General features: G+C 46.9%; 69 protein-coding genes, 1 riboswitch and 1 other annotated feature (1 of these 71 running past the window's edge). Of the genes, 24 read left to right on the top strand and 45 right to left on the bottom strand.

All coding sequences use genetic code 11. The features are described 5' to 3' along the window. The first annotated feature begins 188 nt into the window (after positions 1–188). Entirely contained in the window at positions 189–1,937 is a 1,749-nt protein-coding gene (locus tag C8268_RS22570) for an IS1182 family transposase (protein WP_234032932.1), read from the top strand. Positions 1,938–1,942: 5 nt separating this feature from the next. Here the strand turns inward: C8268_RS22570 and C8268_RS22565 are convergent, their stop codons facing one another. Together C8268_RS22565 and C8268_RS22560 are read right to left on the bottom strand one after the other, a co-directional pair. Further along, the gene (locus C8268_RS22565) at positions 1,943–3,709 is read right to left on the bottom strand and encodes a sensor histidine kinase (RefSeq protein ID WP_106769769.1); all 1,767 of its coding nucleotides are present in this window, start codon (positions 3,707–3,709) and stop codon (positions 1,943–1,945) included. Then, on the bottom strand, positions 3,706–4,428 hold the full coding sequence (locus tag C8268_RS22560) for a response regulator transcription factor (RefSeq protein WP_106769768.1): 723 nt from the start codon (positions 4,426–4,428) through the stop codon (positions 3,706–3,708). Before C8268_RS22560 ends, C8268_RS22565 begins: the two co-directional genes overlap by 4 nt. A 143-nt stretch (positions 4,429–4,571) precedes the next feature. Here C8268_RS22560 and C8268_RS22555 point away from each other — a divergent pair, with 143 nt between their 5' ends. The 4 genes from C8268_RS22555 (at position 4,572) to gdhA (ending at position 8,195) form a co-directional block, all read left to right on the top strand. Next, positions 4,572–5,783: a DUF418 domain-containing protein gene (locus tag C8268_RS22555; protein ID WP_106769767.1), complete on the top strand. Its 1,212-nt coding sequence runs from the start codon at positions 4,572–4,574 to the stop codon at positions 5,781–5,783. A 122-nt stretch (positions 5,784–5,905) separates the two neighbouring features. After that, on the top strand, positions 5,906–6,217 hold the full coding sequence (locus C8268_RS22550; protein ID WP_106769766.1) for an antibiotic biosynthesis monooxygenase: 312 nt from the start codon (positions 5,906–5,908) through the stop codon (positions 6,215–6,217). 287 nt (positions 6,218–6,504) lie between these two features. After that, entirely contained in the window at positions 6,505–6,636 is a 132-nt protein-coding gene (locus C8268_RS22545; RefSeq protein WP_106769765.1) for a DUF4023 domain-containing protein, read from the top strand. A gap of 188 nt (positions 6,637–6,824) precedes the next feature. Continuing rightward, complete coding sequence (gene gdhA, locus C8268_RS22540; protein WP_106769764.1) at positions 6,825–8,195, top strand: NADP-specific glutamate dehydrogenase; 1,371 nt, start codon at positions 6,825–6,827, stop codon at positions 8,193–8,195. 302 nt (positions 8,196–8,497) lie between these two features. Here the strand turns inward: gdhA and menA are convergent, their stop codons facing one another. The 6 genes from menA to C8268_RS22510 form a co-directional block, all read right to left on the bottom strand. Continuing rightward, the gene (gene menA, locus C8268_RS22535) at positions 8,498–9,451 is read right to left on the bottom strand and encodes a 1,4-dihydroxy-2-naphthoate polyprenyltransferase (protein ID WP_106769763.1); all 954 of its coding nucleotides are present in this window, start codon (positions 9,449–9,451) and stop codon (positions 8,498–8,500) included. Positions 9,452–9,693: 242 nt separating this feature from the next. Further along, the gene (locus C8268_RS22530) at positions 9,694–10,203 is read right to left on the bottom strand and encodes a DoxX family membrane protein (protein WP_420094294.1); all 510 of its coding nucleotides are present in this window, start codon (positions 10,201–10,203) and stop codon (positions 9,694–9,696) included. A 228-nt stretch (positions 10,204–10,431) separates the two neighbouring features. Further along, on the bottom strand, positions 10,432–11,346 hold the full coding sequence (gene cysK, locus C8268_RS22525; protein ID WP_106769762.1) for a cysteine synthase A: 915 nt from the start codon (positions 11,344–11,346) through the stop codon (positions 10,432–10,434). A 65-nt stretch (positions 11,347–11,411) separates the two neighbouring features. Then, complete coding sequence (locus tag C8268_RS22520; protein ID WP_106769761.1) at positions 11,412–12,152, bottom strand: ABC transporter ATP-binding protein; 741 nt, start codon at positions 12,150–12,152, stop codon at positions 11,412–11,414. Between the two features lie 2 nt (positions 12,153–12,154). After that, positions 12,155–12,973, bottom strand: a complete 819-nt coding sequence (locus tag C8268_RS22515) for an ABC transporter permease (protein WP_106769760.1) — start codon at positions 12,971–12,973, stop codon at positions 12,155–12,157. A gap of 101 nt (positions 12,974–13,074) precedes the next feature. After that, on the bottom strand, positions 13,075–14,133 hold the full coding sequence (locus C8268_RS22510; protein WP_234032931.1) for an ABC transporter substrate-binding protein: 1,059 nt from the start codon (positions 14,131–14,133) through the stop codon (positions 13,075–13,077). Between the two features lie 187 nt (positions 14,134–14,320). Here C8268_RS22510 and C8268_RS22505 point away from each other — a divergent pair, with 187 nt between their 5' ends. Beyond that, positions 14,321–15,160 carry a lipoate--protein ligase family protein gene (locus C8268_RS22505; protein ID WP_106769759.1) on the top strand — a complete coding sequence of 280 codons (840 nt, stop codon included), beginning with the start codon at positions 14,321–14,323 and terminating at the stop codon, positions 15,158–15,160. Between the two features lie 298 nt (positions 15,161–15,458). Here C8268_RS22505 and C8268_RS22500 read toward each other — a convergent pair whose 3' ends face one another. Further along, complete coding sequence (locus tag C8268_RS22500; protein WP_106769758.1) at positions 15,459–16,706, bottom strand: MFS transporter; 1,248 nt, start codon at positions 16,704–16,706, stop codon at positions 15,459–15,461. Between the two features lie 199 nt (positions 16,707–16,905). Here C8268_RS22500 and C8268_RS22495 point away from each other — a divergent pair, with 199 nt between their 5' ends. Next, positions 16,906–19,203: a helix-turn-helix domain-containing protein gene (locus C8268_RS22495; protein ID WP_106769757.1), complete on the top strand. Its 2,298-nt coding sequence runs from the start codon at positions 16,906–16,908 to the stop codon at positions 19,201–19,203. A 102-nt stretch (positions 19,204–19,305) separates the two neighbouring features. On the opposite strand, the gene C8268_RS22490 is transcribed toward C8268_RS22495, so the two are convergent. From C8268_RS22490 to C8268_RS22440, 11 genes are all read right to left on the bottom strand, one after another. Continuing rightward, a complete protein-coding gene (locus C8268_RS22490) occupies positions 19,306–20,340 on the bottom strand; it encodes a glycoside hydrolase family 18 protein (protein ID WP_106769756.1) in 1,035 nt (344 codons plus the stop codon). A gap of 19 nt (positions 20,341–20,359) precedes the next feature. After that, positions 20,360–22,975 (bottom strand): transglutaminase-like domain-containing protein, encoded by a 2,616-nt coding sequence (locus C8268_RS22485; protein ID WP_106769755.1) that lies wholly within the window; start codon positions 22,973–22,975, stop codon positions 20,360–20,362. Positions 22,976–22,981: 6 nt separating this feature from the next. Beyond that, the gene (locus C8268_RS22480) at positions 22,982–24,004 is read right to left on the bottom strand and encodes a carbohydrate-binding family 9-like protein (protein ID WP_106769754.1); all 1,023 of its coding nucleotides are present in this window, start codon (positions 24,002–24,004) and stop codon (positions 22,982–22,984) included. A gap of 74 nt (positions 24,005–24,078) precedes the next feature. Further along, a complete protein-coding gene (locus tag C8268_RS22475) occupies positions 24,079–25,365 on the bottom strand; it encodes an alpha-L-fucosidase (RefSeq protein WP_106769753.1) in 1,287 nt (428 codons plus the stop codon). A 78-nt stretch (positions 25,366–25,443) separates the two neighbouring features. Continuing rightward, positions 25,444–26,832, bottom strand: coding sequence for an alpha-L-fucosidase (locus C8268_RS22470; protein ID WP_106769752.1), 1,389 nt, complete (start codon positions 26,830–26,832; stop codon positions 25,444–25,446). Positions 26,833–26,947: 115 nt separating this feature from the next. Beyond that, entirely contained in the window at positions 26,948–28,564 is a 1,617-nt protein-coding gene (locus tag C8268_RS22465) for an extracellular solute-binding protein (protein WP_106769751.1), read from the bottom strand. 43 nt (positions 28,565–28,607) lie between these two features. Further along, positions 28,608–29,516: a carbohydrate ABC transporter permease gene (locus C8268_RS22460; protein ID WP_106769750.1), complete on the bottom strand. Its 909-nt coding sequence runs from the start codon at positions 29,514–29,516 to the stop codon at positions 28,608–28,610. Between the two features lie 17 nt (positions 29,517–29,533). Next, positions 29,534–30,481 (bottom strand): ABC transporter permease, encoded by a 948-nt coding sequence (locus C8268_RS22455; RefSeq protein WP_234033005.1) that lies wholly within the window; start codon positions 30,479–30,481, stop codon positions 29,534–29,536. A 405-nt stretch (positions 30,482–30,886) separates the two neighbouring features. Beyond that, a complete protein-coding gene (locus tag C8268_RS22450) occupies positions 30,887–31,105 on the bottom strand; it encodes a DUF378 domain-containing protein (protein WP_106769748.1) in 219 nt (72 codons plus the stop codon). A 119-nt stretch (positions 31,106–31,224) separates the two neighbouring features. Continuing rightward, positions 31,225–31,668: a hypothetical protein gene (locus C8268_RS22445; RefSeq protein ID WP_106769747.1), complete on the bottom strand. Its 444-nt coding sequence runs from the start codon at positions 31,666–31,668 to the stop codon at positions 31,225–31,227. Positions 31,669–31,714: 46 nt separating this feature from the next. Beyond that, the gene (locus C8268_RS22440) at positions 31,715–32,614 is read right to left on the bottom strand and encodes a LysR family transcriptional regulator (protein ID WP_106769746.1); all 900 of its coding nucleotides are present in this window, start codon (positions 32,612–32,614) and stop codon (positions 31,715–31,717) included. A gap of 152 nt (positions 32,615–32,766) precedes the next feature. On the opposite strand from C8268_RS22440, the gene C8268_RS22435 reads away from it, so the two are divergent. Further along, positions 32,767–33,816: a YeiH family protein gene (locus tag C8268_RS22435; protein ID WP_106769745.1), complete on the top strand. Its 1,050-nt coding sequence runs from the start codon at positions 32,767–32,769 to the stop codon at positions 33,814–33,816. 213 nt (positions 33,817–34,029) lie between these two features. Then, complete coding sequence (locus C8268_RS22430; protein ID WP_106769744.1) at positions 34,030–35,508, top strand: alpha-amylase; 1,479 nt, start codon at positions 34,030–34,032, stop codon at positions 35,506–35,508. Between the two features lie 23 nt (positions 35,509–35,531). Here C8268_RS22430 and C8268_RS22425 read toward each other — a convergent pair whose 3' ends face one another. Both C8268_RS22425 and C8268_RS22420 read right to left on the bottom strand, forming a co-directional pair. Next, a complete protein-coding gene (locus tag C8268_RS22425) occupies positions 35,532–36,428 on the bottom strand; it encodes an ABC transporter permease subunit (RefSeq protein WP_106769743.1) in 897 nt (298 codons plus the stop codon). 14 nt (positions 36,429–36,442) lie between these two features. After that, positions 36,443–37,351: an ABC transporter permease subunit gene (locus C8268_RS22420; RefSeq protein ID WP_106769742.1), complete on the bottom strand. Its 909-nt coding sequence runs from the start codon at positions 37,349–37,351 to the stop codon at positions 36,443–36,445. Between the two features lie 130 nt (positions 37,352–37,481). Between C8268_RS22420 and C8268_RS22415 the strand changes: the two genes are divergently transcribed. Beyond that, positions 37,482–37,964, top strand: a complete 483-nt coding sequence (locus C8268_RS22415; protein WP_106769741.1) for a glutathione peroxidase — start codon at positions 37,482–37,484, stop codon at positions 37,962–37,964. Between the two features lie 57 nt (positions 37,965–38,021). On the opposite strand, the gene C8268_RS22410 is transcribed toward C8268_RS22415, so the two are convergent. The 6 genes from C8268_RS22410 to C8268_RS22390 form a co-directional block, all read right to left on the bottom strand. After that, positions 38,022–39,257 carry an ABC transporter permease gene (locus tag C8268_RS22410; protein ID WP_106769740.1) on the bottom strand — a complete coding sequence of 412 codons (1,236 nt, stop codon included), beginning with the start codon at positions 39,255–39,257 and terminating at the stop codon, positions 38,022–38,024. Next, positions 39,254–40,153 carry an ABC transporter ATP-binding protein gene (locus C8268_RS22405; protein ID WP_106769739.1) on the bottom strand — a complete coding sequence of 300 codons (900 nt, stop codon included), beginning with the start codon at positions 40,151–40,153 and terminating at the stop codon, positions 39,254–39,256. Before C8268_RS22405 ends, C8268_RS22410 begins: the two co-directional genes overlap by 4 nt. Before the next feature lie 354 nt (positions 40,154–40,507). Next, entirely contained in the window at positions 40,508–41,239 is a 732-nt protein-coding gene (locus C8268_RS22400; RefSeq protein WP_106769738.1) for an HAD family hydrolase, read from the bottom strand. Between the two features lie 405 nt (positions 41,240–41,644). Beyond that, complete coding sequence (locus C8268_RS23375) at positions 41,645–41,767, bottom strand: hypothetical protein (RefSeq protein ID WP_272939343.1); 123 nt, start codon at positions 41,765–41,767, stop codon at positions 41,645–41,647. A 127-nt stretch (positions 41,768–41,894) separates the two neighbouring features. After that, positions 41,895–42,344 (bottom strand): threonine/serine exporter family protein, encoded by a 450-nt coding sequence (locus C8268_RS22395; protein ID WP_106769737.1) that lies wholly within the window; start codon positions 42,342–42,344, stop codon positions 41,895–41,897. Between the two features lie 14 nt (positions 42,345–42,358). Further along, positions 42,359–43,084, bottom strand: coding sequence for a threonine/serine exporter family protein (locus tag C8268_RS22390; protein WP_106770071.1), 726 nt, complete (start codon positions 43,082–43,084; stop codon positions 42,359–42,361). Positions 43,085–43,510: 426 nt separating this feature from the next. Here C8268_RS22390 and serS point away from each other — a divergent pair, with 426 nt between their 5' ends. Beyond that, positions 43,511–44,797, top strand: coding sequence for a serine--tRNA ligase (gene serS / locus C8268_RS22385; protein WP_106769736.1), 1,287 nt, complete (start codon positions 43,511–43,513; stop codon positions 44,795–44,797). Between the two features lie 44 nt (positions 44,798–44,841). Next, positions 44,842–45,870 carry an LLM class flavin-dependent oxidoreductase gene (locus C8268_RS22380; RefSeq protein WP_106769735.1) on the top strand — a complete coding sequence of 343 codons (1,029 nt, stop codon included), beginning with the start codon at positions 44,842–44,844 and terminating at the stop codon, positions 45,868–45,870. A 54-nt stretch (positions 45,871–45,924) separates the two neighbouring features. Here C8268_RS22380 and C8268_RS22375 read toward each other — a convergent pair whose 3' ends face one another. The 5 genes from C8268_RS22375 to C8268_RS22355 form a co-directional block, all read right to left on the bottom strand. Further along, a complete protein-coding gene (locus C8268_RS22375) occupies positions 45,925–46,563 on the bottom strand; it encodes an NAD(P)/FAD-dependent oxidoreductase (RefSeq protein WP_106769734.1) in 639 nt (212 codons plus the stop codon). Positions 46,564–46,588: 25 nt separating this feature from the next. Next, on the bottom strand, positions 46,589–49,030 hold the full coding sequence (locus tag C8268_RS22370; protein ID WP_106769733.1) for a heavy metal translocating P-type ATPase: 2,442 nt from the start codon (positions 49,028–49,030) through the stop codon (positions 46,589–46,591). Between the two features lie 38 nt (positions 49,031–49,068). Then, the gene (locus C8268_RS22365; RefSeq protein ID WP_106769732.1) at positions 49,069–49,269 is read right to left on the bottom strand and encodes a copper ion binding protein; all 201 of its coding nucleotides are present in this window, start codon (positions 49,267–49,269) and stop codon (positions 49,069–49,071) included. Between the two features lie 328 nt (positions 49,270–49,597). Beyond that, positions 49,598–49,921 (bottom strand): metal-sensitive transcriptional regulator, encoded by a 324-nt coding sequence (locus tag C8268_RS22360; protein WP_106769731.1) that lies wholly within the window; start codon positions 49,919–49,921, stop codon positions 49,598–49,600. 41 nt (positions 49,922–49,962) lie between these two features. After that, positions 49,963–50,208 carry a glutaredoxin family protein gene (locus tag C8268_RS22355; RefSeq protein ID WP_158702804.1) on the bottom strand — a complete coding sequence of 82 codons (246 nt, stop codon included), beginning with the start codon at positions 50,206–50,208 and terminating at the stop codon, positions 49,963–49,965. Positions 50,209–50,440: 232 nt separating this feature from the next. Continuing rightward, positions 50,441–50,726, top strand: a binding site (T-box leader). Between the two features lie 97 nt (positions 50,727–50,823). Here C8268_RS22355 and trpS point away from each other — a divergent pair. Next, positions 50,824–51,810 (top strand): tryptophan--tRNA ligase, encoded by a 987-nt coding sequence (trpS, locus tag C8268_RS22350; protein WP_106769729.1) that lies wholly within the window; start codon positions 50,824–50,826, stop codon positions 51,808–51,810. 90 nt (positions 51,811–51,900) lie between these two features. Here trpS and C8268_RS22345 read toward each other — a convergent pair whose 3' ends face one another. From C8268_RS22345 to C8268_RS22335, 3 genes are all read right to left on the bottom strand, one after another. Further along, the gene (locus C8268_RS22345; RefSeq protein WP_234032930.1) at positions 51,901–53,211 is read right to left on the bottom strand and encodes a 6-phospho-beta-glucosidase; all 1,311 of its coding nucleotides are present in this window, start codon (positions 53,209–53,211) and stop codon (positions 51,901–51,903) included. A 56-nt stretch (positions 53,212–53,267) separates the two neighbouring features. Beyond that, positions 53,268–54,233 carry an N-acetylglucosamine kinase gene (locus C8268_RS22340; protein ID WP_106769728.1) on the bottom strand — a complete coding sequence of 322 codons (966 nt, stop codon included), beginning with the start codon at positions 54,231–54,233 and terminating at the stop codon, positions 53,268–53,270. A 135-nt stretch (positions 54,234–54,368) separates the two neighbouring features. Continuing rightward, the gene (locus C8268_RS22335; RefSeq protein ID WP_106769727.1) at positions 54,369–55,238 is read right to left on the bottom strand and encodes a helix-turn-helix domain-containing protein; all 870 of its coding nucleotides are present in this window, start codon (positions 55,236–55,238) and stop codon (positions 54,369–54,371) included. Positions 55,239–55,376: 138 nt separating this feature from the next. On the opposite strand from C8268_RS22335, the gene C8268_RS22330 reads away from it, so the two are divergent. Then, positions 55,377–56,573 (top strand): MFS transporter, encoded by a 1,197-nt coding sequence (locus tag C8268_RS22330; RefSeq protein ID WP_106769726.1) that lies wholly within the window; start codon positions 55,377–55,379, stop codon positions 56,571–56,573. Positions 56,574–56,733: 160 nt separating this feature from the next. On the opposite strand, the gene C8268_RS22325 is transcribed toward C8268_RS22330, so the two are convergent. Next, positions 56,734–57,498 (bottom strand): TrmB family transcriptional regulator, encoded by a 765-nt coding sequence (locus C8268_RS22325; RefSeq protein ID WP_106769725.1) that lies wholly within the window; start codon positions 57,496–57,498, stop codon positions 56,734–56,736. A 400-nt stretch (positions 57,499–57,898) separates the two neighbouring features. Continuing rightward, positions 57,899–58,094: riboswitch (cyclic di-AMP (ydaO/yuaA leader) on the top strand. 122 nt (positions 58,095–58,216) lie between these two features. On the opposite strand from C8268_RS22325, the gene C8268_RS22320 reads away from it, so the two are divergent. From C8268_RS22320 to C8268_RS22285, 7 genes are all read left to right on the top strand, one after another. Further along, positions 58,217–58,627: a DUF4218 domain-containing protein gene (locus tag C8268_RS22320; RefSeq protein WP_106769724.1), complete on the top strand. Its 411-nt coding sequence runs from the start codon at positions 58,217–58,219 to the stop codon at positions 58,625–58,627. A 128-nt stretch (positions 58,628–58,755) separates the two neighbouring features. Further along, positions 58,756–60,438, top strand: coding sequence for a potassium-transporting ATPase subunit KdpA (gene kdpA / locus C8268_RS22310; RefSeq protein WP_106769722.1), 1,683 nt, complete (start codon positions 58,756–58,758; stop codon positions 60,436–60,438). A gap of 18 nt (positions 60,439–60,456) precedes the next feature. Beyond that, a complete protein-coding gene (gene kdpB, locus C8268_RS22305) occupies positions 60,457–62,487 on the top strand; it encodes a potassium-transporting ATPase subunit KdpB (protein WP_106769721.1) in 2,031 nt (676 codons plus the stop codon). Positions 62,488–62,534: 47 nt separating this feature from the next. After that, positions 62,535–63,143 (top strand): potassium-transporting ATPase subunit KdpC, encoded by a 609-nt coding sequence (kdpC, locus tag C8268_RS22300; protein ID WP_106769720.1) that lies wholly within the window; start codon positions 62,535–62,537, stop codon positions 63,141–63,143. Positions 63,144–63,189: 46 nt separating this feature from the next. Beyond that, a complete protein-coding gene (locus C8268_RS22295; RefSeq protein WP_106769719.1) occupies positions 63,190–65,514 on the top strand; it encodes a histidine kinase in 2,325 nt (774 codons plus the stop codon). A gap of 86 nt (positions 65,515–65,600) precedes the next feature. Further along, positions 65,601–66,137 carry an RNA polymerase sigma factor gene (locus C8268_RS22290; protein WP_106769718.1) on the top strand — a complete coding sequence of 179 codons (537 nt, stop codon included), beginning with the start codon at positions 65,601–65,603 and terminating at the stop codon, positions 66,135–66,137. Next, positions 66,124–67,776: a DUF4179 domain-containing protein gene (locus C8268_RS22285; protein WP_106769717.1), complete on the top strand. Its 1,653-nt coding sequence runs from the start codon at positions 66,124–66,126 to the stop codon at positions 67,774–67,776. The genes C8268_RS22290 and C8268_RS22285 overlap by 14 nt, the downstream gene beginning before the upstream one ends. 180 nt (positions 67,777–67,956) lie before the next feature. On the opposite strand, the gene C8268_RS22280 is transcribed toward C8268_RS22285, so the two are convergent. From C8268_RS22280 to rlmN, 7 genes are all read right to left on the bottom strand, one after another. Beyond that, positions 67,957–68,727, bottom strand: a complete 771-nt coding sequence (locus C8268_RS22280; protein ID WP_106769716.1) for an SDR family oxidoreductase — start codon at positions 68,725–68,727, stop codon at positions 67,957–67,959. A gap of 337 nt (positions 68,728–69,064) precedes the next feature. Beyond that, positions 69,065–70,465, bottom strand: a complete 1,401-nt coding sequence (locus C8268_RS22275; protein ID WP_106769715.1) for an erythromycin esterase family protein — start codon at positions 70,463–70,465, stop codon at positions 69,065–69,067. 154 nt (positions 70,466–70,619) lie between these two features. After that, entirely contained in the window at positions 70,620–72,068 is a 1,449-nt protein-coding gene (locus tag C8268_RS22270; RefSeq protein WP_106769714.1) for an FAD-dependent oxidoreductase, read from the bottom strand. A gap of 271 nt (positions 72,069–72,339) precedes the next feature. After that, positions 72,340–77,142, bottom strand: a complete 4,803-nt coding sequence (locus tag C8268_RS22265) for a S8 family serine peptidase (protein WP_106769713.1) — start codon at positions 77,140–77,142, stop codon at positions 72,340–72,342. Between the two features lie 561 nt (positions 77,143–77,703). Then, positions 77,704–78,186: a transcription elongation factor GreA gene (greA, locus tag C8268_RS22260; protein WP_106769712.1), complete on the bottom strand. Its 483-nt coding sequence runs from the start codon at positions 78,184–78,186 to the stop codon at positions 77,704–77,706. A 64-nt stretch (positions 78,187–78,250) separates the two neighbouring features. Further along, positions 78,251–79,018 (bottom strand): AAC(3) family N-acetyltransferase, encoded by a 768-nt coding sequence (locus tag C8268_RS22255; protein WP_106769711.1) that lies wholly within the window; start codon positions 79,016–79,018, stop codon positions 78,251–78,253. Positions 79,019–79,200: 182 nt separating this feature from the next. Beyond that, complete coding sequence (gene rlmN / locus C8268_RS22250; RefSeq protein WP_106769710.1) at positions 79,201–80,253, bottom strand: dual-specificity RNA methyltransferase RlmN; 1,053 nt, start codon at positions 80,251–80,253, stop codon at positions 79,201–79,203. 249 nt (positions 80,254–80,502) lie between these two features. Between rlmN and C8268_RS22245 the strand changes: the two genes are divergently transcribed. The 3 genes from C8268_RS22245 to C8268_RS22235 all read left to right on the top strand — a co-directional run bounded on the left by C8268_RS22245 (position 80,503) and on the right by C8268_RS22235 (position 83,352). After that, positions 80,503–81,606: a PRK06851 family protein gene (locus C8268_RS22245; protein ID WP_106769709.1), complete on the top strand. Its 1,104-nt coding sequence runs from the start codon at positions 80,503–80,505 to the stop codon at positions 81,604–81,606. Positions 81,607–81,774: 168 nt separating this feature from the next. Further along, a complete protein-coding gene (locus C8268_RS22240; RefSeq protein ID WP_106769708.1) occupies positions 81,775–82,443 on the top strand; it encodes a lysoplasmalogenase in 669 nt (222 codons plus the stop codon). A 90-nt stretch (positions 82,444–82,533) separates the two neighbouring features. Further along, positions 82,534–83,352, top strand: coding sequence for an alpha/beta fold hydrolase (locus C8268_RS22235; RefSeq protein ID WP_106769707.1), 819 nt, complete (start codon positions 82,534–82,536; stop codon positions 83,350–83,352). Positions 83,353–83,364: 12 nt separating this feature from the next. On the opposite strand, the gene C8268_RS22230 is transcribed toward C8268_RS22235, so the two are convergent. Further along, on the bottom strand, positions 83,365–83,422 hold the end of the coding sequence (locus tag C8268_RS22230) for an anti-sigma factor (RefSeq protein WP_106769706.1). Its footprint extends 1,070 nt past the window's final position; only the last 58 of its 1,128 coding nucleotides appear in the window; the start codon falls outside the window, past its right edge; its stop codon occupies positions 83,365–83,367.

Raw genomic sequence — 83,422 nt, 5'->3', positions numbered from 1 at the left:
ACTTCTGGACGCCCCGTTTTTGTTGAATGTTAAAAATGTGCACAAAAAAACCGTCTTTTCCTGTAAAATGAAAGTCACCACAACCACACCTACAGAAAGGACGGTTTTTATGCGTAATCTGACGACTACTACGGAACAGTATACCATGCAAATGACACTTCCTCTAGGGGATTTGGAAGAAAAANACCATGCAAATGACACTTCCTCTAGGGGATTTGGAAGAAAAGACGGCTTCCAAACGAAATCTTGCCCCTACCTTCAAACCTTACGACAACAAACAGGCTCAGATGATTCTGGATTTGGAGATGTATGTTCCCACTCATCATGTGGCTCGTGTCATTGATGAGATGATTGAAGCTATTCCAGACGAGCAGTTGTTTGCTCACTACACAGGCGGAGGCCGCAGTTCCTACCATCCCAAAATGATGCTCAAAGCAATCCTTTACGGCTACTCGCAAAAGGTTTACTCCTGCCGCGGCATCGAAAAGCTGCTGCAGGAAAACATCCCGGCTATGTGGCTGGCGGCGATGCAACAGCCTGACTTCCGGACCTTGAACGACTTTCGCGGGGTACGCATGAAGGCGTTCATGGACGAGCTGTTTGAAACCATGATTCAAAAGCTCATCGCGGACAACTACATCACGATGGAACAGTACTTTTTAGACGGCACGAAGATCGAAGCTGACGCTAACAAGTACTCGTTTGTGTGGAAAAAAGCGACGCTGCGCTTTGAGGAGAAGCTCAAGGAAAAGGTACAGGCGACCCTTGCACATATTCATACGCTGACGCAGCAAGAAGCTGGCGAATACGCGGGGGCAGATCCCGACGAATTCCCTGCCAAGCTCGAAGAAGCAGCAGCTGAGCTAGGGGAGAAGATCGAAGACTTAAGCGAACAGATCGCTCAGGCAAGCGACAGCCAACAGCAGCAAGCCTTACGCAAAGAGCGCAGCGCCTTGAAGAAGCCGCTGAAACAAATTCGGGAAGACTTTCTTCCTCGCTTAGCCAAGTATGAGCAGCAGAGAGCGTGCTTTGGCGATCGCCACAGCTATTCTAAAACCGATACGGACGCCACGTTTATGCGCATGAAGGAAGACCACATGAAAAACGGGCAGTTGAAGCCGGGTTACAATGTGCAAATGGCCACGGAAAACCAATTCATTTTGTTTTACAGCATCCATCAACGTCCTACGGATACGCGCTGCTTCATTCCGCATATGGAGCGACTTGCAGCGTCTTCTTTGCCGATGCCCAAAACGGTGATCGCCGATGCGGGCTATGGCAGCGAGGAAAATTACTTGTATGCAGTGGGTGAAGAAAAGGAGTCGCGCTTTGATTTTCTCATTCCTTACGGCAACTACATGAAGGAGCAAACTCGGCGCTACAAGAAGGACATCCGGCATGCTTCCAACTGGGCGTATGAAGAGCAAGACGATCGCTTTGTGTGCCCGAATGGCCGGTACGTCCGCTTTAAGAAATACCAAACGAAAAAAACAGCTTCTAGCTTGGAGCAAAGCTTCAAGATTTATGAATGTGAAGATTGCAGCGATTGCCCGCTCAAGTCCTTGTGTACGAAAGCAAAAGGAAACCGCCAAGTGCACTGGAATACCATATGGGAAGAACTAAAGGCAAAGGCCAAAAAAGCCCTTGAGGATGACGAGAAATCCGCGATTTATGCTCGGCGTAAAGTGGAGGTAGAAAGCGTGTTTGGTCACATCAAGGGCAATCGGTCGTTCCGCCGCTTTTCCTTGCGTGGCTTGGAAAAGGTGCATGTGGAATTTGGGATTGTGGCCTTAGTCCACAATCTGCTGAAAGTAGCAGGCATTCGCCTCGCTACCTTCCTGCAAAAACAGACACACCAAAAAGTTGGACGGAAAACATTGCGTTTCTCCGTCCAACTTTTTATTTTGAGGACTTATTGGACAGCCTCCTTTTCATGAGATACTTATCTTATTTTCACCGAAATGGATCCCTGATTCTTAATCTCTCGGGGCAGAACAACTCTGATGCACGTTCCTTCTCCCACCTCTGATTCAATCTCCACTGTACCGCGGTGGGCCTCAATAATCGCCTTTGCTATACTCATCCCAAGTCCTGAGCCATCGATGGTTCCCTCTGTGTTCGTGCCGCGGTAATAGCGCTCAAACAGATTCCGCTGCGTTTTTTCATCCATACCGACACCGTTGTCCTTCACCACAATGACAGCAGATTCCGCTCGCTCCTCTACGCCAACTGTAACAGTCACCCCCGGCGGGTTATGCTTCACCGCATTGGAGATCAGGTTATCCATCAGACGATGCAGCCATTTGCTGCTCCCTGCGGCAAGTACCGGGTCATCTGCTCCCTCAAACAGAAAGGTTACACCCTCAAGCGTTGCATCGTTAACGTATTTCAACACACACCGGCGGACAAGCTCATTCAGATCCAGCGGACACATATCCTGCGGATGGATTTCGGTCTTCAACCTGAATACAAGCGAAAAATCGTCGATCAGCTCCAGCATGTAGTCCCCTTTTTCCCGTATAACGGTTCCCATTTCTCGCAGTTCGTCAGGGCTCCAGTTTTCCGGCATACTTTCCAGCATATAGCCGTAGCCTTGGATCGAAGACAGGGGAGTTCGCAAGTCATGGGATATACCGGACATCCATTCCTCCCGGTTCTGTTCCAGTCGCTTCCGTTCCCGCTCGGTTGCTGCAAGCTTCTCTGCCATATGATAAAAGGAGTGAATCACTTCCTTATACAACTTATAACGTAGGCGCAGCTTTCCATTCTTCCGAAACACTTTCTTACGGTCTTTAGGCGTGAGCACTTCCTCGTAAGAGCCGCTTCCCATTCGCTCGAACCAACCCGTAAACAACAACAGCGGACGGCTGTAACGATATCCGTGCCAAATCGACAGGGTTACCGCGGTAACCAGCGCTATAACGCTCAGCCACACCACAGCGATCAAAATCTGGTTCATGATCGGCTGTTTGCCGACGGAATCATACGGCGTATGATACACCCAGGTCATTCCGCTTTTTTTGTCCCAATATACACTCACATTCGTAACGTAGGCGCCTGGCTCTTCCTGCATCGACATTAATTCGAGAGGATGATAACTTTTTTTGTCGCCCATCTCTTTACCGACTGCCAGCTGGATATTACCTTTTCCATCGATGATGTGCAAGAAGCCGCCTTCTCTTTGGATCTCCTGCTCCAATTGATTGTACTTTGAAGCATCCGGCATACCTCCAGACTGATAATCTGCAAACCAAGCTCTTAGACGATCATTGCTTTCATCCACCCATCCGAGCATAAACAACAATGGGTCTTCATACATCAAGTCCATTTCAAGCCCCATCGTATATTTGCCAAGCCGCCGCTCTTCCTTGATTTCCAGCAACTGGCTGACTGAATAGGATGAAGGAACATCGCCCGGTGTGTTTGTAGCATGGATCACGTTTCCTTTCATATCTACAACTTGAAGCCACATGTTCCGTTCATGCAAAAGGTCTTTCCAGTGGCCTGCAAGATTCACCACACCGTTCTCCGTCAGTGTTTCAGCCGTAAGATTGCTAACCACACCTGCCGGAAAATTGCGCCGGATTTCCTCATTCGCAATATGCTTCGCGATGACAAAAAATAATGTAAGGAGAAGCATAAACAGAAACAACGAGAAGGCGATGAGCTGATATGTAAAGTGAAACGCAAGTCGTCGGCTTACTTTCATTTTCCAGACTCCTTTATGAGCTTGTAGCCTAGCCCTCGAACCGTCAGCAAATACTTAGGATCACTTGGATTCTCTTCGATCCGTTCCCGAATCCTGCGGATATGCACCATAACGGTGTTGTCCTCACCCATTCCGTCAATTCCCCATACCGCCTCATACAGCTGCGACTTGGAGAAAACAACGCCGGGATGTTTGCAAAAAAACAACAACAGCTGAAACACCTGGGCCGGACAAGCTACCGGCTTGCCAAGCACCTTCAGCTCCCCTGCTGTCTCATCCAGCACAAAGCGCCCGTAATCCCATACTCGCTGCTTCGGCTGTTCTTGAACCCAAGCTTCAGAATTCCTCCATTCGCCTCGTCGAAGCCTGGCCTTGATACGCGCGGCAATCTCCAGAGGATTGAACGGTTTGGTTATATAGTCGTCACCGCCCATAGCGAACCCGGTCAGCACATCCAAGTCGGAAGCTCTGGCCGTCAAGAATAAAATATGCGGACTGCCAAATGCCCGAAGCCTTGAGCAGATTTCAAACCCGCTTCCATCGGGCAACATTACGTCCAGCAGCACGACATCAGCCCGATGCTTTTCCATCTCGTTCAGGGCCTCGCCGCAGCTCCCGGCTGTATAGATACGGTTAAAGCCTTCCTTCCGAAGGACCATCTGAAGCATTTTGACAATAGCCGGTTCATCATCAACTATTAAAATTTTCGTATTTTTCATCATCATCTTCACCTGATTTCATGCTAGCACAACAACCTTAACAGCAGTTAAACAATAAAACAGATCGTTAAGGAAAAGTTACGATACCGTTTCCGAGCAATTTATATTGAAGCGATATACTCAGTTCCAAGAGGTGATATACTATGACAAATTTACGAAAAAGGGCTGGCGCTATCGATGCGATTCGAGGCTTCAGCTTGCTCGGTATTTTGATGGCCAATATGCTTATTTTTCAATACGGGATATACGGGAAAGATGAGTTATGGTTGTTTCAGCCTTCATCCTGGGACCTCATTTCGCATGATATGTTAAAAATATTTATTGAAGGCAGCTTCATGCCGATCTTTACGTTCCTGTTCGGGTACAGCATGATCAAGATGAAAGAAAGTATACAAGCCAAGGGACTGAAATTCGGACGCAACATCATCAGACGCTCGATACTTCTCATCGTTTTCGGTATCGCACATTCCATGCTCTGGGATGGCGATATTCTGGTCATCTACGGTATCATTATTTTCTTCCTGCTCATCTTTGTGAACCGAAAGCCGAAAACTTTAATGATCTGGGGAATTATTTTTCTCGTTATTAGTGTCGGAATCAGCTATGGCAGTATGTCCCCAACCTCTCCCGAGGATGCATTGCGCATGGAAAACCACGTAAGGGAAACTATCAATATATATGGCACAGGTACCTACTCGGAAATTATGAACCACCGGATGACTTCAGACCCGCTTGGCATGCCCGGCTGGTTCATGTTCTTCGCTATGCTTCTGACGCCTGTTTTGGTGGGGGCTATGTTTCTATTTGGAATGGCTGCCGCCAAATACGGTAAATTTATGTCACCGAAGCAAGAGCAAGGATCTTATCTGCAACTGGCAATCTTGTTTGTACCGCTTGGTATCGCTGCAAAAACGGCAGCAATTATGTTTGGGGAAACCAATGCATGGAGTGGAGTATTGCAAATGGGCGGTGCCCAGATTTTAGCGCTTGGATACATTTATCTGTTTGCTTATATTTATGCATTTTCTTCAGGCAAGTCTGCTATTTTTCGATCATTTGAAGCGGTCGGCCGCATGTCGTTAACGAACTATCTCATGCAGACCGTCATTTGTACAACGATCTTCTACGGATACGGGCTCGGTATGTTCGGCAGGCTTGGCATCCTGCCAAGCCTTCTGTTAGCACTTGGAATCTATGCAGTGCAAGCTGTATGCAGCTTTCTGATTCTAAATCGTTTCCGCAGCGGACCAGTCGAAAAATTGCTAAGAATCGGCACCTATTGGTCATGGAACGGTCAGGCGAAACCAAAGAAAACAATCGCTTCTCATATCCCGCCGGAAGCTCCTTCTTCCTGAAAAATTTGGTTGCTAAAAGGTGAAATCAGCTGTATTCATAAGATATAATGAACATGCAGAAGGAATCGACTGAATAAACCGGTGAAAAAAGAGCCGGGACCACAGCCTAAGGAGGAACAAATATGCTCGTAGTAACGAATTCGATCAAGGTCAGACCAGGACACGGCAAGGAGCTGTCAGAACGATTCGCACAGGCGAAGGGCGTGCAGGACATGCCAGGTTTCATCCGAATGGAAGTATGGCTTGAAGCCAAAGCAGGCGCTGATGCCGAAGAGCTCAAGATTTGTACCGTTTGGGAGAACGAGGAGGCTTTTGAAGGCTGGACGTCCAGCGAATCCTTCCGTCAGTCGCATCGCGGCGGTGGCAGTGAATACATTATGGGCGCTACCCTTAATAAGTATGAGCTTCTGATCAGCAACCCGCCTATAAAATAACGTCTAGAACCCGTGATTAGCTTCGGCTGATCACGGGTTTGCTATATGTATAGATACAAATCTGTTTTTTAGTATCGCTTGGTACTTTTTAACTATGATTTCATCAATGGAGAGCGCTGTCATCACTCTTTTTTCACGACTTGATAGGAAAGTTTTATGACTGTTCTAAACTTCATATAATAGCCACATATTTATTCACACTATCAATACAATTTTATAAATTGGGATATAGTAATCAGGAAGGACGCTAAAACCGAACAGACCCTATTTCAAGGAGGATTTTACGGATGGAAAGCACACATGATTTCGTTAAAAAAATGAATGATAATGCCGAAAAAGCCCGTCATAACAAGGAAAATCACGGGAAGGGAACGCCTAGCGCCAACTTGCCGACAAAACAGCACGGTACGAAAAAATAAGCCTGAAGAAACACAGCAGCGATTCGTGGAGTCGCTGCTTATTTGCACTAATCGTATAATTTCTGAAAGCATTTTTTAGGTAAAAATGTATAAAACATTATTTCATATGTATAAATTTTAACTTGCAAGGACGCTCGATTTTTGATAAATACAACATAATACATATTTATAAGAGAGGGGACTGTTACATGAATTTAACTGCACAACAATCACAAGAAGCGGCAGCTTATGTCCAATCCGTATTTGAGACTGTACAAAAGCGCAACCCGAATGAGCCTGAATTTCATCAAGCCGTCAAAGAGATTCTCGATTCGCTCGTTCCGGTGCTCAGTAAATGTCCGCAATACCAGGCGGCCGGAATATTAGAACGTCTCGTTGAGCCTGAGCGCGTGATTACGTTCCGGGTTCCATGGGTAGACGATCAGGGCAAAGTACAGGTGAACCGCGGCTATCGCGTTCAGTTCAATAGTGCTATCGGACCTTACAAAGGCGGTCTCCGCTTTCATCCTTCCGTTAATGTCAGCATCATTAAATTCCTCGGCTTTGAGCAAATTTTGAAAAATTCCCTGACAGGTCTCCCGATTGGCGGCGGCAAAGGCGGCTCTGACTTTGATCCAAAAGGAAAATCAAACAATGAAATTATGCGTTTCACGCAAAGTTTTATGACAGAGCTGTATAAATATATCGGACCCGACGTTGACGTTCCTGCTGGTGATATCGGAGTCGGCGCACGTGAAGTCGGTTATATGTTCGGTCAGTACAAAAGAATCCGCGGCGGCAATGAAGCTGGGGTGCTGACAGGAAAATCGATTTCATACGGTGGTAGCTTGGGACGACCTGAAGCAACGGGATATGGATGTGTTTATTTTGTAGAAGAAATGTTGAACTCCAAGGGAATGGGCTTTGAAGGCCAGACTGTTGTTGTATCCGGCTCCGGCAACGTGTCTATTCATGCGATTGAGAAAGCTCAACAATTCGGCGCCAAGGTCGTAGCCTGCAGTGACTCTAACGGCTATATATATGATCCTGAAGGCATCTGCCTTGAAACAGTTCGCCGCCTGAAAGAGGTGGAAAGAAAGCGGATCAAAGAATATGTCAATGAGCACCCTCATGCGGCATACACGGAAGGCTGGCAAGGAATTTGGACGATACCTTGTGACATCGCTCTGCCATGTGCAACGCAAAACGAAATTGATGAAGCATCCGCAGCGATCCTGATCTCTAACGGTGTAAAAGCCATTGGCGAAGGAGCCAACATGCCTTCTACTTTGGAAGCGATGGATCTGTTCCTAAACAATGACGTTCTGTTCGGTCCTGGTAAAGCAGCAAATGCGGGTGGTGTAGCTGTATCTGCTCTTGAGATGTCACAAAACTCTATGCGGCTTTCTTGGACGTTCGAGGAAGTGGACAACAAGCTTCATGAGATCATGAAAAACATTTACAACAACAGTGTGCAAGCAGCTGAAGAATTCGATTGTCCTGGCAATATAGTCGTTGGCGCCAACATCGCCGGCTTCCGCAAAGTGGCCGATGCCATGCTTGCTCAAGGCATTGTGTAAATAAACGTTAAACCTGCTCTATAAACCAGCAGCTCTCCCATTTAAAAGTTTCGTCCCATGCCTGTACTCGGGTTTCAGATTGTAGGCAAAGTCTAACGGAAGCTGATAAGCGCATCAGGTAATCGGTAACCATCATCTTCTTTTTGACTTTGTCATCAGCCTGAGACCTGCCAGTGCAAGGGGTGGAGGATCAACGAAACAAACGAATGTGGGCATCCTTCCGCTTTATCGCATTGCCGATTTCATGTGAAAAAGCCTTCGTTTCATCTTTACGAAACGAAGGCTTTTCTTCCCCTATATAACTACAGCCCAGCCAGTAAAACCGCCGCACCTAACGCAACGATCCGAGCCATGTTCATCATTACAAAATTCTGAACGGCATTTACAAACGTCTTTTCTTTAGACGGATTCGCAACGAACGTCTTGATGTTTTTTTGAACCGGAACAATCGTCAGCAGAACGAGCAGCAGAATAACTGGATTGACCTTCAAAAACAGAAGAACAAGCAAATCTGCATAAGCAAAATAATACATCAATCGAAACAAAACTATGGAATGGGAGCGGCCGATATACACAGGAAGGGTATACCGCTTGTTCTCGATATCATCCTCAACATCACAGATATTATTCGCCAGCATAATGTTGGCAATGCCGAGAATAGCCGGAACAGAAATCAAGAACACCAAAATGACTTCAGGCAGATTAACCTGCAGAAGTACCGTTCCCCCGTCCAGCACCAAGCTGGCAAGCTGACTTTCGTCCACATGAATCCATGTCGAGATAAAAATAATAACAAACCCCATAAATAAACCCGAGAACAGCTCACCAAGCGGCATCCGGGAAATTGGAATCGGACCAAAAGAGTACAGTATGCCGACTGCAAATGATATTCCGCCAAGAAGCAAAATCAAAAGACCGGTATCCATGAACAGAGCAATCCCCGTACTGAATGCAGTAAGCAGCAGAATTACAATGACAGCTACTACGGCCGGTTCCTTCAGCTTATAATGCACAATGGCATTATGGGACTCATAGCCAAAGCCATGCGTTTTGATCGCTTTTTTATAATCATAATAGTTATTAATTGCCGTCGTCGCCATATCGAACGTAAGCAGCGATACCAACATGAGCACAAAGTGATACGCATCGAACTTCTGAAAACGAAACAGTGCGTATACCGTCCCGATAAAAAACGGGATCATGCTCGCCACCTTTGTCTGAATCTCCACCAGTTTAAAAAACGGTTTGATTCCCATCTCCATCCATCCTTCGTGATAAATTACTTTTCTTATATTTTAAAATTAGGATAGATTATTTTTTATATTCTTGCTGTGGTAATTGTTCTTGACAATATCATTTATTTGTGAAAAAAGACACAAAGTATGGTTTCCGGTTTTCTTCTTGTGAATATGAAAGACACCCTTGGACAGGCCGTATAAACAGCCTTAAGTGTGTCCGAAAAGGGTGCCAGAGTCTAGCTTATGCTCCTAATGAAACTTCACTCTTCATCTGTACTTCGCTGACGGCTCCACGGTGTGCCTAGGAGCGGGAGCGCCCAGCGATCCAAACCGTACCAACCTGCTACTTTCCAGGCAAGCACGATCCATGTTGCCAAAATAAAAAACAACGGGTTCATGCTCACTGTACCGGCAAACAAGAAGCTGGCATTCATCAAACCGCCGAAGAAAGCGGCGATGCCGGTCAATAAGCCCAAAATCAAACCTAGGCCAACGAGCAGTTCCCCATACGCCACCATATATGAAAACAGCTTGGCGTTAGGCAGCACAACGCTTTCCAGAAAGGATGCGTACCAGCCCGGCACATCTTTTCCGATTGCTGATTTTTCAAGCGCACCTGTAACGAAACCTTGGACTGCGGCTCCAGCATTGCTTCCTGTCCAGGCGTCAGAGGTTATTTTGTGAACCCCTGATTTCAACCACTCATATCCCAAATATAGACGTAAAATCAGCCAGATCCACGCTGAGCGGGTGCTGCTGAACAGAAACATCGACACCGGATTTTCAGGTACTACCACATACTGATCTTGCTTAAAATCCTGCTTCGCCAAACCTATCATCTCCATTTCAGATCATGGACTTTCGTGAATGTAATCATTTTTAAATATAACCATATCCACAAAATATACACCGATTTACATCATTAAAATCGGTGTCGTCATGATCGATGGAGTTTTTCTGTATGCGATATATAAAGACGAAGCACGGTTTTCACAATATTAAAAAATATCCATACTCAAATATCGCTCACCCGTATCCGGCGCAATGCAGACTACTCGTTTTCCTGCACCCAGTTTCCGGGCTACGCTGATTGCGGCAAAGACCGATGCCCCGGATGATGGACCGACGAGAATCCCCTCCAACCGGGCCAAGTTGCGAACCGTTTCAAGCGCCTCTTCATCCGCGATCTGAATGATCTCATCGTATATATCTCTGTTCAGTATGTCTGGAACAAAACCGGGGCTTGTCCCGACCAGCTTGTGAGGTCCTGGTTGTCCACCTGACAGCACCGGTGATCCCTTCGGCTCGACTACGGCGATATGCAAGTCCGGCAAGTGCTTTCGCAGTTCCTCCCCGGTGCCTGTAATCGTACCGCCCGTTCCGGCCGTAGCGACAAAGGCATCCAGCCTGCCTTCCATCTGCTGCAATATTTCCGGCGCTGTTGTCACACGGTGTATGTCCGGGTTCGCCTGATTCTCGAACTGCTGCGGAATAAAGCTGCCCGGAATTTGTTCTTTAAGCTCCAATGCTTTCGCGATGGAGCCAGGCATCCGCTCGCTGCTTGGTGTTAATACCACTTCTGCGCCGTAAGCCTTTAAAATGTTGATCCGTTCCTTCGACATATTATCCGGCATAATTAAGATAGCCCGATAACCTTTGGCCGCTGCAATCATAGCCAAACCGATGCCGGTGTTGCCGCTTGTCGGTTCAATAATCGTGCCTCCGGGTTTAAGCACGCCCTGTTTCTCAGCCGTATCGATCAAGTTAAAGGCCGCCCTGTCCTTCACACTCCCGGAAGGATTAAACATTTCCAACTTCACATACACATCAGCTGCCCCATCCGGCACCATTCGCTGCAGCCGGACCATCGGCGTTTCACCGACCAGTTCTACAATATTATCGTATATTCCCATCATGGCCCCCTCCTTTGTCATAACACAATCGTAACACGTCTATATACTCTTATAATCAAGAAAAATCAATGATCCCCCAAATTCAAATGCTTCATAATTCGTTCCCGCAGCGCTACAAATTCTGCACCGTTGCGGTTTCGAGGCCGCGGCATATCTGTTGTGATCGACTCAACAATCCGACCTGGACGAGGGCTCATTACATAAATAGTATCGGCCAAATAGATCGCCTCATCGATGTCATGTGTGATGAGAAGCACGGTTTTGCCTGTACCCTCCCACAGATCAAGCAGCTCATTTTGCATCGAAATTTTCGTAATCGCGTCCAGCGCGCCAAATGGCTCATCGAGCAACAGAACCTCCGGGTCCATCACTAAAGCACGGGCGATGGATGCCCGTTGGCGCATTCCCCCGGATAACTGATGCGGATAATATTGTTGAAATCCGCTTAGTCCCACCTTCTCCAGCATCATGTCAACACGGGCACTGCGTTCTTGTCTGGAAACGCCGGCTAGCTCTAAACCGAAACCTACGTTATATTCTACCGTACGCCACGGATACAGAGCATGCTCCTGAAAGATCAGCATCCGACTTGGGTCGGGCCTGACAATGCCCTCTTCATTCGCTGTAACCATTCCGTCAGAAGGGTGCTCCAGTCCAGCGATCATACGCAGCACCGTACTTTTTCCGCAACCTGAAGGACCAACGATAACGGCAAATTCGCCTTGCTGAATGCGGATATCTACCTGCTCCAATACGCTCAATGACCCAAAAGACTTGGACACATGATCCACGTGAATCGTCTGCATAATTATTCATCTCCTCCCGGCTGGATGTAGCGATATCGCAGCAGTTTTCTTTTTAGTCCTTCAAGCAGTACCAGATCGAGCAGCGCCGCTATAGTGCCGATTACAATAATGCTCATCAGCACGCCCTCCATATCCGCAACTTCACCGCGCCAGCGGGAATAAAAGCCCAAACCTGCCATCGCACCGCCGACCATCTCAGCTGCAATCAACGATCTCCAGGCATTCCCAAACGCAACCTGCGCCCCGGTAACAAAGGCTGGAAGCGATTCAGGCGCAAACACTTTGGCCAGCAGTTGACGGCGATTTGCCCCCATAACCCGAGCCAGCTCCAGATGCGTGCGATTCACGCCTTCCGTTGCATTTAAAACCGAAAGCGCCATGGGAAAAAAGCTGGCGATAATAATAACGGTAATAATCGTTTTATTGCCAAAGCCAAGCAATATAACGAAAAACGGTACCCATGTAATCGGCGGAATCGCCTGAAGAATAGATATTAAACTGCGCAAATACACAGCGAAGCCTTTGGATATACCTCCAATCAGACCAAGCAGCGCTCCAAACAGACAAGCAAGCGGATAGCCCCACAACAAACGGATCAGACTATCTCCAATATGGCTCCGAAATTCGGGGTCTTGAACGCTGCCAAACAATCGAACAAATACATCCGGCACATCCGGCAGCAAATAAGACGGCAGAAACAGCGCCGTAATCTGCCAAATAGCAAGAAGGCTCCCTACTGCAAGCAGATAGGGAAGCACTTTTCGCCAGAAGGAGCCGGATTTCGGTTTTGTTCTCGGTAATTTGGTATAAGACGGATTCACCGGAAACCCTCCTTTTTTAAGATATAAGAAATCAAAATCTGAAAATCGCCCCGTCCTTCAAAAAGGGTACGGTTAGCATCTCTTCCTATGTAAGATCTTTGTTACTCTTTATTCTTCTTTTCATCCTGCCAACTTAAGTCGATAATTTCTTCAACCCTTACTTCTTTTTCCAAAACACCTTGCTCTTTCATCATGTCCGCGATCTCCTGCATCCGGGTGACCTGCTCCGGCGTAATATCCCAGTTAAACACCTGGGACTCAATCGCCTGCTCGATCACGTCCACAGATTGCACCGTACCCCCATGATGTGAATCCATCGTTTCCGAATCTACAAAATATTTCATAATCAATTCTGCCGATTCTTTCGGTTTTTGTTTAAGCATCTCAATTGCTTCTTTCTGGGCATCCAGGAGCTGATTCACCGCTTCACGGTTATTCTTCAAATTCTCATCAGTCGTAATGACGACCATACAAGGGAAAGGCCATACTTGACCGATCTCATAAATTTGCTTCACGCCTAATGTATGGGAAGCGATGCTGTCATAAGGCTCAAACACGAAGGCTGCATCCACCGCACCAGAAGCGAGCGATTGAATCGCCTGACCCGGGTCTACATAAACCATCAGCACATCCTTGCTGGTCAATCCTGCTTCTTTCAGCACGACACCGTTCAGAACGATATCTGCCGTACTTCCCTGACCTTGGGAGGCAAGCTTCTTGCCCTTCAAATCGGCCACACTAGTGATACCGCTATCCTCTTTGACGAGCACGCTGTGAAATCCGAGCTGGGCTCCGCCCACAACCTTCACGCCAGCTCCCTTGGACGCCCATGAAACAGCGTTCGTAAAACCGAGCACCCCGGCATCGACCTGCTTCCCAACCATCGCTTTAATCAGATCCGTGCCACTTTTGAACTGCTGCATCTTGACGTTTAATCCATGCTTCTCATACAGCTTCGCTTCATAAGCAAGCATCGCTTGCGCATCGTCCATGACGTTCAAGTAGCCGACCACAAATTCCTTCTTGGCCTCACCGTTCCCGTCAGCTGATTGATTGCCGTTTACCTGCCCGGTGTCATTTCCACAGGCCGTAACCACCAACATCACAGTTAACAACAGCCCCGCTATCAGCGTTTTAACTTGTCGGGCCTTTCTTGTCATGGCAAATCCCCCTTTATATATAAAACCTATAAATTTACTAGGATTATAAGAATTTTATTCCATAATGTCAATCGATTTTTCTGAAAAATGAAGGAAATGAAGCGGTTTTAACGATGCTTTATGGTATTCTGTACATATCTGAAACCGTATTGCAAAGGAGGCCCTTGTCATAGCTATAACACCAAATATGCCTATGGGGACAGTCCCCATATTGCTGCTCGACCGCAGCCAAAATTTATCCGAATCCAACGATGTGCTCTACTCCTTCGCACTAGACGAACTGCTATGCCGCCAGACTGGCCAAGGCGGTCCTGCCATCTGCCACCTTTGGCGCCATCCTCGCGCATTTGTGATGGGTGTACGAGACAGCCGGTTGCCCAAAGCTCTGGAGGCCGAGCGTGATCTTCACGATCTCGGTTACGATACAGCCGTTCGTCATTCAGGGGGCGCTGCCGTACCTCTGGATCTGGGAGTTGTGAACCTGTCACTCATCCTGCCGATTGTAGTGAAAAAGGACAATCAGGATTTTCATCAAGATTTTGAAGTCATGGTTCATCTGATCCGTGAAGCTTTGCAGCATACTGGATGTACGGTCGATACCGGCGAGATTGCCGGAGCGTACTGCCCTGGTGCATTCGACTTAAGCATTGACGGACGAAAGTTTTGCGGTATTGCCCAGCGTAGACAGAACAAATCCTTTATCATTCAGGCGTTCATTAATGCGAATGGCTCCGGATCAGAACGTGCAAGTCTTGTCCGCTCCTTCTATGACAAAGCAGCTGCGGATGCTGATCCTGCCCGCTACCCGTTAGTTCAACCGGAATCAACTGCAAGTCTCCAGGAATTAACGAATTTAGGTTCTCATTCAGCCGCGTTGTTTATCGAATCGATCAAAAAGGTCATCCGTCAATGGCAAAAAGCTGCCGACCCGCTAGTGATGGAAGCTGCTGCCTCCAGATTGGAGATGCCTGCTACAGAGGATGTACGCGAGATGGCCCACTCCCTGAGACAGCGTTATGTGAAATAATGGAATACCAATGAAAAGTTGCCATCTGAAGCTGACTTGGCTAAAATGCTGAGGATTAGCAGAGGAACGGTGTAGCAATCGATCAAACAATAGCTGACGAAGGAATCCTATATATGCGAACAGGCAATCGTTCCTTTTGGGGCGAAAGAGGCTGAAGAAAAAGCTGCCCAAGCTGTTGGAAAAATGAAATAGGGGGGTCCCATCAGATATTAAATCTGGTGGGACGTCCCCTTTTTTCTGTGTGGAGCGCTAACGCCCATAAATGTACTATAATAATATAAGAATAAAGGCTCTATGGTTATAGTGTCATCGCATGATCACCGGACGGATTGGATTTCTGGCGCTCCCAAATATGCAGTCCCAAATAGCAAAGCGCCCCCAACGCCAACAGCACACAGTTCGCTATAAATACCGCCTTTATGTTAACCGTTGAAAACAGAAAAGAACCTAACACTGCGCCCAGCGACGCGGCAATCACACTCATAAACATCGACATGACAGCCTGCCCTGTCGAGCGGTAGCGATCCGGTATCGATTGAATCATATATTGCGCCGTGTATGACAAATTGATCGCAATAGCGATTCCCAGAACGACTTGAGAAAACATCACAACAGCCAGATTCATCGATAAAACAATAAGCATGGAGCGTACAGTGAACAAAAATGCAGCCACCGAGAGCATAAACAACGGCTGCAGCCGGCTTCCTACTCGTCCAATGAGGATAAATACAATAACCTCGACTCCGGCTGGAATCATCCATGCGAGGCCATTGTGCAGGGAAGTCCCTCCCAGCTCTACTAACAGAAAACTGAGGTACTGGTCACTCATCACAATCGCCATGCCGCACAAGCAGCTAACCAGCAGGAACAGCATTACCTGAGGTCTTCGAAATAGCGGCCATGCCTCCTTCATCGACACCCGCTCCACCGGTTCACCGGTTTGAGATGGCTTGCGGGGATCGCTGACCGGAAGGAGACTGACCAGTGCGAAAGCCATGAACAGCATAAACATCCAGCCAATCGGCTGTAAACCGGTAAAAAAAGCGAGTGCAACACCGGCGATCAGAGCAGCAAAGGAAAATCCAGCAGCACCTGCACTGCGAAGGGAAGCATATGAAAGCTTCAAGCCCCTTGACTTCAACATAATAAAGCTTTCTACCAAGACAATCACCGGAGCCGCGAAAAATTGATAGATAAGCATCGCCACCATAACGCCTAAAGGATTTTTTATCATAAACATGACAGCGACCGTCAGAAGGGACATCAGATTTAATCCAATAATCAATGGCTTAATGCGGCTAAGCTTGTCACTGAGGATACTCCAGATATAATTTGAAAAGAGCGCCACAAACGGCAGCATCGCATTTTGAAGCCCATACAATTGACCGGAATATCCGATATCCTTGAAATAGAGCGGGAAAAACGAAGCCACAATTCCCCCCGGAACAAAAAGGAGAAATACAGCGATAAAAGATAGCGGCGCCTGTTGTTTTATGTAAGTTTTCAGATTATTCACTCCAATTCTATGCAAAACCGTTGAACCCATAATTAGGATGTATAGTGCTTAGACATTGTAGCCAATGAATTAGAGGTTGGCAATGAAAAAAAATACCTGTCATGTCAGTTCAGAAGGTTGAATCCGGGGACACCCGCATATACATTTTTAACACCTCTATATGAAAGCGTTTACCATAGAATTTAATTTTTAGCTATTCCTGCAAGGAGGCAGCTTGGGAGGTTACTTCATGAAGTGGAATCATATCAAATCCAAACTATTATTTAAATATACATTATCCTATATTGCTATCTTCCTTATTCCACTTGTCATTCTGACGATATTCATCTATCAAAGCGCCGTTCAAAATCTCCGCTCAGAAATCGAGCAGACGAATGTCAATCAGATGGTACAAGCAAAAACGGTCATCGATGAACGGATGAAGGAGCTACAGGAAATAGCCACACGTATCGCTTATGATGAGCAGCTTACATCGTACTGGGCGCACCATCCGTACTATAGTCGGGAGACGATCGGGGCGCTGACTAAATATAAAGCAACAAGCTCGATTATCAACGAACTTTACTTATATTTTCGAGGCGATGAGCTTATTTTCTCTCCCCAAGGAATGGAGCGAATTGATGTTTTTACGAATAAATACAAGTTTCAAAGCTGGAGCAAAACAGATCTGGTTCAGGACCTGAATACAGTACGCTATCCAACGATGCGGCCCGCGGAAATTGTCGATCAAGGGGATTCTGTGCAAAAATCAATGCTTGCCTATCTTGTACCCATCACGCCAAACAACCCGACTCCGCATGGAACGGTCATGTATCTGATTAACGAATCGAATCTGACCGACTTAATCGAATCGATCTTAACCAACTATAACGGAATGACCTATATTTTTGATAATAATGGGCAGGTGCTTGCCGCCAACCATCAGGGAGAGACGATCACCGAGGAGGACGTGGCTACCCTGTACCAGCTCGAACCGGGAACACATAGCCTTACCCTGGACGGGGAATCGCATTCTGTCGTCTCCGTTAAATCAGACTCCGGCTGGTCTTATGTAACCGCCATGCCAAGCAGCCAATTTTTCAGCCGAATTGTACATATACAGACCTTTATCGTTCTTGTTTTTTCACTTGTTGTCGTGATGGGAACGATCCTGGCCATCATTTTGGCTCGAAGACAGTACCACCCGATTTCCGACTTGATGGAGTTCATACGTATTAAAACCGTATCCGATGCAGCCACATCCAGCAACGAACTGGAATGGATCAAAAACACACTGAATGATTACAGCCAGCGCATTGATCTTCAGGAACCGTACGCCCGCAACCATATTTTGCTGCTTCTGCTGAAACACGGACATACAGCTGAATTGACGACTGAATTCAAAGAAACTCTCGGTCTGCGCTTCAACCGATCTTATTATTTTGTCGTCTGTATGGGGTGGGAAGCTCATGCTTTTCCCATAGACGCCAATCCAGACCGGAGATCTGTTCTGCAACTGATCAACGAATTGGAGCTACCGGAGCATTCCGTTCACGTCTACGGTGTAGAGCTGCCTCAGCCTAATCGCCTGGCTCTCATCGTCGGCTTTAATACAGACACCGGAGACGAGGCTCGTCTGCAATCATTGATGGAATCGATCGTCGAGAAATTGCGCAAGCTGGTCACCGAACAAGCTGGCCTGCCTCCGGCCATCGGATCGGGGACCCGGTATAGTCAAGCTGAGCAGCTGAATCAATCTTATATTGAAGCATCGACAGCCTTTGAATCCTCCATGCTCAATGGGCAGGGCAGCACCACTTTCTTCAATAAACTTTCAGGGCCCCAACATAATTGCTCTTTCTGGGTACCAATGGACGTGCTGCTAAAGCTCGTTCAAAGTCTCAAGCAAGGAAGCTATGATGTAGCTGTCCAGATGGTGTCCACCGCACTCAACAACCTGAAAGCGGAACAACCTTCCGTTGCACTGCTTCGCTGCATCTGCTTTGACATTTTAAATACGATGCTAAAGACCGCTTTAGAATTAGGTATTCATCATGTTGTAAGTGAGATTCCACGATTGACCTCCTTCGACTCGTTGGAACAATTGGAGAAAAAACTAATAGGCCTTGCCGCTGACATCTGCGCCCATGTTGAGGCCAAGAGCGAAACGGAAGAAAGCAGTCTGATTGAACAGATTACCGCTTATATTGATGATCATTTCACGGATTACAACCTAAGTTTGGGCGTGATATCGTCCAGATTTTCCATCTCCTCTTCTCATTTCAGCCGCTCTTTCAAAGAGAAAATGGGGATTAATTTTTCCCAATACATATGGCAAAAACGAATGGACGAGGTTATCCGGCAGCTGCTTTATACCAACGATTCTTTAAAAGATATCATTACACGCGTCGGTTATCTGGACACACCGAATTTCATCCGCAAATTCAAAAAAGAAATGGGATGCACCCCTGGTCAATACCGTAAAATGCATAATCGGAATGAAGCCTCCAATTCCCCGGATGATGAGGATGAGGAATACAGCGGGTAATCAAGAAAAAACGCTCTTTAACATCCTGAATAAGGAAGAAGAGCGTTTTTTCATAAATTAATCAAGTTCCGAAACGAAAAGCGTTTCTCAGCTTGATGTTTTTTAATATTGCAGTCCCTGATACAGTGCATCAAGCAGTCGATGCGTTTTGTCGCAGCTGTACTCCCAGAACATGATTCCCGCCAGGCCGTTAGCCTTTATATAATCACATTTAGAGCGAATCGATTCCTCATCGTCATAAGATATGAAGCTGGAACCATTAAACAGATAAGGTGCGCAAGATTCTGCGTCCCAGTAACGGACATAACCGTTCCTATTCACGTAATTGGCTGAGAGCTCGGTAAAGTCAGGTCCATATCCGCCGTTGCTGCCGGCCATTTGATGCAGGCCGTTATGAAGGTCCGGAACCTCGTGCCAGACACGGGAGTAGAAGGCAGCACCGATGACGATCTTCTCCTTCGGTACACCTGCGCGGACAAACATATTCACGGATGCGTCTACGCTGATTCGAAACAGATCTCCGGTCGGCGTATATAGATTGGTGTGATGTCCTGTTAAAGTCTGAAATCCGCCCCGCATATCATAAGTCATCAGCTGGATAAAATCGAGGTGCTGCTGTACCTGGTCCATCTCCGTTCCGTCTACATAATACTGATCCGCGCCAGCTGCAATCGTAAGCAAATAATGACGTCCATCCTTCGATCCTTTTGCATCCAGCGCTTCCCGGATCGTCTTGAGCAGCAAGGTAAAGTTTTGCTTATCATCAGGACTCGATGCAATGCCAGCCTCACTATAGCATGGATACTCCCAATCCAGATCAATTCCGTCAAAAGGAAGCTCATCGAGCACCCGTAACGCTGAAGCAGCCATGCTGCTTCTTCCTTCCTCGGTGGAAGCCGCCTCGGAAAATCCGCCCGCTCCCCATCCTCCTACCGACAACAGTATTGTCAGTTCAGGATGCTCTTTCTTAATGCTGCGGATAGCGTCCTTATTCTTCAAATGCGCTATGCTGATTTCATCGTTTCGCACCCATCCGAAGGCAATATTCAAATGGGTTAACTTCAATAAATCCTCTCTGGCCATCTCCGGGAGAACGGCATCCACTGCATAACCGGCCGCAATATATTTCTTTGTCATTCCTTCTCACTCCGTTTCTTCAGCTTGCTCCCAATAAACCTGTTAAAACCTGAACAGCTTCCTTCCCGATACCGATCTTATACCCGGACGATGTATATCGAATCTGATCTTCGCGATCGAGCGCGAACAGATGCGGGAAACCGGCTTCAAGCGCAGAGGCTTCCGATATAAAATGAGGTAAAGAGACAGCGGCTGGATCGTTTACAACGATGGTGCGAGATGGCAAACCCGCTACATGCTCAGCGCTAAAAGAAGCTGTCCACTCCGGATCACCGAACACGAGAACGACCGGGATACCTAGCGCATCCACCTCGCCTGACAGCTCCCTCAACTCACGAAGCAGATGCTTGGTCGGCTCCCTTTCAGGCTCCATCCATGCAACAATCGCACCTTTCGAACCGATTAGCTCCCCTAACTTGCATGAGCTCCCATCCGCCCGCATCAAGTTGGTACTGCGATCAATGGTCCCGAGTACCGGAATATCTTCCGCTGTCTCACGGTAAGTCAGAATGACATTGGTTTGCTGATCAGCAAGTACCGTGAAATAAATAAAGCGCAGCCTTACCGTCCCATCCTTAAGTCGTACCCCGGAAACTAAACGATACGACCCGGGTTCCACCTCGAAGGGCACGTTGTAAACGTCCGATTTTCCATAAGGGTAAACCAGTGTCTTGTACACCCCATCCTCAAGGCGGGCAAATGTAAAGTTTTCATAGTAGGAAGCGGTCGGACCGTCCTGTGCCGCCTCCGGATCACGAAGCAGCTGCACCGTTCCCCATGCTGTCCTCTCTTTCTTCTCCGAAGGAAGCATGGTAAATACCGCATCCACCCAGTTGCTGTCCTTCAAGTACTGAGGCTTCTGTTCACTCGGATGTAAGCGAGCCGGAATACCCAGACTGCGGCATACAGCCACAAACAGAATGTGCAGTGATTCGGGATCGCCCATGTTCAGATTGAACGTGCCAAGCGGATTTCCCTTCCCCTTCAGGTTGGGCAGATCCTCCCAAATGCCAAAACCTTGTTCTAACCGTCTGACAAGCTCCGCTGGATTCGATCTGAACACTCTGGTCTCGTCCATGCTGAACGATTCCTGAAACTTGCGTCTGTAAGGCACAAGCATTTCATAGGAAACCCGGGGACAAAGAACATACTTGATAAATGTGTCTTCAGAAAAATCACCGCGCTGCCGCAGGGCGTACATCAGATGGTCATCCAGCGTCTCCCGGAACGTATCGATCAAGTCTTTATCATGCAAGCTTTCCAACAACCTTAGCGGCCACTCACCATATTCTTCGGAACGCTCCTCAAGAAAAGCTGCAATCTCACGGCTGTTTCCACGTGCCTTCTGCAGAACCTCCCATACTCGCTCCGGTGAAAGTCCAGCTGTCTGAGCAAGCTTGAACGCATCCTCCTCTTTCAGAAATGTGTTCTCATAATCGGTCCGAATTTTCGTCCCTTCTTCAAGTCGGCTATGATGGTGCTGTATTTGTTCCTCGGACAGCGCCTCGGCTGCCTCTCCCGAACGCTCTGGCGGAGGTATCAGGTCAAAATCCCAAGTTCCATCCGGCTGCTCTGAGGCATCGAGCACAAGCTCAAGATCATTTTCATGCGCAGCTACTTTCATTTCCTTCCACTTGCCGTCTTTTACAGCACGGATGACCAGCTCACCGAATCCTGTTTTAAAGCTAGCTTTCCCTTGGTCATCCGTTGGCAGTGCAGCGATCGGGTACAGCTCCCCCATATTGTACAATTCAAAATAAACATCCGCCCCGCTGACCGGAGTACCCTGTTCATCCTTTACAAAGACATGGATGATACGTGCAGGTGCATAGTTAGGCAGCAGATTGATTTCAGTAAACCACCCGCTGGCAAGAGTAATGTCCTCCGGTCCCGGATAATCTGCAAAAATACGTGTATTGATCAGCATTGCCCGCCTCGCAGGAGGGCTGAACCACCCCTGGTTCAGACGAGCTTCCGGTTCACAAGCGCCGAAGTAATACCACTGCCCATCTGCCCAGGCTTCCACCCACGCGTGGTTGCTGTCTGTGTGAGCCCAACGCGGCGTGTACACCTGGCGTGCAGGAATGCCAATGCTGCGCAGCGCAGCTACAGCCAGCGTCGATTCCTCGCCGCAGCGCCCCCTGGCATTTCGAATCATCGTCAGCGGTGAGATGGTTCGCTGATCGCTTGCTATATACGTTGCCTTCTCATGGCACCAGTAGTTCGTTTCCAAAATGGCATCAGCCATGGACAGATTTTGGGTCCGCTCGAATAATTCGTTATACAATATACCGCGGAAATCTTCGATATTTTCGGTATTTACTCGATACGGTAGCACGAAATGCAGAAAGAGATGATCCGGCACTCGCGATCCCCAAGGCATCTGCTTTCGAATCTCCAATGACTGGCGAACGTGGCTCAAGAACAGTGCCCCGTCATAGTCAGCCATATCATTGATCGGCATATAGGCGTACAGGTACTTTAAGGCCCATATCTCTTCTAAAGACAGTTCCTCTTGAAAAATATCAAACAACTCATGCCGTCGTGCCGACGCCAAATCCTGCTTTTTGCGAAATTTTCGGTCGATTTGCTCCATCGTTTGAGGACTCAACGAAAATACGGATACCTGTGTCATTCACCTTCACTCCTTCCATAGCTTTCCGTCTTCCCGAATGCTGAAATAGCCACTTCCATCCGAAGATGGAACTGTTATCTGAAACAGACTCCGTGTCGTCTCAATAACAGGATCGATACTCCACACTTCATCACCCATAAGCAGCTTCTTGTCTGTCGCAAACGCTCCATGAACTTCATAATAATTACGCTGACGGTAATAAAGTTTTCGAAGTTCCCATTTCAGAAGTTCATCCTGCGGAAGCTCAAAGTTTTTCGGAACGTCGCCGTCGACGAACACAACATAACCCCACAGCTCAGGATAGTGCATATTGATAATGCCCATGGGCGACCAGACCCAGTTGTCCTCCGGGTATGGCTTGCCTGTCCCAGGGTTTAGCACTTTACGATATTTCCCGTCCTGAACCTCTGTCTGCCACTGCACACGGGAAAAATTAACGCGCCAAAATTGTCCGGGCGCAGGCTTCCGCCCTTCAGCAGCACATTCCTTCAAGCTCGCCCAGGGTATAGCCACTTCAACACTCCACTTCCGGTTATCTGCCTCCGGATTGTTCAGCTCGCCCTCAATATGTACAGCGGTCTTCAATCCAGCAATATCCCAGCTGTTTACCGGAGGACCTCCGTCTCGGTAAGGTTTTACCAAAAACAGATCCCATACCGTATTTAGCGCATTAATCTCAAACTCATAATATTGATGACTATCTCCATCTGGATCGATGAAGATCTCAAAATCATTATCATGAAAAATAACAGAATCCCGCTCCGTCAGCGTTGCCCATATTTGATCCTCCACCAACTCCGCCGCAAAATAAAAATATTCATCATCCCACAACATTTTCACCCGAGTCTGTTTCGCCGGGACCGGGCGAAGATCGCCTTCGATATCGACAAAATCATCTGTCCAATCCGCCCTAGACCAGAACGATTTATCGAGACGTCCGTCTAATTCCAGCGCCCCCTTAGCCCGCCGGCATATATAATGCTTGGGAGCGTATTCAACTTTCGGTTCCGGCACTCCACTCCTGTACATATCCTTCCCTCCGCTTCATGCTGATGAAATCAGGGAGGCCAATAGGAATACATATTCGCCTCCCCTTACAACGATCAGTTATGAGTCACAACCGCTCCCGAGCCGCCATACATCTCCAGCTCCTCGTCAAATTCCAGCTTAAGCACGGTTACATGCTCATGCGTATCCTCAGGCGTCATATAAATCCAGGTCGTTCCTGGAATATTGAACCACGGCACACCGCCATGAATTTCGTGAGACAGCTCTTTGCCCGAATGAAGAACAGTAATCTTTTTAATTGGGTTGCACAGTCCCTTCAGGCAAATATTCTTTTTCGGTTCATCATAGACGAACAAGTACAAGGTCTTTCTATCCTTGGATACCGTACTGCCTCCGAGATAATAACGTGTCATAATTCCTTCCTCTGTACCGTACACCGCCTCTTCATGGGTCCGAATCCATTCTCCAAGCCCAAGCAAAATATCCACCTGTCTCTGATCGATCGTCCCGTCCTCCCGAGGCCCGATATCCAGCAGCATATTTCCGCCCATAGAAATGCAGTCACAGAACATCCGAATGATCTGGTTCAAAGTTTTATACTTGTTATCCGTTGGCACATAGCCCCAAGACCTATTGATCGTTGTACAAAATTCCCACGGTCCATCCGGCCTTGTGATCGGAATCCCTTGCTCCGGTGTCTTGTAGTCTCCATAGCCCTGCAAACGAGAATTTATAATAATATTCGGATTGAAGGACTGAAGATAATGCTTGAATGCTGGCAAATTCCACTGCTCGGCACTGCGTTCCCAATCGCCGTCGAACCACAGCAGATCCACCTTGCCGTAATTCGTTAATAGCTCTCGCAGCTGATTGTTGTTGAATTCGAGGAACTTCTTCCACTTTTCTTCATCCTGAATGCCGTCTACCGGATTCGAATGCGGATTGACTTGGCTGAGATCCTCAGGAACTTTTCCTCCTTCAAACACGCTAGGATAATCGGGGTGAGACCAGTCAATCAGGGAAAAATACATACCAAGGTGAATGCCGCGTTTCGTCATCGCTTCCGCATATTCTTTAACGATATCGCGTTTTGCCGGAGTCTTCTTAACCACGTTCAAATCGCTGTACTGCGTATCCCATAAAGCAACACCATCATGATGTTTGGTCGTAAGAACCGCATATTTAGCACCAGACTTCTCAATCAGATCTGCCCACTGCTCCGCATCAAATTTGGACGCCGTAAAGCCGTCCAACTGCTTCATATACTGCTCATACGGAATTCTTCCGTTATAAAAGGACCAGGATTCCGAAACGCCATCTACCGCATAAATACCATAGTGGATAAATATCCCGAGCTTTGCGTCTTCAAACCATTGTTGCATATGAGGTCACACCTTTCGTCATAAATACTCGTATGAACATGAACCTGTTGATCTCCATCTAAAAAAAAGTCGCTACCGTTACCGAATGCGGAATACATGTGCAATCGGAGCTGATCCCTGGCGCTCCTGCTCCGGTAATGTGACGGTAATTCCGTTCTCCATTTGGCGGTAATCCAGCGCTTCTGGCCCTCCAACCAAATCCACACGGTTGATATGGGCTGTCACCGGCAAGTGCAATTCCTCCGGCATGGCGTCGTTCTCATCTCTGTACAGGCGGAAGGCATATGTGGTCTCGCCTTTCTTCGTAAATTGAACGTCTTGGGCAGAATACGGCTCACAAATCCGTGTTCCATAAATCGCTTCGCCATAAACCTTCAGCCACTCGCCCATGCCCTTCATTCTTGAAATGGCCGTTCTGGATAATCTTCCGTCCGGCTGCGGCGCCACATTAAGAGCCAGATTGCCCCCTTTGGAAACGATTTCAATAAGAAGGTGAATAAGCTGACGAACCGACTTATAATCGTCCTCATAACGGAAAGAGAACGCAGAGCCCATTGTGATACAGCTCTCCCACGGTACATGGAGCGCACGATCAGGTACGGTCTGCTCCGGTGTAATCAAATTTTCGTAAGGCCCTCCGACCATGCGGTCCGCTGAAAGCAGCCATGGCTGAATTTTTCGGGCCTTCTCCACGACTTCGCCCAGTCTGATATTTTGATCACGGTAGTCATTGACCCAACCGGCATCGAGCCACAGCACATCGATCCGGCCGTAGTTCGTCATCAGCTCCATAATTTGCTTATGGGTAAACCGTACAAACTCCTCCCACAGCCAAGGATATTCTTTCGGGTCGTATGTAGGTCCTCGCGATGTAGAGGTTCCCGGCTTTATGCCCGGCGCCCAGTAATAAGGAGAGTGCCAGTCCGCTTTAGAGAAGTATGCAGAAATACCGAGCCCCCTCTCACGGAAGGCATGGAACAGCTGCTTTGTAATGTCGGCGTATTTATGCGTGTGAAACGGACAGTCTTTCCCTGTGATCCGATACTCTGTTGTATGCGTATCCCACATACAGAACCCATCGTGATGCTTTGTTGTAAAATTCAAATATTTGAAGCCGTTATCGGCTGCCAGGTCGGCCCATAGTTCTGGCTGAAAACGGAGCGGATTAAAGGTTTTGTTTAACGCAAAATATTGCCGTTTCAGTTCCTCGGCATCAATGTCCCAATCGATCTCATTGCGGGACCATTCCTCATCCTCATCGCTCAGCGCCCATGATTCCACAAGGCCAAGCTGTGAATACGGCCCCCAGTGCATCATCAGACCCAGCTTCTGATCCTTGAACCATTCCAAACGCTTCAGCAGTAGCGGGTCCTCCGGTTTCACCCACTTTTCCTCACTGCTGTAATTGTGAACCCCTTGCTCGACAACGGTTTCTTGTTCCTCTTGAGCCATCTTGCTTTCACTCATCGCGTGCACCTCCGATTTGGTTCAATCCATTTCTGCTTGCTTTATGTCCTCCTTTATATAATAGACCAACCCCCGGTCATTTCCAGACCGGGAGTTCGCTGCTGTGAAACCATGGTTATTGACCGGAATTCCAGCGATCGTATGCGCCTTGATAAAGCTCGACGATTCGGTCACTGCCCATTTTTTTGACTTGTGCAACATAGCTGTCCCAATTGGAAAGCGGCTCTTGCCCTGTAACAAATTTCGCTTCCATCTGTTCAACATATGTGTTCAAATCGGACATCAGAGCACTTGCCTCACTTTGCTCTTCATTTGTCAAATATACGTTAGGGAATGGAGCTTTGCCGATCGGCTTAAGCTTCTCTGCATTCTCCTTTTCTAACCATTCGTCAAAGTCTGATCTAAGTCCTTTTCCTAATTCCGGATCACTGATACCTGGTGTAAGAATTCCGAAGTTCGGTGTCAGTGTACCCCGATATTCCTCACGGTCACCGCCGCCTGGTACTGGTAGCCATTCCTTTACACGGTTCTCTTTATCTGTATATTTCCAGAGTACGTTTTCAGGTCCCTGGCCGAACAGCGTTGCACCTTCATACCCGTAAAGATAGTCCACCCAGCGCATCGTTGCTTCCGGATTCGGGTTTTTGTTTGTAATCGCAAAGGTCCCATTGGTCGACATCCCTGGATGCATACCATATACCGGACTTCCGGCAATTTCGCTTGCTACCGGGGTCATCAGCGGATGCTCGTCGCTTGGTTCGCCTCCCATGGTGAAATGCGGATAATAGTCATTAAACAGTCCAATCTGATTGCTTTCCCCTTTAGCCTTTTTCTGTTCAGGCGTTTGTGAGAAGGTCTCATGGTCCAGTAACTCCTCTTCCCATAGACGATTCATGAAGGTCAAATAACCTTTATACCCTTCTTCCTGAGGAGCATAATGTACCTTACCGTCTTTATCAGAATAAATTTGCTCACTGTACATACCCCAGAATCCGAAGAAATACATACGCAAGTCATCCAGCTGCACGGAAGTTAACGGAATTTCATCCTGTTTTCCATTGCCGTTCGGATCTTCCTCTTTAAAGCGCTTCAAGAGTGTATATAACTCTTCTGTAGTCTTAGGCAATTCGGTTACACCGAGCGCCTCCAAAAACTTGCCGTTATACCACATCGGACTGCGGTACCATACAGCCCCGTTATCAATGAAAGGCAGTGCATAAATATGACCGTCAGGTGTAGTAAACGATTTACGGACATCCGGATTCTCATCAAACACTTTCTTAATGTTCGGTGCATATCCTTCATCGATGTACTTCTCCAAAGGGATCAGAACGCCTTGTGATCCATAGGTCACCTGCTCAGCAGGTCGAAGGTCCGCTGCGTAGAACACATCCGGTACATCACCGCTTGCAAACACCAGGTTTTTTTTCGTCTCAAAGCTGTCGATCGGTACAAGCTGATACTCCATCTTGATGCCTGTCAGCTTCTCCATTTCCTGCAGTGCAGGCATCTTGTTCCAATCCGCCACCCCTGCATCCTGAGACATCATCTTAAGCGTAAGCGGCTCCTCAACAATCGGGAATCCCTCTTTCTTTACCCCTTCTGCCGTGCTCGAGCCAGAGGCAGCTTTAGAATCACCTTCCGTGCCGCCAGGTGAGCCACATGCTGCTAACAAGCTTGCAGACAAGATCAGGCTGAGTAAAACCGTTGACGTCTTACGAAGCTTTCTCATGACAACAACTCCCCTTTATAATGATTTTTTTACTATGGCAAGATCAGCCCTTTACAGAACCGATCATGACACCTTGAACAAAATAACGCTGAAGGAACGGATACAACGTAATAACCGGAACGGTAGCCACGATAATGACTGCATATTTGACAAGCGCCGCGATCTCCGCCTTGCTGTTTAACGCAGAAGCCGTTGAAGCATCCATAAGCCCCCCGCCTTGGGCAGACATTTCCTGCAATACGAGGATTTGTCTCAAAACGAGCTGAAGCGGATACTTGGCTGAATCATTCAGATAGATGAGGGCTGAGAAGTAACTGTTCCAGTGGCCAACCCCGTAGAACAAGGCCATGACCGCGATGATCGGCATCGACAGCGGAAGGACAATCTTGATAAACATCCGCAAGTTCGTACAGCCGTCAATTTGGGCAGCATCCTGTAGCTCATTCGGAATGGTGCTCTGGAAGAAAGTTCGAGATACGATAATGTTCCAGATCGATGCAGCTGACGGAAGAACCAGTGCCCACATCGAGTCGATCATGCCGAGCTCTTTAACAAGAAGATATGAAGGTACAAGCCCGCCACCAAAGAACATCGTCACCATGAACATGCCCATAAAGAAGTTTCGCCCGACAAAATCTTTCCGGCTCAGCGCATACGCAGCCGGCAGCGTAACAAACAGGTTGATAGAAGTTCCCACCACAGTGTACAGAATCGTGTTTGCGTATCCTGACCATATGGCGGCATTCTCGAACACTCTCTTGTAGCCTTCAAACGTAATGCCCTTAGGAAACAGCCACATTTCTCCCGAATTGACAAGCTTCGGATCACTGATTGAAGCGCTGACCACATATATAAGGGGATAGAGCACAATGATAAAAGCAAAAAGTACGAAAAAATAGTTGCAAACCATAAAAATTTTATCCCGTTTCGTTTCTCTAACACCCGTTAGCATTGATGTCCTCCCCCTTTCTACCACAAGCTGTTTTCGCTTGTACGACGTACGATCTGGTTTACGGTAATCAATAAAATGGCATTGATCACGGAATTAAACAAACCGACAGCTGTCGAGAAGCTGTACTGGGCATCAACAAGACCAGAACGATATACGAACGTGGATATAACGTCTGATGAGCTCATGTTGAGCGGGTTCTGAAGCAGTAGGATCTTCTCATATCCGACCCCGAGCAAGCTTCCAATATTCAAAATTAATAAAATCGTCATGGTCGGAATGAGTGTAGGTATGTTGATGTAACGAAGACGCTGAAAACGTGAGGCCCCGTCGATAATGGCAGCTTCATGCAGTCCAGGATCAACACCCGCGAGTGCTGCCAAGTAGATGATCGTACCCCAGCCTGCGCTCTGCCACACACCGGAAAATACATACATCGTTTTAAACCACCTAGGATCGGTCAAGAAATCCGGGGCGCTGAAGCCAAGCCATTCAATCATATGGATTACGATCCCTGTTGATGGAGAAAGGAAAGTAATGATCATCCCCGCCATAACGACAACAGAAATAAAGTGAGGCGCGTAGGTCACCGTCTGAGCCATCTTTTTAAAAAAACCGTTTCTTAATTCATTAAAGGCCAGTGCCAAAATAATCGGGATCGGAAATCCAACGGCCAGTTCATATATGCTGATGCTTAGCGTATTCCATAAAAGATCCCAGAAATAGTAAGAGTCAAAGAATCGTTGAAAATGGTCAAATCCGATCCAGGGACTGCCTGTAATCCCCATCGTTGGAATAAAGTTTTTAAATGCGATTTGAATGCCGTACATCGGTCCATACGCGAAAATAAGAAAGTAAAAAAACGCAGGTGCAATGAAAATATAAAGTTCCCAGTTCTTCAAAATTCTCTTCCACAGGTTATTGCTTTTCTTTTTTGGTATTAACTGTGCTCCGTCTTTGACCGCTATCTTTGCATCCTGCACAGAACCACCCCTCCCTGATCATTAAGCTTGCTGCGCATTTTTGCCTTCTCCATTTTCATTTTGATAACGCTTACAAACTCTACGATAGCCAATGATCGTCGTGAACGTAAATATGTCATTTATGCCGGTCATGAAACCCCTTGCCACCAATGCTTACAGCGTGATGACCATCCGTTTTTGACAACGGATAATATGTTATTTTTGCCGTAAATGTAAGCGTTTTTTGTATGTAATCAAATTTGACCAATTATTTACCCGGCGATTTACACGCATGATATGGAAAAAAAGCAAAAACAAACAAGCCGCCAAGAAATAAATCTTGAACGGCTTGCCTGTTCATGCCTTTTCCATTATGTTTAAAAGCCATGCCCATGGTCTCTACTGCAAAACTTAGCGAGCTGGTGTATGCTCATCCTCTGTGACATCACTAAAAAATCGGATAGAGTATAGAGCACATATTCCAACAATCGTGTAAATGACCCGAGCTCCAACAGAGTCCTGTCCTCCGAAAATCGCGGCGACCAGATCGTATTGGAACAATCCGACCAACAGCCAGTTAATTCCTCCGATAATAAGCAAAAGGAGCGCAATCACATTAAAAGTTTTCATGGGTTATTCCTCCTTTACTGGAGATATATGAATGCTTGCCTATAGGTGTTGTAACCTCTTCGGGCATTCTATAAACTATCATCCCCCGTATAAAGGAATTTTAGTCATCTACAGGAAAATCATGTTGCTCGGCTATAACCCTTGAACCTCTTTTTACATTTTTTCTGAATGAAACGGATTGACTCCTGAATCGCCCAAAAGAGCAGAGCCCCCAACATGAACGGATACCGATATGTATACCATTCTCCCATACCCATAAAAAGGGAAAACAGCCACCCTCCCAAAACACCTGCCAGCATGTAAGAGATCGGTTTCATGAAAAATATAGCTGCCTTGGGAGCCTCGCCAAAAAATTGAGCCACGGCTCCATCCATCAGAAGAGATAATGGTATGCCGAGCACCAAATACATAGGAAACAAGATGATCCAACCTATTATAAAAAGCCTGAAATATGAGTAGTAGGACACACCTTCCACCCTCATATCCACAGGTGTATAGTCCAGGTACGACGCAACCAGGCAAATCAGTAATGAAGAAAAAAATGCGGCCAAAAATTTTATCATCACATACACCTCCACTACTTATAACACAATGAAAGGGCAAGATGTTTCATATATAACTTTCCGGAAATGCTTCATTCAACCGCAGCAGGTCCAAAAATATTTCTGCAGCTTTCGTATGGTAGGGTGTCTTTTGGGTAACAAGTGAGAACTGTCTGCGTACCGGGTCACCATCTGGCTTCATCATCAGGAGCGTACCGAGCGATATTTCCTTGCGAACCGCCCAGTGGGACAACAGCGTTACACCAAGGCCCGACTCTACCGATTCTTTAATCAACTGGGTACTGCCGAATTCCAGCTTGGACTCCGGATGAAAGTTTCGAGCAGCAAACATTTGATCAGCAGCCCGGCGTGTACCTGATCCATTTTCACGAACAATCCATGTTTCTTTGTCAAGCTCGGCAAGGCTGACTGCTTCTCTTCCCCTAAACCGCTTCTCATTCGGTACAATGATGAACATTTCATCCTCTGCGAAAGCTTCAATATACAGATGGTCATGATCATATTCTCCTTCAACGATACCGATATCCGCCTCGTGATTTAAAATCGCTTCAGCGACTTCCGTCGTATTTCCAATGTTAATACTCGGCCGAATTAAAGGATATTTCTTATGCATATACGCAACGATATGGGGCAGCACGTATTCCCCAAAAGTATAGCTGGCACGGATGGAAAGTTCACCGCTTGCCCGGTGCAGCAAGTCGTCTACCAGCGTCTGCATCCGTGTGTGCATTCCCAAAATATCCTTAGCATGGTGAAATACAATTTCTCCAGCCTGATTCATTCTCACATATTTGTTCGTTCTCTCCAACAGCTTGGTACCCATTGCTCGCTCCAATGCCTGTATGTACTGGCTTACCGCAGGCTGAGTCATCATTAATTCCTCGGCTGCCCGGGTAAAGTTTCCTTTTTCCACTACGGTAACAAACACTTTTAACGAAATATCCATCGATATCAATACCCCTTTAATTACTCCTAGCAATAATCAAAGTTTATCATAAGTATATACTTATGATTATCATTATAATGATTTATTTTCCTTATTTTAATGACTAAGCTACGATAAGTTCAGACCATTGAAAACACCGGAGGTTTACAACGATGAACAAACCTGCTTTTCAAACATCGATACAACATGAGCCGCAAAGAACACCTCAAACAGAACCGCGTCATAAAGCTATTGCCTGGATCGGCGGCATTGGCTTTACATTTATGATCGCCCTTGTAAGCTATGGCCTCTCTTACCTGCCTGGGCTTAACGTTCTTGGGCAGCTGGCGTGGTCCATCCTCATTGCCGCCCTATTCCGTCAGATATGGGGATATCCCGAGAAACTACGTGCAGGTATTCAATTTACGGCCAAAAAGCTGCTTCGTCTGGCTATTATTCTATATGGACTCAAACTGAATATCGCCATCATTTTCAGCCAAGGGTTGGGGCTTCTGCTGCGTGATGTATTCACCGTCATCTTCGCCATTCTCATCACGATGCTTCTGGCTAAATGGCTTAAAGCCGACGGCAGCCTTTCTCTCCTGCTGGGAATCGGTACCGGTGTATGCGGTGCGGCGGCTATAGCTGCCGTCTCGCCGATCGTGAAAGCTGAAGATGAAGACACCGCACTGGGGGCAGGAATGATCGCCTTTATCGGTACCGTGTTTGCCGTAGGATATACCTTGCTTCTGCCCTTCCTCCCGTTGACAGACATCCAGTACGGCATATGGTCAGGCATCAGCCTGCATGAGCTTGCGCATGTAGCCTTGGCGGCGGCTCCAGCTGGGGAGGAAGCGTTAGCTATCAGTTTGCTGGCTAAGCTGGGCCGTGTCTTTCTGCTCATCCCTTTATGCCTTGTATTGATGTACTGGATGCGGCGTACAGGCCGGGTTAAGCAAAACTCCAAGCTTGAATTCCCATGGTTTCTGCTTGGTTTCATTGCCCTTAGTTTGATTGGCAGTATAGAATGGGGCGGTCAAAGTCTGATCCCCGACGGTTTAAAAAGCGGCATTTCAAGCTCTGCATCTTTTATTTTGGCTATGGCCATGGTCGGCCTGGGGCTAAACATTCATCTTCAGTCACTGCGCAAAGCGTGGAGACCGTTGCTGGCGGTAAGCATCACTTCCGTGCTGCTTGCATTTATTACTTTTTGGATGGCCTAGAACGTGAATGACCTGCTAACGACCTTGCAGTAAATGGCTGAATAGCTCTTATGTATACTCCGTCTTTTTTGTGCCTGATTTGGGTAAAATTGAATAAGCGCGGCCTGAGAATACAAGGGAGAGTTTAACTCCCTCTTCTATCTGGGTAACTACAACTAAGGATGATCATGAGTTCGATCGTGACGTGCACAAACAATAGAGGAGATGAGTTCATTGCCAAGAAATCATACCATTATGCAATTCTTCGAGTGGCATGTACCCGCTGACAGGTCGCATTGGAACCGTCTCAGGGACGCTGCACCGCAATTAAAAGAAAAAGGAATCGACTCCGTCTGGATTCCTCCGGTTACGAAATGCCAATCCCCTGAAGATAATGGATATGGAGCTTATGATCTGTATGATCTCGGGGAATTCGACCAAAAAGGCTCCGTCCCAACGAAATACGGTACGAAACAAGAACTTGTTGATGCCATAAACGCATGCAATGAGCATGGGATTGCCGTTTATGTTGATCTGGTTATGAATCATAAAGCAGGAGCCGACGGGACCGAGCGGTTCAAAGTCATTCAGGTGGATGAGCATGATCGAATGAAGGAAATTTCAAAGCCGTTTGAGATTGAAGGATGGACACAGTTTACTTTTCCTGGACGAGGCGATACATATTCGGCGTTTAAATGGAACTTCAATCACTTTAACGGAACCGATTATGATGCTGGTCAAAAACGCAGCGGCATTTACCGGATCGTCGGTGAGAATAAAACATGGAGTGAAAACGTAGACAATGAATTCGGCAACTATGACTATCTCATGTTTGCAAATATCGACTACAGTCACGCGGATGTCCGCCGGGAGATGATGGAATGGGGAAAATGGCTCGTTCATACATTGCCGTGCAGCGGGTTTCGTCTGGATGCGATCAAACATATTAATCATGATTTCATCAAAGAGTTCGCTACCACCATGAAGCAAGAACGAGGGGATACCTTCTATATCGTCGGTGAGTTCTGGAACCCGGAGCTAAGTGCCTGCCGTCGTTTCCTCGACACCGTTGATTACCAGATCGATTTATTTGACGTATCCCTTCATTACAAGCTTCATACTGCATCCAACGAAGGAAAAGGATACGATCTTCGCAAAATTTTTGATGATACCCTCGTGCAATCCCATCCATTAAATGCGGTAACCTTTGTCGACAATCATGACTCTCAGCCGCATGAATCCTTGGAATCCTGGGTTCAGGACTGGTTTAAGCAAAGTGCTTATGCCTTGATATTACTGCGTAAAGACGGGTATCCAGTTGTATTTTACGGAGATTACTACGGTATTGGTGGAGATCACCCTATTCCAGGGAAACAAAAGGCCATCGATCCGCTGCTCTACGCCAGATATCATAAGGCATATGGCAAGCAGGATGATTATTTTGATCATCCCAATACGATCGGCTGGGTACGCTGGGGCGTTCCAGACATCCCCCGTTCCGGCTGTGCTGTTGTCATTTCCAATGGCGATGCAGGCAGCAAGCGGATGAATGTCGGCAAGGAACGGGCAGGTCAAGTATGGGTTGATCTAACCAACACTCGGAAAGAACGCATTACCATTGGTGAGGATGGATTTGCCGCCTTTCCGGTGAATGGCGGCAGTGTATCCGTCTGGGCCCTCCCTGCAGACGATGTTCCGCCAGAAGGTAAATAAATTTTGTAAGCACGGGAATTCGTCTAGCTTTTAATATGAAACTTGCGACGGAACCCCTCGCCAAGCAAATTAAAGGTTAGAATGGCGAACGCCATTGCAAAAGCCGGATAGAACACAAACGCAAATTTGCCCATATATATCTCTGTCCGGTGATTAGCAATGAGCGTCGCCCAGTTAAACTGAGTGTTTACGAACGACCACACATAATATCCTACTTCCCTCCATTCTTGAGCCAGAAACACATTCAATAACGCAAGCTGACCCAGTAGAAGCGTTACCTTCCCAAGATCAGTGCAAAAATTAACGATCAATTCGGGAACCATTTCAGGAGCATAATATTTGCGGATCATCCGTTTCGAGCTTAAACCAAGGGATGTCCCGGCTTCCACATAAAGTTCTTTCGAAATACGAGCTGCTTTCTCCTGAACGGTAACAGCAACCCGTCCAGCTTCAACCGCTGCGATAATAAACAGAGCCCAGTACAGGCGGCTTTCAGAAAACAACAGTACCGGAAGAGCCAATAGCAAGACGACGAAAAAAATAGGCGGCAAAAATGAAAATAACTTGTTTAGCAATATAACGATGAGATGAAAGATTCCTTTTTTCTTCCGCGCCAAAAGTCCCAGCGGCACCCCGATCAAATACCGAATAGCCGCTATGACCATAATGATGTAAATCGTCTCCTTGGCCGCTACAACAAGCTTGCTTAAATTGTCTACACCTTTCTCATCACTGCCCAGAGGATAGTCCTGCGAAGGGCTATATACGGGGAGCTCCAGCTGTTCTCCTACCCATCGGTGCGGCGCTCTTTGCAAATCCTTGTCAATAAACGGTAAATACGGACCAATATACATAACGAACAGAAGAACGGCAAATAAAGATACACCTATCCATAAAGGTATGTTCCTCTCTTTCTTCATCGGCTTCACCTCTTTTAAATCGGATCAAAATATTTTTTCGCCGTATGACTGATCCACTGGACCAGCAAAATCAGCAGCATAAAGCAAAACACAATTCCGATCACGATCCCTGCTTCAAAATCGCCCCCGGTTCCCTGATACGTGTTGTAGTCCATAGCAGTATAAAGCCGCCATGCAGCACCGGGATAATTTCGGTAGATTTCAACGATAAGCAGATTTGACAAGATGTAGACAAGCAGAATCGGAAGCTGTATTAACAAGGTGCTCATACTATTACTGAGCATATGCTTGAACAGAATCATCCGGTTATTCAGGCCCTTGGCTTTGGCAAAGAGAAGATACAGCTTTCCTTCCTGGGATGCTAATGAGGCGGATGTCAGGCTGGCTATGTAAACGATGGGATATAGAGATACCAGAATAGAAGAAAGAACAAAGGACTGCCAGCCGTCCGTTGCGAAAAAGCGAATAAAAGGAAAATGATCAATAATAAACCACTGGATCGCGATAATAACAAAAAAATCAGGCAGGGACTGAAAAATCCAGGTTGTCCAATGTCCAAAAATATTAAAGCGCGTTTTGGACAGCTTATAATCCACAATCCCTTTCAGTATACCGAATACAAAGCCTATGCAGAGCGCTGCTCCAATAACAGACAGACTTCTGCCCATCGCTCTCATGACAGCCTCCCCTGCCGTTTCACCGCTGAACCTAGAATAACCAAGGCTTTGATTCTGGAAGAGATCCACGAAAAATTGTTTGATATTCGCGATTAATCCCTCCATACTCGCCTCGTAACTAACAACTACCATATTTCCGTCCATGGCAAAATCAAGCTTACGCGGAAAAAGAACGATCAGCATGATAACGACAAACGCCAATAAACTGATCCCTATTGTTCGAAGCATCTGCGTTCTTAAGTTCATACCTCATCAGCCCTCCTTAAATGATCCCTCACATCCTTTAATTAATTACTTAAATAAAGTAGATCATATTCCAATAATTTCGTCCATACCCTTTTTTTATTTTATAATGAAAGAAAAGGAGAGTGGACTCATGTCTATTTACGATTTCGAAGTAATTACCATTAACGGTCAAAGGCAAACGCTTAAGCCCTACAAAGGCCAAGTGATGTTGATCGTCAATACGGCAACGAAATGCGGCTTTGCTCCACAGTTCATCGGTCTGGAGAAACTATATACCACGTTTCGTGATCAGGGCCTGATCGTTCTTGGATTTCCAAGCAGCCAGTTTATGAATCAGGAACTGGAAAACAACACCGATATAGCCAAGGCGTGTAAGCTTGATTACGGGGTCACTTTTCCCATGTTCGCCAAAATTGATGTAAACGGCAGCGATGCACATCCGCTGTTCAAGCACCTGACCGCCGAGTCGCCGGGCCTCTTCAACACGAAACGAATCAAATGGAACTTCACCAAATTTCTTGTAGACCAACATGGTAAAGTCGTCAAACGCTTCGCACCATCAGATACACCGGAAAAGATAGAGAGCCATATCAGGGCATTACTTAAAAAATAGTACAACTATGGTTTTAAACTGTCTTATTAACTGAAACAAAATGATAGAGCACTCGTTTTATAAAGATTTCATCGCTTTATACACCAATTTAGGATTCAGTTTTTGACCATACATCAAAACACCCACTTGATAGATTTTCGCTGATACCCAGCCGGCGACAAGAGTGGATACAAATAATATAGCCGTTGGAATCATAATTTCCATCATCGAAGGGTCTGAAATTCCGACTCTCACAAACATCACAAACGGTGTTAAGAACGGAATATAGGAGCTGACAACCGTAAATGTAGCTTCCGGATCAGACATGGAAAACAATGCAACCATAAATCCTGCCATCATTACAATGGATATCGGCATGGTTACCTGGTTGACTTCCTCACTTCGATTCACCATCGATCCTGCTGCGGCAAACAAAGCGGCATAGAAGAAATAACCAAGGATAAAGAAAAGGGTTAATAAAGCAATGGTCTTGCCATCAAGAATAGAAAAGTCCACCTTCATGCCAAACAGCTCCAGCACATGACCGGAACCGGCCAAAGACATAATCAGATAGCCAGCTCCCATAATAATGGCGAACTGCAGAATACCTGCCATGCCAACACCAAACACCTTGCCGAAAAGGAGTTGTACGGGATTTACCTTCGTTATTAAAATCTCTTTCACTCTGGAGCCTTTTTCTGTAGATACGGAAACGGCCACATTGGCCCCAAACATATAAATTAAAAGATATAGCATAAATGTGACCAAGTAGACTGGCCAATATGTAGTCGATAACGATTTGCTTCCAGCTTCCAATTCATTCAGCTTTACCTGAATCGGTGAATTTAATTTCTCTTGTTGACCCGCATTTAAGTCCAGTTTTTGAATTTCCGATAAGGTGTACTGATATTGCACGTAATTGTTCAGATCCTGAATATACGGCGCATCATCTGCCTTGTTCACCGTTAAGGTAAGCATCGGTTTATTGTCCACATCCTCAATGAGCACAATACCGAGAAGCCCATCCTTGTCCTGTAGCTTTTTTTGTTCTCCGGCAAGGTCCGCCTCTTCAATCAACCTCCAGTCGTATGACTGCGATACTGACTCCTTAAAGCCGCTCTCTGTCGTGATCGCTCCGGTTTTATCGAGAACAGCAATCTCCCCTTGGACTAGCTGCTCAGCGTCTCCAAGCCACTTGGGGAGCAAAATAATGGCAGACAAGATTAAAATCATAATCAGTGTCATATATGTAAAAGCTTTAGAACGAAGCCGCTCTTTAAAAGAATACACAAAGACCAGGCCAAACGATTTCATGAAGCTTCCCCTACCTTTTCAATAAATATTTCGTGAAGCGTCGGCTCTTTCAGTTCAAACTTCAACAGCTGAACCCCTTCTTGAGCCAAACGTAGAAACAGCTCATGTGCCTCGGTCTCATCCTTCACTTTCAGCAGCCATTCATTTCTGCCGCTTGCATCCAGTGGCTGTATGCCGGCTGCCTTTAGGTACTGGCCAAGATCATGCTCGCTTCGAAGCACGACATTACGCCTGCCATAGGAACGTTTAATATCGGTCAAGTTTCCCGAAACCATCATTCTGCCGCGTTTAAGGATACAAATGTTCTCACAAAACTGCTCTACATGACCCATCTGATGACTAGAAAAAATCATCGTTTTTCCCTGCTTTAATTGCTCCTTTACTACAGAAGCAAGCATATCGGAGTTTACAGGGTCCAGACCGCTAAAGGGTTCATCGAGTATAACCAGCTCCGGATCATGAAGAAGAGCGGAAATGATCTGAACCTTTTGCTGATTTCCTTTGGAGAGCTGCTCGACTCGCTTGTTCTCATGCTCAGAAATGTCGAGCCGTTCAAGCCACCTCCTCAAGGATTTGATTGCATCCATCCGGGACATCCCCTCCAGCCTCGCAAAATATACCAGCTGTTCACTGACTTTCTCCTTGGGATACAAGCCCCTTTCCTCCGGCAAATAACCTATACTTGGACGATTGGAAACAATCGGTATCCCTTCCCATTGAATGCTCCCTGCATCATAGTCCAGCAATCCAAGTATGGATCTGATCGTTGTCGTTTTTCCGGCGCCGTTACCTCCTAAAAGTCCAAAAGCCTTGCCTTTCTGGGCGTCGATCGAAACATCGTGTATAACTGTATTTTCACCATACCTTTTCATTAGTTGCTTAACCTCTAATCCCATATCGATCTCCGCCTTCTGTAAAATTTATTCGACAACCACACTCGAATATTCACACAGAACCCCAAGGGGAATTTGTCGAACGGTCGTTGTCAGCAGAAGCATACCATAAATCCCAATATAACTAAATAATGATTTTTCTGATAATGATCATGGTTTCTTTCAACTTTTACACTAAAAACCAAACCTCGAAAATTGTCCTTTTTTGAACACTAATATTACTTTGATGTGATACGTGTTTAGCGATTTTCGAAAACGAAATCAAACAGCGCGTTTCGATGATCGAAAACGCGCTGTTTGATGGATTTTATAACATATACCTACGATTTGCTGGTTTCCACGTCTAAAGAGGCTAGGTTATAGTACCTTCTTCAATATTTCTCCCAATTCTTCATAGCTTCCGGCAATGTAATGCGGTGAGTGCCCGGATTCCGGTTCAATTCTCCGGTGATTAAACCAGATCACATGCCAGCCGGCTGCCAGCGCACCGATAACATCATTGCGCCACGAATCGCCAACATAATAACTGTGCTCCGGCCTAGTCCCTGTAAGTTCATTCACATGAGCAAAGATTCGGCGATCCGGCTTGTCCCAACCAACATCTCCCGATATGAATAACCGATCTGATGGAATTATGTTTTCGAGGTTCATCGCCGCAATTTTCTTCATTTGATGCTCCTGTGTTCCGTTTGTAATTAATCCAACGATATACCCGCTATCAGCCAAATACTTTAGCAGTTCCTGCGCTCCTTCAAACATATCGATCTCATACTGACATCCGATATAAGCGGCTTGCATGGACGCTGCCTGCTCTGGACTCAGCTCGATGTCAAACTCCTGCAATGCCAATTGAAAGCGGCGGCATCTCATCTCCTCCACAGCCTGCCTGTATTCATCCGAACCGGCGCCCCCAAGCTCCAGCGCCAGCTTGTCGCTATAATAACGCAGCCGATGATAAGCCGCTTCGTACGGAAAATCATCTTCCGGTTGAACGATTGTTTGTACAACTTTGTAGAATGGGATCAAGTGATCATATAAGGTATCATCCAAGTCAAAAAAGACAGCCTTCTCATATCTGCCCGGTTTCATGATGAATGTTCCCCTTTCCTGTCTCTATTAAAGCCTGTCCTTCTATTGTACCTTACAAATGATCACCTGAGAGGGCCCCTTTGATTTGCTTTGCCTTCTAAATTCCCCATTCTACCATTTCCGCTTCATATACCTCCTTAACGGCCATGTTTTCTTTAAAGGCGTCTGGAACCAAAATAGTGGCAGCACCAACACCCTTGCTCATTTCGATCCTTACCGATACTCGATAGATATCCTATTTGCTGGACACAAAATGAAAACCGAAAACCGCTTGACCTCTTCCTAAGCCTGATGCTTGAGCTGCTGATTATTTACATTTGACAGCGGTTTCACAAATAGAAGGCAATTACCCAGCTGTAAATCTAAAACTATAGTATGATAGCCCTTACATTTGTTGACGGTGCTTCATTTCTTCTTGTCATCCCCGGCATAACTCATCTCCCGGGCATGATTGCCAGCAAGAACAACAAGCGCACTGAGCAAGGAATAAACGATAACTTTCCTGTACAACAGTTCTTTCTTGTTCATGGCTAATCACCTGAATCCTTTCCATCTAGGGCGTTTACTAATATAACACCAGACAAGAGATACAAGTTTCCTGAATATAGAAAAAAATTCATAATTCCGGTGATGAGTCCATTTTCAAGTATTCTCTCTATAGGCGGTTCATGGATACAACCTTCTTGATGACCTGATTCGTTACCTCCGCGAGTACAAGACCGAGCGCGATCGCTCCGGAAATCATAAATGCCCGGGCTCCAAACTGGACGGCAAGATCGAATTGGTCCTGAGCGACATAGCGCAGCGCATTATAAGCAAGCCCCCCGGGAACAAGAGGGATAATTCCTGAAACACTAAAGACAATGATCGGTTTCTTGTATTTCTTGGCGAAAAAATGACTGATGATCGTTACCCAAAAAGCAGCAACTACCGTCGCCGTGACAGGCTTTACCTCCATATCCTGCAGCCAGACATACAATATCCATCCGACCATCCCAGCGAAACCGCACTGCATCAGCGCTTTTCTTGGGGCGTTAAAGATCATGCCGAAAGCAGCGGAGGCGATAAAGCTAGTTATGATCTGTTGCAGATAATGGATGAACATCTCGCCTCCTCCTTTCAGTAAAATGACAGCATGAACGCAACGCCTGCACCGATAGCAAATGAAGTAATAAACGCTTCCGCTCCCTTGGACAAACCTGAGATCAAGTGACCTGCCATCAGATCGCGTATCGCATTTGTAATCAGCAAACCCGGAACGAGCGGCATCACCGAACTGATAATGATGACATCAATTTGCTGACCAAAGCCGTTTTTCACCATCCATACCGCGGAAAAGCCAATCATGAGCGCCCCGGAAAACTCCGCAAAGAAACGGACCGGAATCACTCGCTGCAAAAAGATCGAGCCAGAAAACCCTAACCCGCCGGCAATGGCCGCCGGGATAAAATCATACCAGGTCCCCTTGAACATAATCAGAAAACAACCGCTCGCAATGGCCGCCATCAAAATTAGAAGCCACGTTGGGTAATCGGTCTTCTCCTGTTCCACCTCCCGAAGTGAACGAAGTGCTTCGGATATCGTTAGTTCACCCAAACTGATGCTCCTTGAAATCGTGTTCACCATATCGATTTTATATAAATTGGTGGTACGCTCTGAAATCCGGATCAGCCTTGTGATATGCTGCGGCTCCTCAACCGAAAAAAGAATGCCGGTCGGTGTCATATAACTGTCGCTATTATCCACACCGTAAGATGCAGCGATCCGCGTCATCGTGTCCTCTACACGATACGTTTCCGCTCCGTTTTGAAGCATAATTTTGCCAGCAAGAAGGCATACCTTCATAATTTCATGTTCTCGTTGCAGCTCGTCCAACCCTGTACCTCCCCAAACAATTGATCGTGTTTATCATGAACTGCCTTTTATTATAGTATGTTTGCCCGGGTTAAGCATTGGGAAACTGCAAAGTGAAAATCAATCTCTTGTTCATGACTTGAATAAAAGAACACCCCTGCGGTATACTTCTATATAAATATTAAAATATCGAATTATGCCGATGAAGAGCATCCAACTCCGAGGCGTTCTCGTCAAGGGGATGTTGATCCCCCTAAGTTAACCGGACCCGCCCGTTATTGCGGAATCAAAGTGGATTGAATCCTGGAACTTCAGCTTTCAATCAATTTGGGTGGCACCGCGAGCGCACAAGCGTCCCTCGTCCCATATGGACTAGGACGCTTTTTTTATTTCATCTAAATAAGGAGCGTGGTGACCATGTTAGATATGAAATGGCTTAGGGAAGGTAAAGAGAATCAGGAAACAATTCAGCAAATTGCGAATCAAAAAGGTATCGATCTATCTGTTCAAGAACTGATGGAGCTGGATCATAGACGCCGTTCCATGCTGCAGGAAGTGGAAGATCTCCGGCATGACCGCAACCGATTTACCCAGGAGATCAACACCCTCATGCGGCAAGGTAAGCGGGATGAGACCGACATCATTAAGGCGCAAGTGAAAGCAATCAATGAACGGCTTGGTGAACAAGAACAGATCCTGCGTGAGACCAAGGTCAAATATAATGAATTATTGTCGCTTGTTCCAAACATCGTATCCTCCGATACCCCTGTTGGTGCATCGGACCGTGATAATGTGGAAATTAGAAAAACAGGCCAGCCTCCGGTGTTCGAGTTTCCACTTCGGGATCATGTAGAACTTGGGGAGATGCACAGCATGATCGATATTCCTAGAGGTGTCAAAACAGCCGGCAGCCGGAATTATTATCTGACTGGCATCGGGGTCTTGCTTCACCGGGCCGTGCAGCAGCTGGCGCTGGACTTGCTTGTTCAAAAGGGTTTCACCCTGTTCGATGTTCCATTGATGGTCCGAACCGAAGCATTGATGAACACCGCTTTCTTCCCGCTGGGCAAAGATCAAACCTTTCATATAACCAATGAAGACAAGTGGCTGGCGGGCACCTCTGAAGTTCCGCTCGTCTCGTATTACAGCGGTGAAGTCGTAGATGTTACCGATCCACTTAAGCTTGCCGCTGCTTCGCTTTGTTTCCGCAGCGAAATCGGTTCAGCCGGCAAGGATGTTCGGGGACTCTATCGGGTTCATCAGTTCGCCAAGGTCGAGCAGGTCATCCTGTGTGAAGCCAATCTTGAGCTCTCGGAGCAGCTGCTTCAGGAGATAACGGCCAACGCCGAAGAGCTTCTTCAACTGCTTGAGCTTCCATATCGGGTCATGGCCGTATGCACCGGAGACATGTCGCAAAAAACGTACAAACAGTATGATATTGAGACGTGGATGCCAAGCCGTAATTGTTACGGCGAGACCCATTCATCGTCAAATCTGCTCGATTTCCAGGCACGGCGCTCGGGCATCCGGTACAGGGATCAAACCGGAGCTCTGCGTTATTGCTACACGCTGAACAATACAGCCGTCGCTTCACCCCGCATCCTGATTCCTTTGCTTGAAAACCATCAGCAGGAGGATGGATCGATTGCTATTCCGGCGGCGCTTCGTCCATATATGAATGGAATAAAGCAAATTATGCTGTAAAATGATCTATATGACTAAACTTTACCTGCAAGGAGGTTATTTTGATGGAAAAGCAAGACATCGGCACTTCACAAACATCCAAGCAGCTTCAACATATACCGATCTCCATTCTGGACCTAGCTCCAATCACCGAGGGCAGCACAGCAGCCGTATCACTGAGAAACTCCCTTGAGCTGGCGCAACATGCCGAGCGATGGGGATATCACCGATACTGGCTCGCTGAGCACCATAACATGCCGGGTATTGCAAGCTCGGCTACGTCCGTTGTCATCGGACATATCGCAGCCGGTACCCACAGCATGCGGATCGGCTCCGGCGGCATCATGCTGACAAACCATTCCCCCCTTGTCATCGCAGAACAATTCGGCACGCTGGAATCCCTGTTTCCGGGCCGTATCGATCTCGGAATTGGCCGGGCTCCAGGATCTGATCAGATGACGGCACGCGCTCTGCGGCGCGGCCCCGGCAGCGATGGACAGGACTTTCCAGAACGGTTGGCAGAGCTGCGCGATTACTTCCATCCAGCTTCCGAATCTTCCAAGAGAGTGAGGGCCGTCCCGGGTGAAGGACTGGATGTTCCCATCTGGCTGCTCGGCTCCAGCGGCTTCAGCGCACAGCTCTCGGCACACCTCGGCCTCCCGTTTGCGTTCGCCAGCCACTTTGCACCGGATTATCTGCTTCCGGCACTTGATCTGTACCGCAGCAACTTTAGACCATCGGAGCAATTGCAGCAGCCTTATGCCATGATCGGTGTTAATGTGATCTGTGCAGATACGGATGAAGAAGCAAAGCGACTCGCAACATCAGCGCAACAGCAGTTTTTGAACATCGTTCGGGGCCGTTCCGGTCAGCTGAAGCCTCCAGTCGACAACATGGATACCATCTGGACTCCGCAGGAAAAAGCAATCGTCGATCGCACCTTAAGCTTCTCCGCGGTCGGCAGCCCGAATACAGTACGGAGACAGCTGGATCGCTTTATCGATATGACGAAAGCAGATGAAGTTATTGTGGCATCTGCCATCTATGACCACAAAGCCCGTCTTCGCTCTTATGAATTACTGGCGGACTTTTAACTCCCCATATTACACACAAACACCGTCCTCGATCTTATAGGACGGTGTTGTATATTAAGCCTTCGGCTCCATAGAACTGTTTACTAGCTCATGAAGCTTCTCTGGCGTTATTCTTTTGACAAACCGGGAATAGGTCTCCTTCTTCTTGCCGTTTTCTTGAAATATGGAGATCAGTTGGAGAACAATCGGGATCAGCTCATCTTCCATTACACCTTTCATAAACAGCTGACCGATGTTTGCCTTGATCCCTTTCGGCTCGCCGCCAATATAGATGTCGAACACATCTTTCATCTTGACTACGGCAATGTCCTTCAAAAGTGGTTCGCTTGTGCCCAGCGCGCACCCGGCATATCCGATTTTGAGAGGGCTTGGTACTTTATGATCCGCCACCACCTCATCAAGCTTTTTGGCTATATCAAGCCCGGCATCCTCTGCCCCAAGGCAAAAATTGCATGTGATCAGGCTTTTCGATACGAATCCGGCTGGATGCACCTCCAAGCCGACCTGCTTCAACTGCTCCTGCACTTCGAAGATCCGGTCTTCATCCATCGCCACATACAGCTGTTTGAAGGTTGTCATTTCAATTTGTGCGTCAGGCCCCACAATAGAACCAAGCGCGGCGAGCTGCTCGGGCCGGAAGAGCGCTCCTCCGACCTCAAAGCCCGGTGTTACGGCAAATTTCTTAATCGCCATTTCCCCAACTCCCTAAACGATATCGTTACACCTTCATCCGCTGCAGTCTGAGCGCATTCAGCACGACCGATACAGAACTGAGTGCCATCGCCGCACCAGCGACCCAAGGGGCCAGAAGACCGAATGCTGCAATCGGTATGCCCAAAGAGTTGTAACCCAGCGCCCAAACGAAGTTTTGACGAATGTTCGCCATCGTTTTACGGCTCATATAAATAGCGTCCGGAATGCTGTTCAGATCACCCTTCATCAGCGTTACGTCCGCTGCTTCCATCGCTACGTCGGTACCTGTGCCAATGGCCATCCCGATGTCCGCCATGGCCAGCGCTGGCGCATCGTTGATACCGTCTCCGACCATTGCCACTTTCTTTCCTTGTTCCTGCAATTTCTTAACTTCTTCCGCTTTACCTTCCGGGAGGACCTCTGCAAGAACATGGTCGATGCCTGCCTGCTTGGCAATGGCTTGGGCGGTACGCTCGTTGTCACCAGTGATCATGATAACCTCAATACCCATATTTTTCAGTCTAGCGACGGCTTCCCTGGACGTTTCTTTAATGGTGTCAGCCACAGCGACAAGTCCCGCAAATTGACCATCTACCGCCGCAAGCATTGCTGTCTTGCCTTCTGTCTCAAGTTGAGACATCCGGGTATCAGCATCACCGATATCAACCTGTTGTTGCTTCATAAGTCTCCGTGTTCCAACAAGAACGCTGTGTCCTTCTACGACAGCACGAATACCATGTCCGGGAATGGCTTCAAACTCTTCGGTTGCTGGAAGTTCAATACCTTCAGCGATAATACCTGCAACAATCGCTTCGGCCAGCGGGTGTTCGGAGTTTTTCTCCGCTGCGCCAACCAAACGTTTAAACTGCAATTCATCGATTCCGCTTGCTTCAACTTCAGTAAGCTCCGGTTTGCCTTTCGTAACCGTACCTGTTTTGTCGAGGATGATCGCATTGATTTTGTGAGTGGACTCAAGATGCTCCCCGCCTTTAAATAAGACACCCAATTCTGCTGCACGGCCGGACCCCGCCATAATGGAGGTTGGTGTCGCAAGACCCAGTGCACAAGGACAGGCAATGACGAGAATGGTAATCGCCACTTCCAATGAACGGGCGAAGTCGCCTGGTGTGACAGCAAAGAACCATACCAGAAACGCCACAACCGCTATAGCAACAACAATCGGAACAAATATACCCGAGATAACATCAGCAACGCGCTGGATCTTCGCTTTCCAGCCCTGTGCCTCTTCCACAACTCTGATGATTTGGGCAAGCGCGGTTTCCTTACCGACCTTGGTCGCCTTAATCTTCAATCTACCGTTTTTGTTTATCGTTGCACCGATGACTGTATCGCCGGCTTTTTTCTCAATCGGAATACTTTCACCCGTCAGCATGGATTCATCTACCGCTGAAGTTCCCTCTATGACTTCTCCATCGACCGGAACCTTCTCACCCGGCTTGATAATTACAATATCGCCTTTGATCACTTGCTCAATCGGAATAGACATTTCTTGACCGTCACGGACAACCACCGCCGTCTTCGCTTGAAGTCCCATCAACGTCTTGATCGCCTCTGAGGTACGGCCTTTAGCTAAAGTCTCAAACAATTTACCCAACACAACGAGTGTAATCAGAACAGCACTCGTTTCATAATACATATCAGGTCCATGGTGGGCACTCGCTCCTGCGAAGTACCAGTCCAGTGTCAAATACAGACTGTAGAAATAAGCGGCGGAAGTTCCGAGAGCAATCAACACATCCATATTCGCACTCTTGTTACGCAGAGCGGTATAAGCCCCTACATAAAACTGTTTACCTATATAGAACTGCACAGGTGTTGCCAATATTAGCTGAAACCATGGGTTCATAAATAAATCCGGCATCCAGATCCATGAAGTAAAGGAAAAATGACTTACCATAGACCAGAGCAAAGGCAGCGATAACAGCGCCGAAATCAACAGCTTGCGCTTTTGTTTCTTAATCTCAAGATCCCGGTGCTCTTCCTTATCCTTCTGGTCTCCCTTTGGCACCGCCTGGTATCCCAGCTTATCAACGCGCTGCTGAATGTCAGCAATGGTCACTTCCGCAGGGTTATACTCGACCCGGAGACTTTCCATCGCAAAATTGACTGCCGCGTTAGACACCCCTGGCACTTTCCCAACAACCTTCTCGATCTTTACAGCACAGGCTGCACAGTACATTCCCACTAACTGCAGGTCCGCAGTCTCTTGCAGCGTACCATAACCGAGTTTCTGAATCTTTTCTTCCATCTGCGATACATCGACGACTTTCGGATCGAAGGTTACTGCCGCTCTTTCCAGCGCAAAATTCACATTCGCTTCTTTCACACCTTCCATCTTGGCCAGGCCCTTCTCAACCCGGGTTGCGCATGCCGCACACGTCATCCCTGTAATCTGTAAGGTTGTTTTTTTCATTTCATTTTGAAGCGATTGGTTGGCTGCTCCCATGTACTCTCCACCTCTTCTTTCAATCTGCTGTTGGTCAACTAAATGACACTGTAGCCCTGATCCTCGATCGTTTGTTTTATCGTTTCAATCGCCAGCTTGCTCTCATCATACTCTACGGTAACCGTGCTATCAGCAAGGTTTACTTTGGCATAACCGCCAAGCTCTTTCACTGCTCCTTCAATGGAATTAACACAATGATTGCACGACATCCCTTGCACATTAAGCGTAATGCTTTGCATCATCATCTCTCCTTTTCATATTGATAAATAAAACTTCAAGTAATCGATCCTCAATCCTTGATACATCCTTATCTGCTAATTGACTTATCGTCACCGTGCGATACGCCGTCCATACTTCGAGCATCGAATTAAGCCAGTTAGATTACTCTTCTTGCTTCTTGCATTTATAGTTTACCCCCCTACCCTATATATGTCAAGACGATTTTTCAATTTTTTTGTAAAAATAATACTGCCACTCCGAAAAACGGGTGGCAGATCATGGCATTTGTTAAAGCAGCTTCGAGTACTGTAGCTATTATACGATTACCCGTTTTTTTAATGATAAAACTTATTTCATCAATTTGTTCATCGTCACCAGAAGCTCTGAAATGACTTCATCGTCGCCTTCTTGAATTCGCTCAATGACACAACTCTTCATATGGTGCTCCAGCAGCAGCTTTCCTACACCGTTGAGTGCCGACTGGATCGATGAGATCTGGTTTAATACATCATCACAGTACGTGTCCTTTTCAATCAACCCTTTAACTCCGCGAATCTGGCCTTCAATCCGGTTCAGCCGACTGATCAGATTGTTTTTGATTTTATCGGAATGATGACTTTTACGCTCACCTGAAGCTGTACATTGATCGTGTGATCTAATTTCTGCAGCCATTAGTGATCCCCCTCTCTCTTTTTCAAAATTGATTCATCAGATTAGCCTAACAGCAACTTTTCAATCTCTTGCCGATTAAATACGAAACCAAAAAACACTTGATTATTGATGTAAATCGTAGGAACCAGTGTTTTGCCGGAGCGCTTCTTCAGCTCTTCCGCATATTTGGGCTCAATAGCAATATCATATTCTTTATAACTTATATCATGCTCATTCAAAAATTTCTTGAAGTTACGGCAGTCATCACAGGTTGGCGTTGTATAAACCTCCACTTTCATCTTTTTCATGGAGAAAACCTCCTTTAAATCTGTTATTAGCTTTATCATATCATATAGCCCCCCTCCCTATCCAGACCCCTTTGTATATTCCTGAAATAATCAGTTGAGGGTGATAATCAAGCTATTGGTTTTCAAACGCCGGTTGACCTGTACTATATTGCCCCTTCTGCTGTAAACATAGCCAAATCATGGGCAGCTTGACGATCATTCTGAAATATGGCATCTTTATAGGAACAAATACTCGAAAGCAATGAAGGGAAAATAGTAGCTTATCGATCATTGTTAAAGCGAGCCGGCGGCTGGTGCAAGGTCCGGTACAATGAGGTATGTGAATGGGTCCCTTCGCTTCAAACCGAACTTCTGCCCAGCAGGACAGTAGGCTTTGACGGCTCTCCCCCGTTATCACGGGAGAAGTGATCGGAAACAGTCGCTTTATTGAAAGCCTTCGTTTTCCCGTCATGTTCAAGTGCGGCAGATGATTGCCGAAGTAGTGGTGGTACCGCGGAGTCAAACACTTCGTCCCTGAACAAGGGGCGAGGTGTTTTTTTGTTGAAAATAAAGCACACTGTTACCGTCCAAATTACAAAAAAAATTTTTCTATAAACCAAAGGAGGTTCATTCAAAATGAATAAAAGAATGCTTTCCGGCATCAAGCCCAGCGGTGATTTGAACATTGGAGGGTACAGCGGCTCGCTGAGTCAGTTTGTTGCACATCAGCACGACTATGAATGCTATTTCTTCATTCCTGATCTGCACGCAATCACCGTGTATCAGGACCCGAAAGAGCTGCACCAGCGCTCCCGGGATATCGCTGCCTTGTACATTGCTGCGGGCATTGACCCGAATAAGGCCGTCATTTTCCTTCAGTCCCAAGTGTCCGCTCATGCCGAACTGTCATGGTTGCTGGAGACACAGGCCCACTTCGGTGAACTGAGCCGAATGACGCAATTTAAAGACAAATCCGAAGGCAAGGATACCGTCAGCTCCGCCCTGTTCACCTATCCGGTGCTGATGGCTGCTGACATCCTGCTATATCAGGCCACCCACGTTCCTGTCGGTGACGACCAGAAACAGCATATCGAGTTGACTCGTGATTTGGCCGCACGGTTTAACAATAAATACGGTAAAACTTTTGTGCTGCCTGAGCCGGTAATCCAGAAGACAGGCGCGCGGATTATGGGGCTGGACGATCCAACTCATAAAATGAGCAAAAGCAATCCGAATCAGAGCAGCTACGTATCCCTGCTCGACGATCCAGCCGTCATCCGCAAAAAATTTTCCAGAGCCGTGACGGATTCCGAAATGAACGTTCGTTATGATTGGGAGACGAAGCCTGAAATTAGCAACTTGATCGAAATTTACTCCGTATTCTCAGGTGATTCTATTGAGACGATCGAGAAACGATACGAAGGTCAGGGCTACGGTTCACTCAAAAAGGACTTAGCCGAAGTGGTAATCACCAAACTGGAGCCGATTCAAAAAACATACCATGAACTCGTAAACTCTGAGGAATTGGACAACATCCTGAAAGAGGGGGCACGCCGCGCCAATGAAGCTGCCCAAGAAACACTGTTGGCCGCGAAGCGTGCGATGGGATTGGTCACGTTCTAAACAAAATAAAGCCTCCTTCACAAGAAGCATAGCGGCTATTCCGGATTACCGGATGGCAGCTTCCTTTTCCTGAGAAGGAGGCTTTTCCTATTATGATTTGAAAAATGCCGGCAGATAGGCTTTATGTGCTTCCAGCAGCTCATCCAGCATCTTTTTGGCCACTTCAACGGAAGGAACAAGCGGATGATGCGCCAGCGCCTGTAAAGCGATGCCGCGATCCCCGGTCAATGCCGCGTCAATCGTTAACTTCTCATACACTTTGACGGTATGCATCAGACCTTTGATATGCTCCGGCACGTTCTTCGGCGCCATGACAATCGGACCTTGACCCGTCACTACACAGTTGACCTCAATACTCGCATCCGGCGGCAGAAAATCAAAGGTGCTGCCATTTGCGACGTTTAATGTCTGAATATCCCGCTGATCGTTATAAATTGAATTCATTAAATTTACCGCTGCTTCGGAATAGAAGGCTCCGCCCCGCTGCTCAAGCTGCTTCGGTTTCACATTGAGATTCACATCTTTATACAGCTCAAACAGCTCTGCTTCCGTACGGCTGACGATATCGGCGCGGGTTCCGTCCTTTTCAAGCGAGTTCTTCATGTCCATAAACATGTGATCCATCATGTAAAAATATTTCAAATAATATGTCGGAATGGCGCCAAGCGATTTCAGAAAATCAGCATCCCAGCCCAAGGTAGGTACATTTTTCGCAGTATAGCTTTTCCCGGCGTTTAGCAGTTCCGGAAGCTTCTCTTCTCCGCGAACGATAGCTGAAGTTACCCAGTGCAAATGATTGATGCCTACAAATTCAGCCAGGACGTCCTTCTCCGGCACCTGATACTCCTCAGCCAGGAACTTCTGAAAGTTGATCGGAGAGTTGCACAAGCCGATCGAACGCACTTTACTATGTTTCAGCACAGCTTCGGTTACGATTCCTGCAGGATTCGTAAAATTAAGCATCCATGCATCAGGCGCCAGCTCCTCGATATCTCGGCAAATATCCAAAATTACCGGTACGGTACGAAGCGCCTTCATCATGCCCCCCGGGCCTGTTGTCTCCTGCCCGATCACGCCATGCTTAATCGGAATATGCTCATCCAGCTTCCGTGCAGCCAGCAATCCCACACGCATTTGTGTCGTTACGAAATCCGCCCCTTCAATCGCGCGTCTGCGATCAAGAGTTAAATGTACTTCAATAGGAAGCCCGGATTTCTCAATCATACGTTTGGCCAAATTCCCAACGATGTCCAGCTTGTGCTTGCCTTCTTCGATATCCACAAACCAAAGTTCACGAATTGGCATTTGGTCATAATTTCGAATAAATCCTTCCACAATCTCAGGTGTATAAGAGGAACCTCCACCGATGACTGCTATTTTAAGCCCGGTTGATTGAGCCAATTGAATCGCCTCCATAAAAGGATATAAATATAGTGAGGACAGGAATGTTTCATATCTCAAAAAACAAGAGATTTCAGTTTTCTTTCTGTTTCGGCATCAATCGCCAATCCGTCAGACTCCATAGCGCTCATTAAAGCTCCAGCGACTGGATCAGATGTCAGATGAACACATTTTGCATGAGGTGCCCTTGCAGCCACTTCCCGCTCGATCGCATGGGTGAGAACCGCACTGTTTCCTTTGTTCAAAACACTTCCGATATAAACGATTTCAAACGATTCGTCCGACATGCCAAGACGCCGGATCAAGGTACATACAGCATTAGCCATCTCTGTACCTTCCGTTTCAAGAATGGAAACCGCTACGGCATCGCCTGCTTCAGCTGCTTCCAATAACGGCTTCACCAGACTGGTCGGAGTGGACACCTTGCCATAGAGCACATCCTCATACAAAGCTTCTACCGAGGTATATCCCATATGATTAAGCACCAAGGAAGTTAGCTTCGTCTCTGGCCCTCGACCATCCCACGCTCTGATGACCGCCCGAAACGTAAGCAATGCCAGTCCCCCGCCGCCGGCATGTCCGTCCCCGTATTTAAACCCGAAACCGCCGTACTGCAATTCCTCGCCTGCCCTGTTCCGGGCCGCACTGTTAAATCCATTGCCGCAGATGATGGCCGCACCGTAAGGACGATCAGTGCCTGCACGCATACCGATCATCGTGTCACAGACGATTTCATGCTTCGGATAGCCCATGGCGCCGATCATCGGGCGCAAAATTTTATAATCCGGCTCGCGGTCGGCTCCAGCTAAGCCAAAATATGCAAAGCTGATATCTTGCTTCGACAGTCCGGCTTCTGAAAGTGCGGCGTCGCAAGCGATGTTGATGTTCTTTTCCGCTTTTTCACGGTCAATCTGGTGGTTTCCGTTACCTGCCATTCCTTTGCCGAGCACATTCCCCCGCTCATCCGCAATCACGACATGCGTTTTGCTTCCCCCAGCATCCACGCCCAAATATATGCCCATGATCTTCCCTCCTGCTGATCATTAAACAGAGTCAAACGGTTGTTATATGTACAAGATAAGCTTTTACAGCAGCCCAAACTACTGCTATACACGTAAAAACTGATACTATCTTACTGTCATACGTTCTTTCCTCGATCATAAGCGTTCTCTTAATTCACTTGGCGATAAGCCAATATGATGTTTAAACAGCCGATTGAAGTTAGACAGGTTCCGGAACCCGCATTCCTCTGCGATGCCGATGATTTTCATATCCGTAGTCTCAAGCAAATGCACAGCGTAGGTCAGCCTCAGCTGAATCAAGTAATTCAGCGGCGAAGTTCCGACAGCCTGATGAAATAGGGCGCTGAACCGTGAAGGGCTTAAATGAGCCAGCTCGGCCAGTTCATTCAGCGTCCAGTTGTAGCCAAGATTCAGCTCCATCGTATGGAGCACTTTTCGCAGTACATGCATGCCGCGATGCTTCATCGTCAATTGAACGGCTTCTTGCGGAGTATGCTGCAAATAACGATTGACAAGTCCCAAAAAGCGAATCAGATCCGCACGAATAAGACTCATAAATACATCGTCTCTCGTATGATATTCTGTCATCATTCGCTGAAATAATCGTGCCAGCTCCCGGCTAACAGACTGATCATGCGTAACGATATGGTTAAAATGCTCTCCCGCTTCGCGAAAAGGGCGCATCAGTTCCGGATCATACTTCAGATCGATAGCCAGAAGCGAAGGATCAAACATAATGATGTCCATCACCAGATTTTCACCTTCAAAAGCACGATGTAAATCATTGCTGTTAATGAAGACCAGATCGCCTTCAACAAACGGAATTTTCATCCCGTTCATCAGGTAGTAACCGCTTCCACTTCTTATATAATTTATTTCCAAAGCTTGATGCCAATGCAAACGTTGAAATCGGGGGCTAACGCCCTCCGTTGTCGAAACCATAAAGGGAAAAGAATGGTCGGGGAAAAAAACATGATCACGCGTGATACGTTGTGGCCGGTCCATCAGGGTAGATTCACCTCAGTTTCATTGTCGAGTTAAAGTGTATTTTTTAAAATACGCAAATAGAGGTTGCATCATATAACCTTGGTTACTATAATGGTAGTAACTTTTTAAAATTTTATGGGATAAGGATGTGTCTGTTTGAATTTTCGCGTATATATATTAGCCATTGCCGCGTTTGTTGTCGGAATGGTTGAACTCATCGTTGGAGGCATTCTGAGTCTCATTGTAGAGGATCTTCAAATATCCATCAGTGCTGCCGGTCAATTGATCACCATCTTCTCTGTTTCCTTCGCCATATCAGGACCGATTCTGATCAATTTAACTGCGAAGCTGGAACGGAAAAAGCTTTACCTGTATACGATGGCCATCTTTATGATCAGTAATCTGATCGTAGTCTTTACATCAAGCTATGCAGCCATTATTGCCGCACGTGCATTTTCAGCGATGAGCGGATCGGTCATCGTTGTTCTGTCCGTCTCAATGGCCGCCTCGCTCGTACCTGAATCACACAAAGGACGCGCGATCGGCATTATTTATATGGGAATCAGCGGATCGCTTGTACTCGGCGTGCCCATCGGTATGGTCATCGGTAATGCTTACGGCTGGCGTGCTCCGTTTCTTGTCATTGCAGTTCTCTCCCTGTTATCGATGGCCGGTATAGCACTGTTTACGAAGCGTACGGCTCCAAATCCTGTCGTACCACTGCGCAAACAGCTCTCTCTTTTGAAAAACGGTAAAATTATTAGCGCGCAGCTGATCGTTCTACTGCTGCTCACCGGTCATCTAACGTTGTACGGATATTTGCAGCCTTATGTGCAGTCGACGTTCCATGTTAGCAACAACATGATGAGTGTTGTTTACTTTCTATTCGGCATCGCGGCTGTATCAGGCGGCTGGATTGGCGGCTGGATCGCCGACCGGTTCGGTACAAAGCGCTCCATCCTTGCGATTGTCGCCTTCTTCGCGGCTTCGATGTTTGCAGTCATGCTGACTGCACAAATTTCATTCTGGGTGTTCTTGATCACCATGATGATCTGGAGTGCACTAAGTTGGGCTATTTCTCCAGCTCAGCAAACCTATCTGCTTCAGCTGGCTCCCGACCATGCGGAAACACAGCTTAGCCTGAATTCCTCCATGCTTCACCTGGGAATCGCTAGCGGCTCAGTCATCGGAAGCGCGGTCATTGATCAGACCAAAACGGTGGCGCACAACCCTTGGGTTGGCGGCCTTATTGCCGTCGCCGCATTCGGTGTTGCTCTCTTCTCGCTTACCCGCCGCTCGGCTCCTACCACGGATGATGCGACCGTCTCGGCAGCTACTGCAGAGCAGTTGTAAGCTTGAGATTCAACCATATCTTAATCGTGAAGGCTTAGATAAGGCATCCCGGAAAGGTCCTTTGACCTGCGGGATGCCTCTTTCTTATTCTCTTTGCTGTTTTGATCAGCTATCCCCCTCTTGCATTCGCCGGAATCAGGGAATGAGCTTTATTACCTGCTTAATATCGAAGCCGGAGCAAGAGCGATTTCATCTCTTCATCTTTGAACATTTCTTCAGGATATTTACGGGTAAATGCCGTCAACGCCATATCGTGATAGAAAAATTCAGCAAACACCTTTACAAACGGCTGTGCCTGCGTTCGGATCGCCTGCCAGCTGTCCTGCTCAACTCCCGCAAACAGAAGTTGCTTCATATCGATCACGAGAAGGATGAATCGCTCCAGCTTATCATGATCCTCCATCGGGTTCATCACATACAGCCTGGATAACGATATTTCTGGACGCTCACTTCCCGTAACCAAAGCTTCAACCCGAACACCTTCCTGCTCCTTCCGATCTAAAAGATCGATCACTTCGCTGAATTCATCACTCCACATCGAAATGAGAATCGATTCCTTCGCCTCCTCGATCATCTGCTTACAGAAAGCCTGGATCGAGCTGTACGATTTCAAACTCCATACCTGATCGTCCACAACCGTTTTACGAACACTGGCTGAACGAAGCCTCTGGATATCTCTCTCAAACTCACGCGTCAGCTTATCAATCACGGATTCTACAGGCAGTGCTGTATAGGTGCGCTTTTTACCGGCTATGGTATCCATAGCAATCCCCTTGTCGACCAACCGGTCCAGCACTTCATAAACCTTCGCTTTCGGAACACCAGACAGCTTAACGATACTTGACGCATCCATCGCTTCGCCGCTCGTCACCAGCGTTTCATATACTTTACTCTCATATTGGGAATAGCCGAATTGTAGAAGCATAGCTCCTCCTTACTCATTCCATTAATACTTACTATGTTACCGGAGCATCCGATGCTTGACCAGCCTGGCAGACATATTTCAAAAAGACAATAATCATACTCCTTGAGCTGAAGAAAGTAAACGTTCATTTCCAGCCAGAAAATTCAAAATTCAGGCAAAAAAAGAAAAAGAAACCGCGTACATTCAAGCTTGACATCGTTTATCCATATAAATGCTCGGTATTTTACCGACTTACACAAAACCGATGAAATACCGAGATAAATAAAGAATGAGGGAGTATTTCAATCATTATCCTTTTTAAATCCCTCCATCTGATTTGTAAATACCTTAAACATGCTTCTCTCTTGATTTACACGGCCAAACGCCAGACGTATGATACAAATCAATAAATCGAACATTGTTATATGAATCGCTAAATCCCCTTGCCGGCAAGGGGAGCGGGGGAACCAAACACAAGAAGATGCAGCAAGTGGTATGAGAGCCGCTTTGAACATCTTCAGGGGTGAATCTCATCGGCAGCATAACGGTCTATGGGTAGGGCGACTCTCACGCCCGAATCCGTCAGCTAACCTCGTAAGCGTATCGAGAGAGGCAACGATTGTCGTGTGCAGGGCACGGTTATTTCACTGTGTCATCAAAAAGCCACGGGAAGAGTAACTCTCCTTCCTGAGGCTTCTTTTTGTTGCCTTCTCTTTCTAACAAACAGGAGGAGAAAAAAATGAGCAATTCGCAGGATCTAATCGTTGTTTCCGCTCCAAACAAACTGGGTGAAGCATTCATTCTTCACCTGATTTCGAATCAAATTCCATTCGCGGCTCTTGTGAACAATCGATCGGAACAAGATCGGCTTAGCAAGATCGGAGCCAAAAACAACATCGTCATCGACACCGCCAATGAACAAACATGGATCATTCCCGAATTCTCTGTTAGCAAAGTGTATCTATTTGAAAGCAGTTTGACTCTATGCTGCCGGTATTTGCAAATATGCCGTACATGGACCTCGGATTCGATTTATGTCATCACAAACTCACATAATCCAAGGTTGATTTATAAAAGCCTTGGCGCAACTATTGTGCTTCACACCAACCATCATCATGTATCCTTCCTCATTCCATCACTCGACATCTAAAACGGAGGTTGACAAACTTATGATCATTATTTTAGCATTAGTGATTTTTATATTTCTGTATCTGATATACGCGCTGCTTTATCCGGAAAAATTCTAGGGGAGTTTCGAAAGGGAGGAAGAAATCAATCATGGGCATCGTACAAATTGTCATCGTTATGATTATGCTGGTACTGCTCGTCAAACCGCTTGGAACCTATCTGTTCAACGTTTTTAGAAATGAGATCAACCGTACAGATCGATGGTTCTTCTGGGCTGAAAAGCCGATCTTTACATTGATCGGTCTGAAAGAACACAGAGGTATGACTTGGAAAATGTATGTGCTTAGCTTCCTGATAACCAACGCCGTTCTTATCGCAATTGGATATCTCATTTTGAGACTGCAAAACATTCTACCGCTCAATCCAAACGGAATTGAAAAAATGGAGCCCACGCTGGCGTTCAATACTATCATCAGCTTCATGACGAACACCAACCTGCAGCATTATAGCGGGGAATCGGCTTTATCCTATTTCTCACAGATGGCTGTGATCACGATGATGATGTTTACCTCGGCTGCAACCGGCATCTGTGTCGCCATCGCTTTTATCCGAAGCATCACCAGCAAAGGAGCAACCATCGGCAACTTCTTTGAAGATTTCGTTAAAGCACATACCCGAGTACTGATCCCTATGGCCATTGTCGTTGCCGTGATACTTGCTTTACTTCAAGTTCCTCAAACCTTGAATCCAACGTTAACGGTCACAACACTTGAAGGCACTCAGCAGCAAATTTCAGTCGGACCGGTAGCTTCATTGGAATCGATCAAACATATAGGCACAAATGGCGGCGGACATTTTGGAGCCAACTCGGCTCATCCGTTTGAAAATCCAAGTCCATTGACCAATGTCATCGAAATTTTATCCATGTGGTCTATTGCTGCGGCCATGCCTTATACATTCGGTTTATTCGCAAAAAACCGCAAGCAAGGCTGGATTATTTTTTCGGTGATGATGGTTCTGTTCATCGGATTTCTGTCCCTGGCCTACATGTCGGAATCAAGCGGCAACCCCGCTATAAACCGGCTTGGAATCGATGCATCCCAGGGCAATATGGAGGGAAAAGAAGTCCGGTTCGGTGTAGCTCAGTCTGCTTTATTTACAACGGTAACGACCGCGGCTACAACCGGATCGGTGAACAATATGCACGATACTATGACATCGCTTGGCAGCATTACACCGCTTTCTCTTATGATGCTGAACTCCGTTTTTGGCGGTAAAGGTGTCGGTCTGATGAACATGCTGATGTACGCCATTTTGGCTGTGTTCCTGGCAGGTCTTATGGTGGGCCGTACACCGGAGTTTCTGGGACGAAAAATCGAAGCCCGGGAAATCAAGCTGATTGCGATCGCCATTTTGATCCATCCTTTTATTATCCTGGCACCGACCGCTCTGGCTCTTGTAATGGATGCTGGTCAGGCAGGCATTACAAACGGAGGCTTTCACGGCGTTTCGCAAGTGCTGTATGAGTTCACGTCCTCAGCTGCAAACAATGGCTCCGGCTTTGAAGGCCTGGCGGACAATACCCCATTCTGGAATATTTCCACAGGACTCGTTATGCTCTTCGGCCGTTATATTTCAATGATCGCCCTGCTCGCGGCGGGCGGCTCTATGCTGCAGAAAAAATGGGTGCCCGAGACGATCGGGACATTCCGTACAGATACCGGGCTGTTCGCCCTTATACTCATTGCAGTCGTGCTTATCATCGGTGCCCTTACATTTCTGCCTGCACTTGTGCTTGGTCCGATTGCCGAGCATTTATCGATGCGATTATAGAAAAGGTGGCGTATTCCAATGAATAATAAGAGAAAAAAGGGATTGAACACGAACATGATTCGGCAATCGCTAAAAGACAGCTTTGTGAAGCTAAACCCCATCATCATGATGAAGAATCCCGTTATGTTTGTGGTCGAGGTCGGCACATTTATCGTCCTCCTTATGACGATTTTTCCGCATTATTTTGGTACAGAAGACAGCATTAGCTTTAATACAATCGTATTTATTGTGTTGCTGTTCACCCTCTTGTTCGCCAACTTTGCCGAGGCACTTGCCGAAGGAAGAGGTAAGGCTCAGGCCGACTCCCTGAAGCAGTCGAAAAAGGAATCCTGGGCTAACAAAGTGATGGAAAGCGGCGATACGAAAAAAGTACCAGCTGCCGATTTACGTAAAGGCGATCTTGTGATCGTCTCGCAAGGAGAGATGATTCCCGGTGACGGTGAAATTATCGCCGGTCTGGCCTCTGTCGATGAATCCGCCATTACCGGGGAATCGGCCCCTGTCCTCAAAGAAGCTGGCGGTGATTTCAGCTCGGTAACCGGCGGGACACGCGTCATCAGCGACATGATCAAGGTACGGATCACCAATGATCCGGGCGAGTCATTCATCGACCGCATGATCTCGCTCGTTGAAGGAGCGACCCGGCAAAAAACGCCAAATGAAATAGCACTGAATACTCTTTTGACCGTGCTCACGTTAGTGTTCCTGATCGTCGTTGTCACACTAGCGCCCATCGCCAAATATTTAGAAATCGAACTTTCGATACCCGTCTTGATCTCTCTTCTCGTCTGTCTGATTCCAACAACTATCGGCGGTCTGCTGTCCGCCATCGGGATCGCCGGCATGGACCGTGTCACCCAGTTCAATGTGCTGGCGATGTCCGGCAAAGCCGTTGAAGCCGCCGGCGATATCAATACGATGATCCTTGACAAGACAGGAACGATCACATTTGGCAACCGGATGGCCAGCCAATTTATCCCGGTCGAATCGGAAACGGTCACATCTGTCGCCAAATGGGCAGCCGTCAGTTCGATGAAGGATGAAACGCCGGAAGGCAGGTCGGTTCTCGAACTGATAGAGAAAGATGATCTCAAATTTGATGAATCACTTGCATCCGGCGCTGAATTCATCGGGTTCAAGGCTGAGACACGGATGAGCGGCATGGACCTAAAAGACGGCCGAAAGGTCCGCAAGGGCGCAGTCGATGCCGTCAAATCCTGGGTACAATCTCAAGGTGGGGCGATCCCCTCGGATCTGGCTGCCAAAAGTGACGCAATCGCCACTGAAGGGGGAACACCGCTAGCCGTAGCGGTCGATGACCGGATTTACGGTCTTATTTACTTGAAGGATACGGTTAAACCTGGAATGAAGGAACGATTTGATCAGCTTCGAAAAATGGGTATCAAAACGCTGATGTGCACCGGAGATAACCCACTGACTGCAGCCACCATCGCCCGCGAAGCAGGAGTAGACGATTACGTAGCCGAAAGCAAGCCAGAAGATAAAATCGCCTTGATTCGCAAAGAGCAGGCTGAGGGCAAACTGGTTGCCATGACCGGAGACGGAACGAACGATGCGCCCGCACTCGCGCAGGCTGATGTCGGTCTTGCTATGAACAGCGGCACCATCTCCGCGAAGGAAGCGGCAAACATGGTTGACTTGGATTCCGACCCATCCAAAATTATCGAAGTAGTCGCCATCGGCAAACAGCTGCTGATGACCCGCGGCGCCTTAACAACCTTCAGCATCTCCAACGATGTGGCTAAATATTTCGCCATTATCCCGGCGATGTTTACGGCAATTCCGGGCATGAGCGCCCTGAATATTATGGGGCTGGGCTCCCCTTTATCCGCGATTTTGTCAGCACTCATCTTTAACGCCATCATCATTCCGATGCTCATTCCGCTTGCGATGAAAGGCGTATCCTACAAGCCAATGAGCTCAGCAAACTTGCTGCAGCGAAATATTCTAATATATGGATTGGGCGGGGTCATTGCACCGTTTATCGGGATCAAACTCATCGATATGATGGTTCATCTATGGATTTAAAAACTTCAGAATCAAATATAAAGATAGATATGGAAAGGTGAGAAGTGATGGATAATCATACACGAACAAAAGATCATACGGCCCGCTCCTCGTTCGGTATTGCATTACGAGCCAGTATTGTTTTTATTATCCTGTGCGGCATTGTGTATCCCCTTGTTATAACGGGCATAGCACAGCTGCTCTTTCCGGCACAGGCAAACGGAAGCCTGATTAGGGACAGTAAAGGAAACATCGTCGGTTCCGAGCTGATCGGCCAAAGTTTTAAAGACCCGAAATATTTTCAAAGCAGAATATCAAGCATTGAGTATAACGGAGCTGGATCAGGAAGCAACAACTATGCCCCATCCAACCCGAAACTGATCGAACGAACAAAGGGTTCGATTGACGCGTGGGAGCAGCACAACCCGGAGGTGCCAACAAGCAGGCTCCCGGTTGACCTGATCACGGGCTCCGGCTCCGGCCTGGACCCTCACATCTCGCCTAAATCAGCGAAGGTCCAGATCCCGCGAATCAGCAGTCTGACTCGCATCCCGGAAGATGAGCTTGAAAAGCTGGTTGATCAATACACTGAAGGACGTGATTTGGGGATATTCGGTGAACCGCGTGTCAATGTGTTGAAGCTGAACCTGGCTCTAAGCGAACTTTTAAAATCATAAATATCATCTTTATTCAAAATGAAACGCTAAGGAGCGCGAGAAATCCATGGACTCGTTCAGAAGAAAATCGCCGGAGGAAATCCTGATGTCCATCTCCAAGCTGCATCAAGGCCGGCTAAAGGTGTATATCGGAGCCGTAAGCGGCTCCGGAAAAACCTATCATATGCTTCGTGAAGGCCAGCTCCTTCAAAATCAAGGCATCGATGTTGTCATCTGCGCCGTTTCCACGATGCAGCGACCGGACACCATCGAGCAGATCGGCGATCTGGAAAGGATACCGAGCATTCATTGGTACAAAGACGGTGAAGAGCAAAAAGATTTAAATTTGGAGATGCTGATACATCGGAATCCAGAAGTCCTGCTCGTGGATGGGCTCGCACACCGGAACAGACAAGGGGCAGAGCATTCTACACGGATTGGGGATATCAGGTTCCTGCTAAGCCGCGGTATCAGTGTCATTACAACGATAAATGTATATGAACTGGAGGAGGTACAGGAACTTGCGAGCAGGCTGACGGGAATTCGGGCTGTTGAGGCCGTGTCAGCCGATACGCTGGAATTGGCGGATGAGATCGTACTGATTGACGTCACACCGGAAACGATGCTCATCCGTGCAGCTGATGGATTATCCGGTGGCGGAAGTGATCAGCTCAAGCGCGGCAACCTGGCAGTCCTGCGGGAGCTGAGCTTGCGGCTCGTAGCCGAAGGCGTAGGCGGCTCCCTCAAACGGCATCGGGAGAGACTGGGGCTGATCGGACCGTCAGGGGCGGATGAGCAGATATTGGTATCGATTCAGTACCACTGGAACGGATCGATTTATATGCGCCGCGGACAGCAGATCGCGAAGAGGCTGAACGGAGACCTCCGGGTCGTTACTTTTGTTAATCCAAATAAGGAACTCAGCAAAGAGCAGATTGCCTTCAAGCGTTCCATCATCAAATTAGCGAAGCGGATCGAAGCCAAATTTGAAGAGCTTCCTCTCAGCTCTCGAAGAAATCTGGCGGATATGCTGGTCAAATATGCGCTGGAGCATCAGGTTACCCGGATTGTGCTCGGCCACTCGAAACAGACTCGTTGGCAAGAGCTGTATCAGGGCTCCATCATTCAGGACCTCATACGCACAACAAAAGGCGTTGATATTTTTATCGTGGCTGATTCTACCGAGACCGAAGGAGAACGCATACTCCCTGCGCGAATCAACCCGCCACCCGACTCATCCGATTCATTCCACCGCCTAAGCTCACAAGAAATTGACCAAAGAATCGAGGAAATCAAAAGAGGAAGGTTCAAAGTATACATCGGAGCTGCCCCAGGCGTAGGCAAAACGTATACGATGCTGCGAGAGGGCAACGACCTGCTCAAGAAAGGGCTGCGTGTGCTGGTTGGACTGCTTGAAACCCATGGGCGGGGCGAAACACTTGAGCAGGTTGGCAACCTTGAAGTGCTCCACCGTAAGATCATTCATTACCGGGGGAAAGCGCTTGAAGAAATGAGCACCGAGACGATCCTGTCCCGAAATCCCGATGTAGTGCTTGTGGATGAACTCGCACATACCAACGTGCCTGGCAGCAAGTATAACAAAAGATACGAAGATGTCCTGGACATCCTAGCCGCAGGCATCTCTGTGATCACCACCGTCAACGTACAGCATTTGGAAAGCTTGAATGACTCGGTCGAACAAATTACGGGTATCCGCGTCCGCGAGACGGTTCCCGACCATATTTTAAGGTTAGCTGACGAGGTTCAGCTGATCGATGTAACCCCCGAATCACTGCAACAGAGGATGAAAGAAGGAAAGATTTATGAGATGACAAAGGTGACCCAGGCATTGAATCATTTTTTTAAGACGGGAAACCTGATCGCTCTGCGTGAACTTGCTCTGAGAGAAATTGCAGATGACGTAGATGAGAGATTGGAATCTTGGGAGCGGAAGAGCTCGCTTCGGGGACCTTGGCGGCGCCAGGAAGTAATATATGTATTCGTCGATGACAAAACCCAGGCGGAACGTTTGATTCGCCGCGGTTTTCGGATCGCCTACCGGCTCAAAGCAGCCTGGTACGTCAGCTTTGTTCAAATTGAGTATATACCGATGAAAACAGAAATCGCCGAACGATTAGAGACACTAAAGACTTTGACAGAACGTCTGGGTGGAACGTTCGGGGTTCTGAAGATCAGCCGCCGTAAGCATATTCCTCATGTGTTAGTTGCACAAGCGAATAAAGCTGGAGCAACCCAGATCATAATCGGTCAACCGAAGAAAGCATCCTTGCTGAAAAGGGGACAAATTAATATCGTAAAAACATTGCTTCGTCATGCAAGGCACATGGATGTGCTGGTGGTTGCAGACTATGAGCCGGTACAATCTATATAAAACGATAAAAAATAATATGAACCGTTTCTCACGGTCGTTTGTTTATATTACATAACACATAACAGGCAGGAAAGGAGTGCCGCTCATTGACAGAACGAGAATTATTCGATGCTTACAACAAAGAGGTATACCGCACATGTTATTACATGCTTCGGAACGAACAAGACGCAGAAGATCTCTGCCACGATGTGTTCGTCACCGTATTTCGCCAGGATTGGAAAAGCATCGAGCATGTACGCGCCTGGATGATGCGTATCACAATGAATCACTGCTTGAATTTGCTTAGAAAGAACCAGACCAAACGGGAAAAGCAGAATCAAGTCCAATGGCTTTATGAGCAAAATACGACATCGGTCAAGAACGTAGACACCATTGTATTGGAGAAAGCGGAATCTGCCGAATGGGATAGGCTGCTGAAAGAACTGCCAGATAAACAGAGATCCGTTATCTTGCTCCGCTACATCGGTGAGCTGACGATTGCAGAAATCTCCGAAATACTGAACATCCCTGAAGGAACAGTGAAATCAAGACTTCATCAGGCATTGAAAGTGCTGAGAAGAAAGATTGAACGGCATAATTATAATTTTGGGTTGAAGGGAGAGAAGCAGTATGGAACAAGTTGAGAAAAATTTGAAAAAGCATTTAAATAACCCGGATGTACCTTATCCTGATTTTGATCAAATGTGGGACAGCATTCGGCAAAATAAAATGCAATCGGCAGATATGGAGCATATGGAGTCGAACCGAGCTCTTCCTCGGAAACGAAAAAAGGTAGCGGCCGTCATCGGATTATCCGTTGCACTCATGGCTACTCCGGTATATGCGGCAATCACTTACGATTGGGATACCCTGCTCTCCCATAAAGAAGGTATTCAGACCGCTTTGGAACAGGGACTTGGCCAAACCATTGAGAAGTCCGTAACGACCAACGGCATAACCATGACCGTACATACCGCTTTTGTGGATGAAAACCGGACTTTCCTGCTTTACAGTCTGGACCCTGGCGAATCATGGGACGGTGCGCAAGTAAGCTTTGACCATATCGGTCTGAAAAATCAGAAAGGAAGCCCGATTGAGGGGAACTACTCACATCAGTGGAACGAAGAGCTTGGTGTATTCCAAGGCTATTTCGAGACAGACTGGGTCGCAGATCGCAGTACAGCAGATGTTGTGTTTACGATAGAAAATTTGGTCTTCACAGGCACGGGCAAGCAAACCATCGACTTCGATCCTGCCAACCCTCATACACAGGTGTTCCAGATTAATAAAGATGGCATAGACAACGTAAAACTACAGTCCTTCGAGCAATCGGACGGCAAAACAATGCTGAAATCGGCCATTACATTTACAGATCCGAAATTGCAGAAAAGGTCCTGGCCTCGAATTCAAGTCATCAATAAAAACAACGAACCTATCGTTGAAGCGGAAGTTCCGATCTCTGGAACACCGGGATCTAATCAAGAATACATGAACCAGCAAACATTCAAGACCGATCAATTGCTTGCCGAAGATACCCAATTCCTTCTGCTCTATGATCGTGCACTAAAAACTTCCGAAGGAAATTGGAACCTAGACCTGGCCCTTTCCAAAAAACAAATGAAAAACGGATCATTCAAGGAAAAACTGAATATTCCTTTGGATCAAGTTGCTGACGGAACAAAAATCAATCAGATGACCGTTACGCCAACACAAGTCCGTTTAGTTCTATCTCATAAAGAAAAACATACGCGGCTTCCATATATGAACTATCAGTTGGATGTTGGCGGCAAACTGCTAAACGGCGGTCTATGGTTTGGTAAGTCTGACAATGAAACCGAGCTGCGCTTTGAAATGACGGGTCTGAGCGCAGAGTCCCTTGCTCATCAGCCTGTGTCTCTGATCGCGAAGCACCGTGTCGATGAGCATGACGGCGACATGAACGCGATTGCTTTAACGAACATATCCAATGAACGTCAAACCATAACCAGCAGTATCCAGGGCTATCCGATCACTTGGACATATTACATGAAGGATCATAACCTTTATGTCGAATCATTAAGCGCAGACCCAGGGTTTGGCGGAGTCAATCAAACCTATTATATTGACGGGAAAGATCGAAGCTATGGAAAACCAGTCACCGTCGGTCTGCTAGGGGATGGAAACAACAAGCATATCGATGTATACGAGAATTTCAATAAATCCGAACTGGAGATTTACATTGCCAAATATTCAACAGAAAAGAAAGATGATGAGATGCGCATTCCAGTAAAGCAGGGAAAATAACGCGTTAAGCAGCGATAACTTGCCTAAAGTATGGTCAATTCCATACAACGTCATACCGTGGGATGGGAGCTGCGCGCAGTGCAAAAAGAAAACAGGCCAGCCATTGAACGACGCCTTCCATCGTTAGGATGATCTAACTTGATGGAATCCCGTTCATGGCGGCCTGCTTTTCTCTATTAATTACATAAATCCGCCGTCCGAATGAATAATCTGTCCGGTAATCCAGCCTGCTTCATCCGAGGCAAGCAGCTTTACCAAACGAGCAGCATCCGAAGGCTGCCCGATACGCTTCATCGGGAATCTTGGAAGCAGATAGCTCTTCAGCTCCTCGCTCATCCACCCTGAATCGGTTGGACCGGGGTCAACGGCATTTACCGTAATCTGACGTGATGCTAATTCAGCAGACAATGAGACGGTAAATGCGGATATGGCTCCCTTCGTAGCCGCATAAGCAAGCTCCCCCGGCATCCGCCCTTTGTCCTGACCTGAAGTCATATTGATTATTCTTCCCCCGGAAGGCAGACGAAAAGCCTTCGCAAACTCAGCGCAGAGCATACACGTACCGCGAACGTTCACGGCATAGTGTGCATCCAAAATATCTGCGCTCAGTTTCTCATACCCGTCCAAAGTTGAATGTGTAGCATTATTCACAAGAATGGAGGGTGATCCAAGCACCGAAAACACTTCCTCGATAATCCGCTTCGGTGTTACCGGATCGGACAGATCTGCCTCCATGCCATGTACGCGAACACCCTCCTGTTCCAGCTGCTGCGCAAGAAGCTGCGGCCAATCGTGGTCTTCTCCCCACTCCATCGTGCGGTCGTATGGCTGCCAGTACGTAAAGAAGATATCCGCTCCCGCCGCAGCGAGCGCCTTACAAATAGCCGTGCCTATGCCAATCCGGCGACTAGCCCCGGTTACGATGGCGATTTTTCCTTGTAATGTTTTCATGTATAACTCCTCCTGATATGCGAGGAAGCAACAGCAAGGGTTAAAGGAGATGGATCTGGGCAACACAAAAGCGAATACCCCAAAGGTATTCGCCAGGTTATTTATAACTCCTTACCTAGCATCCTTCGTAATGGTATGAACAGACACACCTATCCCGTGTTCTCATTCAGGATAAAGGTGTTCTATTGCATGAAAAAACCATTACAAAGTACCTGCCATGAAGTTTCAATTCCCCTTTCACTACATCTCCGGCGCTATTATACCAGTACCTTCCAGACCAGGTCAACGATCTATTACACGAAACGACAGCTTATCCCCCTTGGTTTTAGGATGGAGATTATCTTTTCGAAGGATAAATAGTATCGATGAACACAATCCCATCGTACTGATCACGGGCGATCATAACTTCGTCCAGCACGCCCCAAGCTTTCGCCACACGAGGTGTGTACATCCATGATGTCCCTTGCTCAAGTGGCTGATTTTCCAGATTAATAAACGAAACAGGATGCCCGCCTGCCTTCAAAATATCTTCAAGACTGCCGTGTGGATGCGGGAGCTTGACAGCCTCCGTCTTGTCGTTATTCTTCAAAGAGCTGCCTTGATAAGCATACAAACCGATCACATAATGCTGTCGCTGCAGCTCTGCAGGCAGCATCTCACCCATTGTCGGATACGGGTCATTGGAAAATCCCATACCATTATGCTCCGTAATCATGGTCGAGTTATGCTTGCGAATGTGGTAATTGTGGCCCCACAATATTATTTTTTTGTCAGGGTACATTTCTTCGGCTAACCATGCTACATTGTCCGCCATCATCTTGTCTCGAAGATAGCTTGCTTTCGGAAGATGCTTCGTATCCATGTCAGCCCACATCCGAACCATATGCTCCACATAGTTGTCCAACACATCGATTCGATTTTGCAATACCCTCTTCATAATCGGCACCATGTCCTCATGCTGCGGAATTAGCGACTTCAGCTTCGTTTCATTTTTAGCAACAAATGTTTGCAGTGCTCTATACTCCTGAATCAGATCCTTTTGCACATTGCGGAACTTCTTCATATCGTCAAAGCTATGTACTTCGATGAAGCGTCTTTCGGCCTGTTCGAAGCGACGGCCCACGCTTGGGTCTACCGAGCTAAACCATTCATTTCCGAACGCTTTGAACGGCTCCGTTGTCGCCTGCACATCAAAGCCAGTCAAAATAAGCGGCCGGTCGGTCTTGCTTCGCTCTACGATATACTCAAACAACGCCAGATTCTCCTCCACCTGCCACACACCGTAAATGGCTTTGTTCATCGTCTCCTTCGGCTTATCCTTTCCGATCTGCGCATATGCAACGCTGGCATCTCCCAGCAGGGATTCGAATGCAATAACGTCAAACCCCATCTCCTCATGAAGAAACTGAACGAGTCTTACTTTAACCGAATTATATTCCGACGCCCCATGTGATGCCTCCCCGAGACTGACCATTCGCTTGTCCTTCAGCAGCGGTTTTAAGAACTGTAAATCTTGAAAAACGTCTTTTTCCTTTAAAGATTTCGAATTTTCCGGGTTGATCTTCATAAATACAGCATTCTCTTTCACCCATTGCTTCCATTCAGTTACGGTTGCATCATCGTAATGCTGTTGATTGGCAGCGGTAATCGCGGCGGCTGCATGGCTTGTCGGCAGAATGGTTCCTCCCAGCATACAAATCACACCTGCGATAGCCCATTTTTGCAGTTTTCGTATCATTCTTATCCCCTTCTCTTCGCTGATGTTTTTCGTTCCCTTTCATGGTATCATCAGGAAGTTAAAAGGCGTTTAAACTGCGTTTAACTTTCGTTTAAAAAAAGCAGCAGACCCCCCTTTCAATCAAGAAAGGTTCCTGCTGCCTTTACATTTGTGATCATTTATCCAATACGATATTATAATCCTTTTTCAAGTAAGCATGAATTCGACGGAAGTCAGCCTGATTGAGGTCTATCAGCCTTTTGTCCTTTTCACGCCCCAGAATAATCCCCATCGTTTGAGCAGCCAACGCCGTATTCGGCATGATCCGTGCGGTACCGTAAGCCTTGATTTCGGCACCTACATTTTTACCGGCCACAAGTACATTGTCGTAGGATTTCAGCATAAACGAACGAAGCGGCATCCCATACTTGTCGGTTTTACCGAATCCGATGCCTTTCGGAATGAGCGTTGTCGCTTGAAGATCGATCGGATACCCCCCGATGCTGACATTGTCCCAGAACATCCGTCCATTTCTGACATCTTCATATTTCATTACATAATCCGTCTCAAACCGATTGTAATCCCGAACGTACAAATATTCCGGAAAACCATTCAGCTCCGCCTTGGCGAAGCCCGGGATATTCTTCCGCATATACTCCAGAACGTAAGGCGCTTCTGTCTTCCCTTTGTTGATCGCGTTTTGGACCGATTTCGGGTCCGCCGGATCGACATCATAAATCAACAGCGCGTTCATGATGACTTCCCCATGCCTCTGGTCAAGCGTGTTCATTCCCCTCAGCACCAATTGGGGGTCACGCGGTTTGTACTTCATCATAATGTTGCTGAAGCCTGTCGCAATATTCCAGTCGACATACGTGTTTGGTCCGTATTTCTGCTGTACGTTCGTCAGCGGATAATCATCCAGCACCGCTTGATGAAGCTTGCGCCAGTCTACCTTCTTGAAACGAAGCATTAACGTAGCAGCCATATGATCAGGCTCATGTCCACTGCCTTTATACAAGCTCTCCATGCCAGGAATTCGCTTCACGTCCAGCTTCCCTGTCAGAGCGTTAAAGTCCGTATTCTCTACCCAATAATCTGCCTGAACTTCATAGTCTCGCCCATTCAATCGGTAGGTCAGTGTTTGCAGCGACTTCTCTCCCTTTACCGGAATTGTTTTCACGGATTGAATTTGAATTCCGTTCTTGATCGGAATGCCACGGATCATTTTCTGGTAGTATTTATTAAACTCCGGCACTTTCCGAATAGTCCCCTTCTTAAACCCATCAAACAGTTCTTTAATGTCTCCTTGCACGAGACTTTTCTTGTTCTTGTCATTAGGCTCGTCCAAAAAATGCATCTGTCCTAACACCAATTCTCCACCCGGCTTGCTGCGAGGGTCTAAAATGATCACATTAAGCCCGTGCTTCATCGCTTGCCTTGCAAGCAAAACCCCTTGAATCTCGCTGCCAATGACGACAACATCATAACGAACACACCCCTGACCGCATGAGGCCGGAGCTTGTGCTGTCCTTGCTTGAGAATAAGGGAAAACCAGTTGAACGATCAGGGTAGCGACAAGAAATGCCGTGATCGACCGTAAACTTATTTTTAAAATGTTCATGTGCAGCAGCTACTTCCCTTTCGAATATGTTAGCAAAACATTTCTTGCAGAAATTATAGGAGAAAAAAGCCCCCTTTATTTATAGAGAGTAAATAATATCCACGGTCATGGTTAGCATGCTTGCTTCTTTTATTTCAATTACTAATCTGTCACTTATAATAAAATTTATGCTACTTAATGAAAAAGGGAAAATTCGTGAAATCATACCCTTACAAAAAAAAGAACTGGTGCTAAAAAGCTCATCGCTTTTCGCACCAGCCCTTTTCGAAAGCTAGTTGATCAATTCTCCCTCCTTAAGCAGAAGATACAATACCTTTGCCGCTGCCTCGCGCGTAGTCGGTGCTTGCGGACGGAAATAAGTGGTATCGCCGGAAGTTTCCCCGTTCATTAAACCAAGTGACGTTACCAACTCAATACTTTGTTGTGCATAGCCTGCCAATGATGAGGCATCCCCGTATGGTACACGAGTTGGTCCCTCTAACTTCGGCTCAATCTGGAGCAATTCGATGGCCTTGGCAAGCATGACAGACATATCCTGGCGACTGATGCTTGCATTCGGATTAAAGGTACCATCGGCCTGTCCATTAACAAGCCCTGCCTCATAAGCGGCTGCAACATGACCTGCATACCAGCTTCCCGGTTTAACATCTTTAAACGGAGCTTGCGTGGTTGCTGTCAATCCGAGTGACCGGGACAGCATGGATGCAAACTCTGCACGGGTCACGTTTCTTTTTGGTGAGAATGTCGTTTCCGATGTACCGTTCATCAACAGTTTACCTGCCAGCGCATTGATCTGAGACCGAGCATAGGAAGAGGAAATATCCGTAAAGTTCACTTCACGAGATGCTACGGCATAAGTCGCTACGCCCGGTCTGCTCACCGTGGCCACCGTTGTGTTGTCCTTTTGCTTCGTAAGGACAGATGGTGCCGGATTCACCTTCCCATCTTGGGCATACAATACGCCTGCCGAATAAGCCTCGAGCTGACCCGGTACAGTGAAGGCCGTGAGAATTCGCTCACCTGTCGGTACCGTAAAATCTTTACTTGTTCCGCCATCGATTGTACGCATTTCAAAAGTGACCGGGGAGCCAATCAAAGATACACCCGGAAAACCTTTTGTAAACTGGCTGCTCAAAGAATCACCTTTGGCAATACTGAGTTCCAGGCTTGATTTAGCAGGAACCGATTTCAGCGCCGCGACAGGTACAGACATGGAAGAACTTGCATTGCTTATAATGATGCTGCTGCCCTTGGCCGACTTTTTCAATATCTCCAATTGGGAAGGGGTAAGAACAACTTTAATGCCTTGTCCTTCCGGCTTGCCGATAGATATGACTATAGCTGATGGGCTTGTTCCCGCAGCACTTACAGCCTCCTGGAGATCCTTGTCTTTCACAGTCAGCGTCTGAACTTGTTTGTCAAGCGTTGCAGTAGTTGCTACATTCTTAACGACTTGTCCCTGCTTTATAACGGACTGTAATGCAGGTGCTCCGGAAGGAGCCGGTTGTGGTTCAGGTGTTTCTGGTACAGGCTTTGGTGCAGGCGTTGGAGCTGTCCCGCTTCCTCCTGAACCGCCACCAATACCGCCGCCGCTTTCACCACCATCGTCATTTCCTCCAGGTTCGCCTCCTTCTCCCGGCTTCGTCGCTGGAGTATTATCGACCCTGAACGCTCTGTATGCCTGATATTCTCTGCGAGTAAAACCTTGGTCATCAAGTAAATAGGCATGTACTCCAATGGAATAAATCCCGTCTTTAAGCTGCTGTTTTATCCACTCTCCTTTTTCATCTACCTCAGGGGTTCCGTTTGCCTTAAATTTCGTGTAAGTACCGTCAACAGGAATCTCGTAATATCCCTGTTCCAACAGTTTTAATCCAGTCTTATCGTCAAAATCGATCATTTCATCCACAATACCAACTACGTTCCCTGAAAGGTCTGTCAGCATAATTTGTATGGCGTTTACATCCTCCGTAATCCGGAAGGAAAATTGGGCGGAGTCCTGCTTTCCATCTCCGTTTGGTGTAATCACCGTAGGATTGAATGATAATTCCTGAACACCAAAGCCTGTGGACGGCGGCGCTTCTCCAACATGCAAGGAGAACGGGAGATGAAGTGTTGGTAATCCGTCTGCCTCCAGCACAACGCTTCCCTCATACACACCGTTTGCAGCTGCATCCTTTCTTTCAACCTGCAGGAAGAACGGTTGGGTTTTTCCTGCCTCTGCCGACACAGTCGCATTCTCACCGATCCCGACCAGTTGAGCGGATACTCCATTTACATCCGGTGTCGCTACCGCATTCCAAGGATCGGATGTCACACTTTCATGCAGTTTAACGGTCGCATTATATTGAACCTTGCTGCCAGAAATATTTTTGAGCTGTAGCTCCATCATCTGGGTTCCACTTCCGGCTTTCCCCATACCGAAACTTGCCGATGATCCGTAATTGATAACCTCCTTCTGATTTAACTCTTTGTCCAAAATCGTGATCTTTTCTACCGTTTGCAGCAAAGCCGGTGTTTCCAAAGCCTCATCCAGGTCGGGACGTCCGGCTCCTTGGGAATAAACATCGTATCGTGTATTGTTTTCGTCAAACAAAGTATCCGATGTATTCGTCAAAGCCGAGCGCACATCAAACGGAGACCATTCCGGATTTTGCTGCAAAAGCAATAAAGCTAACCCTGCTACATGCGGCGCAGCCATACTTGTTCCACTGTTCCGGTTGTACGCTTCAGCATAAGATGCATCGGGGTGAAAAAGTCCATAGGCTGGCCATGTTGACCGGATATTGACACCCGGAGCTACCAAGTCCGGTTTGATGCCAAGCAGCCCGTCTGCGTTTGGTCCACGTGAGCTGAATGTAGAAATCGTATCGCCTTTCACGTCAATTTTAGGATAATCCTCTGCAAACGTAACGGTTACAGTCTCATCCGGTTTATTGATGATTTGTCTTGCAATCTCACGTCCTACTGATCCCTTCATATCAAAATGAGGGATAAAATCATAACTTTCACCCAGGGTCGTACCGATGAAATCATCGCGATTTGGTATAGATTCCGATAGATCGGCTTCATTGATATTATCCGGCTTCGTGTTTCCGTTAAAGAAAATAACGGCCTTTGCCCCTCTCGCTTTTGCGTTAGCCAGTTTGTCCACAAACGGCGAATTGCCTCGGGATATAAGAACAACCTTGTCCATTACTTCCAAATTATCGAAATCCTCTGCCTGACCCAGATCCGCATAAACCAGCTCAATCGGTTCTGTTCCCATAATGGACGCAAAATCTTCCTCCGCTACCTTCCAACCCATCACGTTTAGATCCATATTCGAGAAAATAGGCTCGTTAACACTTGGTTCCGGATTCGCTTCATTCTCATCAACGGGCGGATCGGTTTCATCCGGTACCGGCGCCCCATCTTCACCAGTTGATGGATCTGGCGTTTCCTCGGTTTGCTCTTCCTCCTCGCCTATAGGTGGTTCTTGCGTGTCCGGAGCTGGTGCTTCCTCTTCGCCTGTTGGTGGTTTTGGCGTGTCCGGAGCTGCTGCATCCCCCTCACCTGTTGCCGGTTGTGTCGCTTCCAGAACTGATGCTCCTTCCTCGCCAGTTGACGATTGTGTCGCTTTCGGTGCCGATGCTTCATCCGCGTCAGATGGCGGTGCTACGGTCTGCGACTCCGCCCTTTCATCCCCGCCAGTTGGCGGATCTGTTACTCCTAATTCTGGTGCTTCATTCTCATTAGCCGGAGGCTCTGATACTTGAGGATCTTTCGATTCATCTTCATCAGACGGCGGCTCTGGCGCCTTCGGTTCAGATCCATCATTCTCCTTAGCTTCTGGAGCTTCCGGTGCTTCCGAATTTGGTCCCTGCATAAAGGTAGCTGCCGCCTTGAAATAATAGCTCGGACTCGTTACAGCACCGACAGAGATTGCCAGCTGGGCACCCGCCGGTGATCCCATGGAGTAATAATAAGGTCCTTTGTCCGCTGCGTTACCATTCGCTACAACCGCCACGACTCCTGATAAAACGGCGTTATTTACAGCGATTGTATCCGGCGAATTGGCGTCCTTCTCCATATCTGAGCCCAGGGATAGATTGATCACGTCCATGCCATCCTTTACAGCGCGCTCAATCCCGTCAATGACTTGAGCAGATGAACCGGATGAGCGTCCTGTTTTTGGATTTCGGCCAAGTACTTTATATACATAAAGCTCGGCCTCATAGGCTACCCCTTTTTGCTGAATTTCAGAGCTTTCGTTATCTGCTCTTCCGACAATGGTACCGGATACATGAGTTCCATGCGTTGTTCCAGCGAAGCCTGTTTTAAAGGGATCGTCCTCGGGAGATATCGGCGGCTCTTCATACGGATCATTATCCTGCTCGAATGAATCCCACCCGCCTTTGTAGGCATCAATCAGATCCGGATGCTTGTAATCTACACCGGTATCGATAACTCCAACCTTAAGTCCTTTCCCCGTTAACCCTTTCGCCCACGCTTCCGGGACATTCATCTGATCCAGCGGTGCTTTGTCATAGATTGCTTGATCTTCAGGCAATGCAGGCGCTTCCACAATTGGAACCGAATAATACGTTTTGTTCTCATATATGGATTTCACCCCGGGGATCGCTGCCAATTCCGGAATCCGGTTGGCCGGAACCGTTACCTCCATACCGTTGAGTACGGTATTGTAACGGTAATTTACTTTAAGCGGAATACCGATCTTTCTGACCTCGTCTTCAAAGGAGGTTTGCTCCCTTGAAGCAGCCGATTCCAATGAAGAAGGTGACATGCTCCGGATACCCATTTGGGCAGCGAATTTCCCAACGGCTGCAGGTTCATTGCTTAGCTGTACAATAACGTTTATTTCTCTCGATGATGAAGTGTTGATTTCAGGTGAGATATAAGCCTCTGCCGCTTCTGTGGCATACATACCATCTTGTCCCGCCCTCTTGACGATCTGCGATGTTGTATCCGGATTCAGATTGGCGTAGCCAACCGACGGAACAGCAAGGCTAGCTGACAATAACAGAGCAAGTGAAACAACGGGTAGTTTTCGGAAAAATGATTTCTTCTTCAATGAATTCCCTCGATTCTCTTATAATATCAACTTGGTCTATGTATGCCGGTACTTGGTGCTTTCCCGCGCCACTCCTTTCTATTATGTGATATTTGCTTTGTTAATTTTGGAAATATAGTATCACCTATTCTAATAGATTTCTATATTTCCAATATTTCGGATTCGAGGCGGTCCTTTCAGGCGGCAGGATGCAATGTCATTCTTATGTGCATTTTGTCGACCAATGTTCTTCTTGACGATCATACCTTGTCAAACAATACAGAAAAACATCAGCCAAATGACGGATCGAGCTTCATCCAGGTCTTTTATACTATTTTTCAAATTACATATTATCTCTTATAAATCATTCGGAAGTCCTATCTGTATGAGACAAACAACTGCATGCCGTCGGGGGCGGTCAAGAGGAGTCTTACATTGAACAAAGATAAGAGGAAACATCGAAACATCAAACGCGCCAAGCTTCATAAGTAAAAATATTAGAGCACAAAAAAAGATGTCCCGATAAATAGGAGAACTGCGTGCAGTTCTTCTTCGAGACATCCCTTATTCCATACCATATGGTTAATCCGCTTTGATCTCCAGCAGCTCATATTTAATGACCCCGATCGGAGCATCAACATGAATGATACTGCCTACTTCTTTACCCATCAGTTCTTTACCGAGTGGACTTTCGTAAGAAAGCTTATTGTTTGTAACGTCCGCCTCGGCCGGGCCAACGATCCGATACTCAATTTTTTCGTTAAATTCAATATCCTTTAAAACAACAACCGAGCCTACACTTACCTTGTCTAAGTTCAGATTGTCCACGTCAACGACTCTGGCCTTGGTTAGCATCTTTTCAAGCATGATGATTCGGGTCTCCATAAACGCCTGATCTTCTTTAGCAGAATGATATTCGCTGTTCTCCCGCAGATCGCCATAACTGATAGCGACTTTCAGTCGTTCTGCTAATTCCTTGCGTTTGACCTCTTTTAGATACTTCAGTTCTTCCTCCAATTTCGCATAACCTTCGGCGGTGACAATTAATTCTTCTTCACTAGACATTTTTTACAGCTCCCATTTTTTGTTGGTTTATTCCATTATACCCTAAATAAGAAAAATATTGAGTTCAAGCTTTTTGCTGAAGCGGTTCGTTATCGAAAAACAGATATGGATTTTCCTGCAACATCGGCGAAATGATATCCGTTAATTTTACCGTATCACATACCCGGACGACCGCATCTCCCAGTTTTCCTTTATACATCGCGCCTTGTTCAACAAGAAGGTCATCTACCTTCCAAAAATATTCCGACGACGCCGGACCGATATGTCTGCGTGAAGGAACCGGGATTTCCGTGCCATCTCCCAGCACAGTGACAAGTGCTTCCGGCTTCTCTGAAAAACGATCCGGTACGTTAACCCACTCTTCAATACCATGGATGAATGTGTTTCTGCGTAAATCAACACCTAGCAGCATGATGGTTGCTTTCCGATCGAGAAGCTTGCCCCATGCCGATTCACGGTGACAAGGTGTGTCGAACCGCTCATCCCCTTGGGTAAAAGCTGCAGCATCTTTTCCTAGAGCCGCTACCGAGTGTGTGGGATGATACGAACGAATAACTCCCTCACGTTTACGAAACATCTCTGGAAGAATCCCTACGCAGGAAGGCGAGTTTTCCACCTCAAACCTTGGATTCTTCGCATTGATATACGACCACGTATGTGTTGGCAGAACCAACAAGCCTTCCTTCATATATTCTGAAAGAGCATCCAGGACCGTATCAGCCCCTCCCTCAACTTCACCGATGCTTTTCATAGAAGAATGGACAAGCAATGTTCCCTTCCGGTCGATCCCCAAGTCTTCAAGTTCTTTCAATAGACTGGATTTCGTATGCATATCAAAATCCTCCTCCATCATTATGTATGTATTCGGGGTACTCATTAGAAATAAATCGCACTCGAAAAAAACGTCATTTATCGCCCTATTCAAAGGATACGACAAATCGACGCTTCTTTCGAGTCATCATACGTTTTACTTTACTGCTTTCCTGATACTGCTCAGGAAGGCTCTTGTTTTTATCATTTCATTTGTTTGCTTCTTAACTGTCCACAAGCCGCATCAATATCGGTTCCATGCTCAAGACGAACGCTAACACTTACGCCCTGCTTTTTCAAAGTGTCATAGAAGGCAGTGATCGATTCCTGTGTGCTGCGCTGATACTGACTATGCTCATCCACCGGATTGTATGGAATCAGATTAACGTTCACTTGCTTTTTCCTATCGCCCACAAGTTCTGCTAGTTCCAAAGCATGCTCACTCTGATCATTTACATCCTTTAGCAAAATATATTCCAGCGTTACTCTGCGGTTGGACTTCTCAAGATAATAATCGATAGCGGGCATCAGCTTCTCCAGCGGATAAGCACGGTTGATCTTCATGATTCGTGTTCGAAGCTCATTATTTGACGCATGCAGGGAAATCGCCAGGTTTACTTGCAGGTCGCTATCTGCAAACTCAATGATTTTAGGAGCAATCCCGCTCGTTGATACAGTAATATGCCTTGGTCCGATCGCCAAACCTTTATGGTCTTTAATCACACGGATGAAATTCGACATATGATCAAAGTTATCAAACGGCTCGCCAATCCCCATAACAACGACATGACTGACCAGCTCGTCTTTGCCGGCCTCGTCCAGATAAAGTTGAACCTTCATAATCTGCTCTACGATTTCCCCGCTGGTCAGATCCCGGCTTTTTCTGATCAGCCCGCTCGCACAGAAGCTGCAACCGATGTTACAGCCAACCTGAGTCGTTACACATACAGACAGCCCGAACTTATGACGCATCAGCACCGTCTCGATCAGGTTGCCGTCGGTCAGCTTGAACAGAAATTTCACCGTCCCGTCCGCAGATACCTGCTTCGTATGTTCTTCCAGCGTCAATATTGAAAAATGTTCCTCAAGAAGTTGCAAGCATCCTTCGTTCAGATCTGTCATCTCCGAAAAACGGGTGACCCGCTTCCGATACAGCCAATCCCAAACTCGTGCTGCACGGGACTTTTTGTCCCCTCGTTCTTCCAGCCATAATCCCAGCTGATCTAAAGTTAATCCATAAATGGATGGTTTGTTCATTTATCTGTCCTTTCCCTTCGTGAAACAGTACAATGATCATTTTTTCTACTAAAATGGCTTTAACACCGACATTCTGTTTCTTATTGTCCCAAAATTTCAGGACGAACACAAGGGGAGTTCATGGAGCTGTCCCTTGGCAAAGTTTTGTATCCAACCACTTCCTTTTAGGAATACTCCGCACCTTTTTCGCCCAAACATAATACCATGAAGTAAAAACCGTTAGCAGCAGCCTAGAAAGGTGTGATCGTTATGACTGCAGTCATCCGAAACTACTTCGCAGCCGGTAATACAGCACGAGGCTTTATGAGCCTTCTTCATTCTTCACTGGAGGGAATAGAATCTATTTTTATTGTCGATGGCTCCCCAGGCAGTGGCAATGCAAACCTGATACGCAATATCGGAGATGAGATGTCCCGAATCGGTCATGAGCTGTGGATTCTCCACTCTGCTTCTGATAACGATTCAATTGACGGTTGGATCGCGCCTGATCTGAGTATCGGTATGATTACCGGCGCAGCCTTCCGGGGCATGGTCGCCAACGAGACCGAGTCAGCCATTCAGTTTCTGAACCTGGACGATACCTGTGTTGATTTAAAAGGCCTCAGCCGATTTCAGAGCGAAATCGATCATTTGAATCTTCAAATAAAACAGGCCCATGAAGATGCGTACGCCGGATTTGCACAAGCGCTTCATATACATGATGATTGGGAAGCACTGTATATAAAACATATGAATTTTGATGCGGCTAATGAAATGACAGAGGAGTATATAAAGCGATTATATGGTGAGCAGACACTGAATAAACAATCTCGCATCATTCATCGCTTCCTTGGTGCTGCAACTCCGAAAGGTGCTATTGACTTTGTTCCTGACCTAACCCAAGGTCTAAAAAGATATCTAATAAAAGGGAGAGCCGGCACCGGAAAATCTACCATGCTCAAAAAAATAGCAGCAGCCGGAGAGGAGCGAGGTTTTGATGTAGAGATCTATCACTGCGGTTTTGACCCAAACAGCATTGATATGGTCATTGCCAGAGAAGCCGGATTTGCGATCTTTGACAGCACCGCACCGCATGAGTATTTCCCGGATCGGCCTTCCGATGAGATCATCGATACGTATGCACGCTGCGTTCAGCCGGGAACCGACGAACGCCATGAAGAAACGCTGAACGTCTTCAAACAACAATATTCATCAAAAATGAAAGAGTCCACTGGTCATTTGGCAGCCGCCCAATCTTATTTGGATCAGCTTAAACATATCTTTACCCCTTTTGTGGATAATGATAAAGTGGAAGAGATGCAGGAAGAGCTTAAACGCGAAGTTCTCTGTATAGCGCAAACGCAAAAACATTAACATTTCCTCTAAAATAACCGAAATATAGAGAAGACAGGTGTGTGAAGGAAACCTTTTATTTAGCGCATTCAGCGCATCTTTTTTTTGTATAAAACACCAATAAAGAGGATTCCGGGAGCATATGGTGAAAATATATGAAGTACATTTTTCAAAGGGGACATGACCAAAATGAAAAAATACGGATTACCTCTGATCATCCTCTTGATGAGCATTCTTTACATTTTCTTTATTCCGTCTGACCCGATTGCGGTGAAAGCGGTGTTCAAGCTCATTCCAATGATATTGATTATCGGATATGCCTACATGAATATGCCGTATTCCAAAACACGTATGCACTATATCATATTGATTGGACTGTTCTTCTGTATGCTAGGCGATGCTTTCATCATATGGTGGTTCGTGTACGGATTGGCCGCGTTCTTGGTCGGTCATCTGTTCTATTTGACAGGTTTCTTCAGCCGTTGGAAGTTTTCTGTCCTTCGTTTTGCCTGTATCGTGCCGATTGCGCTGTATGCTTACTTTATGGGCGATAAACTTGTTCATGCACTGGAATTGAGCGGGCAAGAATCTCTGATTGTACCGGTAATCGCTTATATTACGGTCATTGCTCTAATGCTCTGGTCAGCGATCATGACCGGAAATCTGTGGGCCATCGCGGGAAGCATTCTATTTACCATCTCTGACTCGATTTTGTCCTGGAATATGTTCATTTCCAGCATTTCGTATTCCGACGTATACATCATGACAACCTATTACAGCGCACAGTTCCTAATTGCACGAAGTCTAGCAGGATTTCAACGTTCAACACGATATGCGGCAATCAAACATTTTCCGTAACTGTATTTATTTTCTTTTCGACTACAAGAGACACAGGCCCTTTAGCCTGTGTTTTTCATTTCATAATATAATATTAGGAGGAAAATATCGATGAATCCGCTGCGTATTGAAAATAACGGTGTCCACATCTATACAGAAAGCTTCGGAAGCAGGAACGATCCTGCTGTTTTGCTTATCATGGGAGCTCAAGCCTCCCTCGTTTGGTGGGAAAAAGAATTTTGCCAGCGTTTATCCGATACGGGCCGTTTCGTCATCCGCTACGATCATCGGGATGTTGGACGAACGATAGCGTATAAACCAGGGCATCCGGAATACACCTTTGAAGATATGGCCGATGATGCCATACACATTCTGGATGCCTATGGCATCGAAAAAGCACATATCGTTGGGCTATCCATGGGCGGAATGCTGACGCAAATCATTGCACTTCGACATCCGCATCGGGTGTCAGCTATTACGCTTATGATGACTTCAAATTTCGCCCCCCATCTGCCTGGACTTGAGGAAAAAGTCATTCAGTTTTTCGCTGATCATGTTGATGTAGACTGGTCCGATAAACGCGCATTTATTCAATTTACCGTTGACAAATGGCATGTGCTGGCAGGCACGAAATATCCGTTTGATCAGAAAAGAATAACCCGGTTAGCTGAGGAAGAATGGGAGCACTGGGACAATCCCGCCAGCATCAATAACCACGGGCTTGTGTCCGGCGGTGAATCTTACTTGGGCAGGACAGCAGAAATCGCTGTTCCCACGCTCGTTGTTCACGGGACGGACGATCCAATCATTCCTTACGAACATGGTGTTCATCTCGCCAATGTCATTCCGGGTGCAACTCTAATTACACTGGAGGGCGTAGGGCACGAAATTCCGCCGGAGATATGGGACACGCTTATTAATTGTTTGTAGGCATTCCTCCGATCACTTTTGCCAATTCCATAATCGAGCCTCACCGACATGAATATCTTTAACCCATGGC

The organism is Paenibacillus faecalis (genome assembly GCF_900289175.1).
Classification (GTDB): domain Bacteria; phylum Bacillota; class Bacilli; order Paenibacillales; family Paenibacillaceae; genus Paenibacillus_AQ; species Paenibacillus_AQ faecalis.
This window is presented reverse-complemented; position numbering and strand designations above follow the sequence as displayed.

Bases quoted from the DNA above. Each gene is read 5' to 3' on its own strand.
- C8268_RS22570 (WP_234032932.1), top strand. From the start codon at position 189: ATGCAAATGACACTTCCTCTAGGGGATTTGGAAGAAAAGACGGCTTCC.
- C8268_RS22565 (WP_106769769.1), bottom strand. From the start codon at position 3,709: ATGAAAGTAAGCCGACGACTTGCGTTTCACTTTACATATCAGCTCATC.
- C8268_RS22560 (WP_106769768.1), bottom strand. From the start codon at position 4,428: ATGAAAAATACGAAAATTTTAATAGTTGATGATGAACCGGCTATTGTC.
- C8268_RS22555 (WP_106769767.1), top strand. From the start codon at position 4,572: ATGACAAATTTACGAAAAAGGGCTGGCGCTATCGATGCGATTCGAGGC.
- C8268_RS22550 (WP_106769766.1), top strand. From the start codon at position 5,906: ATGCTCGTAGTAACGAATTCGATCAAGGTCAGACCAGGACACGGCAAG.
- C8268_RS22545 (WP_106769765.1), top strand. From the start codon at position 6,505: ATGGAAAGCACACATGATTTCGTTAAAAAAATGAATGATAATGCCGAA.
- gdhA (WP_106769764.1), top strand. From the start codon at position 6,825: ATGAATTTAACTGCACAACAATCACAAGAAGCGGCAGCTTATGTCCAA.
- menA (WP_106769763.1), bottom strand. From the start codon at position 9,451: ATGGGAATCAAACCGTTTTTTAAACTGGTGGAGATTCAGACAAAGGTG.
- C8268_RS22530 (WP_420094294.1), bottom strand. From the start codon at position 10,203: ATGTTTCTGTTCAGCAGCACCCGCTCAGCGTGGATCTGGCTGATTTTA.
- cysK (WP_106769762.1), bottom strand. From the start codon at position 11,346: ATGGGAATATACGATAATATTGTAGAACTGGTCGGTGAAACGCCGATG.
- C8268_RS22520 (WP_106769761.1), bottom strand. From the start codon at position 12,152: ATGCAGACGATTCACGTGGATCATGTGTCCAAGTCTTTTGGGTCATTG.
- C8268_RS22510 (WP_234032931.1), bottom strand. From the start codon at position 14,133: ATGACAAGAAAGGCCCGACAAGTTAAAACGCTGATAGCGGGGCTGTTG.
- C8268_RS22505 (WP_106769759.1), top strand. From the start codon at position 14,321: ATGCCTATGGGGACAGTCCCCATATTGCTGCTCGACCGCAGCCAAAAT.
- C8268_RS22500 (WP_106769758.1), bottom strand. From the start codon at position 16,706: ATGGGTTCAACGGTTTTGCATAGAATTGGAGTGAATAATCTGAAAACT.
- C8268_RS22495 (WP_106769757.1), top strand. From the start codon at position 16,906: ATGAAGTGGAATCATATCAAATCCAAACTATTATTTAAATATACATTA.
- C8268_RS22490 (WP_106769756.1), bottom strand. From the start codon at position 20,340: ATGACAAAGAAATATATTGCGGCCGGTTATGCAGTGGATGCCGTTCTC.
- C8268_RS22485 (WP_106769755.1), bottom strand. From the start codon at position 22,975: ATGACACAGGTATCCGTATTTTCGTTGAGTCCTCAAACGATGGAGCAA.
- C8268_RS22480 (WP_106769754.1), bottom strand. From the start codon at position 24,004: ATGTACAGGAGTGGAGTGCCGGAACCGAAAGTTGAATACGCTCCCAAG.
- C8268_RS22475 (WP_106769753.1), bottom strand. From the start codon at position 25,365: ATGCAACAATGGTTTGAAGACGCAAAGCTCGGGATATTTATCCACTAT.
- C8268_RS22470 (WP_106769752.1), bottom strand. From the start codon at position 26,832: ATGAGTGAAAGCAAGATGGCTCAAGAGGAACAAGAAACCGTTGTCGAG.
- C8268_RS22465 (WP_106769751.1), bottom strand. From the start codon at position 28,564: ATGAGAAAGCTTCGTAAGACGTCAACGGTTTTACTCAGCCTGATCTTG.
- C8268_RS22460 (WP_106769750.1), bottom strand. From the start codon at position 29,516: ATGCTAACGGGTGTTAGAGAAACGAAACGGGATAAAATTTTTATGGTT.
- C8268_RS22450 (WP_106769748.1), bottom strand. From the start codon at position 31,105: ATGAAAACTTTTAATGTGATTGCGCTCCTTTTGCTTATTATCGGAGGA.
- C8268_RS22445 (WP_106769747.1), bottom strand. From the start codon at position 31,668: ATGATAAAATTTTTGGCCGCATTTTTTTCTTCATTACTGATTTGCCTG.
- C8268_RS22440 (WP_106769746.1), bottom strand. From the start codon at position 32,614: ATGGATATTTCGTTAAAAGTGTTTGTTACCGTAGTGGAAAAAGGAAAC.
- C8268_RS22435 (WP_106769745.1), top strand. From the start codon at position 32,767: ATGAACAAACCTGCTTTTCAAACATCGATACAACATGAGCCGCAAAGA.
- C8268_RS22425 (WP_106769743.1), bottom strand. From the start codon at position 36,428: ATGAAGAAAGAGAGGAACATACCTTTATGGATAGGTGTATCTTTATTT.
- C8268_RS22420 (WP_106769742.1), bottom strand. From the start codon at position 37,351: ATGAACTTAAGAACGCAGATGCTTCGAACAATAGGGATCAGTTTATTG.
- C8268_RS22415 (WP_106769741.1), top strand. From the start codon at position 37,482: ATGTCTATTTACGATTTCGAAGTAATTACCATTAACGGTCAAAGGCAA.
- C8268_RS22410 (WP_106769740.1), bottom strand. From the start codon at position 39,257: ATGAAATCGTTTGGCCTGGTCTTTGTGTATTCTTTTAAAGAGCGGCTT.
- C8268_RS22405 (WP_106769739.1), bottom strand. From the start codon at position 40,153: ATGGGATTAGAGGTTAAGCAACTAATGAAAAGGTATGGTGAAAATACA.
- C8268_RS22400 (WP_106769738.1), bottom strand. From the start codon at position 41,239: ATGAAACCGGGCAGATATGAGAAGGCTGTCTTTTTTGACTTGGATGAT.
- C8268_RS23375 (WP_272939343.1), bottom strand. From the start codon at position 41,767: ATGAACAAGAAAGAACTGTTGTACAGGAAAGTTATCGTTTATTCCTTG.
- C8268_RS22395 (WP_106769737.1), bottom strand. From the start codon at position 42,344: ATGTTCATCCATTATCTGCAACAGATCATAACTAGCTTTATCGCCTCC.
- C8268_RS22390 (WP_106770071.1), bottom strand. From the start codon at position 43,084: ATGAAGGTATGCCTTCTTGCTGGCAAAATTATGCTTCAAAACGGAGCG.
- serS (WP_106769736.1), top strand. From the start codon at position 43,511: ATGTTAGATATGAAATGGCTTAGGGAAGGTAAAGAGAATCAGGAAACA.
- C8268_RS22380 (WP_106769735.1), top strand. From the start codon at position 44,842: ATGGAAAAGCAAGACATCGGCACTTCACAAACATCCAAGCAGCTTCAA.
- C8268_RS22375 (WP_106769734.1), bottom strand. From the start codon at position 46,563: ATGGCGATTAAGAAATTTGCCGTAACACCGGGCTTTGAGGTCGGAGGA.
- C8268_RS22370 (WP_106769733.1), bottom strand. From the start codon at position 49,030: ATGGGAGCAGCCAACCAATCGCTTCAAAATGAAATGAAAAAAACAACC.
- C8268_RS22365 (WP_106769732.1), bottom strand. From the start codon at position 49,269: ATGCAAAGCATTACGCTTAATGTGCAAGGGATGTCGTGCAATCATTGT.
- C8268_RS22360 (WP_106769731.1), bottom strand. From the start codon at position 49,921: ATGGCTGCAGAAATTAGATCACACGATCAATGTACAGCTTCAGGTGAG.
- C8268_RS22355 (WP_158702804.1), bottom strand. From the start codon at position 50,208: ATGAAAAAGATGAAAGTGGAGGTTTATACAACGCCAACCTGTGATGAC.
- trpS (WP_106769729.1), top strand. From the start codon at position 50,824: ATGAATAAAAGAATGCTTTCCGGCATCAAGCCCAGCGGTGATTTGAAC.
- C8268_RS22340 (WP_106769728.1), bottom strand. From the start codon at position 54,233: ATGGGCATATATTTGGGCGTGGATGCTGGGGGAAGCAAAACGCATGTC.
- C8268_RS22335 (WP_106769727.1), bottom strand. From the start codon at position 55,238: ATGGACCGGCCACAACGTATCACGCGTGATCATGTTTTTTTCCCCGAC.
- C8268_RS22325 (WP_106769725.1), bottom strand. From the start codon at position 57,498: ATGCTTCTACAATTCGGCTATTCCCAATATGAGAGTAAAGTATATGAA.
- C8268_RS22320 (WP_106769724.1), top strand. From the start codon at position 58,217: ATGAGCAATTCGCAGGATCTAATCGTTGTTTCCGCTCCAAACAAACTG.
- kdpA (WP_106769722.1), top strand. From the start codon at position 58,756: ATGGGCATCGTACAAATTGTCATCGTTATGATTATGCTGGTACTGCTC.
- kdpB (WP_106769721.1), top strand. From the start codon at position 60,457: ATGAATAATAAGAGAAAAAAGGGATTGAACACGAACATGATTCGGCAA.
- kdpC (WP_106769720.1), top strand. From the start codon at position 62,535: ATGGATAATCATACACGAACAAAAGATCATACGGCCCGCTCCTCGTTC.
- C8268_RS22295 (WP_106769719.1), top strand. From the start codon at position 63,190: ATGGACTCGTTCAGAAGAAAATCGCCGGAGGAAATCCTGATGTCCATC.
- C8268_RS22285 (WP_106769717.1), top strand. From the start codon at position 66,124: ATGGAACAAGTTGAGAAAAATTTGAAAAAGCATTTAAATAACCCGGAT.
- C8268_RS22280 (WP_106769716.1), bottom strand. From the start codon at position 68,727: ATGAAAACATTACAAGGAAAAATCGCCATCGTAACCGGGGCTAGTCGC.
- C8268_RS22275 (WP_106769715.1), bottom strand. From the start codon at position 70,465: ATGATACGAAAACTGCAAAAATGGGCTATCGCAGGTGTGATTTGTATG.
- C8268_RS22270 (WP_106769714.1), bottom strand. From the start codon at position 72,068: ATGAACATTTTAAAAATAAGTTTACGGTCGATCACGGCATTTCTTGTC.
- greA (WP_106769712.1), bottom strand. From the start codon at position 78,186: ATGTCTAGTGAAGAAGAATTAATTGTCACCGCCGAAGGTTATGCGAAA.
- C8268_RS22255 (WP_106769711.1), bottom strand. From the start codon at position 79,018: ATGCATACGAAATCCAGTCTATTGAAAGAACTTGAAGACTTGGGGATC.
- rlmN (WP_106769710.1), bottom strand. From the start codon at position 80,253: ATGAACAAACCATCCATTTATGGATTAACTTTAGATCAGCTGGGATTA.
- C8268_RS22245 (WP_106769709.1), top strand. From the start codon at position 80,503: ATGACTGCAGTCATCCGAAACTACTTCGCAGCCGGTAATACAGCACGA.
- C8268_RS22240 (WP_106769708.1), top strand. From the start codon at position 81,775: ATGAAAAAATACGGATTACCTCTGATCATCCTCTTGATGAGCATTCTT.
- C8268_RS22235 (WP_106769707.1), top strand. From the start codon at position 82,534: ATGAATCCGCTGCGTATTGAAAATAACGGTGTCCACATCTATACAGAA.